Origin of the sequence: Pseudomonas sp. P8_229 (assembly GCF_034008635.1) — a bacterium.
Lineage (GTDB): Bacteria > Pseudomonadota > Gammaproteobacteria > Pseudomonadales > Pseudomonadaceae > Aquipseudomonas.
Genome location: NZ_CP125378.1, coordinates 4,467,023 through 4,579,913, shown reverse-complemented (window position 1 = coordinate 4,579,913; position 112,891 = coordinate 4,467,023). Strand labels below are relative to the sequence as shown.

Sequence of the window (112,891 nt, the reverse complement as noted above, 5' to 3'; positions counted from 1 at the left end):
AGAAGTCGACCATCAACACCGGCAAGCTGAACGCTGTTTCCAGCGGCGGCAACCACGGCGACGACTCGGTCCTGGCAGCTCCAGCCGGCCCGGCGCCAGTGCCAAAGGCTTGCGCGATCGACGAGCCGGATTGCGAAGCTTGCCAATAAGCTGAGCCGATCAGGCGTTGCGAAACGCCTGATACGCTCCAGACAAAAGAAAACCCCCGACAGACCTCTGGTTTGTCGGGGGTTTTCTTTTGTCCGCCATTTACCTGGGAGCCGTGGAGTAAAACGAGTCTGCGATCTTTTGACCTCTACTGCTGCTGCCAAAGATCAAAAGATCGTCCGAACGCGGCCCGAGCCTTCGGCAGCTCCTACAGAGGATGAGCACATCTGTCAGAAGTGGTTGGCTGGCAGGCCGCCATCGCCAGCAGGCTGGCTCCCACAGAAATCAACAGTCCACCGCATCCGCTTTTCACCACTCAACAGGATGAGCGCAAGCTCGGCTGCAGCTTTTGATCTTGCCGTACCGGCCCCGTCGGCAGGCCTCGTTCCGGGGTTTATCCGGGGGTGGGAGTGCAGCGACCGTTTGGCGCAGCCAAACACATCGAGAGGAGGTGCAGCGAAGCAAACCGGAGGCGATGCGCCCGGATGAATCCCGCAGCGAAGGAACCCGAGCCACGGCGAGGGCCGTACGCTGGGGTACAGACCTTTGCTTCCTTTGGGGCGTTTGCCAAAGGGAGTCGGCCGTCAGGGCGAAACCATAAGAAGCCGTTACCGCAGCAACGGATATGCCCCCAAAAGCCCCACAAAAAAGCCCCTCAAAAAGAGGGGCTCCCTTGCACAACCAGAAACCGCAATCAGGTCATCTGAATGATGGTCTGCATGATGGTGCTCTGAGTCGAAATGGTCTTGGCGTTCGCCTGATAGTTGCTCTGGCCCTTGATCAGGTCCACCAGCTCGTTGGTCAGGTTAACGTTGGACTCTTCCAGCGAGTTGGACTGGATGGAACCCAGCGTGCCGGTTTCCGGAGCGTCGTAGCCCGGAATACCCGAAGCGAAAGTTTCCTTCCAGCTGGTGCCGCCGACCGCTTGCAGGCCTTGTTCGTTGGTGAAGCTGGCCAGCGCAACCTGACCGATGGCCTTGTTCTGGTTGTTGCTGAAGTTGGCGAACAAGGTACCGGTGCCGTCGATGGTCAGGTTCGTGATCTGGCCAGTGGCATAACCGTCCTGAGTCGGGATCGAACGCGCGGTGTCTGCGTTGTACTGGGTGGTCTTCGCCATCGAAATGGTGATGCCGGCCGGGTTCGCGGCTGCACCATTGGGTTTGAAAGTACCGTTGACCACGTTACCCGGGACCCAGCCACTGAGTTTCAAGTCGCTGCTGATCACCGGGCCAGGCAGGGTGCTGACCTGAGTCAGCTTGCCAGCGGAGTCAAAGCTCATGGTCGAAGGCACGGGTGCGGTGACTTTTGGATCGCTACCGGTAGCGTCAGGGTTACGACCGTCTACCAGGGTGTACACCTTCCAGGTATTGGCACCGGTTTTCACCACGTACTGATCCATCGGGTGCATGTTGCCCTGGCTGTCATAGATCGGCGTGCTGAACGACTTGGTGTAAGTCGCAAGGTTGGTCGGGTCGAACTTGCCGGCCGCCACTGTGTCGTCGATCACTGGAGCGGTCGAATCCAGGTTGATGGTCGAAGTCACCAGCGAGGTGGATTTCGGCGCCAGGTTCGAGGTGTCGATCTTCAGGTCGGTCAGCACACCGTTGATGACCTTGCCGTTGGCATCCACACCGTAGCCTTGCAGACGCGAGGTGTAGTCAGTGTTGGTGATGTAGCCATTGTTGTCGACCTTGAACGTACCGGCGCGAGTGTAGGAGATCGAGCCGTTGTTGCTCATGGTAAAGAAGCCGGAACCGTTGATGCCCATGTCCAGCACGTTACCGGTGTTGTTGATGTCACCCTGGGTGAACTGCTGGGAAACGTTGGCCAGGCGCACACCGTTACCGATGACCTTGCTGCCGGTACCCAGGCGCGTGGCCGAGTACACGTCTTCGAATTCTGCACGGGACGATTTGAAACCGGCGGTCGCAACGTTGGCGATGTTGTTGCCGGTCACGTCCAGTTGTTTGTTGGCTGCATAGAGACCGCTAAGGCCGATATTGAAAGACATATTCCACTCCTTTGTGCCGGTTAGTCGGCTCTATATACCAATGGTTTGTACTTTGGACAGGGCGACGGTGCCCTTGCCGGACAGGTTGAGCATCAGCTCGCCACCGGTCTGGCTGATGGTCACGCTGTTGACCGTGGCTGGCAGGTAGGTCGCCAGGTCGGTCGAGGTGCCATTGATCGACGCGTTGGCTTTGACGGTATAAGTACCGGCCTTCACCAGGTTGCCGTCCTTGTCCTTGCCGTCCCACGTGAAGCTCGCGTTGCCTGCAGCGCGGCTACCCAGATCGATGGTGCGAACCGCGGTGCCGCTGCTGTCGGTGATGGTGACCGTGCCGCCAGCAATCGACGACGGAACGGTGGCCGAACCGGTCATCCCCTTGCTCGGGTCGTCCATCTGCACGCTGTTGGTCTGCACGATCACGTTGCGACCGACCAGCGACGACGCCTGCAGGGCTTGCGACGAGTTGTAGTTGCCGGCCAGCGAACTGACGGTGCTGTTGAGGGTGGTAATGCCCTCGAGGCTGCTGAACTGCGCCAACTGCGCCACGAAGGCGCTGTTGTCCTGCGGATCGAGCGGGTTCTGGTTCTTCAATTGGGTGACCAGCAGTTGCAGGAACGCATCCTTGCCCAGAGCCTGGCCGCCGGTGGAGCTGTTGGTGGCCGAAGCGATGCCATCGGCGGTCGAACTGGTCTTTTTCGACGAGTTCGCCAGGATGTCATTCATGCTCAGGCTGCTGGTGGTATCGGTAACACTCATGGCAGTCGCCCCTTATTACTGACCGAGGGTCAGTACCTTCTGCATCATGGTTTTGGCGGTGTTCATCATTTCGGCGTTGGTCTGGAACGACCGGCTCGCGGAAATCATGTCAGCCATTTCTTCCACCACATTGACGTTCGGGTAGTAGACGTAGCCTTTGGCGTCAGCGGCCGGATGGTTCGGCTCGTAGCGCGCTTCGAGGTTGCTCTGGTCTTCGACCACACCGAGCACCTGCACGCCCTGCCCTGCTGCGTCCTGGCTCTGGAACAGCGAGTTGCTGCCGCTGTTCTGGCCGCCCTGGAACATGGTGGCGAACACCGGGTGACGGGCGCGATAGGTCTGGTCGATGCTCGAGGAGACGGTTTCGGCGTTGGCGATGTTCGAAGCCACGGTGTTCAGACGCGTGGTTTGGGCGCTCATGCCGCTGCCGGCAATGTTGAAAACGCTGGACAGGGACATGGATTACTCTCCGCGCAGGGCTGACACCAGCCCTTTGAATTTGCTGTTGAGCAGGGTGAAGCTGGCCTGGAAGCCCACGGCGTTTTCCGCGTAGTTGGACTGTTCCAGCTGAGCGTCCACGGTGTTCTGGTCGATCGAAGGCTGCATCGGCGTGCGATACATCAGCGACTCGTCGCCATTGCCCAGGCCTTCAGCTTCGATGTGACGGCTGTTGGTCATGTTCAGGGCGATGGTGCCGTTGGCGTTCTTCTGGGTCTGTGCTTCAAGCACTTTGGAGAAGTCCAGATCCCGAGCCTTGTAGTTCGGGGTATCGGCGTTGGCGATGTTGTTGGCCAGCACTTCGGCACGCTGGGCGCGAAAGCCCAATGCCTTTTCGTGAATGCCGAGCGCTTTATCGAAGCTGATGCTCATGTCGGGAACCTTCGGGTGACCGGTTTTTCGTACCTGAGCTTTAGCAAGCGCCGTGCCAAACAGGCAAAGCCCTGTAAACCGGGGCTTTGCGAACTATCGGCAACGTGGCAATGCCAGAAAAGCGGCAACCGGTTTCCGCTGGCTGCCGCTTTTCTGCCGCTTGCCTTCCCTTTCATTACCACCGCCGGACAACTGTGGGAGCGGGCTTGCTCGCGAAGGTGGCGTGTCAGAAAAACAAATATTGACTGACACGACGCCTTCGCGAGCAAGCCCGCTCCCACAGGGGACTTGTGGTGTGTGGGGGAGATATTTCAGGCACAAAAAAACGGCAGGCCTTTGCGGGCCTGCCGTTTTTGTTTGTTGCCGATGCGGTTATTTCGCTTGGTAAATAATCCCCGGGCTGCACTGGACCATCTGGTAATGATCCGGCAAACCGTTCAGCGCTTCGGAGGCGCCAAGGAACAGATACCCGCCCGGCTTCAGCGTGCTGTGAATGCGCAACAGGATGTCCTTCTTCACCTCGGCGGAGAAGTAGATCAGCACGTTGCGGCAGAACACGATGTCGAACTTGCCCAGCGCGGCATAGCTGTCGAGCAGGTTGAACGAACGGAATTCCACCCGGTTCTTGATCGGCGCCTTGATCACCCAGCGCCCCGGCCCTTTCGGGTCGAAGTAACGCTGCAGTCGATCGGCGGACAAACCGCGACCGATCGCCAGGCTGTCGTACTCGCCAGTCTTGCAGTTGGTCAGCATGAGACCGGACAGGTCAGTCGCCACAATCTGCACGCCCATCTTCAACTGGCCAAGATTCGTGCGCTCGAACTCATCGATCGACATCGACAGCGAGTACGGTTCCTGACCCGACGAGCACGCCGCCGACCAGATCCGCAGACGCTGGTTGGGGCTGGCCTTGATTGCCTCGGGCAATACCTTGTTCTTCAAGACTTCAAACGGATAGGTGTCACGAAACCACAGGGTTTCGTTGGTCGTCATGGCATCGACCACCTGCTCGCGCAAACCGCTGCGCGGCTGGGTCTGGATGCGCTGTACCAGCTCACCCAGGGACTTGATGCCTTGCTGCTCCATCAGTTTGTTGAGACGGCTCGAGACCAGGTACTGCTTGTTTTCACCGAGCAAAATGCCACAGGCCTTTTCCAGGAAGACCCGGAACTGTTCGAAATCCAAATTACCCGTAGACAATGATGCCGCCTCTTAAATCGTGTTGACCGCCAGGGGCAGAAGGCCCCTAGCTGATATCTGCTGCTTTGATCCGGTCGACTACCCGGGATGCCAGGTCATCAGGACGGAATTTGGCCAGGAAGTCATCTGCACCGACTTTCTTGACCATCGCCTGATTGAATACCCCCGACAACGAAGTATGCAGGATGATATGAAGCTTTTGCATGCGCGGGTCGTTGCGAATTTCCGCCGTCAGGGTGTACCCGTCCATCTCCGGCATCTCGATGTCGGAAATCATCATCAGGAACTCGTCTTCCGGCTTCTTGCCCTCATCGACCAGCTTGCGCAGGTAATCCAGCGCCTGCTTGCCGTCGTTCAGCGCCACCACTTCGACACCGATCGTCTGCAGGCAACGCGTGACCTGCTTGCGCGCCACCGACGAGTCATCGACCGTCAGCACCCGCAGCGACAGCGCCTTGCTCTGGGTCTCGACATCGACCACACCGACCGAAATCGCTTCCGGCGTCGGCGCAACTTCCGCCAGCACCTTCTCGACATCGATGATTTCGACCAACTGATTGTCGACTCGAGTCACCGCGGTCAGGTAGTGATCGCGACCCGTGCCCTTGGGCGGCGGATGGATCTCTTCCCAGTTCATGTTGACGATGCGCTCCACCGAGCGGACCAGGAAACCCTGGGTCTTGGTGTTGTACTCCGTGATGATCACGAACGGGTTGTTCTTGTCTTTCAACGCCCCCGAGCCGGTTGCCATTGCCAGATCAAGGATCGGAATGGTCGCCCCCCGGATATTCGCTACCCCGCACACGACAGGACTGGACTTGGGCATCAACGTCAGCGACGGGCACTGCAGCACTTCCCGTACCTTGAACACGTTGATTCCGTAGAGCTGCTGACCGTCGAGACGGAACAACAACAGCTCCAGGCGATTCTGCCCTACCAGTTGCGTGCGCTGGTTCACCGAATCCATTACACCAGCCATGCCCAGACTCCTACACCAACGCCAAGTGTTGTTGCGACGCACATTCATTGCTAAACGGCACGGCGCTTGCTTTTTAACTCGTATGAACGCTCAAACGACATTTTTTCGACGCCTGACCTGCCGCACCCGCAAAGCGCTGTGCGCGGTGTCTGCCGTCTGCTTCTTTTTCGCTGGCAGCCCTGCCGGTGCCGATACGGTTACCTTGCCTGACATGCTTATCGGCGTCACTCAGGGCTTTCTTGAATTCACCGTAGAAGACTATCTGGCTACCAGTCAAACGGAAGGCCGCTATGAAATCGAGGTCAACCAGCTCGACCCGCGTATGCGCATGCCTATGTGCGACAAGGAATTGACAGCGTCACTGGAGAGTCCGGCACGTCCGCTGGGTCGGGTAACGGTCAAGGTTCGCTGCGAGGGAAGCTCGCCGTGGACGGTGTTCGTGCCCGCTCAAGTCCGCCTGTTTCGCGAGATTGTCACCACCACACGACCGCTCAAACGCGCCGGGATTATCGAACCGCAGGACGTGACCTTGCGTGAACGCGACGTCAGTCAGATCAATCAAGGTTTTTTGACGTCGGTGGATGAAGCCATCGGACAGAAATTGACCCGACCAACGGTCGCCGATCAGGTGATTACCCTGGTGCATCTGGAACAGGCAGAAGTGGTGCGCAAGGGTGATCAAGTGGTCATCATCGCCCGCAGCGGTACGCTCGCCGTGCGCATGCCCGGTGAGGCCCTGGCCAATGGCGGCTTGAAAGAACAGATTCGAGTGAAAAACCTCAACTCCAACCGGGTGATCAAGGCGCAAGTCATCGCGCCGGGCCAAGTGGAAGTGGCCATGTAAAACGCTCACGCAGAAAACTGGCGCCGGTCCCGTTGCTTCCCTAAACTGTGCCGCAGCAGGGCACGCTTCGGTGCAGACAGCTCATTGCAAAGTGAGCCTAAAGTTTTCCAGGGAATGGCCGAGAACATGGCAAGCGTCCAAATTCCCAGAGGTTTTTAACATGGTCATCGATTTCAGCCGTTTGAACAGCTCCTCGTCACTTACGGGCAGTACACGTACCAGCAACGCCAAGGAAACCGCCGAAACCGGCACCTCCGCGCCGCTGAATACCCCGGCCGAAACGGCCAGTACCGCAAAAAGCGGGGAATCGGTACACCTCAGCAATGAGGCTCAACAGTTGCAGAAGGTCACTGACAAGCTGCGTGATCAGCCTGCCGTCGACAAAGCCCGCGTGGCCGAGTTGAAAGCAGCGATTGCCGATGGCAGCTACAAAGTCGACAGCAACCGTGTAGCCAGCAAACTGCTCAACTTCGAAGCCCAGCGCTAGGCTTTTGCCGGCGCCAGGCTTTTGGACGCTTAGAACCCAAGGCCAGCCATGCACGACACTAATTTATTGCAACTGATCACCGACGACTTTGCTCCAGCTCAACAATTGCTGGAGTTACTGCAAACCGAGTCCCTCGCCTTGCACGGTCGCGACATGCCTTTGCTCGAAGATATTCTGGCGCGCAAACAGGCATTGATCATTCTGCTTGAACAGCATGGCCGCAAGCGCAGCGAAATCCTTGCCAGCCTCAACCTGCCGCTCGACCGTCAGGGTCTGGAGCAACTGGCCAGCCACTCCAGTATTGGCGACCAGTTGCTGTCCGAGAGCGATGTGCTGACCGACCTGATTGCCCAGTGCCAGGCGGCCAATGTCAAAAACGGCCAGTCAATCCAGATTCAGCAGGCCACCACGGCCAATCAGCTGAAAATCCTCACCGGGGGCGAGCCACCCGCGTTGTATGACGCGACTGGCACTTTCGCCAAACCCACCAAGCCGCGTACGCTCAGCCAGGCGTGAGCCTTTCGATGTGCCTGCACTATCAACCCGCGAAACATGCTGGCAAAATGCTGGCTAGCCGTAGTCAAATTTTGTCTGGAGATTGAGAAAACGTGCCAAACGCCCTAAGCGCGGATGATACTCCGCAGCCACCAAAGGTGCTGACCACGCCCCTGGAAATCTCCAGCAACCTGCGCCAGTTGCAAGAAAGCCACGACCCGCTGATCATCACCTTCCATGAGCGCAGCCAGCGTTTCCAGAGCTACCTGATCAAGGTCGACCGCGAAACCGCGACCATCGCCCTGGATGAAATGATCCCGCGCGATGGTGAGCGCTTCCTGCTGGCGGGCGAGCCCTTCAGGGTCGAAGGCTTCCACGAAGGTGTGCGCATTGCCTGGGAATGCACCGGCACGTTGAACATCGAAGAATCCGAAGGCGATCGCTTCTATACCGGCGAGCTGCCGACCGAAGTGGTCTACCACCAGCGCCGCAACGCCTTTCGTGCAGCACTGAAGCTGACCGACCTGGTCAGCGTCGAACTCGGCGGCGAAAAACTCAAGGCGCCGATCAACGGCAAACTGCTGGATATTTCCGCCACCGGTTGCAAGCTGCGCTTTGAAGGCGACATCACCGACCGTCTGCAACTGGGCCAGGTCTATGACCGCCTCATCGCCGCCCCGCTGTTCGGCAATCAGCCGACCTCGGTCGAACTGCGTTATCTGCACTTCGAAGAAAAGCTCAACATCACCTTCGCCGGCCTGCGCTTCCACAACATCAGTGGCCCGGCTGCACGCAACGTCGAGCGCTTCGTTTATCAGCTGCAGCGTGAAGCACGCCGGTTCGATAAAGACGACCTGTGATTCGGACAGGCAAATAAAAAAAGGGCAATCCTTGGCGGGACTGCCCTTTTTTGTGCTTAAAAATCCCAGTAACACTGAGATCCCTGTGGTGAGGGGATTTATCCCCGACCGGCTGCGCAGCAGTCGCAAAATCATCCAATGTGGTGTGTCAGGAAGAATGTGCAGTCAGGGTCTGGCGCCGCTGATGTCTGGCGTCGGTTTATCGGTTCCATCATCGGGCCCTGGTTCCACTACTGGCTCCGGCGCAATCTCAGGCTCCACTTCCGGCTCCGGCTCAGGCTCAACCGGGGTCTGCATCTGCTCCTGCACCACCTGCTCATCCACGCGCGGATCGAGGGCCGCCACCAAAGGTGAACTGGACATGCTATCCGGCATTGCCACGTGATGCAGCGGCGCATCGTCGACCTGATGCAGATTGGTCACCGCTTTCGGCCGAATGCGCCACACCAGCACCAACGCAAAGAAGCTGAAGAACGCGTAAAGGCTCTGGCTGCCGAACAGCTTCATCAGCACGCCCGCCAGCAGCGGCCCGATACTCGCGCCAACCCCGTAGGTCACCAGCAGCATCGCCGTCAGCGACACCCGGCGATCGCCTTCGACGTGATCGTTGGAGAACGCCACCGCCAGCGGATACAGACAGAACTGCACCAGTGAGCACATGAACCCGACGACAAACAAAACCTCCAGCGGCACCTGCGGCAAGATGGCCAATGGCAACGCCGCCACCGCCAGGAACCCGGCAAAGCAGCGGATCAGCAAGGCGCGATCATAACGGTCGGACAACCAGCCCAACGGCCACTGCACCAGCAGCCCGGCAAAAATGCAGCTACCCATGAACAGACCGACCTGCTCGGTCGACAGCCCCTGCTGCGAGGCATACAGCGGCGCCAGACCGTAGAACGAACCAATGATCAGACCAGCACCCAGCACCGTACTCAACGACTGCGGCACACGCTTGATAAAGAAGCGCGGCTCCATCGGTGCCGGATGCAGCGGCGCCGGGTGAATCCGCCGGGTCAGCGCCACGGGTACCAGACACAGGGCGAAACACAGAGCGACCAGCATCAGCAGCTCCAGGCCGAGGCCCGGGTGCATGACCAGAATCAGCTGACCGAGCACCAGCCCCAGATACGAAGCGATCATGTAGCCGCTGAACACCAGACCGCGCTGGTTGGCGTCGGCCTGCTCGTTGAGCCAGCTCTCGATCACCATGTACTGGCACATCATGCCCAGGCCGACGATGGTCCGCAGCACCAGCCACGCCGGCAGCCAGTCGACCAGGCCATGCCCGAGCACCGCCGCACCGACGATCCCGGCACAAGCCGAATACGCGCGGATATGCCCGACCCGGGCAATCAGTCGGTGACCGATCTTGCCGCCCAGCACCAGGCCGAAATAGTTGGCCGCCATCAGCGCGCCGACCCACAGTCCGTCGACATGGTCAGCGGCCAGGCGCAACGCCAGATAAGTAGATAGAAGGCCCGAGCCGATCAACATCATCAGCGAGGCGAAATACAGCGCTCGAAAGGATTTCCAGATTTGGCGCATCGGCGTTCCGAGCGGCTCCTTGCAGTAAGTATCGGACTATCCAAACGATAGCCCGATGGCGACGGTTCGTCAGGCCTGGGCTGCTAGAACACGCCGTTCCCAGGGAGTGATTTCATCAAAGAAGCTGGTCAACTCCATGGTCTTCGAAGCGATGTAGCCTTCGATGAACTCCTGTCCGAACAGTTCCCTCGCCAATTGGCTACGTTTCAGACGCTCGAGCGCGGCATGCAAGGTACACGGCAGCGAAAGATTGTCCGGCACTTCGAACTCACCCTGAATCGCCGCAGTCGGTTCCAGCTCATGCTCGATCCCATGCAAGCCGGCGGCCAGGCTCGCGGCAATCGCCAGGTACGGGTTGGCGTCGGCGCCGGGCAGACGGTTTTCCACTCGACGAGCCACGGGTGAACTGGCCGGAATCCGCAAGCCTGCCGCACGGTTGTCGTGGGACCAACAGGCATTGTTCGGCGACGCATACGGGTGGCACAGGCGCTGATAGGAATTCACGTTGGGCGCAAACAGTGCGGTGAAATCCGCCATGCCCGCCTGCTGTCCACCAATGAAGTGACGGAACATCGCCGTCGGCTGGCCGTTCTCGTCGCTGAAGACATTGTTGCCGGTCGCGATCTCGACGATGCTCTGGTGAATATGCATCGAACTGCCCGGCGTGTGTGCCAGCGGTTTGGCCATGCACACCACGGTCAGGCCGTGCTTGAGCGCGACTTCCTTGAGCAGGTGTTTGAACAGGAAGGTCTGGTCGGCCAGCAACAGCGGATCACCGTGCAGCAGGTTGATCTCGAACTGGCTGACGCCCATTTCATGCATGAAGGTATCGCGCGGCAGACCGAGGGCAGCCATGCATTTATAGACTTCGCTGAAGAACGGCCGCAGACCGTTGTTGGAACTGACGCTGAACGCCGATTGGCCATCCTCGCGACGCCCGTCAAGGCCAACCGGCGGACGGAACGGTTGGGTCGGATCGGTGTTCGGCGCGAAGACAAAAAATTCCAGCTCGGTCGCCACCACCGGCGCCAGGCCTCGCGCGGCGTAATGGGCAATGACCTTCTTGAGCTGACCACGGGTCGACAGATTGGAGCTTTCACCTGTCAGTTCATCGGCATCGCAAATCGCCAGGGCACGCGGCTTGTCGCTCCACGGCAACGGATGGATCATCGAAGGCTCGGCGACCAGCGCCAGGTCGCCGTCATCGCTGCCGTAAAAGCGCGCTGCCGGATAACCGCCCATGATGCATTGCAGCAGCACACCCCGCGCCATCTGCAAACGCCGCCCCTCGAGGAAACCCTCGGCGGTCATCACCTTGCCTCGCGGCACGCCATTCAAATCCGGCGTGACACATTCAATCTCATCAATGCCGGTCAGTCGCTGCGCGAGTGAACGCTGGCCATCGGTTGTCATGACGCAATCCTTGTTATTGTGCGAGCCGCGAACGGCGACCCGTACAAAATAGGCTCCGGCTGTTCGGAATATCAAGCAGCGTCAAACAAAAATCCGGGTCACGGCAGATAAAGGCTGAACACCCCGCCGCCCAATGGCCCGCCGTTGCTAATTTCAGTGTGCCCGACCACGCCATTACGCTGATGCAACGCGGCAATCCGGCTGGCGAAATACAGGCCCAACCCGGTGCTGCCACTGCTGTGATTGATGCCCTGCACGTAGTCGGCCTGACGTTCGAGCATCTCGGCCGGGTAACCGTCGCCGTCATCGTTGATGCTCAACACCAGTTGCCCGGCCTCGTCACTGACGGTGATCAGCAGCGACTCGCGGGCGTAGCGAATGGCGTTGTTGATGCAGTTCCCGAGCACCGACGCAATCAACTCGCGATCAAAGAAGCCCAGTGGGCTCAGCGGATCGACCTCATAGGTGGCGATGATCCCGCGACTGGCGAACACCTCTTGATGCGCCGCCAGTTGCGCCTCGATGAAATCATCGAGCTCGTGATAGGCCGGTTGCAGCGGCATCTGGTTGACGCCGAGCTTATACAGCCCAAGCAACTGCACCAGCATGCCGTTGAGGTGGGCGAACTCGAAGTCGATCACACCCTGCTCCACCCCACCGCGTTGCGCTTCGGGCAAGCGCGCCAGCCACTGGCTTTGGGCCTGCATCAGCATCGCCAGCGAGTTCTTCATGTCGTGAACGGTGGAAGCGATCACCGTGGAGAAATCCAGAGCCTGCTCGTCTTGGTTCATTCGCCAAACGCCTTGCTTTTCAGCTTCTGATAACGCGCATAGCGCGCGTCGGTGTCGGGCATCAGGCCAACCATTTTCAGGCAGGCCCGACATTCTTCCAGTTCCGCCGACGGCACACTGGTGTCGGTGCCATGCAGCAGCGACTGGGCCATGTTCAGCGCAATACTGATGTTCTTCGGTTGCATCTTCAGCGCCTTGCGGAACACCTCACGGGCCTCCACCAGGTTGCCGGTCTTGTACACGCGCACGCCCTGCCGGTTGAGATCGGCGGCGGCGTTGCTGGAATTGAGGATAGTCGGGTCGTCGGTGAGCTTGGCGATGTCTTTCATCACCGCCGGATCGTCACCGTAGATCTCGGCGCAGCTCTTGAGCATCGAGGTGCCCGCCTCGGCCTGACCGAGCATCTGCAACTGCTTGGCGACCAGCAACGCCGCTTCCGGGCTCATGAACTGCTCCATGCCGTCGAGGCGCATCAGCGCTTGCTCGGTGAGCTTGTCGGCCGTCTCGGCATCGTTGAGCAGCAGACTGGTGGCCTTCATCAGACGCGCGCGAATCTGCAGGCCGGGGTCGCTCGGGTTCTCTTTCGCGACGGCGCTGAGCGTGGTGTTGATCTCCAGCCGCGTGCGGGTGTCGAGGCCGCGCTCACTGCCCTTGCTGATCAAGGCATGGGCCAGGCCAAGGTTGCTTTCCGGGTCCTTGAAGCGCGACTGCGCACCCTGCGTCACCGCCTGACGATAGGCACGGGACGCGGTGTCGAAGTCTTCGTTGGCCATTGCCAGTTTGCCGAGCAATGCTTGCCGACGCACCGCCAGCGGCGACAACCGAATCGCCTCTTCCAGCACCCGCTGCGCACCTTTGGTATCGCCCTCGGCGACCAGCACATCAGCCATGCCGTCGTACAGCGACGGCATCATCGGGAACACTTTCAGCGCTTTTTCATAGACATCTTTGGCCTGCGCCACTTGCCCACGCTTGAACAACAATTTGCCCAACCCGGCAAACGCCCACGGCAACGGCCGGTCGGCAATGATGCTGTCATAGAGACGTTCGAGAGCCTCATTCTGGTTCATGTCGCGCAGCGCATCGGCGCGATAACGCAGGCACAGCGGCGAATAGCGGATGTCCTGCTTGCACAGCGCAATACAGGCATTGAGCACCTCGACCGGCTTACCGCGATCAAGGGCTTGCAGAATCGGTTTGAGCAACGTCTTGCGCTGCTCCAGACGCTCCAGGCGCTGGGCCAGACCGGAACGGTTGAACGGCTTGGTCAGGTACGCATCCGGCTCGTGCTCCAGGGCACTGAGCACCATCGCCTGACTGGTCTCGGCCGTTACCATGACAAACACCGCTTCATGGCTGATGAGCTTTTCCGACATCAGGTCTTCGAGCACCTGTTGGCCGTTCTTCTTGCCGTCGCCGAGGTGGAAATCCTGCAGGATGAAATCGTAGGACTTCTGCGCACACATCTTCAGCGCCTGCTCGCCGGTGTCGGCGGTGTCCACATCCTTGACCCCGAGCTCGCGCAGCATCGAACGCACGGAACTGCGGAAATCCGAGAAATCATCGACGATCAGAAAACTCTTTTGGTGATACGACAGCATCGAGGATTTCCAGGCAATTGAAGTGAGGGCAATTTCAGGCGCGCAGATGATAGCTGCCGGCCAAATGCTATCAAGCGATTTCACGCGACTTTTAAGTCACCGAGTGGGTTATCGGCCACAAGTGACGTTCCCTGAAGCGGACGCTTCAAGATTCCTCGCCCAGCGATTACCCTGCGCACCGGCTCATCTTTCCACTACAAGGTTTATCTCGTGTACATCAAAGGACGTTGCATCGTGTCCGCCTGTGCGCTGCTGTTTTTTCAGCAGGCGATGGCGGCTGGAATGGACTGCACAAAAGCTTCGAATACCGTCGAAAAGACGATTTGCGCGAATAAAGGGTTGTATGAGCTGGATGCGCAGATGGGGATGCTCTATCGGCAACTGATGAACATCTCCGCGCAAGCCCAACCGGACCTGAAGCAAACGCAACGTAGCTGGTTGAAAACACGTAATGAATGCGTCGAGGAGGTTGCCTGCCTGGATCTGCGCTATCGCGAGCGCCTGCAACTTTTGCAAGCGCAGTGGACACAGTCCGCCGCCCATCAACCGGATGGCGTTGATAAACAAGTGTTGGATGACCTGCAAGACAGTATTCAGGCCGCGAGCAAAACTGATCCGCAATTTGCCCTGGAACGGACACTCGCCTCACTGTCGTTGAAAAGCCCTGGAACCACGTTTTCTGCCGACCCGGACGCCGATCAATTCTCAGACAGAACGCACTTCCCCAAGACGCGGCCCAAAGGTGTCTCCCAAGACGAATGGAAGGCCTTGAGCGCCACCGAGTTCGACGCTGATACGGCCTTGGGCCGGACTATGTTTACCTTGATTGACCTGGACGGTGACCGGCAACGTGACCTGATTGTCGAGACCTACACCGGCGGCACCGGTCTGTACACGTTCGTCGAGACCTTTCGCCGTGACGGCGACAAGTTCAATCGCAGAACCCCGTCGTCCGACGGCGAATCCATTGGCGGCTCGCTCTACTCCACCAACGACCGTGGCGCCAACCAGTCGGTCAACTGGATCAACCTTCGCGGCAAAATCTACGCGGCCTATCGCGCCGGCGCCTACGGGGTTGATCGGGTGTATTTACTCAGTCCCCTGCAAATCAACCACGAAGTGCCCATCGTCGAGGTTCGCTACGACTACCAACTTAGCGTTCCTCGGACTCAGCACAATGAGGACGGCAAGACGACATTCAAACTGGAGCCCGCCCTGCATCGCTCGCTGACTCAAGCCCTCACCCACGTGAAAGTGGATCCGAGCGATGCCAGCGAGCCGAGAACCCCCATCTGCCCGATTCCTCCCACAGCCGAAGACAGCGAGGAGTACTACAGCTACGGGGCCGGTTATTACGCCATCGAGTCGGTCGCCGACTTCCCGGTGATCATCGGCAACGAATGTTTTCTCGGCCGCATGAACAACTGGTTCGGCGCTTACAGCGCAAAGGACGGGTTGTTTGCGCAAATCACCGTGCGCAAGCCGGGATCGGGGGATGACGGACGTAGCTACGAAGTCAAAGGACGCCGACATCTAACCGGGACAGGAATCTCGATAGGGAAATTCGAGGAAAACGGTGACAACTAGCCAAATAACAAGGCGCACGGAGCGATCACAACAATCGAAAACACAGCGTATGCAAAAAGCCCCGCCGCCATGTGAATTGCGCCGGGGCTTTTGCCTGGAATTTGATGGTGTCCCAGGGCAGGTTCGAACTGCCAACCTTCCCCTTAGGAGGGGGATGCTCTATCCAATTGAGCTACTGAGACACTGAGTTGTCACGACCGGAAGCGGCGCGACGGACGGCGTGCATGTTAACGGCCAGCCCTTGATTTGTCATGTCGTCCGTCGGCTTTTTAAGTGTAGGCAGGCGCCTTGCAATGCTGCGGGAACATTTACCGTGCAATTTGCACTCCCCCAAAAAGTCATCATTGCAGATTGCAACCTGCGCCTTCTGAAAAACCCTTCCAAATGCTTGTTTTTAAAGGACTTCACAGCGGTTAGACTGTTGGCATGACGGCTGCTTTGTCTGTTTGCATAACAGAACAAACGGAGTCGGCCTCATGAACAGCACTCTCTTGCTTGCAAACGCAATCGCCTTGGCGGCGTTGGTGGGCTTTCATTTTGTCCCCGAGGGTGCTGAGCCGGTGGCCCAGCGCATGCCGCATTACTTGCAGGTGCAGAAAGCGCCGCAGTGGGCGGTGCTGAGCGATCACAGCGATTTCGCGGCACAGACGGCCAGTACGCCCGAGCAAACTCTGTCGGCGCGCGCTACTGAACGTCTGGTTTTTTGAAATATTTTCAGGAGTACAGCATGTCCAAATCAGCTGCAGGATTTCTGATCCTCGCCTTATTGAGTGGCGTTGTGCATTTTTCGCTGTTCGAGGAAACCGAAGTCACCCTGCCCCTGATTGGCTGCGGCGTGTTTGCGGTGTTGTTTGTGCTGGCGCTGGTGGCCGGGCGCAAGATCAAGTTCGATCCGGTACTGCGTTAAGCCGGATCAACGCCAGCAGTTGATTGACAGCGTCTGTCAGGGCGCCTGAGTTGTCGATCAGGTGCACAGGCAAATCGCTGGACCTCCTGTCCTTGAACAACGCATTGCGCGCCAGCCTGGCGTCGATTTGCTCAGGGGTCTCGCGACCACGCCGCAGCAGGCGCTCACGCAACACGTCATCCTTGACCGTCAACAATACCGGCAACAACGTCGGGTAGCGCTCCTGAGCCTGGCGCAGGTTGGCGCGCGACCCGTTCATCAGCACATGGCGTCCGACATTCAACCATTCGTCGATTTCTAACGGAATGCCATAGGCCAGGCCATTGGCGTGCCAGGCCAAGGCAAAATCGCCCGCGCGCTGACGCTTATCGAACTCCTCGGGCGTGACACCAATGGCATCTTCACCGACCGATTCCGCTGATCGGGTGATCACCCGGCGGATGATTTCGCAGTTCATCGCCCGCAATCGCTCATGCGCCGCCTCAATCAAGCTGTCCTTGCCTGAACCGGAGGGCCCCATTAGATAAATAAGCCTGCCATCCATCCTGAAACGCCCTCCAACGGGTGTTTGCCCCTAGTAAATCGGCAAATTGCCACTATCCTGTACAGGTAAGGAACAAAGATTGAAAACCGCATAGCATGCACGTTCCGAGGTCTCACGACATCAACAGATGTGCACCAGGAAGCGGGCAGAGATGCGGGCCGAGGCAAAGTTTTCCAACCAGTCCGCATTTCTGATAATTGGTGCTGGCATTACGCCTTTACCCAGCTCAATATTTGTCACAGAATTGACGCCAATGATCTGGCAATTTTGAGGCATGATGCGGGCCTCTTAACAATTCAGGTTGAACCATTTGGCGCGGATGCTTGTCCTACCACACATCCTGCGGCCAATCCCGAGAACCGCTCCCCTGAACTAACCGGTTAAATATATGCGCCCATTGAAACAGGCAATTTATTCCAGCCGTACGGCTGACAAGTTCGTCGTACGTCTGCCAGACGGAATGCGTGAACGCATTGCCGAGGTGGCTCGCAATCATCATCGCAGCATGAACTCCGAGATCATTGCGCGCCTTGAGCAGAGTCTTATTCAGGAAGGTGCACTGGGCGAAGAGTTGAGCATGCGCCTGGACAGCCCGGAGCTGTCGTTGCACGAGCGCGAGCTGCTGCAACGTTTCCGTCAGCTGTCTCACCGCCAACAGAACGCTCTGGTGTCGCTGATCGCTCACGACGCCGAGATGGCCGCAGACGCGTCCTGAGCTACACCGAACATCTCAAGCCAGCATGATTGCTGGCTTTTTTTTGCCTGCGATTTGACGCATTGGCCGCCTGGCAATGCACAGACTCATCATCCCCCATCAAACGGGCACAAAAAAGCCCGCCATGTTGGCGGGCCTTCTGTATGCAGCCGGTCAGAGCAGGAAGATCGTCGCCAGCCCCAGGAAGATGAAGAAGCCGCCGCTGTCGGTCACGGCCGTGATCATCACACTGGCGCCCATCGCCGGATCGCGGCCCATCTTGGCCAGCGTCATCGGGATCAACACCCCCATCAGCGCCGCGAGTAACAGATTGAGGGTCATCGCCGCCGTCATCACCACACCCAGCGACCAACTGCCATAGAGCAAGTAGGCGACCACACCGATCACCCCACCCCAGACCAGACCGTTGATCAACGCCACCGCCAGCTCCTTGCGCATCAGGCGCGAAGTGTTGCCGGTGCTGACCTGGTCGAGCGCCATGGCGCGCACGATCATGGTGATCGTCTGGTTACCGGAGTTACCGCCGATACCCGCCACGATCGGCATCAGCGCCGCAAGGGCTACCAGTTTCTCGATCGAACCTTCGAACAGGCCGATCACTCGCGAAGCGACAAACGCGGTGATCAGGTTGATGGCCAGCCACGCCCAACGGTTGCGCAGGGATTTCCACACCGAGGCGAAGATGTCTTCCTCTTCGCGCAAACCAGCCATGTTGAGGACTTCGCTTTCGCTTTCCTCACGAATCAGGTCAACCATTTCGTCGATGGTCAGACGGCCGATCAGTTTGCCGTTCTTGTCGACCACCGGGGCCGAGATCAAGTCGTAACGTTCGAACGCTTGAGCAGCGTCATAGGCGTCTTCGTCCGGGTGAAAACTCACCGGATCGCTGGCCATGACTTCAGCGACCTGTTTCTCCGGGTCGTTGACCAGCAAACGCTTGATCGGCAGCACGCCCTTGAGCACGCCGTCGTAATCGACCACAAACAGTTTGTCGGTATGGCCCGGCAGCTCTTTGAGCCGGCGCAGGTAGCGTAGAACCACTTCGAGACTGACATCCTCACGGATGGTCACCATCTCGAAGTCCATCAGCGCACCGACCTGCTCCTCGTCATAGGACAGGGCCGAACGCACACGCTCGCGTTGCTGCTGATCGAGTGTCTCCATCAGCTCATGGACGACGTCTCGCGGCAGCTCGGAGGCCAGGTCAGCAAGTTCGTCGGCATCCATGTCCTTGGCGGCAGCCAGGAGCTCGTGATCGTCCATGTCGGCGATCAGCGTTTCACGAACGGAGTCGGATACTTCGAGAAGAATGTCGCCGTCGCGATCAGCCTTGACCAGTTGCCAGAGCGTCAGACGGTCGTCCAGCGGCAAGGCTTCAAGGATGTAGGCAACGTCAGCGGAGTGCAGATCATCGAGCTTGCGTTGCAGCTCGACGAGGTTCTGCCGGTGAACCAGGTTCTCGACCCGGTCGTGGTGCGCGCCTTCCTGGCGATGAGTCAGGTCTTCGACGACCTTTTGGCGCTGCAGCAGCTCAACGACCTGAGCCAGGCGATCCTGCAGGCTTTCCTGTGTTTTCTTTACTTCGATTTCGGACATAGGCGAACTCCACTCCCAGCAGCGGGGCACGCCGGAAGGATCAATCAGTCAATTCATGATTGGTGAAACGGGCTACTGAGTAACTACTGGGTAAGTCCATGGAGGTTTTCCACAAGCCCCGGCGGGGCTGACGGGCGCAATGATACACCGCCTGACGGTTTTAAACGTTAAAAAATCGCGGCCGAAACAAGCGCTTGCGAAACAAACCTGAGCGCCGTCCTGATCCTTGCAAATGCGACGACTCATCCTGAAAAGAAAACACACCGCCGATGAAAAATGTAGCGACTACCCTTGAGCGTAGACCGTCAAGGAGGACGTCGAATGCGCTCTGCAACATCCCGCTTTTTACTCGCCACCCTGCTCTGCCTGCCGCCCGCCGGGGCTGCCACCACTCTGCATCGGTGCGAGGCGCCCGACGGCCGCATCACCTTCACCAGCCTGAGTTGCGCGAGCGATGAACTGCTTTCAGTACAGGAAGTTCACCCTTACTCGCCCGGATCCGTCGTGGCGATCATGCCGGAACACAACCACGAAGAAACATCCAGTATGAAAGCCAGGAGCCGAGAACCGGGCATTATTGGTCGCATGCAGGACAAATGCGGAAACCTGATCGATGCCAGACAGCGCCGCGAAGCGATCATCAATCAACGAGTGATTGCCGGCATGAGCCAACAGGATGTCGAAAGCGCTCTCGGCAAACCGGACAAGGTGAATATTCGGACATCGACAACAAGCTATCGATACGACTTGAAACGAGGTCGCAGCGCCCAAGTCGATTTTGATGAGAAGGGATGCGTGAAAGGAAAAACCAAATCGCAGACAGCAAAAAGCCCGCGTTAAACGCGGGCTTTTCGGTATATGGTGCACTCGACAGGATTCGAACCTGTGACCGCTCGGTTCGTAGCCGAGTACTCTATCCAGCTGAGCTACGAGTGCATTTTGTGTTTTTTGACCAGACCACAACTGGCTGAAGCCAAGTTCTTTATATCGCTATAAACAACTCTAAAATGGTGCACTCGACAGGATTCGAACCTGTGACCGCTCGGTTCGTAGCCGAGTACTCTATCCAGCTGAGCTACGAGTGCATTTGTGTTTTTAAACCAGACCACAACTGGCTGAAGCCGAGTTCCTTATATTGCTATAAACAACTCTTAAATGGTGCACTCGACAGGATTCGAACCTGTGACCGCTCGGTTCGTAGCCGAGTACTCTATCCAGCTGAGCTACGAGTGCATTTTGTTGCGCCGCATTATAGCCCGTCTAATCTCTATTCCAACTACTTTTTCTAATAAATTCAACAACTTACAGAAAAAGCCAGATTACAACGTACTAAGCAAATAATGGCGGAGAACGGGGGATTCGAACCCCCGACACCCTTTTGAGGTGTACTCCCTTAGCAGGGGAGCGCCTTCGGCCACTCGGCCAGCTCTCCGCAACACGGGGCGTATCTTAACCAACCTTTTCCCCGTTTGCAAACATAAAAATCGATAAAAATTAATGGCTTGGTTCTTCGTCCTTCTCTTTCTTTATACGCAGGTAAATTTCCTCACGGTGCACGGCAACCTCTTTCGGGGCGTTGACGCCGATACGCACTTGATTTCCTTTAACGCCGAGCACGGTCACGGTGATTTCGCCATCACCGATAATCAGGCTTTCTGCGCACCGACGAGTCAGAATCAGCATACCTTTCTCCTCACGCAATTCTTCAGGGACAACAGTCTGCAAAAAAAAGGCACCCGACCTACAACCGGAGCGATCGTAGCCCTACATGCCTGAGTATTGACCAGCGCGAGCAAAAGAACAGTTCAGGGGCTCGCGCCATTCAAAAAATAAAGGGCGCGGTCAGACCGCGCCCTTCAGGTGACCGGATTACTCGCCCTGACGGGCAGGCGCGTCCAGTTCGAAAGCCGTGTGCAGGGCGCGCACGGCCAGTTCCAGGTACTTCTCTTCGATGACGACGGAAACCTTGATTTCCGAAGTCGAGATCATCTGGATGTTGATGCTTTCTTTAGCCAGGGATTCGAACATACGGCTGGCCACGCCTGCGTGGGAACGCATACCGACGCCGACGATCGAGACCTTGGCAATCTTGGTGTCGCCTACGACTTCACGGGCACCGATCTCGCGAGCGGTGTTTTCCAGCACGGTCTGTGCGGCCTGGTAGTCGTTGCGGTGCACGGTGAAGGTGAAGTCGGTGGTGTTATCGTGCGCAACGTTCTGCACGATCATGTCGACTTCGATGTTCGCGGCACTGATCGGGCCGAGAATCTTGAACGCCACGCCCGGGGTGTCTGGCACGCCACGGATGGTCAGCTTGGCTTCATCGCGGTTGAAAGCGATGCCGGAGATGATCGGCTGTTCCATGGTTTCCTCTTCATCAATAGTAATGAGGGTGCCCGGACCCTCCTTGAAGCTGTGCAGTACGCGCAGCGGAACGTTGTACTTGCCGGCGAATTCCACCGCACGGATCTGCAGCACCTTGGAACCGAGGCTGGCCATTTCCAGCATCTCTTCGAAGGTGATCTTGTCCAGACGCTGAGCGACCGGCACCACACGCGGATCGGTGGTGTAGACACCATCGACGTCGGTGTAGATCTGGCATTCATCAGCCTTCAATGCAGCCGCCAGTGCCACGCCCGTAGTGTCGGAACCGCCACGGCCGAGAGTGGTGATGTTGCCGTGCTCGTCGACGCCCTGGAAACCGGCGACAACCACCACGCGACCTGCTTTCAGATCACCGCGAATCTTCTGGTCATCAATCTGCAAGATACGCGCTTTATTGTGCGCACTGTCGGTCAGGATCCGCACCTGATTACCGGTGTACGACACCGCCGGCACACCGCGCTTGATCAGCGCCATGGCCAACAGGGCAATCGTCACCTGCTCACCGGTGGAAACGATCACGTCCAGTTCACGCGGAACCGGTTGCGTGTCGCCACTGATTTGCTTGGCCAGATCGATCAGACGGTTGGTTTCGCCGCTCATTGCAGACAGCACAACCACCAGGTCATCGCCGGCATCGCGGAATTTCTTAACCTTGTCGGCGACCTGCTCGATTCTCTCGACAGTACCGACCGAGGTGCCTCCAAATTTCTGTACGATCAAAGCCATTTCAAAGCCGCCTCTGCCCATGAAGGGCGCCCAATAATCACTCGAACAGCCGCCGGCCCCGCCACTAGACTGCGGGCCCTGCGGGCCGTCTTATAAACCCTGCTCGACGAATGGAACGGTCAGCGCCAATGCGCCATCCAGTGCGCCGGCGTCGACACCGCCGCCCTGCGCCATGTCCGGACGACCACCGCCCTTCCCGCCCACTGCCGCAGCAGCCTGTTTCATCAAATCACCGGCTTTGAGTTGGCCAGTCAGGTCCTTGGTTACACCTGCAACCAGTACGACCTTTTCCTCATGGACACTGCCGAGCAGGATCACTGCGCGGCCGAGTTTGTTTTTCAGCTGATCGACCAGCGCCAGCAGCGCCTTGCCGTCCTGACCATCCAGACGCGCAGCCAGCACCTTCACGCCTTTGACGTCGACTGCCGAGTTCGACAGATCGTCGCCCGCGGCGCTGGCAGCCTTGGCCTGCAACTGCTCGAGTTGCTTTTCCAGCGCGCGGTTGCGCTCCAGCACTGCCGACAGCTTGTCGATCAGGTTGTCGCGGCTGCCCTTGACCAGGTTGGCCGCTTCCTTGAGTTGTTCTTCAGCGGCGTTCAAGTAGGCCAGTGCTTGCGCACCGGTGACTGCCTCGATACGACGCACGCCCGATGCCACACCGCCTTCGCTGATGATTTTCAGCAGGCCGATGTCGCCGGTACGGTTGGCGTGGATACCGCCGCACAGTTCGACGGAGAAATCGCCGCCCATGCTCAGCACGCGCACGTTGTCGCCATACTTCTCGCCGAACAGCGCCATCGCGCCTTTCTGCTTGGCGGTCTCGATGTCGGTTTCTTCGGTTTCAACCGCGGAGTTCTTGCGAATCTCGGCGTTGACGATGTCTTCCAGCGCTTTGATCTGCTCAGGCTTGATCGCTTCAAAGTGGCTGAAGTCGAAGCGCAGACGCTGGCTATCCACCAACGACCCCTTCTGCTGAACGTGCTCACCCAACACCTGACGCAGTGCAGCGTGCAGCAAGTGAGTCGCCGAGTGGTTCAGCGAAGTCGCATGGCGCACGTCGGCATCAACGTGGGTTTCCACCGGCGCGCCGATGGTCAGGCTGCCCGAATCCAGCACACCGTGGTGCAGGAATGCGCCGCCGGTCTTGGTGGTGTCGCGAACGTCGAAACGCGCGCTGCCTGCCTGAAGGAAACCGCAGTCGCCGATCTGGCCGCCGGATTCAGCGTAGAACGGCGTCTGATTCAGAACGATCACCGCCTCTTCGCCTTCATTCAAGACGTCGACCGACTGGCCATCTTTATAGATAGCGACAATTTTCGCCGAACCGCTGGTGTCGGTGTAACCGGTGAACTCGGTGGCCACATCCACCTTGACCAGGGTGTTGTAGTCCAGACCGAACGAGCTGGCCGAACGCGCACGAACACGCTGGGCTTCCATTTCACGTTCGAAGCCGACTTCGTCGACGGTCAGGCCGCGCTCGCGAGCGATGTCCGCCGTCAGGTCCATCGGAAAACCGTAGGTGTCGTAGAGTTTGAACACCACGTCGCCAGGCACCACGGTGCCTTTGAGTTCCAGCAGATCCTGCTCGAGAATTTTCAGGCCGTGCTCCAGGGTCTTGGAGAACTGCTCTTCTTCGGCCTTGAGCACGCGCTCGATGTTGCTCTGCTGCTTCTTCAGTTCCGGGAAGGCTTCGCCCATCTCGGCGACCAGCGCGGCAACGATCTTGTAGAAGAAGCTGCCAGTGGCGCCCAGCTTGTTGCCGTGACGGCAGGCGCGACGAATGATCCGGCGCAGCACGTAGCCGCGACCTTCATTGGACGGCAGCACGCCATCGGCGATCAGGAAACCGCACGAACGGATGTGGTCGGAAACCACTTTGAGCGACGACTGATCGCCGTTTTCGCAACCGATGGCTTCGGCCGAGGCTTTCAGCAGGTTCTTGAACAGGTCGATGTCGTAGTTGGAATTGACGTGCTGCATCACCGCACTGATCCGCTCCAGGCCCATGCCGGTGTCGACCGACGGCGCTGGCAACGGATGCAACACGCCATCGGCGGTGCGGTTGAACTGCATGAACACGTTGTTCCAGATCTCGATGTAACGGTCGCCGTCTTCTTCCGGCGAGCCCGGTGGGCCGCCCCAGATGTGGTCGCCGTGATCGTAGAAAATCTCGGTGCATGGGCCGCACGGGCCGGTATCGCCCATGGTCCAGAAGTTGTCGGACGCGTATGGCGCGCCTTTGTTGTCGCCGATGCGGATCATGCGCTCGACCGGCACACCGATTTGTTTGGTCCAGATGTCATACGCTTCGTCGTCCGAGGCGTAGACAGTAACCCAGAGTTTTTCCTTCGGCAGTTTCAGAACGCCGGTCAGGAAGGTCCAGGCGAAGGTAATCGCATCGTGCTTGAAATAGTCACCGAAGCTGAAGTTACCGAGCATTTCGAAGAAGGTGTGGTGACGAGCGGTATAACCGACGTTTTCCAGGTCGCTGTTCTTGCCACCGGCACGCACGCACTTCTGGCTGCTGGTTGCGCGGGTGTACGCGCGCTTTTCCTGGCCCAGGAAGCAGTCCTTGAACTGGTTCATCCCCGCGTTGGTGAACAGCAGGGTTGGGTCGTTGCCCGGAATCAAAGAGCTGGAGGCTACACGGGTGTGGCCTTGCTCTTCGAAGAAGCGAAGGAAGGCTTCACGGATTTCTGCGCTTTTCATTAGGTTCTTCCACGGAGGCTGCGGCCAAAGGCCTGTACGAAACGTCAACAGACGAAACGACGGCAAAGGGCCGCATTATATCGGCCCTTCGCGCGGGGTACAGCGTGTTTATACGATAGTAACGGTCAATTGGACGGCTAACGCTGTCACTTGCGCGAAAACTCGACGAATGTCGCGATCACCTGCTCGATTTGCGAGCGATTGACGTCCATGTGCGTGACCATCCGCAGGCGCGCAGCGGCGCTCAACTTGATCCCGCGTTCGGCGGCAAACGCCTTGAGCGCTTCAGCCTGGTCGCCCATTTGCACGTAAACCATATTGGTCTGCACCGGTTCGACGCTGAACCCGGCTTCGCGCAGGCCTTCGGCCAGATACTGCGCGTTGGCATGGTCATCGGTCAGGCGCTGAACGTTGTGCTCCAGCGCATACAGCCCCGCCGCTGCCAGCAATCCGGCCTGACGCATGCCGCCACCGACCATCTTGCGCAGGCGCCGCGCTTTGCCGATCAACTCGGCTGAACCGCACAGCACCGACCCCACCGGCGCGCCCAGGCCCTTGGACAGGCACACCGAGACCGAATCGAAATGCCGGGTAATATCCCGGGCATCCACGCCCAGTTTGACCGCCGCGTTGTACAGCCGCGCGCCGTCCAGATGCAGGGCCAGGCCGTGTTCCTGCGTGAACTTACGCGCGCGGGCCAGATACTCCAGAGGCAGCACTTTGCCCTGCATGGTGTTTTCCAGCGCCAGCAGCCGGGTACGGGCGAAGTGGAAGTCATCGGGCTTGATCGCCGCCGCCGCTTGAGCCAGATCCAGCGAACCGTCGGCCTGCAACTCCAGCGGCTGCGGCTGGATCGAACCGAGCACCGCTGCGCCACCGCCCTCGTACTTATAGGTATGCGCCTGCTGACCGACGATGTATTCGTCACCGCGCTCGCAATGGGCCATCAAGCCCAGCAGGTTGCTCATGGTGCCGGTCGGTACAAACAGCGCCGCAGCGAAACCCAGGCGCTTTGCCAGTTCCGTTTCCAGACGATTGACCGTCGGATCTTCGCCGTACACGTCGTCACCGGTGGCGGCAGCAGTCATCGCCTCGAGCATGGCGGGAGTCGGTTGGGTGACGGTGTCGCTGCGAAGATCGATAACGCTCATGAACCTAGCCTCATAGTCAGCAGGGAAAATCCCTTTACGAAGGTGAATTACTGCGGTCATCGCGCAGATTAATCAACCCTTGGCGCAGGAAAACGCTCCACTAGCGTTCAAAAAATCCGATGGCAATCATCACAAAGGCGCAATGCACCGCTCGCCGATCTGTGATAAAAACGCTGCGCCGCCCGAGAAAGGGCGGCAAAAACGTTCTCAGGGCGGGGTGCAATTCCCCACCGGCGGTAATTGCGCGCAATGCGCATAGCCCGCGAGCGCTTGGCGACGGACACGGCTTTTGCGGTGCACGGCGGCAAGGTCAGCAGACCCGGTGTGATCCCGGGGCCGACGGTCATAGTCCGGATGAAGAGAGAACGGGATTAACGCCAAAGGGCCGTCCGCGCGATGTTGTGCGTGTGCGCACCCTTGAATCCCTTTCGATTCATAACGCCCTGTTTTTCACACAAACAGGAGTCAGAACATGCAACCCACCGCTATCGACAGCAAATCCAAACACCCTCACGGCGAGCGCGTCGCGTTCATCCAGGCCTGTTGGCACAAGGAAATCGTCGACCAGAGCCGTAAAGGCTTCGTCGCCGAAATGCTTGCCTTGGGTTATCAGGAATCGGACATCGACATCTTCGAAGTCGGCGGCGCCTTTGAAATGCCTCTGCACGCCAAGTTGCTGGCCAAGACAGGTCGTTATGCCGGGATCGTCGCGGCAGCCCTGGTCGTGGACGGCGGCATCTACCGTCACGAGTTCGTCGCCCAGTCGGTGGTCAGCGGCCTGATGCAAGTGCAGCTGGAAACCGAAGTGCCGGTGTTCTCGGTGTCCCTGACCCCGCATCACTTCCATGCTGGCGACGAGCATCAGAAGTTCTTCTTCGAGCACTTTGTGCACAAGGGTCAGGAAGCGGCCAGAACCTGCGCCGATACGCTGCAGAAGGTTCGTGCGCTGCGTCGCACCGAACCGCGTGCTGTAGCCGTCTAAGCCTCCAACGATCGTTCCCATGCTCTGCGTGGGAATGCCTCAATGGACGCTCTGCGTCCGCTTTGGGACGCGGAGCGTCCCGGGCTGCATTCCCACGCGGAGCGTGGGAATGATCATCACGTCAGGCGAGATTTTCGTCGCTGGTCGGCACGATCAGGATGCCCGCACGCAAGCCATTCTTGACCTTCGGATTAGGGAAAATGATCCGCGCGCCCTCTTCCTCGATGACCCAGCGAGTATTGGCCAGATCTTCGGCCAGCAGATAACCCACGTCCAATTCAGAAAAGTTCTCTATATCCGCCGGCAGGTTCAGGCGGAAGGCATCGCTGTGCTTGATGATCTCCCGGGCGACGCTGAACAGCTGCAAACCGTCCAGGCCTTCCTCGGCCAGATCAGGCTCATTACCTTCGATGATCTGCTTCAGACGGCTTTCCAGGCGTGAAACATCGACCCCTTCGTTCTGCCCGAACGGTCGCGCCTTGCCCAGTTCCAGAGTGAAGGCCTCGGCACCGAGCTTGTCGTAGGTGTAGGAGCTGAACACGATCGACGGCTTGTTCTGCAGCAGCACCGCCTCCATGCCGGCCGCACGCAAGCGCGCCAGTTCGCGGCGCGAATGCTGGCGACCTTCTTTCCACGGATACAGGGCGAACTGCTCGATCTTCGAGCCACGAATCGCCGTGTGCAGGTCGTAGTGCAAACGCTGACGATCAGGCAGGCTGAAGAAACTCGCTGCCAGGCGTTCCAGCTCACAGGCGCGTATGGCTTCGGAACCGCTGGTTTGTTCATGACGGCCGTTGAACAGCCGATTGACGTCCTGCTCGACGAAGCGCTCGCCTTTGCGAATCGCTTCCGGGTTACCGAACAGGAACAGAATGCGTGCACGCGGCTTCAAGTCGCCGCGAGCGATGTCATGCAGCAGCCGATCAAGCAACTCGATCGGCGCTGTTTCATTGCCGTGGATGCCTGCCGACAGCAGCAGGTCCAGGCCATTGTCGCGCGCTTCGGGTGGCCGGACTTCCAGCGCACCCTCGCTCAACCAGCGCATGCGCACGCCTTCGACAGTCAGTTGAGTCTTCTCCGCCGGTTCGCGGCCGGCGAGGGTCAGTTCAAGCAGTTTGCCGAGGGCGAGCATAGAGCGGTTTCCTTAGTGATCGTGGTTGCAATCCGGGCCGTGCACGTGGTCTTCGTCGTCGCCGACGTCAGCCGGTTCCATTTCCAGTTGCAGACTTACCAGATTAGTCGCCAATGGGCGCAGCAGCAGGTTGGCGTACTCTTCGTCACCCTCCTCGACGTCCACGCCGATCAGCAGTTGGCCACGGCCGTCCTGCTGGATCCACAGCTCTTTGCCTTGCCACATGACCGCGACGCGGGTGCACGAGGTTTGCAGTTGCGTGCCGTCGGTGTCTTCAAGGATCAGCTGCAGGGAATCGCTCATGTTTTTACTCTCTTGGGGAGACAAGCCGCGCGCCGCGCTCAGGCGACGCGCCGGCCATCAATTGATCTGGAATGGATAAACCGAGCCCAGTTTAAGGATTTGCGTCAGTTCATCCAGTGCCGTCCGGCATTCAAGCAACAATTGCGGGTCCGCCAGATCGGTTTCGCTCAGGCGGTCGCGGTAGTGCTTTTCAACCCATGCGGTCAACGAACCGTACAACGGTGCGGTCATGATAACCCCTGGGTTGACGGCCGCCAGCTCGGTTTCGTTGAGCGCGACGCGCAGTCGCAGGCACGCCGGGCCACCGCCGTTCTGCATACTTTGCTTGAGGTCGAAGACTTTCACTTCGCAGATCAGGCCGCCGGAGCTGGTCAGACTTTGCAGGTAGGCCCACACGCGTTCGTTGGCCTGGCACTCTTGCGGCACGATCAACAGCATCGAACCGTCAGGACGCGACAGCAACTGACTGTTGAACAGGTAGGAGCGCACTGCATCGTCCACGGTGACCGCCGAACGCGGCACGCAGATCGACTGGAACTTGCCGCCGACCTTGGCCAGCTTGCCCTGCAACTCGGCCAGCATCTGCTCGGTGTCGAGGAACGCATCCTCGTGATGGAACAGGACTTCGCCGTTACCCACCGCGATCACGTCGTTGTGGAATACGCCCTGGTCGATCACCGCCGGGTTCTGTTGAGCGTAAACCACGCCCTCGTCACGCAGACCGTGCAGGCGCGCTACCGCTTGCGACGCTTCCAGGGTCTGGCGCGCCGGGTACTTTTGCGGCGCCGGGTAACGGGTGTCGAACGCACTGCGACCGAACACGAAGAACTCGACACCGGCCTCGCCGTATTCACGGCAGAAACGCGTGTGGTTGGCTGCGCCTTCGTCGCCGAACTGCGCCACCGCTGGCAATGCGGCGTGATGGGCGAAGTGCTGTTGATTGGCGAACATCGCACCGAGCACGCGACTGGTGGTCGGGTGTTCGATACTGCGGTGGTATTTGCAGTTGAGGTTGGCGGCGGTGAAATGCACGCGACCGTCAGCGGTGTCCGCGCTCGGGCTGACCGTGGCGGCGTTGGCCACCCACATGCTCGATGCCGAGCAACTGGCGACCAGCAGCGGCATGGCTTCTTTGGCGGCGCGCTCAATCACTTGCGCGTCGGTGCCACTGAAACCCAGACGGCGCAACGCGGCCACGTCCGGACGCTCCTGCGGCGCCAGCACGCCTTGCTGAAAGCCCATTTCCATCAGCGCTTTCATTTTCGCCAGGCCTTGCAGCGCCGCTTCCTTCGGGTTCGAGGATTGCTGGCTGTTGCTCTGGGACGCAACGTTGCCGTAGGACAGACCACCGTAGTTATGGGTCGGCCCCACTAGACCGTCAAAATTGACTTCATAGGATTTCATCAGCGAGGCTCCACGAGAATCTGTTGTTATAGGCATCGAGTAACAAATAGGTAAGACCGAGGTGCGGCTATCGCGAGCAGGCTCACTCCTACAGGGTTTGTGTCGTGCACAAATTGTGTGCCCACCATCAACCTGTAGGAGTGAGCCTGCTCGCGATTGAATATCACGCCATTTTCACGCCTGGGGTCAGAGCGGCTGGCAACACCAGGCTCGGCGTTTCCAGCGAGGCCACCGGGTACGCGCAGTAATCCGCCGCGTAGTAGGCGCTGGCGCGATGGTTGCCCGAAGCGCCGACACCGCCGAACGGCGCGCTGCTCGCAGCACCCGTCAGCTGTTTGTTCCAGTTGACGATCCCGGCACGGCTTTCCAGCCAGAACTGCTGATAACGCGCTTCGGAATCCGACAACAGACCTGCAGCCAAACCGTAGGCGGTGTCATTGGCTTCAGCGATCGCCGCTGCAAAATCAACGTAGCGGATCACCTGAAGCAGCGGGCCGAACAGTTCTTCGTCGGGACGCCCGGCCACCGCAGTCACGTCGAGAATGCCCGGGGTCAGCAAGGCCGATTGCGCTTGTGGCTGAGTCATTGCCAGCAGCGACACCGCGCCATTGGCCAACAGATGTTCCTGAGCGTCCATCAGCGCTTTGGCCGCGCCGAGGGAAATCACCGAGCCCATGAACGGCGCCGGCTGTTGATCGAACGCACCGACTTCAATCGTCGAACTGACTTCAACCAGACGCTTGAGCAGGCTGTCGCCCCACGCGCCTTGCGGCACCAGCAGACGACGGGCGCAAGTGCAGCGCTGGCCAGCCGAAATGAACGCCGACTGAATGATCGTGTACACCGCCGCGTCCAGATCAGCGACCTGATCGACCACCAGCGGGTTGTTGCCGCCCATTTCCAAAGCAAGAATCTTGTCCGGACGCCCGGCGAACTGCTGATGCAGGTGATTGCCGGTGCGGCTGGAGCCGGTGAAGAACAGACCGTCGATTCCCGGGTTGGCCGCCAGCGCGATGCCGGTTTCGCGAGCGCCTTGCAGCAGGTTCAGAACGCCTGCCGGCAGTCCGGCTTCGATCCAGCACTTGACCGTCAGCTCGGCGACTTTCGGGGTCAGTTCGCTTGGCTTGAACAGCACACTGTTACCGGCCAGCAGCGCCGGCACGATGTGCCCGTTCGGCAAGTGGCCAGGGAAGTTGTAAGGGCCGAACACCGCGACCACACCGTGTGGCTTGTGGCGCAATACGGCGGTAGCGTCACCCAGCGGGCCGCTCTTCTCGCCGGTACGTTCGCGGTAGCTCTGTACCGAAATCGCGATTTTGTTGACCATGCTGGTGACTTCGGTCGCGGCTTCCCACAGTGGCTTGCCGGTTTCCTCACCGATGGTGCGCGCCAGTTCGTCGCTGTGGTTTTTCAGCGCCGCGGCGAAGGCTTCGAGCACGCTGATGCGCTCGTCCAGCGAACACCGCGCCCAACCCGGGAATGCCTGACGGGCAGCCTGCACGGCGGACTCGACCTGAGCGGCAGTAGCGCCCTCCCCCGACCACAGCACTTGCTGGGTCACCGGGTTCAGCGACTGAAAGGCTTCGCCCTGACCGGCCAGCCATTCACCTGCGATGTAAAGCGAATTCATTATTTCGACTCCCGAGCAGCAGACAACGCCACGGCGCGCACTTGATCGCCAGCGTTGAGTTGAAGACGTTTGGCGGTCAGCGGATCGACCACCAGCGTGCCGGCGGCCAGACGGGCCGGGGCAGCAGTGATGCGGCAATCTTCGCGCTTGCGGTTATGGATGATGAACGGCGTGGCGTCATCGCCCGGCGTACCGATCGCCAGCACCAGCGCTTCGCTGTCGCGCACCGCGCGGATCTTGCTGGTTTCGCATTCGATGGCGGGACCGGCGTCGAAGATGTCGACGTAGCCCTGATAGCTGAAACCTTCGCTCTTGAGCATGGCCAGCGCCGGCTCGGTGTCCGGGTGCACCTGGCCGATAACGTTGCGCGCATCCGGCGACAGGAAGCAGGTGTACAGCGGGAATTTCGGCATCAGTTCGGCGATGAACGCCTTGTTGCCGACGCCAGTCAGGTAATCGGCCTGGCTGAATTCCATCTTGAAGAAGTGCCGCCCCAGGCTTTCCCAGAATGGCGAGCGGCCGGCTTCGTCGGACACGCCGCGCATCTCGGCGATAATCTTGTTGCCGAACAGCTCAGGGAACTCGGCGATGAACAGCATGCGCGCCTTGGACAGCATGCGGCCATTCAGACCCGTGCGGTAATCGGTATGCAGGAACAGCGAGCACAGTTCGGAGTTGCCGGTCAGGTCGTTGGCAAGGAACAGCGTCGGGATCTCGCGATAGATGTTCAGCTCCTGCGAGGCGCTGACGGTCAGGCCGACGCGAAAGTTGTACCACGGCTCACGCAGACCGACGGCGCCGGCGATGGCGGAAATCCCCACCACACGGCCGTTGTCGTCTTCGAGCACGAACAGGTAGTCCGCATCGCCACGGCCGGCTTCGCCGCGAAAGGTCTTCTCGGCCCAGCCGACCCGATGGGTCAGGCGTTCTTCGTTGGCCGGCAAAGTGGTCAGGCCGGTGCCGGTGCTGCGGGCCAGATCGATCAGCGCGGATAAATCGCTGCTGCGTACGGGACGAACAATCATGCTATCTCCTCAAACGGGCCGCCTTCGCCACCCGTGAAACTCGCTAAGGCGTTAAACCGCCACCAGGCGCACGCTGGCACCTTCACCGACGCCCAGGGCTTCGGCTGCTTCCAGATCCAGGGTCACCGGTTTGCCCGGCGCGTAGTCCAGTTCCAGCAACACCGCGCGGTAATCCTGCAACTGCGCGTTGGCCACCAGATACTGGCGTCCGGCACCTTTGACCGGCTCGCCGATCTTCACCGGCACCACACGGCTCTGGGCGATCGAACGGATCCCCGAAACGCGTGCATGCAGGGTCGGGCCACCGTCGAAAATGTCGATGTAGTGATCGGTCTCGAAGCCTTCGCGCATCAGGATGTCGAAGGTGATCTGCGCACGCGGGTGCACCTGGCCCATCGCTTCCTGAGCGGAATCCGGCAACAGCGGCACGTAGATCGGGTAATGCGGCATCAGTTCGGCGAGGAACGTGCGGCTCTTCAGGCCACACAGACGCTCGGCCTCGGCGTAGTTGAGGTCGAAGAAGTTGCGGCCGATCGCATCCCAGAATGGCGAGTCGCCGTTCTCGTCGCTGTAGCCGACGATCTCGGTCACCACCGAATCAGCGAAACGCTCCGGGTGGCTGGCGACGAACAGCAAGCGACCACGGGAGTTGAGCTCGGCCCACGGCGAACCCACCAGCTCGCGCTGCACGTAGAAACTGGTCAGCAAGCTGTTGCCGGTCAGGTCGTGGCACTGCGAAAGCACGTGGATCTTGTTGTGGATCTTCAGCTCGCGGGAGGCGTGAACGAAGGTCTCGTTGCGGAAGCTGTAAAACGGCTCCGAGTAACCGGCCGAGGCGACGATGGCCGAGCAGCCCACCAGCTTGCCGGTGGCGGTGTCTTCGAGGACGAAGAAATAGCTCTCCTCGCCGTTGAAGCTCACTTCGGCGGCAAACGAGGCTTCGCTCGCAGCGATCTTGTCGCTCAGACGTTCCACGTCATCCGGCAAGGAAGTGACACCAATCGGACTGTCCGCAGCCAGACGCTGTACCTCGCCCAGATCAGCCATTTGCGCAGGGCGCATCACCAGCATGGTGTCACTCCTTAATCTCAGAACTTACAGAAGAAATAACCGGGCCTACATGGAGATCAATGTAGGAGTGAGCCTGCTCGCGATTGCGGTCTGTCAGAAACCAATGAGTCGACTGACATACCGCAATCGCGAGCAGGCTCACTCCTACAGGTGATCTGGTCCGGCATAAAATTTTGATCGGCGCCTGAAAAACTCCAGGCGCCGAAGGGTCTATCAGGCTTGCGTCAGTTTCGCGGCAGCACGTTCGAAGCGGTCCAGACCGGCATCGATATCGGCATCTTCCACCACCAGGCTCGGGGCGAAACGGATCACGTCCGGGCCAGCCTGCAGAATCATCAGGCCTTCCTGTTCAGCGGCGTTGAAGATGTCCTTGGCCTTGCCTTTCCAGGCGTCGCTCAGCACGCAACCGATCAGCAGACCGAGGCCGCGCACCTGAGTGAACAGGCCGTACTTCTCGCCGATCTGCTGCAGACGGGTCTTGAACTTGTCGTGCTTGGCATTGACGCCATTCAGCACCTCAGGGGTGTTGATCACGTCGATTACCGCCTCAGCCACCGCGCACGCCAGCGGGTTGCCGCCGTATGTGGTGCCGTGGGTGCCGACGACCAGATGTTTAGCCAGCGCTTCGGTGGTCAGCATCGCCGCGATAGGGAAACCACCGCCCAGGCTCTTGGCGCTGGTCAGGATGTCCGGGGTCACGCCGTAATGCTGGTAAGCAAACAGGTTGCCGGTGCGGCCCATGCCGGTTTGCACTTCGTCGAACACCAGCAGCGCGTTGTTCGCGTCGCACAGTTCACGGGCACCTTGCAGGTAAGCCAGTTCGGCCGGCAGCACGCCGCCCTCGCCCTGGATCGGTTCCAGCACGACCGCGCAGGTCTTCTCGGAAACCGCGGCTTTCAGCGCTGCCAGATCGTTGTAAGGCACATGGGTGATGCCGGTGATTTTCGGACCGAAACCGTCGGAATACTTCGACTGGCCACCGACGTTGACGGTGAACAGTGTGCGGCCGTGGAAGCTGTTGAGCGCGGCGATGATTTCGTACTTCTCGCTGCCGAAACGGTCGAACGCCACACGACGGGCCAGCTTGAATGCGGCCTCGTTGGCTTCAGCGCCGGAGTTGCAGAAGAACACGCGCTCGGCGAACGTGGCGTCGATCAGCTTGTGCGCCAGGCGCAGGGCCGGTTCGTTGGTGAACACGTTGGACACGTGCCACAGCTTGTTCGCTTGCTCGGTCAAGGCACCGACCAGCGCCGGGTGCGCATGGCCCAATACGTTGACGGCGATGCCGCCGGCGAAGTCGATCAGCTCGCGGCCGGCCTGATCCCAGACGCGGGAACCGGCGCCACGCACCGGAATGAAAGCGGCAGGCGCGTAGTTTGGAACCATTACCTGGTCGAAATCGGCGCGTTGTACCGCAGCGTGCTCAACGGACATCGGAGTCTCCTGATGAGGGCCACCCGCCTGAAACTGGCGAGCGATGGGGGGATTGTAAGGACAGTTTTCAGCCCGGCCTTGCCGCCAAGCGACAACTTCTTATAGCGCAAACCCCGGATTTTCCCGGGTTTACGGCAATGCGACATATAGCGTCGCAAAGGCGCAGTTTAAACTGCACGCCGTCGTTTGCGCAGACGTACAGGGGATCTTACTCAAGAGAGTTTTACGGGGTGCGGTATATATGTACCGCACATCGAATCAATTCACGGTGTTTGCTATGGACTTCTCCCAGGCAAACGGCCGTCTCCATGATTCACGCAACCACCGATACCCCGGCAACACTGTCAGAAACCCTGCTGCTCCCCAGGCAGGACACACACTATCAACCGTTGCTTCAGGCCATTCCGACCTGGCTGAGCCAGACCTCGGCGTACAAGCGCGAGGCCTTGAAACGGGCCGACCTTCGGCTGGCTGTCAGCCTCAGGCAAGCATCGCGCAACGAGCATGCAACGCTGCGCGCGCTCAATGCCGCGCACTGGACCGCACACAACCGTGTCGAGCAAAGTCTTGCCCGACTGCAAGACGCCAAAGCCTTCGCCGCACCACTGCTGCGCGCCGAGATAGAAAAACGCTTTGGCTTGAAACTGGATGTCAGGCAGACCTTCCTGCGCCTGTACCTGCCCGCCCATGTCCCGTGGCTACGCATCAAGTCAGGGGCCGCGCGCACCTGGACCGTCTCACTGCTGGACGCTGCGCTGCACAATTTTGAAAGCAGCGAGACCGCCGATGATGCCTTTGAACCTGCCTCGGACTACGTCAGCCAGCCCTCTCCCGAAGGCCAGTTCGGCGTGCTGCCGAACATCGTCGAGACGATGCCGATCACGGCCTTCACCCGCCTGTGTCGCGAACTGGATATCGGCCAGCGCTATAACGCCTATCTGCAAGACAACCTGGGCATCAGCAATCCACCGGTCGCTGCCGTGCTGCAGCCCAAAGTTTGCGCAAGTGACAAAGCCGCGTTGGTCGCCGCCCTGCAAACGGCCTCCATGCAAAAGCTGTTGGGCACCGATGTTCATCGCCTGATTCTCGGCCTGCTCGACGGCTTGCAGCATTTGCGCCTCAATCGCCAGGCGTGGCACTGCCATGCACTGACGATGATGAAGGCCAGCCTCACGGGCATCGTGCTGTTCGCCCCGAATCTTGACGATGCGAACAGCGCAGCGCGAGTCGTGGCCTACATTCCCGATGATCCGCAGCACCCGGTCAAGGAGTACGCGAGTACCGGCGCCTTCGCCCTGGAACTGGCGCAGCGCCTGCGCGACCCGGACTATCAAGCCTTCTTCAGCCGCTTCGTCGACCATGCCGACCGGGGATATTTCTTTGGCCAACTGAAGACTCTGCTCGGCCCCGTCACCTGGCAACCGGTGCCCGCCGGCGACCCACGTCCGACCTGGCGCGAGAGCCCGAACGCACGTCCTCTTCTGCAAGTTGCCGCGACACCGATTCGGGGTGATCTGTGGGGGTATCTCTACCAACGCAAACTCGACAAGATTCTCAACGACGCCAGCGTCATCGCCATCTCGACTGCGACGGTCGATCGCAAGGCACGCTGGGCGCTCTGGGATTCCTTCACGGAGATCGCGCAGACATTGCTCAACATCGCCGTGTTCGTCGCCCTGCCGTTCGTGCCGTTTCTTGGCGAATTGATGCTGGCCTATACGGCGTACCAATTGCTCGACGAAACCTTCGAGGGCATCGTCGACTGGGCCGAAGGGCTGCACCGCGAAGCATTCGAACACCTGATGGGGGTCGTGGAGTCCGTGGTGCAGGTCGGCACTTTTGTGGCCGGAGGCGCGATCGCCGCAGGCGAGTTCCGCGCCATGCTGCCGGCTCAAACCGTTGCGTTCATCGATCGATTCATTCCGACCAACCCGAGCAACGCAAAGAGCCGCTACTGGAAGCCCGACCTGCGCCCTTATGAGCTTCCTGACACCTTGCCCAAAGACGCCAGACCCGATGCGCTTGGTCTGCACACCCATCAGGGCAAGACATTACTGGCGCTGGAAGAAAAGCTGTATATCGTCAGCCGCGATCCCCGAACAGGCGAGCATCGAATTGACCATCCGAGCCGCCCCGACGCTTACAAACCCGCCCTCAAGCACAACACCACCGGTGCCTGGAAAACCGAACTCGATCAGCCGCTGAGCTGGGATCGCCCCACCTTGCTCAAACGCAGCAACCCGCAGATGCAACGTCTGCCCGCAGACCTGCAAGAGCGCCTGCTGAACATCAGCGGCTGCCGGGAAAACGCCTTGCGCCAAATGCATGTCGAGCATGAACCGCTGCCACTGCTGCTGGCCGACACTCTGCAGCGCTGGCAGATCGATCAGGACATTCAATTGTTCATCGACCAGATCGGCAGCCGCCGCGCCGAGGATTATCTCAAGGCCGATCCCGCCACCCAACTGCAAGTGCTCTTCGATAACGGCTACTGGCCCGCTGACCATGGCCTGCAACTGATCGATCAGCAGGGAAAAACCCTGTGGCGCAGTCCCGCTCCCAATGTGCCGTTTGTACGAATCGAAGCTTCACGACTGGATAATGGCGACCTGCTCAAGACCTGCCTGCAACAACTGACAGAGTCGCAAAGACGCACGCTATTGGGCGAAGCATTGCATACGCCCGCACCGCCGACTGAGGTTCGCGCCGCCAACCTTCGCCGCACAATCGCCGAGCTTGCACAACGCAAGCGACAAAGCCTGTTCGAGGATCGCTACGACCGACTGCAACGCGGCGCCGGCCCACTGACGCAGACATTGATGGATGCCGAACCCGGCGTGCCGAAGGCATTGGCGCAAGCGCTTGTGGAATCAATGAGTGACGCCGAACGCCTGCAACTGCAGCGCGGCACACTCTCCGAACGGCTGGTTGACCTGACTCGAGAGGCCGGCCTGCAAGTCCGTGCGGCTCGGGCCCTCGAAGGGCTGGAGCTGACGGTAACAAGCAACAACCTGGATACGGATCGGCTGGCACTCCATTCGCTACCACGGCTACCGGGCTGGTCGTCGTCGGTTCGAATCGAGATAAGGCATTACACCCACAGCGGGCCGCTCCTCGACAGTATTGGCCCGCAGGACGCCCTCATCCGCAAAGTGCTGGTGCTGACCGCGCAGGGCGACTACCAGCCTTTCGACAATACAGGTGAATCGCTCAGTGCGTCGGGGTCGCTGTATTGGAGCCTGTTGCATGCACTGCCTGACACCGAACGCTCGACGTTGAACCTCCACATCACGCAGGAGCAGAAGCTCAAGCAGTTGATTGGTGATCACGCACTCGACCGTGAAGCGCTGCTGAATCTGCTCGCGCAAAACCCCGATCGCAAACCCGCTTACGATCCAGCCGTCATGCGCCTGCTTGGCGGCACAGCCGGGTATCGGCGCACCCCCGCCAACACACCGACCTTGCAGATGCATGCCCACTGGCTGCTGCCGCATTTACTGCCTGAAGAGCTGAGCGCGTTTGTCGAACGGTTGCAGCGCCATCCGAGTGGCCCCCGAGGAGAACTGAACCGTTTGATCGTTGAACGCAAACACCTGGACGAAGTTCTGAATCCGTGGATTGATCGCATTCCCATTGCCCACCCGGATACCGGCGCCCGCCTCACCACAGAGCAATATGCGATTCAGCGTCATCGCAGGCGGCAGATGAGGGTCGACATTCTGGACTGCTGGAAGCAGCAGGTTTACTTGTCCGAGGACGCCGATCAAAGCATCGATCTGCGCCTCTCACAGCCCATCATGGGTGAGCTGCCACAGCTGGGAGTGAACTTCAGTCACGTCGACTACCTGACCATCGAGGGTGTCGGCAGCACTCAGGGCGTACATGGGTTTCTGAACGGATTTACCGGGCTGCGCCGCCTGGCGTTGCGCAGCTTTCAACTGGGTAGCCTCCCGGAAGCGATCAGTCGATCACCACAATTGCGCGAACTGATTCTCAGCGACTGCGGTATCACCCTGACACCCGAGAGCCAGGCATCACTGGCGGGCCTGACTCAGCTGAAAACCCTGGACTTGTACAGAAACCCGCTCGGACTCCTTCCCAATGTCGAACGAATGGCGAAACTGAATTACATCGACCTTTCGGAAACCGGTATATCCGAGCTCCCGACCGGGCTCCTCAGCCGTCCGCAACTGCGAACCGCACTGCTCAATGACAACCGGATCCAGTCACTGCCTTCCATCCTGTTCGAGCTTCCTGGCAACATTCCGGAAGGTTTCGATCTGGGCGGTAATCCGATTGCTGCAGCCGACCGTGAACGCATCAAGCACTACTTCAACGAAACACGACAGGACTTCGGCGTATTGGCCGAGCCAGCCGATTTGTTGCGCGTACAGACGCTGTACACGCGCATGGACCAGGAACAGGCCAGTGAGTTTTTTTATCTCCTGCCCGGCACTCTGGCCGAGGGGCGAGTCGAGCTTGCACGGCTTGAAAGCGAATACAGTGCCTTGAGCACCAACCTCGCCACCTGGGCGATCGACCATCCGCCCCTGCACCCGATCAGTGGCGAGCCCTTCACGATCGAGGAACTATTGAACGAGTACGCGGCACGTCATGAGTTCAAATCCCTCGTAGAACAGTGCTGGCGCCGGGAAACCGAGCTTGATGAGCTGGATCAGAACCGTCAGCCACTTCATGACCTGAATTTACCGACGATCATCACCGGTCATCTGCCTGCGCTCGATGCCGACTTCAGCCATGTCACGCACCTGTACCTGAGAAGCCGCCCGGGCCAGACGTTCGGGGTTGAGCAGTTCGTGGAGACGTTCGCCAGTCTGCGGGGCCTGACGATTTATCAATACCGACTCGAGGACATCCCGCCGGCAGTCTTTCGCATGGCTGAGCTGACCCATTTGTCACTCTCGCAATGCGACCTCACGCTCACACGCCAAACAGCATTGGCGCTTGCGCAAATGGAACGCCTGGATCATCTGGACCTGAGTGATAATCCACTGGGCGAGGCACCGGATGTCAGCCAGATGACTGACTTGACGACCCTGATGCTGGACAACACCGGCATCACCGAACTGCCACCGGGCTTGCTGCAACTCGAACATCTGGAAATCGCCGACCTGAGTGACAACGCGATCGCTGAGGTTCCCAGCGATATTCTGGAGCTGCCAGTGGAGCGCGCCGAAAAGTTCAGCCTCAGGGGCAACCCACTCTCGCCAATCAGCCTTCAACGACTGATCGCCTACTTCAGAAACCACCGCATCGATTTTGGCGTGGAGGAAGTCATCGAGCGCGCGGAAATGGAGGTATCTACTTCCGAGGATTCCGGGGTCGATGAATGACTGTCAGGGGGGGCGGACTGCGTCAACCGCGCTCTGGCGGCACTGACGACAACTCGAAGGGGCTGCTGCTGCGCCGCTGGTTGCGATCTTCGCGCGGCGTGGCGCCGAAGAAGTTGCGGTAGGCGCTGGAGAAATGCGGCCCCGAAGAGAAACCGCAGGACAGGCCGATCTGGATGATCGACTTGCTGGTTTGCATCAACATCTGCCGGGCCTTGTTCAGGCGCAGTTCCAGGTAGTACTGGCTCGGCACGCGGTTGAGGTATTGCTTGAAGATTCGTTCCAACTGCCGACGGGATACGCACACGTGCTGGGCGATTTCGTCGGTGGTCAGCGGCTCTTCAATGTTGGCTTCCATCAGCAGCACCGCCTGGGTGAGCTTCGGATGGCTGGAACCGAGGCGGTTCTGCAATGGAATACGTTGGCGCTCGCCGCCCTCGCGGATGCGTTCGACCACCAGTTCTTCGGACACCGCACCGGCCAGTTCCGCCCCGTGATCACGGGCCAGCACCGCCAACAGCAAGTCGAGGACCGACATGCCGCCACACGCGGTCAGGCGATCGCGATCCCAGTCGAACAGATGGCTGGTGGCGATGACTTTCGGGAACCGTTCGGCGAAATCGTCCTGCCAGCGCCAGTGCACGGCCGCGCGGTAACCGTCGAGCAAACCAAGCTGCGCCAGCGGATAGACACCGGCCGACAACCCACCGATCACGCAACCGGCACGCACCAGTTGCTTGAGCGCGCTGCTGAGCGCCGGAGCCAGAGTGGTCGGCGGCTCGTCAGCGAGCAGGAACAGTTTCTGGAAATTTTCCAGCTTGCCGGTCCAGGCCTCGCCGGGCAGTTGCCAGGCACCTGCGGCCGCCGTTTCTGTCACGGCTTCGGCCTGCAGGAACGACAGTTCATAAACCACCTCCGGGTGTACCCGCTGAGCAACGCGCAAGGCCTCCTCCGCCAGCGCCAGCGTCAGAGCTTTAGTGCTGGGCCAAATCAGGAAACCAATTCGATGGGCAGTCATGGGCGGGCAATCCGAAACGAAGAACGGTGATGAAGGCATGGGCCAATGCTAGCCCGTAATCGAAGCTGTCGCAGGTCCATTGTGGGAGCGGGCTTGCTCGCGAAAGCGGTGGTTCAGACAGCAATGATGTTGACTGATCGACCGCTTTCGCGAGCAAGCCCGCTCCCACAGGGGGGGACCGAGCCAGTCTTCAGGTCGCGAAGCATGACCTAATTGGGTGCATAACGGCAGCGATTACTTAAGGCTGCCCGAGAGGAATTGTTGCAAACGCTCCGATTGCGGATTGACCAGCACTTCGCGCGGGTTGCCGCTCTCTTCAACAACACCTTTGTGCAGGAACACCAACTGGTTCGACACTTCACGGGCAAAGCCCATTTCGTGCGTCACCACGACCATGGTGCGACCTTCCTGAGCCAGCGCTTGCATCACTTTAAGCACGTCGCCGACCAGCTCCGGGTCGAGGGCCGACGTCGGTTCGTCGAACAGCATCACTTCCGGCTCCATCGCCAGCGCACGGGCAATCGCCACACGCTGCTGCTCGCCACCGGACATGTGTCCAGGGAACGCGTCTTTACGATGCGCCACGCCGACCTTGTTCAGGTAGTGCTCGGCCTTCTCGCGAGCTTCGGCCTTGGATACGCCGAGTACGTGGACCGGCGCTTCCATGATGTTTTCAATCGCAGTCATATGCGACCACAGGTTGAAATGCTGGAACACCATCGACAGGCGCGAACGCATGCGTTGCAGCTGTTTCGGATCAGCGGCTTTCAGCGCGCCATCCTTGTTCGCCACCAGTTTCAGCTCTTCGTTGTTGAGCAGGATCTTGCCCGCGTGCGGCTGTTCGAGCAGGTTGATGCAACGCAGGAAAGTACTTTTGCCGGAGCCACTGGAGCCGATGATGCTGATCACATCGCCGGCTGCCGCTTTCAGGGACACGCCCTTGAGCACTTCGTGACTGCCATAGCGTTTATGCAGGTCTTGGACTTCAAGTTTGTACATGCGGTCGGTTCTCACAAAAACAGTCAGTCAGTCGTTGAGCAAGCGCCCGTGACGCAGCGCTTCGCGCCCCGCCACCTTGGCCAGCCAGAAACCGGGTTGGGCATAGCGCAGCCGTTCAATGGCAAACAGCACCCCGGAGGTACCAGCACATACCGTGCTGACCCGATCGGACACAGGATCGATCACTTCGAAAATCTCATCCCCGGCTTCGACCCACTCGCCGGGTTTACGCAAAAAGCTCACCACTCCGGGGTGCGGTGCCAACAGCAATTCAGTGCCTTCGAACGGCATGCCTTCACAGGCTTCGTGTGCCGGGTTCGGCCACTCACCGGTGATCAAGCCCTGCTCGGCAAGGAACCCCAGAATGCCTTCGGCCCACGCCACCGCATCAGCGCGGTCGGTATTGGCCTGACCGCCCAGCTCGACGGTAGTCGCCAGGCACGCCAGCGGAATCTGCGCGTCCGGGAACTGCCGCGACAGACGCAGCCAAGGCAACGAGCACGCTTCGTCGAACGAACTGCCACCAGAATCTTCCGCCAGCAAGCCAACCCGCACGTTCAGATGCGCGGCCAGCGAACGCCACTGCGGCCAGTGCTGCGGCAGCGCGTACATGTGCAGCGCGGCTTCAGCGTCGCAATGCAGATCGAGCACCACATCGGCGGTGCAGGCGTGGCTCAGCAAAACACGCTGCATGCCTTGCAACTGACTGCTCGCCTCAGGCAATGCCGCCAAGTGATCAGCCATGGCCTGACGGATCAGGCGAATGTTGGCGTGCGGATCGTCACCGAGGCGGTCAGCCAATGCCGCCGCAACCGGCGCGCTCAGCTCGACGAAATCGCGGTTGAAATTCTTGCCGCTGCCCGCCTCGAAACGCCCCTGATGATTGCCTTGCAGCAATTGGCCGAGGCCCAGCGGGTTGGCGACTGGCACCAGCTCGATCACACCGTTGAGCAGCCCTTGGGCTTCGAGTTCGCCAAGGCGCTTTTTTAGCTCCCAGGCGGTGCGCATGCCGGGCAATTCGTCAGCGTGCAGGCTGGCTTGAATGTAAGCCTTGCGTTCACCGTTGCCGAAGCGGAATACCGAGATCTTGCGCTCGCTGCCCAAGTGGCTCCACGGCAATACGTGGTCGATGCGTTCCATATCAGTGCTTCCGCGGGGCCAGGTAGCTCAGCCAGCGACGCTCGGCCAGCTTGAACAGGCGCACCAGAATAAAGGTCAGGCACAGGTAGAACAGGCCGGCGGTGATGTACGCCTCGAACGGCAGGTAATACTGCGCGTTGACGGTACGAGCCGCGCCGGTGATGTCGATCAGGGTCACGATGGACGCCAGACTGGTGGTCTGCAGCATCATGATCACTTCGTTGCTGTACTGCGGCAGCGCCCGGCGCAGGGCCGATGGCAACAGGATGCGCTTGTACATCTTGAAGCGCGACATGCCCATGGCCTTGGCGGCTTCGATCTCGCCGTTCGGCGTGGCCTTGAGGCTGCCGGCGATGATTTCGGCGGTGTAGGCACTGGTGTTGACCGCAAACGCCAGGCACGCACAGAACGTCGCGCTGGACAGCCACGGCCAGAGGAAGCTTTCACGCACCGCTTCGAACTGGGCCAGACCGTAGTAGATCAAAAACAGCTGCACCAGCATCGGTGTGCCGCGAATCACGTAGGTGTAGAGCCACGCGATACCGTTGACCACGGTGTTCTTGGAAACGCGCATCAGACCCAGCGGCAGCGCCGCCAGCAGACCGAACAACAGCGACAGCGCGAGCAGTTTGAGGGTGGTCAGCAGCCCGCCGAGGTACAGCGGCATGGCCTCCCAAATGACGTTGTAGTCGAAGATCATAGATCAGCCGCCCTTACGCCTACCGAGTAGCGCTTCTCAAGGTGACGCAGCGCCAGCAACGAGACACTGGTGATCACCAGGTACATCGCCGCCACTGCGAGGAAGAAGGTGAAAGGCTCGCGGGTGGCATCTGCCGCCTGCTTGGCCTTGAACATCATGTCTTGCAGACCGACCACCGAAATCAGCGCGGTCGCCTTGGTCAGCACCAGCCAGTTGTTGGTGAAGCCGGGAATCGCCAGGCGAATCATCTGCGGCACCATCACCCGGAAAAACACCTGAAAACTGCTCATGCCGTACGCCATGCCGGCTTCGGCCTGGCCTTTAGGGATCGCCATGAAGGCGCCACGGAAGGTTTCCGACAGGTACGCACCGAAGATGAAACCGAGGGTGCCGATACCGGCGGCCAGCGGGTTCAGGTCGATGTAGTCGTCATAGCCGAGCATCGGGGCGACGCGGTTGAGCAAGTCCTGACCGCCGTAGAAGATCAGCAGGATCAGCACCAGGTCGGGAATCCCGCGGATCACCGTGGAATACAGATCGCCCAGCCACGCCAGCCAACGAATCGGCGACAGGCGCAACGCGACCCCGATCAGCCCGAGAACGATGGCCAGGGCCATGGACGACAAGGCGAGCTGAAGCGTCAGCCATGCGCCATCGAGGATGACAGCCCCGTAGCCTTTCAACATGATTCAGGTCCTCGAAAGTTGGGATGAAAAAATGGCGCAAACCGCAGAGATCCTGTTGCTTGCGCCATTTCTGACTTGTCGCAGAGACGTGTTACTTGCCGTAGATATCGAAGGCGAAGTATTTGTCCTGGATAGCTTTGTATTTGCCGTTTTCGCGGATGGCCGCGATGGCGGCGTTGATCTTGTCTTTCAGCGCGTCGCCTTTGCGCACAGCGATGCCTACGCCGTCGCCGAAGTATTTGACGTCGGTGAACTGTGGACCGACGAAGGCGAAGCCTTTACCGGAGTCAGTGTTCAGGAAGCCGTCCTGCAGCAGGGTGGCGTCAGCCACGGTACCGTCGAGGCGACCGGCGGCCACGTCGAGGTAGATTTCGTTCTGCGAGCCGTATGGCTTGATCTCGGCACCCAGCGGGGCCAGGACTTCGCGGGCGAAACGCTCGTGGATCGAACCACGTTGCACGCCGATGTTCTTGCCCTTCAGCTCACTCAGGTTTTCGCTGACTTGAGTGCCAGCCTTCATGACCAGACGCGCCGGGGTGTTGTAGTACTTGTTGGTGAAGTCCACAGACTTCTTGCGGTCTTCAGTGATCGACATCGACGACAGGATCGCGTCGATCTTGCGCACTTTGAGTGCCGGGATCAGACCGTCGAACTCTTGCTCGACCCACACGCACTTGACCTGCATCTGCTCGCACAGGGCGTTGCCGATGTCGTAGTCGAAACCGACGATGCTACCGTCCGGCGCTTTGGAGGCGAACGGAGGGTAAGCCGCTTCGATACCGATCTTCAGAGGTTTTTCATCAGCGAAGGAATTCAGCGACAGCACGGACAGTGCCAGGGCGCCAAGCAGCACAAGTTTCTTCATCTTGGGACTCCATCGGTAAAGGGCAAAAACGGCAGAGTGAGCGACAGCCCAATATGCGAATGGGTGAATCGGAAAAGCGGCGCAGCATCGGTAGGAAATTTCCCATTGAAACCACCAGGGATTTCAACGTCAGCCACGATGAGCGAGTGATCGGCATTCTAACGACAGGCCCGAAGCCGATATTTCTTCAATGCGACAACTAATTACAGATGCACAGAGAAACCCGCTTGAGCGCATTGACAGCCTTGCAAAATCATGCAAGAGCGAAAGACAGTGAACCGATCTATGCTGCAAATTGCGGGCCTATTATTCGCAAACCCTTCTAATCCGGCAAGCGCAGCGTTGTGTCTTATTTTTCACCGGGGGTTTCGAGGCTCTAAAACGGGGCGATGCGTTTCCCTTTGCCCCGTCGCGGGGCGGTCGGTTACACATTTGGTTACGTGGAAAGCGGCGGGTAACAGCGGGAAAGGTCTTACGGGGTAGATCGATAATTATTGACCGCGATCGTTCCCACGCTCCGCGTGGGAATGCCTCCCTCGACGCTCTGCATCGGCTTCTGGGACGCAGAGCGTCCCTTGCTGCATTCCCACGCAGAGCGTGGGAACGATCAAAACTGCCAAAACAACACAAAACCTGTGGGAGCTGGCTTGCCAGCGATGAGGCCCGCCCAACCACCACAAAACCTCCAGACACAAAAAAGCCCCGCCCGGCAAAACCGGACAGGGCTTCTGTGAATCATTGCTTAAGCGACATTCATGGTCTTGTGCGTATCAATCAAATGCTGCACCACACCCGGATCCGCCAGGGTCGAGATATCGCCCAGCCCGTCGTATTCCGCCGTAGCAATCTTGCGCAGAATCCGGCGCATGATCTTGCCCGAACGGGTCTTCGGCAGCCCCGGCGCCCACTGGATCACGTCCGGCGAAGCAATCGGGCCGATCTCTTTACGCACCCAGTTCTTCAGCTCCAGGCGCAGTTGCTCACTCGGCTCTTCGCCATTCTTCAGGGTGACGTAGACATAAATGCCCTGGCCCTTGATGTCGTGCGGCACACCGACCACCGCCGCTTCGGCGACTTTCGGGTGGGCGACCATGGCGCTTTCGATCTCGGCGGTCCCCATACGGTGACCGGAAACGTTGAGCACGTCGTCGACACGTCCGGTGATCCAGTAATAACCATCAGCGTCACGCCGCGCACCGTCACCGGTGAAGTACATGCCGCGGAAGGTCTTGAAGTAGGTGTCGACGAAACGGTCGTGGTCGCCATACAGCGTCCGCGCCTGCCCCGGCCACGAATCGAGAATCACCAGATTGCCCTCGGCCTCGCCCTCGATGATGTTGCCGAGGTTGTCGACCAGCGCAGGCACCACACCAAAGAACGGACGCGCGGCCGAACCGGGCTTGAGCGCGTGAGCACCCGGCAGCGGGCTCATCATGTTGCCGCCGGTCTCGGTCTGCCACCAGGTATCGACGATCGGGCAACGCGACTTGCCGACATTCTTGTAGTACCAATCCCAGGCTTCCGGGTTGATCGGCTCACCCACCGAACCGAGCAGACGCAGGCTGCTGCCATCGGCGCCCTCAACAGCGGCCTGACCCGAGGCCATCATCGCGCGGATTGCGGTCGGTGCGGTGTAGAGAATGTTGACCTTGTGCTTGTCGACGATCTTCGCCACCCGGGTGATGTCCGGATAGTTCGGCACACCTTCGAACAGCACAGTGGTCGCGCCATTGGCCAGCGGGCCGTAGACGATGTAGCTGTGGCCGGTGACCCAGCCGACGTCGGCGGTGCACCAGTAGATTTCACCCGGACGGTAGTCGAACACACGCTCGTGGGTCATTGCCGCATACAGCAGATAACCGCCGGTGGTGTGCTGCACGCCCTTCGGCTTGCCGGTCGAGCCGGAGGTATAGAGGATGAACAGCGCTTCTTCAGCGCCCATCTCTTTCGGCGCGCAGACGGTGCCCGCCACTTTCATCAGGTCTTCGTACCAGATGTCGCGATGCTGGTTCCACTTGATGTCGCCGCCAGTGCGCTTGCACACGATGACTTTCTGGATGCTGCTGGTTTCCGGGTTGGTCAGGGCGTCGTCGACGTTGGCCTTCAGCGGGATCTTCTTGCCGGCGCGCACGCCTTCGTCAGCGGTGATCACCACTTTCGATTTGCAGTCGATGATCCGACCCGCCAGGGCTTCCGGCGAGAAGCCGCCGAACACCACCGAGTGAATCGCGCCGATCCGGGTGCAGGCCAGCATGGCGACCACGGCTTCGGGGATCATCGGCATATAGATAGTCACCACGTCGCCGCGGTGTACGTCCTGACCACGCAGGGCGTTGGCCAGTTTGCAGACTTGTTCGTGCAGTTCGCGGTAAGTGATGTTGCGGCTGTCAGCCGGGTCGTCGCCTTCCCAGATGATCGCAACTTGATCGCCGCGCTCGGCCAGATGACGGTCGAGGCAGTTGTAGGAAACGTTCAGGGTGCCATCGGCGAACCATTTGATGTCGACATGGTGATCGTCGAAGGAAGTCTGCTTCACCGTGGTGAAAGGCTTGATCCAGTCGAGGCGCTTGGCTTGCTCGCGCCAGAAGCCGTCAGGGTTGACGACCGACTGCTGGTACATGGCTTTGTAGGTCGCCTCGTCAGTCAGCGTATTGGCCAGAACCTCGGGACGAACGGGATACAGAGAAGCCGCACTCATCTTTCTTACCTCGGTGGAATAGTTGTTTTTGTATGACCCCGTTGTAGCCGGGCCGGCCCCATAGAACCATTCGACGATGGTAGTAACAAGCCCCTACAAAACATCCAGTTACCCCTTACGCGAGCCCTGCGCCCGTCCCTCATACACCCCAAACCCCCTGTGGGAGCTTGCCTGCAAGCGATTCAGGCACTCGGTATCCCAAGCAAATTGCATCACCAAAAAGCCCTCTTCCCCACCCTAACCAGCGATTGTTACCAAAACCGCGAAAAGTGTTTATCAAAACCCCACCTGTTTACCCCCACCACGCCTCCCTAGAATCCGCATCGCCGACAAGGCAAACCGATTAACAACGTTACAGCCCCCACGAAGGCCGTTAATCCAGCTCTCAAGTAATAACTGCAAACGATGAAGTTCCACACGCAACCCTAAAAAGGTTGCGTGACCCCACTCGACCTCAAAAAGGTAAATTTGAAATGAAAGCTTTATTGGTTCTGGCCCTCAGCAGTCTGTGCGCAACCGCCATGGCAGACGAGGTCCCGACTGATGTCGCACAGCAACAACCGGCTATCGAGGAATACACTTACTCGACTCACCTGGACATCGCCAACGTAGTGTCCATGAGCGAAGTTCCAAACGTCTGCGAAGTTGTTCCGATGAAAATGGAATACGACGACTCCAAGGGCCAGCGCCACATCCTGCGTTACAGCGTCATGGGTAACGGCTGCACCAATTGATGATTGAGACTGCACCGAATCGGATCACTCAGCGCCTCATTTGAGGGTCGATTCCAGCCCGGCTTCGGTCGGGCTCAGTTGTGTCTGGAGTCGCTCAAAAGGGTTGCAAAACACAAGATATAGTGAAAAAAGCAGTTTTTTGCTCATTTCTTGAGCAACCAAAGCCTCGCAAAAAAATTAATGAAAAAAAATTCTCGCAGGCCAATCCCAGCGAAAGCCCTGTAAACCCTCGCTCCGATCGAAATCCCCCGGCCGATCGAAAGCCCTGCGCTGTTTCGCCCTCCCCACGCCCGTGTTTTTTTCCCTATAATGCCGCCCTAATCGGGTCAGCAATATTCCCTTACAGGGATCAAAGCCATTCTGAAGCCCCGCAGCAGCGTCAACGCTGATCTGCGCCCGTCAGAGGCTCTCGGAAACCCGTACGAAATTCTGTTTTATTGCCTGCCTTAGCTGCTGCAAAAAACGATTCCTTAAGATCCAACGCGGTCTGTACGACCGTGTGAACCACCCAACCATCAGGTTTCACACGGGGCGACAGGCCCTCACGCAGGAGACGACACGTCATGCTGAGCTGGGACGAATTCGACAAAGAAGACAGTGAAGTAGCAGCAGTGAAAGGCGCCAACGCCGGCCACGCTACTGAAGCCAACATGGACCGCCTGGACAACGCCGGCGGCGCCGCAGCGCTGGAAGCCCGCGCCGTGACCGCCGACGACTCGGCCGCCGTGGCCCGCGCCAAGGCTGCACTGAACTCCCTCGACGTTGCCGAAGGCCTCGCCGAACTCGAAGGCGCCTCCGCCCGTGTCGCCGTTGACGAAAAGCGCATGATCAACTGCCGCGCCGACCTCAACCAGCTCGTACCTTTCAAGTACGACTGGGCCTGGCAGAAGTACCTGGACGGTTGCGCAAACCACTGGATGCCGCAAGAAGTCAACATGACCGCCGACATCGCCCTCTGGAAAAACCCGGAAGGCCTGACCGACGACGAGCGCCGCATCGTGATGCGCAACCTCGGCTTCTTCTCCACCGCCGACTCCCTGGTTGCCAACAACCTGGTCCTGGCCGTGTACCGCCTGATCACCAACCCGGAATGCCGCCAGTACATCCTGCGCCAGGCTTTCGAAGAGGCGATCCACACCCACGCCTACCAGTACTGCATCGAATCGCTGGCCATGGATGAAGGCGAAATCTTCAACATGTACCACGAGATCCCATCGGTCGCGAAAAAAGCCACCTGGGGCCTGAAATACACCCGTTCGATCTCCGATCCGAAGTTCGAAACCGGCACCGTCGAAACCGACAAAGAACTGCTGCGCAACCTGATCGCCTACTACTGCGTTCTGGAAGGCATCTTCTTCTACTGCGGCTTCACCCAAATCCTCTCCATGGGCCGCCGCAACAAAATGACCGGCGTCGCCGAGCAGTTCCAATACATCCTGCGCGACGAATCCATGCACCTGAACTTCGGCATCGACGTGATCAACCAGATCAAAATCGAAAACCCACACCTGTGGGATGCTGAGATGAAAGAAGAAGCGACCCAGATGATTCTGCAGGGTACGCAGCTGGAGATCGAATACGCCCGTGACACCATGCCTCGTGGGGTATTGGGCATGAACGCGGCGATGATGGAGGACTACCTGAAGTTCATCGCTAACCGTCGTTTGTCGCAGATCGGCCTTAAAGAGGAATACCCAGGGACGACTAACCCGTTCCCTTGGATGAGCGAGATTATGGACTTGAAGAAAGAGAAGAATTTCTTTGAGACTCGGGTTATTGAGTATCAGACTGGCGGGGCACTTAGCTGGGATTAACTTCTAATCAGCCGCATAAAAACCCTGAAGAAACTCAGGGTTTTTTTTGAAAAAAAATGCAAAATATAATCGATCGAAATTAAAAAGATACCACTTAGTAAAAACTCATAAATCTAAAAAACAAAAACCCCAACATAAAAACAAAACATTGCAGATAGTTTAGCCCCACAGACAACAAAGACAACATCAAAAGACCGAAATCAACCCTAAGAACAAATCATTATATATTCGAACATCATGCAGTACACGCATCTACTTCCAACTCATTACCCTGCAATAAAACTGCATCACTTCTTAGCTCCGCAAGATTAGCGAGCAGCATATTTCCAATCGCCTCAGAAAGAAGAGGTGGCACTGCGTTTCCTATTTGTGTATATCTCGGACAATCCAGCTTTCTTGCCTTTCCGCCAGTTGTATATTTACCTGTAAACTCAAACCAATCTGGAAATGATTGAATCCGCGCAGACTCGCGAGCAGTAAGTATCCTGTTTTCACTGTAATGAATTATATCATCTGGCAACGTTGTGATCGTCGGAGAAGGCTCTCCAGCGGTAAGCACAGTAATAGCATGCTTTTTCAGCCCCAGTAAATCTCTCGAAGCTTTTGAAATGGACTTGCCAGGCTCCGAAACTTGTCTAATCCTCTCAAACTGCTCAACAGTCTTAATCTTATGATTAGGAATTCGCATACTATTAGGAACACCGCGAAACCCATCACGCATGAGCTTCAAATATGGAGACATTCGCTTTGGAAGGACGTAGTCCAACTCACGAAATCTTCCAATTCCCGACTCGGAATTTTCAGCTAATTTCTTAGACTTAGTTTCCAAATCGAAAATAGCTTCTCGCACAGATACTTTCGCATCAACAGCCAACCCTTTTAAAACCTTGAACTGCGCACTCGACTTACAAAGCTGGAGAAAGAGATCTTTAGTACCCACAAGAGAACAAACTATCAAATATCTATGTCTATTCTGAGGGACACCAAAATCTGCGCAATTGACTTTCCCACGAGAGACCGCATACCCAAGAGAAGATAACGATCCACATATAAAATCCGCATAAGATTGCGTCAGATACTTATCACCGACCTCATTATCATTACTTTTTCTAGTAAATTTACTATTAAAGCCACTCACATTTTCAATTACTATAAATTTAGGCCGGAGAATTTTGACTAGCTCAAGATACTGTTCCGCCATTTTATTCCTTGGATCGTCTGGATTACGACGCCCGGCAGTTGAAAACCCTTGGCATGGCGGCCCGCCAACCATGAGATCGATAGTCCCCGCCAACTCCACAATTTGAGGTTTGTAGTTCTCTAAAAAACCCTCACAACTCATTGCCTCAACAGGAAGCCAAGAGGGCCAGTTGAAACGAAAGCGATCACCTTCAATCAAATTATGTCGAAGAGTTTGGAACGCCATAGGATTTTTTTCTATAGCTGCAACGCCTTCCCAGCCGGCCTTAAGCAATCCCAGCGAAAGTCCACCACAACCTGCAAATACGTCAATAAACCGCATAGTTCAACCTAACTTTTTATCATCCACCCAAAAAAACAAAAAAAAGAAATTGACTTTCTTGAGCTGCCATGAGTTAGACAAAGACAATCTATATGTACAAATCGAATAGCATATTAACGCACGCTAAAAGCGAAGGAAAGAGACTTCCCTCTCTCCGGCACTTTTGTAGTGAACTGCCTAATAAAATTAACTACTTACGTTTTACGTTATAAACCTTCAGGATTTACAATTGCATCAATCAAGTCATCTTTTATATCTTGAAGAACAGCAGACTGAGGAGAATCTGGCAACTCACTCAATTCAGCCAGTAGACTTATTAATCCACTCAAATTATCGAAATGAGACAACAATTTCAGACGTAGTGCAATCATTGAATCCTGAGTAAATGGTTGATCTCGCCCCTCAAGTACAAGCTCATCATTCGCAAACACTGCTCTCCTGTGCGCAAAATCATTTCGCGGACCAATAACATCATCACGATATGACGCGAGACGTTCTACAAGATGAATTTCAGAAATCCTATCCGCTATTTTCGATATTTCATCCTGAAGAATACTAAGACGAAGTGCGGCCCCGAAGGATGGTTCCCGCAAGAGCTTATCTAAGCGTCCTTTTTCCATGATCCGATCTATTTCATTAGCTTTACTTCGCAGGCTTCCAGAAATCTTACTACCAACCTCTTTAATGAATGCATCCTTATCTTCGGCATTAATTAACGGTTGAATTTTTTCGAGACACTCAATCATTGCCTGATCCAAGTCGCTAGTCGCAGCCATGACAATGCCACGCATATGATTGAGATCAAGCATCTTTCGAAGTTGTGACTGAACGAGACCTATAGTCCTATCGCTCAAGTTAGTTCTATGAAAGCAAAAAACGCCGTCAATACCTTGATCAAATATCAACTTCCTTAAAGTGGCGGCTGATTCTGAGCTATAAAAAACCATATCAGTGTCACGATAGTTAACTTTTAAACGCTTCGCTAACTGCGCACCATCAAAGCCACCACCCAACTTCCAATCCATCATCACGAGATCTATATCTCGAGACAATGGTAAGTTCGCTAAAGGATCTACCCCACCCGCCACTACTTCTCGAATATCTATCTTAGGATTAAAGCCCAACCGGGAAATAGCATTACGTATGTTATCCTGATAAGGTTTTATATTCTGAACCTGATCTTCAAACCAAAGAATTCGATACTCAAGATGCATAATTTTTATCCTTTTATCCTTTTATCCGTAAAATAAACTGTGCGCCTTCGTTAACACGCTCAGCTGCAATCGAACCGCCCAAGGAGTCCACTATTTGCTGTACGTGGTAAAGGCCCAGCCCCGATCCCGTGGATGTCGAATACCCTTTCTCAAACAGTCGATTTAGATCTACCACGCTAACATCAAAGCCACGACCGTTATCGACAGCGGTAATTTGTATTTCTTTAGTAGAGACCTGCTTTAAAGAGAAGACTATTTTATCTGCTTCAGCCCGCCCCGCATTACTAATAAAATTATCAATCATTATTGAAATCTCTATCGGCTTAAACGTCCGAACTAAAGATTTCGCTACATTAACTACTGAAATACTTATCCCTGTCTCAGCCAGCATCGGAGCGACTTGACTGATATATTGATCAATATAAGCAACCAAGTCATCAGTAATAGTTTCAGACTCGAGCCTGAAATTAGCCTTTGTAGCAAATCTAGCAATGGATAGTATTTTTCTATTCTGAAAGGAGATATTCTCTAGTGCAACTTTCACATCATCCACGCTAAAGTCTTTGTCATGGCGCAGACGATCAAACTGCCCATTTATAATTTCATTAACAGCAGATGCATGAATTATTATTTGGTGATGAAGGATTTCTATGGTTTCTTTATCCAGCGTAGAAATAGACGTGAGAAACAAATTACGCTTTCGCTCTTCCTCGTAATTTCTTGTTGCGACGTCAGCCCTTTGCGCAGACTCAGCCGCGCTCCGCTCAGCATCTCTTCGGGCCGTACGTTCTCGATCCGCTATATCACGGGCGGCAGCTTCAGCTCGTTGCAGTTCATTGTATCTGGATGTAGCAGCATCTAACTCCTCCAGTAAACTTTGATCTCCAGACTTCTCTGCAAGCGTTCTTAAACCTGTTAGTGACTCCTTGAAATCATCGGATCGCTCATTTAATATCCTGATAAGCTCGCGACTGAAGTCTAAGAGTTCAACGCCTTCCCCACCCGCCAACTGAGCAACTATCGCAGTAATTCTTGCGGACGCGGCTTCACCTCGTATTCGGGATGTGTCCTCGGAGTCTAGATCAAGCGCGTCCTTCCAATTAACCCCTACAACATAGCGCTCAAGCCTTTTAAAACACTTATCTTCAAAACATTCAACTAGCTGCCTATAGGCAGGAGTATCAATTAAACCTTGATCGCGACTGGTAGACTCTCGGAATCTGTCATCTACTCCTATGATATCTATACGTCCAATCAGATCTCGCGTCCCCAGAAACCTCGCGTAACCCTGCTGTTTCCGTTGATCGATACCGAAAGTATCAACTCCCTCCTCACCGATAGGGAATACACGGAAGCCATTTTTGAATAGAAAAATCGATCCAAAACGAACCGATGCAACTCCCATACGTCGAGAAAATGTCTGTTTTGCTGAACGATTCAGATAATAAAGATTTGAATTAAAACTAGCTTCCGTCAGTAAAGCATAGGGGTTTTTTTCTCTAATTTTATAGATGATTTCCGATCTATCAGTTAGAGTTGATGTAATATATTCTCCACCATCGGATATCTCTACTTGCAAATTTGTAGTTTTGTCCTTCAGAGTTTCAAAGATAAAATTTTGAATCGGACCATTTACCAGATTTAAAGGATTTACACTATCACCCTGCTTAACATCACTTAAAACAGAAACATCCCCTACTACCTCATCAGGAACTGTGAGATTTATTTCAAACCCATCCCCCCCACCAAATGGATTTATTAGCTTCGCTAATGCGGACCGCAATTTTAGATATTTTTCACGAGACCAGATTTCTCTAAGTTCTCCAACCTCCAAAATCGTGCCAGACTCAAACCATTGCAAGTTTTCTGGCAATTCAATCGACACCCTCTCACTATGCAACAGAGGAATAGTTGCAATTTCATCTTTTGAACTTTTCTCAAAAAGATCCCAGTTCACTTCAACAACTTCAAACCGCGAAGCTAGCGCAGTTTTTGTTTGCATAAAAAGCGTACGCCCCAATCGGTCACATGAAAACCTGCCAACCCCTTTGCTTCCTGCATATGATTTTGATGTATTGATTTGCTCTCTATAATCTAGATCTTCTGTACCGTCCCCTTTCGCAGAGTACGCAACGAAAAGCCATTTATCTGTAATATCATTAAATGACATCCCCTTACCGTTATCTGCAATATAGACCCGTCCCCTATCGAAAAGAATATCAACTCGAGTCGCCCGCGCGTCAAATGAGTTCTTAACCAACTCAAAAATCGCCACAAATTCGTCTGTTATTAAATCTCGACCTATTAGAGTTTTAAGAGCTGAACTCACCTTAAAATGAAGCACACTGTTTTCGCTATTAAATTGACTTCGACTTTCCATCTCCAACTCCTTCTGACTCCATCTCCATAGAGGCTCTCGAAGATGTACAGCTAGAACAAAAAACTTCAATCACTCAAAAATTTTCGCTTCCGAATAAAACAAGTCACGAAACGAAAAAACGCAATAACTCCTCTCCTGGCAAAGCCTCAAAATACAGGCCAAGTGCCACGACATTAAATTACACCAAAGCATAATTCGTCACACTTTTTAAATTTGTTTTTGTCGATTGACTGACGTCTCATTAGCACCTAGCCTTCAGCATTGGTGCCTAAGAAACACCTCACACAGCGGACTCACCGCACCCGACAGTCGCGGCTTTTTTGTGCCTACGGTTTCCCCGTGCGCATCAAAAACTCTGTTATGCCGGGAGTGGGCGAATACAAGACCCGAAAGGGGAATATGTCCGGCCCTCTGTGTGGGGTTTCTTAGCTCCCGGCACCCAGCCTTAAGAAAGCTGACATCACACAGAGGTAAATGGATATGCCTAGAAATGTCTCCTTCGGCACGAAGGAAATCAGCTTCAACCTCAATATGATCTACATGCTTCCAGCATTGGAGGTCTGCCATGTCTGAACCTCACAGTTCGACTGTCTTCACTCTGCACAAACTCTCTCTCCACGCCCTCCTTCTTGAAGGCCAGCCATGGTTTTGCGCACGCGATATTGGTCGCTTGATGGGTGTCCATCTCAGTGATCGGATGGTCAGCAAACTGGACAAAGATCAGCATCGTTTTCTGTGGATTGAGTATCACCGACAACCTGAAAAGCAGCTGATGCTCAGTGAGTCAGGCGTGTATGCGCTGTTGGTGTATCACTACGTCCCAGGGAATCGGCTGTTGCGTGAATGGCTGACCCATCAGGTGGTTCCGGCCTTACGCGATGCTGCGTCCTCAGAAAATTCAGATCTACCTATGCTGAGTTTTTTGAAATGGCCTGAGATGTCTGTGAGTCTGTTGCATTGGCAGGATGAGAGTTGGATTCGGCTGCGGGACATGCCCTATCTGCTGAGCGATCAAATACCGCGAAAAGCTACCGCGACGAAGCCTTGGTGGCGGAGGGTCGCTCAGGCGTTACAGTCCTCCAAGCATTCGATGGGTTGAGCGATACGCTTGTAGGATCACATGCGAGATCCGTCGCTATTTTTTGTAGGAATTTTCGTAGACAGCAGTAATGGCCACTCAGTATCGTCCGAGGGTTTTCAACCCTCGGCGACTGTATGGTTATGGAAAAAAGTAACAGCGACTGGAGTGACGTAGAGATTCAGGCGGCGGTCGATGCCTATCTCCGGATGTGGTCGTGTGAACAGAAAGAACAGGCATACAACAAGGCCCACGAGAACCGCGTACTTCGCGAGGGCGTACTGGCTGACCGAACCAAGAGCTCTATCGAATTTCGGATGCAGAACATTTCTTCAGTCATGGTCGAGTTGGGCCGTGAACCTATCAAGGGTTACAAACCTGCCAAGAATGTCGGCGCTAATGTCGCGCGTAGCATTCGTACAGCGCTCGATGCTTCCAGCGTTGTTACTCCTGAAGACTCTGATCCCACGGCGGACGAAGAAAAGCTCGAACAGCGGGCGGCCAAATTTGAGCGGCGACCATTTCTATACATCCCAAAAGGGATAAAGAATCCTGTTTGGACCGAGTCCACCAGAAAGACTTACTTTCGCGATCCTGAATTGAGGGGCTGGGTTCGTCAGCAGGCGAATGGAAAGTGCGAAGGTTGTGGCGAAGAAGCTCCATTTAAGAAGGATGGGGAACCGTTTCTGGAAGTGCATCACGTTAAGCATATGTCGCAAGAAGGATCAGACCAGCCTTCGAATGTCGTGGCGCTGTGTCCCAACTGTCACCAGCGTTGCCACCATTCGGATGACAGAGAGGATTTCACTGCTTGGCTTTATGACAACGTTGGAAGACTAGAAAAGGAATAATTGCGGCCTACCCTCGTTAACCGTATTTGCTGGTTTTAGGGCTGCTTCGCAGCCCAGCGGGAGCAAGTTCCCTCGCCACGATTTTGTGCGCTGCTGAACAACGCTTACCGTGAACGAGAGCACTCTCGAGCACACACATGGACGAACATCACATGCCACCAGCCAACTCAATCAAATCAGGTCCATCACGACTCTTGGTCGTCTCATTCCTCATCGTATTTTTCGGCCTGCTAATGATGGCCCTGCGCATCGCCCAAAAAAACGAAATCATGGCCATCGGTGCCGTCTGGGTGGCCAACGCTTTGACGATGGTGCTGCATGTAATTTACTGGAAGCGCTATGGCCTGTCCGTCGGCTTTAAAATCGCGATAGTGATTCAAATCGTCATTACCATTCTGCCCTTCCTGTTTGGCAATCTCGGTTTTATGGCTGTTCTGTTGATGCTGGGTGGCGAGATCCATTACTGGTAACCCGCGCCGCCTCCCGCTATTAATACCCCTCCCCCACTCAAGGATCCGAGCCCCACCATGAAATTCGATCTCGCCTACTGCCTCAGCCTCGACGACAAGTTGTCGATCTATGACGTTCGCGATCTCAATTTCGATGACACGGTTGCCTTCGACTCCGCGAAGGAACACTTCCAGTGCCCCAACGATGCCTGTCGTTTGGCGTTTGATGCCTCCAACGAGTTGGGCACGTTCAACGCCAAGAATGTGAATTACGTGCGCACGCCGCACTTCAAGAATCTACCGACTACGCAGCATGTGGCGGGTTGTCCGTATGTGAGTTTGAAGGCGTCGGCATCAGGTGTTGAGACGGTGGATGGCGAGGTTGATGACGGGAAAGAGGAACACTTCCCATCGGAGTTGTTGCTGACGCGGCGTGAGTATGTGCGCAAGCCTGCTGCGCCTGCGGGGGCGGCGGATGTGTTGCGGGATGATCCGGTGCGGGTGGCGCAGGTGAGTTCTAAAGAGTCGCCGGGGCGTGAGACGGCGCCGGACAAGACCAGTGTGTTTGCGCATCCCGTGGAGTGTTTTGTGTCGAACTTCGCCGACAAGGAGTTGCTCAAGCGTATGCCGTTGAAGATCGGCGAGCATTCGGCGCCGTACAGTTCGTTCTTCAAGAAGATCGAGTATCTGACGGACAACAAGGGGCTGATTTACTGGGGGCGGATCAAGAAGATCGAGGACTTCCACAGTGCCAGTTTTCGTATCGATTTCGAGGATAAGGTCTGGTTCAAGAAGCCCGAGGACAGTAAGAAGAAGCCGTATCCGGTCAGTGTTTATCTGAACAAGAAGCTGATCGACAACTACCGTAAGCGCAAGGCGTTTCTGGAGGAGATCAAGCACGCGGTGGATAGCGACAAGGCGTTGTTCTGTTTCTTTTATGGGGTGACGCCGGAGTTGAAGCAGGTGCCCGGCAAGAAGAACCCCGAAAAGCCTTTCGAGGTCTTCAATGCCAATATCGAGAACCTGGATCACTTCATTATTCGTGAAGCGCCGGGTCTGGAGTGACGGTTAGCCCTGGGGCAGTTGCAGGTTGACGGCGCCGGGGTGTTGTTTGACGACGGAGTACGGCAGGATCGACCAGTCAGGACTGTCGCAAGAGCGTTGCACGCGGGCGAAGTAGGCGCCGAGGTACAAGCCCTTCTCGGTGAAGTACCAAGGTGAAGTGCCCCAGATGCTCTCATCCTGGAAGTTGCAGTCGTCATTTCCCGTCGGTTTCTTCATTTCCGTGGGGTATAGGGCGGTGAATTGCTTGATGACCCAAGGCACCAACTCTTTGCTTACGTACTGATAGCGCGCGTTACTTTCGGCCTCGCTCAGCGGTTTGTCGCCCAGGCTGTCGCGCTCGGCATGCAAAATCGGCGTGCCCTTACCTACCCAAAAGACATCTTCGAGTGACAATGGGTGACCGGTTTTTACATCAATGTTGAGGGGTGAATCGCCAAAATCAGGATGCGCGCCGCCGCAGTAATAGCTGGTCGAGATGTTCAGGCTGACCACGGCTGGCGAGATCATTTTCGGTTCTGCCTGCTGCATGAACTCCACGTTCTCCCCACCCTGTAATTGGCAGCCGTGATAGCTGATGACTTCATTCCAGAGACGCCCGAGCAACTGCTGGTTAACCCGTTGCTGATCATCTTTCGACAATCCGGACTCCACGCTGAACAGCGAAATCTTTGTCTCAGGCTCCGTCCACCATTGCAGGTCATAGCCCATGAAGTTTTCTTTCTTCGCCGGTTTGAGCTTCAGCCCCTGCAGGCGCAAATACTCGTAAGGCTCGCCGTATGGCAGTGCGGCAATGAAAGGTAAAGTTGCTGAGGTGGGCGCGGGAAGTCTGGCCTCGGTGAGTTTCACCGGCAGCTTTTTGCCCTGCGGACTTTGCCATTCGCCCTGCCAGCCGCTGCCGGTTTCTTCCAGCTTCAAGGTTGGCAGCGGCTTGTCGTCACCGTAGCGGTTATTGCCTTCGACGAGGTTCAACGTGCTGTCTTGTAGCGAGCCGCTGAGGGCTAGGTCACGGTGATATTTCTCGTAGAAATAGCGGCCGGTGACTTCGTCCTGCTGTGTGGTGTTGAGTTCAACAACAATCGCCGTCTTGCCCAATGTGCCGGTAAATACGCGCCGGCCATCTTCGGCATGGGCGGTGGAAATCAGTGTGAACAGCGCCGCGGCATATGGCGCCAGGCGCATCAGTCCCTTGAGCATGAATCAATCCTTGAAGGAGTCGGTGGTCGCGTCGGCACACAGGCGCCAGCGCTGAAAAATACGCTGCGGATTATGGCGGGGGCAGCTTAACTATTCGAGTTTTCTTGCTCGTACTTTTCAAGCCAGGCTTTGCGCTCGAGGGCCGCAATTTCCCGAACCATTTGTTGGCGACGCTCCTTGGCAGCATGAAGCTGGACGTCATCAAGAAAGCAGTAATGACGCAGCCAGTGAAGCGCCATTTCCTCATTCGGAAAATAGTAAGACTTGGCGCCCTTGCTGTTCCTCGGCGTGTCATTCATTTGCTCGTCAAATACCATCGCTGTGATTTCATCCGGTGGCAAAGATCCCGTATGAGCGACCTTGTCTTGGAAAATCCATGCAATCTCATCAATGTGTTTTTGCGCGCTGCGATGACTACGCCGATAGAACCGTTGATGCTCACAAGTCTGTTTCAGCCGCGCCAACATCAACTCCGGGTTAAGCCACTGCCCGAGGTCATGATGATGGGCATTGATCACTATCCCCTTGACCCAACGATCCACAAATCGATCAACAAAGTCTTCTGTGTCAGCCTTTTTCGCATCAGCGAAAATCAGGCAATAGCGGGTCTGGACGTGAATGACCAGCAACACATGCTTGCGTTGTACCGTTATCGCGTGCACCAGCCACTGCTCGTCAGCGCCGCTTAGCTCATCATCTTCAATGATTGCGGACAGCGGTTTAGCATCCACCGGTGTGATCTTTTTGCCCTTGTGGACACGGCTGAAGAACTTGCTGGCGGCTTCGGTGCAGTTAAAGATCAGCATGTAGGCCCCATGTGATTTCTACAGAAAAGAAACATATTCTTGCGAACACGCTGACTGATTCCAACCCCCTTCGACGCGCGAATCAAGGCAATTGCAATGGAACGCCGCCGGGATGCTGTTTGATCAGGTCATAAGGCAGCACGCCCCACTCGACGTATCCGCACACGGCGGCGACATGTGGATACGACGGCGTGAAGGTGATGCCGTTTTCGCTGAAGTACCAGGATGGGAATGCCCAGGGTTCTTGCTCGTCGTACCCGCATTCGTTTTCGCCTTCCGCGACGACGGTCATTTCCCTGGAATAAAGCTTTAAGAGCTGCGCGACGAGCCAGGGTGCGAATTCTTTGGAGCGGTAGTTGTAATAGTCAGCGGAGGACACAGTAGAGGCGCCTTCCAATCCCTCCAGATAATGAAAGGGCCTGCCCTGCCCCACCCACAGAACATCCTCAAGGGTCAGCAACTTCCCTGTTTGCGTATCAAAGTTGAGCGATTCATTGTTTTGATCCGGATAGGCACCGCCACAATAATATTCGGTAGCAATGCGCGCACTCATCACCGAAGACGACAACCATAGCGGCTGACTGGATTGCGAGTAACTCCCCGCACAGCTGAAGTGTGCGTCCACCTCGCCCCACAAGCGTGCCATCAAATATTGATTGATGCGCTCCCGCGCTTGCGGCGAATAACCCGATACCACTTCAAACAGCGAAGCCCCCGACTTCGCCTCGCTCCACCATTGCACCGTGTAGCCCATTAATGTTTCGGTTTTGCCTTTTACAAGTTGCAGACCCTGCAACCGTAGGTACTCGTACGGGTTCTTGTCATGCAGTTCGGTGAAATACGGCAAGGCACCGGCGGGAACATCGGGGAGCTTGGCGGGCTGCAATTCGACCTTCAGGATCTTCCCGTCCGGGCTGCTCCATTCGCCGCTCCAGCCGTCGAGTTTTGGCTGCAAGCGCAGAGTCGGGCGCGAATGGCCATCCATCGCCGCGCCTTCGGCCATCACCAGCGCATCGTCTTCTTTGCTGATGTCCAGCGCCAAGTCTTTTCGGTATTTTTTGTAGAAGTAACGACCCTCGCTGTAGCGAGTGTCGATTTCCACAACGATCGCGGCTTTGCCCAGGGTGCCGGTATACACATGCTTGTTGTCGTCGGCCCATATCCGGGTTGAGAGCACTAAACCGATGAGCATCAACATGCCGGAGATTCGCAACAGTCCGCGATACATCTTTCATCCTTGAGTGACTGGGCTTTTGCCCACGAGAAAACGTTGCGGATTATGTCGAGGTTACGCGGGGGAATCGAGCGCTGTCGCCTTCAACTCAAACACATGCTGATCATCACCATCAGCAACAGCCCGATGTACACACGCGCATGCACCCGATCCGGTATCCGCCCAATCCATGGCGCGGCCAATCGAATCCCGATGAGCGAGCCAACCGTCAGCACCGCAAACGCCAGCAAATCCACATACCCGACAAACCACGCGCCCAACTCTGCCTGACTGAACCCGGCAAGCGCCATGTACGTCAGCGTCCCCGCAACTGCCACCGGCACGCTTAGCGGATTGGCCATGGACGTCGCTTGCGACATGCTCAGACCGCAACGGCGCAACAACGGCACGGTCATGACGCTGCCTCCTACACCAAGAAACGTCGCGATGGCGCCGATGCCTACACCACCTGCGGAAGTTTCCGTAGCGCCAAGTCGGCGTGGAATGACGTCTAGGTTCTGAGTGAGAAATCCTCGTCTGAGCAGGCAGTCGACGATGGTCACGCCGAGGTAGCCGATGAATGCGTAGCGAATCACTTCGCCGCTGACCCACACAGCCGCCATTGCCCCCACGATTGCACCCAACCCGATGAACCCTCCCAACGGCCACAGGTAATGACGAATGAGATTGCCGGCGCGGCGGTGTTTGTCGGTGGCGATCAGGGCGTTGACGATCATCACGCAGGTCGAGGTGGCGACGGCGATGTGCATTGCCGACTGGCTGATCGGGTCGTCGGCGCCGTGGCTCGCGGTGAGCATGCGATACAGCAGCGGTACCACGACGAAGCCGCCGCCGAAGCCGAACAGCACGGCGGTGATGCCGGTCAGGCAGCCGAAGAGGGTCAGCAGGAGGTAGAACATGGCGCGTCTTCCGGTGGTGGAGAGTGGTCGACGATAGAACGACGCGGCTTGGCCTGCTTCAGTAAATCAGCCAATAATGTTTGCGTTTACGCCAACCACCGGAAAACGCTTGATGCGCAATGTTTCGATCAATCTGCTGGATGACACGCCGCGCCCGGTGGTGGCGATCGGTACGGATTATTCCCACGGCCACCTGTTGCCGTTTCATACGCACCGGCGGGCACAACTGTTGTACGGCGCGACCGGGGTGATGCAGGTCCGCACCCTTGACGGCAACTGGGTGGTGCCGCCGCAGCGGGCGGTGTGGATTCCGCCGGGGGTGGCGCATGAGGTGTTGATGCTGGGGGTGAGCACGCGCAGCTTGTACATCGAGCCGGGGGTGGTCGACTTGGGGCAGCGTTGCCAAGTGACCAGCGTTTCGCCGTTGATGCGGCACTTGTTGATGGAAGCGGTAGAAGTGCCGCTGACCTATGAACTCGCCGGGCGCGACGGCGTGCTGATCGACCTGCTGCTGCATGAACTGGCGCGCAGTGCGCCCCTGCCCTTGCACATTCCGCTGCCGACTGACGGAAAGCTCCTGGCTTTGTGTCAGACCTTTCTGCATCAACCGAACGCCCATCAATCGCCGCAACACTGGGCCGAGCAGTTGCACATAAGCTTGCGCACCTTCAACAGACTGTTTCGGCAGCAGACCGGGTTGAGCTTCAGTCAATGGCGACAGCAGGCGTGCGTCGTGTTGGCGCTGGCGCGGCTGGCGGCCGGTGACGCAGTGACGCGGATCGCCCTGGACTTCGGTTATGAGAGCCCGGCGGCGTTCTCGACGATGTTCCGGCGCATCCTCGGGCAGGCACCGTCCGTCTGGTTGGAGGCGGCGAACTAGGGCAAATCAAAAAATGCGTTTGATCCCGGCCGAAAACAACTGTACAAAAACACAGTACATTTTCAATCAGCACTCTTGAGCCCGGAGCACACCATGGCCTCTCTTGCGATGAACCACATCCTAGAACGCATTGCCCTTTTCCAGTTCACCCCGACGCATTGCGTCCAGGCCCGAGCGATGCTGGGCTGGAGCGTGGAGCAGCTGTCGCGCGAGGCGGAGGTTGCCGTGGAAAACATTCAGCGGTTTGAAGCGCAACAGGACGTGGCGGATGCGGCACGGCTGGCGCTGGCTTATCGGTTTGAGGCGCAGGGGCTGGTGTTCTTTCCCGGGTTTGCGCCGGGGCGATCGGTGAGTGCCATGAACTCAGCGTCGGAGTCACTGGGGCATCAGTGAAGCCAAGATGATGGAGTGCCTCTCCCATCTTGGACGAGACGTGCAGATCGTTGTGAAAGCGGCCCCCCGATCACGGAAGGAGGGCCGAATTGAAGTGGTGTTCGCTTAACCTGAAATTCGTTAAGCGTTCTGCACCACCCCTTCACTCTCCCCTTCGACCGCCAACCACCACGCTTCACCACGTTGCGGCTGCATCAGGTTGAACGCCTCCCCCATCTGCGGCGTAGTAATCGAAACACTGCGCTCCCACGCCAGCGCCAGAATCCGGTCAAACGGTTCATGCCAGGCGTGCATCGCCAGGTCGAACGTGCCGTTGTGGATCGGGAATAGCCAGCGGCCCTTGAGGTCGATGTGGGCTTGCAGGGTTTCTTCCGGTTGCATGTGTACGTGTGGCCACTCGACGTTGTAGGCGCCGGTTTCCATCAGGGTCAGGTCGAACGGACCGTACTGTTCGCCGATGTGTTTGAAACCGTCGAAGTAGCCGCTGTCACCGCTGAAGAAGATCCGTGTGTCGCCGTCGATCATCACCCACGAGGCCCACAGGGTGCTGTTGCCGTCAAACAGGCCACGGCCGGAGAAGTGCTGCGACGGGGTGGCGACGAAGCGGATGCCGGCGATTTCGGTGCCCTGCCACCAGTCGTACTGGCGGACTTTGCTGGCATCGATGCCCCATTTGATCAAGGTGTCGCCGACGCCCAGTGGGGTCAGGAAGTAGTTGGTCTTGGCCGCCAGTTTCAGCACCGCCTCGTAATCGAGGTGGTCGTAGTGGTTATGCGACAGGATCACCGCTTCAATCGGCGGCAACTGGTCGATGCTGATCGGTGGCTGGTGGAAGCGCTTCGGGCCGGCCCACTGCACCGGCGAGGCGCGCTCGGCGAAGACCGGATCGGTGATCCAGAATTTGTCGCGCAGCTTCAGCAACAGAGTCGAGTGCCCGAGGCGATAGACGCTGTGGTTGGGCGCAGCCAGAAGGTCCTCACGCGTCAACGGTTGCACCGGGATAGCGGCGGCCGGTCGGGTATTGCGCGGTTTGTGGAAGATCATGTTCCACATGATCCGCAGCATTTTGCGAAAGCCTTCGCGCTGCGCCGGCGCATGGTTACGGAATAGCCCTTGATCCTGGCGAGAGGCTTCAGGCGTGGAAGTTTGATCCGCAGAGAACACTGGATTGGCCATGACTGAATGACTCCAGAAAAACCGCGCAATTCACGGTTTTTCACGGTGGGACGATAAATGGCCAAGGCACGCACGCATCAGCCGAACTTTCTGGTTTTTAGGTTGCGCGGATTAACGCAACATTACACTGGGCGGTGTAGTTTCTAGGTTGCATGAAACGCGATGACAAGTAAACTGCCAAGTGTAATTTCACCTTTTTCCTGCCGAAGCGTACTTATGACAGCTCCAAAGCGCCTTACCGACCGCAAACGCGAAGCCATCATTCAGGCGGCGATTGCCGAATTCCGGGCCAACGGTTTCGAGATCACCAGCATGGACAAGATCGCGGCCACCGCCGGGGTGTCAAAGCGCACGGTGTACAACCATTTCCCCAGCAAGGAAGAGCTGTTCGCCGAAATTCTCAACCAACTCTGGGCACGCATCACCGCCGAGCAGGCCGTGGCTTATCGCGCGGATCAGCCGCTGCGCGAGCAACTGCAGCAAATGTTGTTGGCTAAACTGCAGATGATGGCCGATGACAATTTTCTCGGTCTGGCCCGGGTAGCGATTGCCGCCACGATCCATTCCCCGGAGCGCGCGCAAGACATGGTGGCGCGCATGGGCGAGCGGGAAGAAGGTCTGACAGTGTGGATTCGCGCCGCACTGGCCGATGGTCGGCTGAAAGCCGTGGATGCGGAATTCGCCGCGCAGCAGGTGCAGGGCCTGTTGAAGTCGTTCGGTTTCTGGCCGCAGATTTCCATGGGCCAGCCGCCACTGGATGCGGCAACCCAGAAAGCTGTGGCCGAGTCGGCACTGGAGATGTTTCTGGCGCGATACCAGCTCTAAACCGTCTCTCTCCTGCGCCCGCCACGATTAAATGGCTCGAAAGGACACTGATGATTGCTGCTGGAATAAATGACAATGTCCGCAATTGACCGACGGACGGTCGACCTGAAAAAAATACTGCAAAGTATTTCAGGATGAATCTGGCGCAGGACATCATGGAAAACCAACGCGGCAAAGGCTTGTCATTCGCCAGACGTATCTACCTGCCAAGGGTCATTGGTCTGGGCGTCGGCTTTTTCAGCGTCGCGGCAGCACTGTATCCGTTGAATATGCCGTCCTGGCTCAGGGCGTTGCTGGTGTTCAACGGTTTTGTCTGGCCACATCTGGCTTATCAGGTGTCAACGCACTCGACCTTTCCCTACCACGCCGAACGTCGCAACCTGTTGTACGACTCGTTGTGCGGTGGCTTCTGGACCGCGTGTTTTCAGTTCAACCCGCTGACCACCGTGACCATCCTGTCGATGATGACCATGAACAACGTCGCCGCCGGTGGACGACGGCTGTTCCTGTTCGGCGCCCTCGCCCAACTCGCCGGCGTGCTGCTGGGCTGGTCGGTGTTCGGCTTCACATTCAGCCTGACCATGACGCAGATCCAGGTCTGGGCCTGCCTGCCGATGCTCACCCTGTATCCACTGGCGCTGGGCCTGGTCTCTTATCAACTGGCGATCAAACTCGCCCAGCACAAACGGACGCTGCGAGACCTGAGCCGCACCGACAGCCTCACCGGCCTGCTCAACCATGGAGCGTGGAAAGATCTACTGCACAGCAAGTTCGAGCTCTGTCGGCAGAACCACACCCTGGACATTCTGGCGCTGATCGACATCGATCACTTCAAGTCCATCAACGACAACTACGGACACATCATTGGCGACGCGGTGCTACGACATCTGGCCCGCTCGCTCAAGCAACTGGCCGAAGGTGAACCGGCAGGCCGCTATGGGGGTGACGAGTTCTGCGTGATCCTGCCCGATCAGCCATTGCACAAGGCCGAAGCACGGATGGAGCACCTGCGTCAGGCGTTGCAGCAGTACCACCATCCCGATGTGCCGGACCTGCGGGTCAGCCTGAGTATTGGCCTGGCGCGCTTTCAGCCGTCATACAGCGATGCGATCGCCTGGCTGGATGACGCCGACAAGGCGCTCTATACCGCCAAACACACGGGGCGCAACACGATCAGCGTAGCGCTGGGTCGTCCGAGTTCAAACGACGCCAGCCAATTCAGTCTTTGAAAAACCTGTAACCATGTTGGCGCGTGAAGGGACCGACCGCTCCGTGGCCGTGATCGAGTTCGATCTTGATCGCGGGCCCACAGCGTGATTCTGCAGATCCGCGATGGCGCCAGTGAAGCGGTGCAGGCAGTGAGCAGGTTTGCCAATGAGCGGGCGCCTGGGTAATGGATATGCCGGGCCGTTAAACCGCGTCGCGGCCTTCGCGAGCAAGCCCGCTCCCACAGGAAAATGCATTCCAAGGTGCGAGCGAGCCTGCTCACGAAAGGGCCATGAGCCGCAATGCAGGACTATAGTGACCTTCAGTCCCAAGTCCCGCCGAGTCCATCATGACCACAGAAAAACCCGAAACACCCGCCACAGCCCCCGTCGATCACTTGCGCTTCCATCGTCCCCACGCTCACCTCAACACCACGTTCGGCGATGACAAGTTCGCCCTGCGCGCCGAGGCATTCGCGCGCTTCTTCGGCACGCCAACGTTTCTTGGCGCGCAAACCCTGATTGTGCTGTTGTGGGTTTTACTCAACGTGACGGGCATCACCACTTTCGACGTATACCCGTTCATTCTGCTGAACCTCGCGTTCAGCCTGCAATCGGCCTACGCCGCGCCGCTGATCCTGCTGGCACAAACCCGCCAGGCCGCGCGGGACAAGGCGCAAGCCGATGCCGACGCACAACACCGTGAAGCGCTGGCGACGGCCAACAGCGAGCGTCAGGCGCAAGCGGCGAAGAACACCACGCAATTGCTGGAACTGCTGGAGCAGAACACCCGCCTCACCGAAATGACCAAGAGCCTGACCGAACGCATCGAGGGTTTGACGCGCGAATTGCACGAGCACATGTGCCAGACCCGACAGCCCTGATCACGGCAAACGCAGCGCCCGCCCCAGTTCGTCGAACAACGTGACCACCGAGCGCAACGCCCGGCAGTCCGGGCGGGTCAGCAGCCACAGCGCGGTGTCGTAGCCGTGCAGCGGTTCGCTGAGGGCCTGCAAACCTTCGCTGATCAGAAAGTCCGGCAACGCCGCCACGCCGAGTCCTCCGCGCACCAGCTCAGTCACCGAAAGCATGCTGTTGCAGCGATAACTCGGGGTCACGCCGGGCAACTGCTGACGGCGCCAGGCGACGGTCGGGTGATCCGGCAGAAACTCATCCGGGGCGATCCAGGTCAGTGCCGCCAGATCCGATGCATCAACGTTTTGCAGATAACGCGCACTGGCACAGACCCGGTAGGAAATCTTCGCCAGTTGCCGTCCGACCAGATGCTCGGGCGGCGTGCGCGTCAGGCGCAGGGCGATGTCGGCATCGCGCCGGCTGAGGTTGGCGAAATCGTTGGAGGTGCTGAGTTCAATGGTCAGCGCCGGGTAATTCGGCATGAACTGCGCCAGCGCCGGTAACAGCAGGCCTTGCAGCACCGAATCGGTACAGGTCAGGCGCACCGTGCCGCTGACCACTTCCCCACCCTGCTCGACGCCGATGCGCGCCGCTTCCAGTGCCTGTTCGGCACGCTCAGCCTGCTCGGCCAGGGTCTGCGCGAGTGTGGTCGGCAGGTAACCGGCGCGGCTCTTTTCGAACAATTGCTGACCCAGCGCTGACTCCAGCCGCCGCACCGCGCGAAACACCGTCGACACGTCTACCCTGAGCAACTGCGAAGCCCGAGCCAGAGAGCCTCCGCGCACCAGAGCGAGAATCAGCGCCAGATCCGGGTAGTCGAGTCGATAGTGCGTCGCTGCATTGATCACTTGGGGAAACGCCAATATTGAGTGCGTGAACGCCAATCTATAGTGAGCCCCGGTGATCGACAACTGCACACATTCACTGTGGCGAGGGGATTCATCGCCGATGGACTGCGCAGCAGGCCTTGTTTGAGGGCCGCTTCGCGCCCCGTCGAGGATAAATCCCCTCACCACAGAGCTTCATCACTCACTGAAATCAAGGAAATCCCATGGACGCCATTTCCATCGCCCTGATCGGCGATTACGACCCGCAAGTCACCGCACACCAGGCGATCCCCGTTGCCCTTGGCATGATCGCCGAGCAGTCCGGCCACAATGTGCAATTCGAATGGCTGCCCACCGAGCAGATCCACGCCGACACTGCGCTGGATCACTTTGACGGTTTCTGGTGCGTCCCGGCCAGCCCCTACAAAAGCGAAGCAGGCGCCTTGCGGGCGATTCGTTTTGCCCGCGAACAACAGCGCCCTTTCCTCGGCACCTGCGGTGGTTTTCAGCATGCGGTGCTGGAGTTTTCGCGCAATGTGCTGGGCTGGGTCGATGCCGAACATGGCGAGACGTCACCCGATTCGCAGCGAGCAGTGCTCACGCCGCTGACCTGTTCCCTGGTGGAAGCGGTGGACAGCATTCATCTGGTCGCCGGTTCGCTAATCGCCAAGGCGTACGAAACGTCGGAGATTCATGAAGGCTATCGCTGCCGCTTCGGTGTGAATCCGCAGTTCGAACGAGAGTTGCTGACCCATCGGCTACACGCTGTCGGCCACGATTCGGCGGGCGATTTGCGCGCAATCGAATTGACCGACCATGTGTTTTTTGTCGCGACACTGTTTCAGCCGGAACGTGCGGCGCTCAAGGGTCAGGTGCCGCCGCTGGTGCGGGCGTTCGTCGAAGCGTGTGCGGAGCAACGTCAATGAAGCCGAGTGAGCCGTGCTTCGCGGTGATTTTCACCTCGACCCGCACCGAGGGTGACAACGGCTACGCAGCAGCAGCCGAGCGGATGATGGAACTGGTGGTGCAGCAGCCGGGGTACCTCGGCGTGGATTCGCTCAGGGGCGAGGACGGAGTCGGGATCACCATTTCCTACTGGGAGAGCGAGGCGGCGATTCTGGCCTGGCGCGAGCATCCCGAGCACCGGGTGATTCAGGCGCGAGGACGGGCGCAGTGGTATTCGAAGTTTCAGACGCGGGTGTGTCGGGTGGAGCGGGAGTATCGGTTTGGGCAGTGATGACTGCGGCGTACCGACTGGCCTCTTCGCGAGCAAGCCCGCTCCCACAGGTACGGCGTTTGGGCAGTGCGTTGGGTGTTGCGGCCTCATCACTGGCAAGCCAGTGTGATTTTCTGCACAACGCATACCCTGTGGGAGCGGGCTTACTCGCGAAGAGGTCTTCACAGTCAGCGCATAATCTCAGCCTTTCACCAGACTGCGCACCGCCACAATCTCCGGCACCTCAACCTTGCTCATATAAACCCGCAACGGCTCGCTGATGTTGATCCGGTCATCGATGTTCTGATCCAGCAGCAACTGAATCAGCTCGCGCTTCAAGCTCATGGTCGTATCAGAGACCGCCCAGACAAACTCGCTGGTGGGAATGATGCCGTCATCGGCCACGTCCATACCGAACGAATCTTCGCTGAAACGCACGATGTACTGGCCGGTCTTGCGATTGAGGCCGACAAAGCCCTTGAGGTCGTCGGCGGCCTGGCAGATGAGTTGGGAAGTGATGCGCATGGTAAACCTCACAAAAAATCATCGATGGTTTACACGCAGGGCAAAACAATCGGCGCGCCCTCTGCCGGGGCGTCTGCCTCGGGCAAGCGTACTGCAAACAGCGCCACAAAAGTGCAGGAAAAATCGCTTTAAATACGTTTATGTCGGTCTGGCGATAGCAAGCAATCGATTCAGTTGTTAAAAGGTACGTCTTTGAAAAAGCCCTGCGAAAGGAACTCGAACATGCTCGCCACTTTCACCAAAAGCGCCCTCATGCTGAGCCTGATGCTCGGTCTCGGCCAGGCCCACGCCGCTGCCCAGACCAACATCGATGCACTGGCCGCCGCCCATGGCATCCCGCATCCGGCGGTGATCGCCCACCGTGGCGCGTCCTTTGATGCACCGGAATCCACCGCCGCCTCCTACCGGCTGGCCCGCGACCTCGGCGCCGATTACCTGGAAATGGACTTGCAGCGCAGCAAGGATGGCGTGCTGTTCGCCCTGCACGACAACAACCTGCAACGCACCACCGACGTTGCGACTAAATTCCCGGAGCGCAAGGACAGCCCGGCCACTGCCTTCACCATGGCCGAACTGAAAACCCTCGACGCCGGCAGCTGGTACAACAAGGCTTACCCGGATCGCGCGCGCCCGACCTACGCCGGGCTGAAAATCCTGACCCTGGACGAAATCATCGACATTGCCCGGGCCAACCCGAAACACAAGCCGGGCCTGTACATCGAAACCAAGGAGCCGCAGCTGTTCCCCGGGATCGAGCATGACCTGAAAGAGAAACTGCAGGATCGCGGCTGGCTGAGCCCGGCCGGGTCGAAACTGGCCAAAAGCGAGCTGGGCGTCGGTCAGGGCAAAGGCAAGGTGATCCTGCAGACCTTCGAGAAGAACAGCCTCGTACTGCTGCAAAAGGAAATGCCACAGGTGCCGAAGATCCTGCTGCTGTGGGTCGGCGAAAGCAGCATCGAGCCGAAATCGGCAGTGACCTTTGCCGAGTCCGGCGAAAAAGACAAGAACGTGTTCTACGGCAAGCAGGAGCCGAAGTCCGAAGCCGAGTTCAAACAGTGGGTTGATTTCGCCAAGGCTCAGGGCGCCATCGGCACCGGCCCTTCGGCCAAGCTGACCAAGGGCGGCGACCAGAGCTATTCGGACCTGGTGCAACCGTGGATGAACCAGTACACCCACGATCAGGGCATGCTGGTGCACGTGTATACCGTCGATGAGCCGGTGGACTTCGAGAAAGTCATGGCGGCGGGTGTCGATGGCATCTTCACCAACCGCGCCAGCGAACTGTTGAAGTTCTACAAGCGCCCGGCCAGTGCCAGTGTTGATCAGGTGTTGAAGAACAACGGGTTCTGATCGGTAAACCGGGTGGTCCGCATCGCGAGCAGGCTCACTCCTACAAGAGTGCTGCACGCGATGGGGGGTTTTAAGGGTGAATTAAGTTGTGGTGGTTAACCTGAGCCCACTTCAACAGAACACGCACTTAAGCAAACCAAGGATCGAACTCATGAAAACTTTGACTGCCCTGTTTACCGCCGCTGCCCTGACGCTGACCGCTGGCCTGGCCCAGGCTGACGTCCGCGTCGACCAGATCCCGCAACTGGTGAAGGAAGGCAAGATCAAGTCGCTGGAGTCGATGAACGCCGAGGCGCTGAAACTGCACCCGGGTGCGACCATCACCGACACCGACCTGGACAACCACTTCAACGGTTACGAGTACGAAGTCGAGCTGAAAACCGCCGATGGCAAAGAGTTCGACGTGGACTTCGATGCCACCACCGGCAAGGTGCTGAGCAACAAGCAAGACACCTGATACAACGCCAAAAAAGCCGCACGATCGAACGATCGTGCGGCTTTTTTGCGTCTGGCCTCAGGCTAATCGCTTCAGTCACGTAATCAATGCGCGCCAAGCCCCCGGCAGCCCGCTAGCATGGCCGCAGATCGATCAACGACAGCAGACGAGAGCGATGGGCATGGGGCAGACAGCGGCAGCAGACATCGCGACAATCGGTCGGATCAGCGCGGTTCCGGCGATCCTTCAGGTGATCCGCGAACTGACCGGCCTGCGTTTTGCCGCCGTGGCGCGGGTCACCGAGGATTCGTGGACCACCTGCGCGGTGCTCGATCAGTTGGAGTCCACCACCTGAGACACACCACAGATCCCTGTAGGAGTGAGCCTGCTCGCGATAGCAATGTGTCAGTCACCATGAATATGGCAGACATACCGCTATCGCGAGCAGGCTCACTCCTACAGGGGAATTACGTGATGTTTAGGCCGAGGTGCTGACCAGCGAACCCGAGCTGCTCGAACCGGAATCTTGCAACGCCTGCAACAACGCCGCCGTGGCCGTCTGCAACGAAGCCGACGTACTGGAGATTTGCGACTCGGCGGACGCCACGTCGGCAGCCTTGGCATCGGCGTCTTCCTGCTTGGCCTGCGCCGCTTGCAAAGCCTGTTGCTGTTCCTGCAATTGCTTTTGCAGCTCGGCGATCTGCTTGCGCAGTTCTTTCACCGAATCCGATTCACCGCTGCTGTCGGAACTGCTGTCGCCCGCTGGAGCAGCGCCACCGCCGGCAGCAACTTTGCTGGTGTCGGCGCTGACGCCAGTGCTGGCCGTGGCGGTGGTACTGGAGGCGTCCTCGGTACCGTCGCTGATCTTGGTTTTGCTGGTGGCGGTGGTGACGGTCTGATTGATCGAAACAGAAGTGATGCTGACCATGGGCTGGCTCCAATGCCGGTTATAGATAACCGGCCATCGGCGGCGCTCGCCCTGATTTGAGATCGACTGTGTACCGACTCGGTAACCGAATCGGTACACCCAGGCTCGATCAGGCGCTCAGGCGCGCGGTGACTTCATTGAGTTGCCCGGACAGGCCATGCAGGTTCTGGCTGGCGCTTTCAGTGCGCTGCACGCTGTTGAGGTTGGTGCTGGCAATCGAGGTGATTTCGGTCAGGTTGCGCGAGATGTCTTCGGCCACCGAGGTCTGCTCTTCGGCGGCGGTGGCGATCTGGCGGTTCATGTCGCGGATCGCTTCCACCGCGTGGGTGATGCGCTCGAGCATGGCGCCGGCCTGGGTCACTTGCTCGACGCTTTGGTCGCTGCGCGCCTGACCGCTTTCGATCGCGTGCGCCGCGTCCACCGCACCGGTCTGCACGTTCTGAATGATCTGGTTGATCTCGATGATCGACTCCGCCGTACGCTGCGCGAGGTTACGCACCTCATCGGCGACCACGGCAAAACCGCGCCCGGCTTCACCGGCGCGCGCCGCTTCGATCGCCGCGTTGAGCGCCAGCAGGTTGGTCTGCTCGGCGATGCCGCGAATCACTTCCAGCACCTTGCCGATCCGCCCGCTGTCGGCTTCCAGGCGACGGATCACCTCGGCGGTGTTGGCGATTTCGCCACGCATCTGGGTGATGGTCTGGATAGTGCCCTGCATGACCTTTTCACCCTGCTGGGCGGACTGGTCGGCATCGTCGGCCGCCCGCGCCGCGTCCGCCGCGTGACGGGCAACTTCCTGGGCGGTGGCGGACATTTCGTTCATCGCCGTCGCTACTTGATCGGTGCGGTTGAACTGCTCGTTGGTACCACCGGCCATGGTCGTGGCGATGGCGTTCAGCTCGCCGCTGGCGCTGTCCAGATCACTGGCGCTGCGCTGCAGGTGGGTGAACGTCTCGGCGAGGAAATCACGCAGGGTATTGGCGGCTGCCGCAAGGTTGCCCAACTCGTCCTGACGTTCGTTGGCGACACGTTCGACGAGACGTCCGCGACTCAGTAGGGTGACGTAATCGATCAGCTTGCGAATCGGTTCGATCAGGTTGCGGTTGACCAGCCACAGGCTCAACAGACCGATCAGCAGACCCGAGCCGAGCATCACCAGAATCCCCAGCATCACGATGCTGTCAGCACTGGCGCTGATCTGCGCCGACTGCTCGGTGCCCTGCTTGCGCAGCTCGGCTACCAGTTCGCTCATCTGATCGCTGGCGGCGCGGTCCACGCCTTTGACGGCGGAGTCGCCGGCCACTGGGTCGCCACCGGCGGCCACGTAGGCATCGCGACCTTTCTGGTACGCAGCGCCGAGCAGACGGTGCTCTTCACGCAGGCGTTCGATACGGCTTTTCAGCGCCGGCTCCATGCCTTTCTGGCCGGCCAGTTCACCGAGGGTGTTCTGCACATCGCGCTGGCGATCTTCGAACTGGCTCCAGAATTTGGCCAGGTCTGCCGGCTGCTTGCCGCGCAGCAGGACGTTTTTCCACTCCTGCACCTGCACCTTGAATTGCAGGTTGGCCTCGTCGATCAGTTGCGAGGTGTGCAAGGGACCGGCGATCAACTGGCTGTAGTTCTGCACGCCGTTGGACAGGTAATGAAAGCAGGCCAGCGCGATCAACAGCATCGCCAGCAGGCTGCCGCTCAGCAGGGCGAGAATTTGCGCTCTCAGGGATTTTTGCAGCATCGCAAGATACTCAGGACAGGGATGAGGCACGCCCTATAAGGCGTGGGATTTTGCCGGACATCCGTGTCGGCGAGCCTTGGCTCATGGCCAAGCGCGCGCAACGTAACCTAAGCGTGATCGGCGTACCAGAGCGCTTCTTGAAGAAAATCCGACCGCCGGTAAGACATTGATCTGGCGTCACTTTGTCGTCACACAAGTGTCACATGTGATTGCGATGATGCGGCTCAGTGAACCTGCCATTCCGCGACCGGCGTCCCCTCCTCGCAGCGAGCCTCCATGAACCACAGCCTCGATATCAGTCATCGCGATCCTGATTTGTTCGGTTTGCTTTACGGCTTCCGGTTCCGCCCGGGTGAACGCGGTCGCGAAGTTGACTCGGCGACCGCCCTGCGTTGCCTGCAAGACGACAGCGACAGTGATGAATTCCTCTGGCTGCACCTGAACCTGGCCCACGCCGCGTGCGAGCGCTGGATGAAAAGCCATCTGCAATTGCCCGAAGAATTTTTTGAAGCGCTGCACGAAGGCTCGCGTTCGACGCGTATCGAACACGTCGACTCTGCGTTGCTGGCGGTGGTCAACGACGTGGTGTTCAACCTCAGCAGCATGGTCTCCTCGGACGTCTCGACGCTGTGGGTGTGCGTGCGCAGCAAACTGATCGTCAGCGCACGCCTGCAACCGCTGCACTCGGTGGACAAGCTGCGCTCATCGGTGAAGGCCGGCGAATGCTTTCGCTCACCGTCGGAACTGCTCGTGCACCTGCTGCGCGATCAGGGTGAGGTGCTGACGCAGATCGTGCGCAAGACCAGCATGAGCGTCGACCAGGTCGAGGACCAATTGCTCTCCTCGCGCCTGTCGACCAACCGCGCCGAACTCGGTGCCAACCGCCGGGTGCTGGTGCGCCTGCAGCGCCTGCTGGCGCTGGAGCCGGGTTCGCTGCTGCGCCTGCTCAACCGTCCGCCGCCGTGGCTGCAGAAGGAGGACGTCAAGGAGCTGCGCAAATCCACCGAGGAGTTCGCGCTGATCATCAACGACCTCACCGCCCTCGGTGAGCGGATCAAGTTGCTCCAGGAGGAGATCGCCGCCAACCTCAACGAACAGAGCAACCGCACGCTGTTCACCCTGACGGTGGTGACGGTGCTGGCGCTGCCGATCAACATCATTGCCGGTTTTTTCGGGATGAACGTCGGCGGCGTGCCGTTATCCACCGATCCGGAGGGGTTCTGGATTCTGGTGGCACTGGTGGCGACGTTCACCGTGATTGCCGGGCGCTGGGCGTTTCGCAAGCGCGGGGATTATTGAGCCCCAAAATACTGTGCCCCACCACAGTTCCCCCTGTAGGAGTGAGCCTGCTCGCGATAGCGGTGTGTCAGACACAGCTGTTTTGCATGTGCCAACGTCATCGCGAGCAGGCTCACTCCTACAGGGGTTGATCATTGCCCTTCAGATTAATGGTCAGGCTAATCCCGCAAACACTGACCTGCCGCAGTCTCTCTGTAATATTTAGCAACGATCATGACCGACACTCCTTCCCTCGCTCAGGATTGTCCGCTCATGGCTACTCCCTCCCTGACCGCCCGCCAGGCGTCCGCCCCCAGTGGCAGGCCAGCCCTCGACAAGAAAACCGGCCCGTTCACCTACGTGATCTTTTTCGCGGTGCTCGCGATGGGCATGCTGTTCACCGCCTACAGCCTGATGCACGACATGCACGAACTCGGCACGGTGGTGACCACCTGGACGCCGTTCCTGCTGCTCGGCGTGGCGCTGCTGATTGCGCTGGGCTTTGAGTTCGTCAACGGTTTCCACGACACCGCCAACGCGGTCGCGACGGTGATCTACACCCACTCGCTGCCGCCGAATGTCGCGGTGGTCTGGTCGGGGTTCTTCAACTTCCTCGGAGTGCTGCTGTCCAGTGGCGCGGTGGCGTTCGGCATCATCGCGCTGCTGCCGGTGGAACTGATTCTGCAGGTCGGTTCGTCCGCCGGTTTCGCGATGATCTTCGCCCTGCTGATCGCGGCGATCCTGTGGAACCTTGGCACCTGGTGGCTGGGCCTGCCGGCCTCGTCGTCGCACACCCTGATCGGCTCGATCATCGGCGTCGGCGTGGCCAATGCCTTGATGCACGGGCGCGACGGCACCAGCGGTGTGGACTGGGCGCAGGCGACCAAGATTGGTTACGCGTTGCTGCTGTCGCCGCTGGTGGGTTTCGGCTTCGCGGCGCTGTTGCTGCTGGCCCTGCGTGCGTTCGTGAAGAATCGCTCGCTGTACAAGGCACCGGAAGGCAACACCCCGCCACCGTGGTGGATCCGTGGTTTGCTGATCGCCACCTGCACCGGTGTGTCCTTCGCCCACGGCTCCAACGACGGGCAGAAAGGCATGGGCCTGATCATGCTGATTCTGGTCGGCACCCTGCCGATGGCCTACGCGTTGAACCGCACTATGCCGGCCGACCAGGCATTGCAGTTTGCCGCCGTGGCCGAAGTCACTCAGCAAGCGCTGGTAAAAAGTGCGCCGCTGCCGGCCCCGGCCGATCCGCGTCCGGTGCTCTCCGATTACGTGCGCAGCAAGCAAGCCACCCCGCAACTGATCCCCGCCCTCGCCGCCCTCACCGGACACATTGGCGAGGAAGTCAAAGGCTACGGCTCGCTGTCGAAAGTCCCAGCCGAGGCCATGGGCAACGTGCGTAACGACATGTACCTGGCCAGCGAAAGCATTCGCCTGATGGACAAGAACAAGGTCGGCAACTTCGACGCCGACACCACTGACAAACTGCAACTGTTCAAGCAACAGATCGACAACGCCACGCGGTTCATTCCGTTGTGGGTGAAGATCGCCGTGGCCATCGCTCTGGGACTGGGCACCATGGTTGGCTGGAAACGGATTGTGGTGACGGTGGGCGAGAAGATCGGCAAGACCCACCTGACCTACGCCCAGGGCGCCTCGGCGGAAACCGTGGCGATGCTGACCATCGGCGCGGCGGACATGTTCGGCTTGCCTGTGTCGACCACCCACGTGCTGTCATCGGGTGTGGCCGGGACCATGGTCGCCAATGGCGGCGGCTTGCAGATGAAGACCATCCGCAATCTGCTGATGGCGTGGGTGCTGACGCTGCCGGCGGCGATTCTGCTGTCGGGCAGCCTCTATTGGCTGTTCACCCAGATCTTCTGAACAACACGGGTTCCCTTGTAGGAGTGAGCCTGCTCGCGATAGCGGTACATCAGTAAATTCTGCATCGACTGACAGGACGCCATCGCGAGCAGGCTCACTCCTACAGTTGATCGGTGGCGTGAGTCAGAGCGTTGAGCGAATCACCTCGCCCAACCAATCCATGAACACTCGCACCCGCAGCGGCAAGTGCCGTTGTCGCGCATACAGGATTGAAATCCCCATCGCCGGTGCCGTGAACTGCGGCAGGACGGTCAGCAGTTCACCGGTGTCCAGGTGCGGCTGCATGCCGGTGCGCGGCACCTGAATCAGGCCGAAGCCGCCAAGGCAGGCCGACTCGTAAGCATCGGTGCTGTTGACCGTTACGCTGCCAGCCATCGGCAGGCGCCGCACCTGTCCGTCCTGTTCATACACAAACCCTTCCGAGCGCGCGCCCAGCACGCCGACATAATGCACCAGCCGGTGCTGCGCCAGATCCTCCAGCGTCTGCGGCACGCCATAGCGTTCAAGATACGCGGGGCTTGCGCAGTTGATCATCGGGAAGTCGCCCAGATGCCGCGCCACCACCGACTGATCCGGCTGCGCGCCAATGCGCACCACGCAGTCAAAACCTTCGCTGAGCAGATCGACGCGGCGGTCGGTGCTGCTGATTTCCAGTTCCAGATTCGGGTGCCGCGCCATGAACTCTGGCAGCAGCGGCATGATCAAGCGCCGCGAGAGAATGTTCGGCATGTCGACACGAATCCGCCCGGTCAGCGACGCCGGATCCTGCCGGAACAAACCCTCGATCTCATCCATGTGCGACAGCAGATCCTTGCTGCGTTCATACAACACCAGGCCGTCCTGGGTCGCCTGCACCTTGCGCGTGGTGCGTTGCAGCAGGCGCGTGCCGAGCAGGGTTTCCAGCGCCTGCACATGTTCGGACACCGTCGAGCGCGGCAGACCCAGGCTCTCGCCGGCCAGGGTGAAACTCGACAGTTCGCTGACCCGGACGAAGGTGCGCAGCAGTTCCAGTTTGTTCATGAGAACACCCATTGATTGTTCGGCTGAACCGATCAGTGATTCCGGTTTCAGTCTGTTTATCACCCTGTGGCGGATAAATAAACTTTGCTCATCACCACTCACCGCAATCGAGGATTTCACATGAGCCGCAAAATCGCATTGATCACCGGCGCCAGCCGTGGCCTGGGCAAGAACGCCGCCCTGCACCTCGCCGCCGAAGGCGTGGACATCATCGGCACCTACAACAGCCGCGCCGATGAAGCCCAGGCGCTGGTGGCTGAACTGGAACAACGCGGCGCCAAAGCCGTGATGCTGCAACTGGACGTGAGCCGCAGCGACAGCTTCGCCGATTTCGCCACGCGGGTTGAACAAGCGCTGCAGCAACTGGAGCGTCCGCGCTTCGACTTTCTGATCAACAACGCCGGGATTGGTGTGCACGCGGCGTTCGCCGAAACCACCCCGGAACAGTTCGACCTGCTGATGAACATCCAGCTCAAAGGACCGTTCTTCCTGACCCAGCAACTGCTGCCACTGATCAGCGATGGTGGACGCATCATCAATATCTCCAGCGGCCTGACCCGCTTCAGCCTGCCGGGTTATGCCGCCTACGCGGCGATGAAAGGGGCGATGGAAGTGCTGACCCGCTATCAGGCCAAGGAGCTGGGCGCGCGGCAGATCGGCGTGAACATCCTGGCGCCGGGCGCCATCGAAACCGATTTTGGCGGCGGCGCGGTGCGCGACAACGCGGCGTTGAACGCGATGGTCGCCAGCAACACCGCACTGGGCCGTGCCGGGCAACCGGATGACATTGGTGGCGCGCTGTCGATGTTGCTGTCACCGGGAGCGCAGTGGATCAACGGGCAGCGGGTCGAGGCGTCGGGCGGGATGTTCCTCTAAACCCAAAAAGATCGCAGCGTGCCGCAGCGCCGACAGGGAAAATGCATTCCAACTGTAGGCGCTGCGGCACGCTGCGATCTTTTGCTTTTAACCCTGACAGACGCTGCGCTGCACAAACCGCTCACGCACCACGTCATAACCCCAGTGATACACGTAGGTATACGGCAGGAAGAACAGCAGCACGCCGATATCCAGCAAGAACGCCTGCCACAGGCTGACCGACAGCCACCAGGCAATCAGCGGCACGCCCATCACGATCAAGCCGCCCTCAAACAGCAGCGCATGGACCACCCGCGTCCAGGCGTTGTGGCCGATGTCCAGGCGCTTGAGCGTGCGGTCGAAGAAGCCGTTGAACACCACGTTCCACGCCAGCGCCAACATGGCGATCAGCACGGTCACCGCGCCCATGTCGAGCAACGGCTTTTTCATGATCCACGCCAGCAACGGCGTGCAGATAAGAATCGCCAGAAACTCGAAACCAATGGCCTGAAAAATACGTTCAACAATGGATTTGTGAGCAGTCATCGCCTGACTCCTTGAGTGAAGATGGTTGCCATAATCCATCCTCACACCGATACTTCATAACCAATAACCATCGATCAAGGCGATAGTTCATGGCTTCGCAAGAAGTGCTGCTGGCGTTTGTGCAAGCGGCCACCCAGGGTTCGTTCTCGGCGGCGGCGCGCAAGTTGGGGCGCAGTCAATCGACCATCAGCGCCGCCGTGGCGAGCCTGGAGATCGACCTCGACCTGATGCTGTTCGACCGCAGCAGCCGCAAGCCGACCCTGACCCCGGCCGGCCACGTGATGTTGCAACGGGCCGAGGCGATTCTGGCGGCCACCAGCCGTCTGGAAATGACGGCCCGGCAACTGGCCCAGGGCGTCGAACCGAAGCTGACCGTGGCGATTTCCGACACCTACCAATCGGCGCGCTTCGAAGCGGCACTGGTCGACTTCGAGCAGCGTTATCCGGACCTGGAACTGGAATGCCTGATCGCCGAGTGCGACGACCTGATCGAACTGGTCCAGCGTGGCCGCGCGCACCTGGCGTTCGCCGAAATGCGCGACAGCTACCCGCCGGATCTGGTGACCTCGACGGTTGCCGAGCGCACCGATATCGCACTGTTCGTCAAACGTGATCATGTGCTGACCGGCGTCGCAGTCGACCAGCAAGTGCTGGAGCAGCATCGGGAATTGCGTCTGGCGACCATCGTCAATCCCTACGACAGCCGGGCGAAAGGTCGGGTCTGGTCGGCGCCGAGTTACCTGATGCTGATGGAAATGGCGGAAATGGGATTCGGCTGGGCAGCGTTGCCACGCTGGCTGGTGGGACGCTTCGGCAACGACACGCTGGTGGAATTGACGGTGCGCGGCTGGCCGCGGCCGGTGTATGTCGATGCGTTGTGGTCGCGGATTTACCCGCCGGGGCCGGCGGGGAGCTGGTTGCTCAGCAAGATGCTGGAATAGCGGCGCCCCCGATCGCCAGCAGGCTGGCGATGGCATGGGTTGATTCAACTCATTCTTCGGCGCTGTGTACGACCACCAGCAACTGCGCCTGCACCTCGCCCACCGACCTGATCCGGTGCGGCTTTTGCGCATTGAAGTGCAGCGCATCGCCGCGCTCCAGCAACACTTTTTCGTTCATGAAATCCACTTCCACCTGCCCTTCGTGGACGAACAGAAACTCCTCGCCCAAATGCTCCTTGAAGGTCTTGTCGGTGAATTCGCTCGGCGGGTAGATGATGAACGGCAGCAGGTTGCGTTCGCTGACCTGATGCGCCAGTACCGCATACCCCGGGCTCTGATCGTTGGCCGCCAGTGACTGGCGTTCGTGGCTGCGCACCAGGCTGTAGCTGTCGAGGTTGACGTTATCCTCGGAGAACAATTCCTCGACCTTCACGTTCAGTGCTTTCGCCAGTTTCAACGCCGCCGCAATCGACGGGGTGTTCAACCCGCGCTCGACTTTCGACAGGTAACTCTTGGTCATGCCGGATTTTTCGGCCAGTGCCTCAAGGGTTACGCCAAGTTTTTTTCTCAATATTTTCAATCGGATAGACATGCGCAGCGGTTATTCCATCAAGGAAGCGACGATTTGTGCTTGCCAATGACACTTTGTGTCATATAGCCTCTTTCGTGTCATTTGCACTCACCCAAAGGACACAGACATGGCCAAGACATTAGCACTACCTAAAGAACAACTGGTCAGGCAAGCGCTGACCCAGATGCAAAAAAGCCTGGCGGATAATACGTGGACCGACCGGCAAAAGCTGGCGCTGACCTGCCGGATTCTGTTCGAAAGCGGTCACGACTCCGGTCTGGCCGGACAGATCACCGCTCGCGGTCCACAACCCGGTACCTATTACACTCAGCAACTGGGCCTGGGTTTCGATGAAATCACCGCGAGCAATCTGCTGCTGGTCAACGAAGACCTGGAAGTGCTTGAAGGGCACGGCATGGCCAACCCGGCCAACCGTTTCCACAGCTGGGTCTACCGTGCCCGGCCGGACGTGAACTGCATCATCCACACCCACCCGACGCACATCGCCGCGCTGTCAATGCTGGAAGTGCCGCTGCAGATTTCCCACATGGACCTGTGCCCACTGTACGACGACTGCGCGTTTCTCGAAGGCTGGCCGGGGGTGCCGGTGGGTAACGAGGAAGGCGAACTGATCGCCGGTGCACTGGGCGACAAGCGCGCGATTGTGTTGTCGCACCACGGCCAGCTGTCGACCGGCACCACGATTGAAGAAGCCTGTGTCATCGCCCAACTGATCGAGCGCGCCGCCAAACTGCAACTGCTGGCGATGGCTGCCGGCACGATCAAGCCGATCACTCCGGCGCTGGGTCGCGAGGCCCACGACTGGGTGTCGAAACCCAAACGCCACGCCGCCGCTTTCAACTACTACGCTCGGCAGAACCTGCGCCAACACGCCGATTGCCTGAACTGATTTCAGTTTTTCACGGAGACTCATCATGTCCAACATTCACGGCATCATCGGCTACACCATCACCCCGTTCGGCGCCAACGGCGAAGGCCTGGATCTGCCAGCCCTCGGCAAGTCCATCGATCGTCTGATCGACAGCGGCGTCCACGCCATCGCCCCGCTGGGCAGCACCGGCGAAGGTGCCTACCTGAGCGACGCCGAGTGGGATCAGGTCGCCGAATTCAGCATCAAACACGTCGCCAGACACGTGCCGACCATCGTCAGCGTGTCCGACCTGACCACCGCCAAAGCCGTGCGCCGCGCACGCTTTGCCGAAGCCCACGGCGCCGACGTGGTGATGGTGCTGCCGGCGTCTTACTGGAAGCTCAGCGAAGCGGAAATCCTTGCTCACTATCGCGCCATCGGCGACAGCATCGGCGTGCCGATCATGCTCTACAACAACCCGGCCACCAGCGGCACCGACATGTCGGTGGAGCTGATTCTGCGCATCGTCAACGGCGTGGAAAACGTGACCATGGTCAAGGAGAGCACCGGCGACATTCAGCGCATGCACAAGCTGCAGCTGCTGGGCGACGGTCAGGTGCCGTTCTACAACGGCTGCAATCCGCTGGCACTGGAAGCGTTTGCCGCCGGGGCCAAGGGCTGGTGCACCGCTGCACCGAACCTGATACCGCAGTTGAACCTGGACCTGTACGCGGCCGCGCAGGCCGGTGATCTGGACCGCGCGCGCGAGCTGTTCTACCGCCAGTTGCCACTGCTGGACTTCATCCTCAAGGGCGGCTTGCCGGCGACGATCAAGGCCGGGTTGCGCGAAACAGGGCTGGAGGTTGGCGATCCGCGGTTGCCGGTGTTCCCGTTGAGCGAGTCTGGGCAAGGTCAGCTACAGGCAATCCTCAGGACCCTGCGCTGATCCTCGGGCAATACACAAAACCCAATGTGGGAGCGGGCTTGCTCGCGAAAGCGTCGTGTCAGTCAACATCTCCAGTGACTGATCCACCGCCTTCGCGAGCAAGCCCGCTCCCACATTTTTGATCTTCGGTGTTCTTCAGAGCACCGGCAACGTCTTGTCCTTGATCACTTTGCTCGGCCCGTTGGTCTTGACGCTGGCGATGCCTTTGGCACACGCGGCGTCAGTGGAGTACGACTCGCTGCTGCCGATGATCTGGTGGTTGGCGGCCTTGAGGTTGAAGTAAGGATGGCCATCCTTGGTGGTCTTTTTCTCGTAGCGGTCATCCAGCGGGCTGTTGGTCTGCACCGAGGCAATGCCGTTGTCGGCTGCCGCGCGGGTGGTGTAGAGCTCGCTGGTGAGAATGGTTTCGGCGTTGGCGGCCTTCAGCACAAACCTGAACTGGCCGTTGCTGCTTTTGCTCACTTCGTACCATCCGGACATGCTTGTTTCTCCTTGGCGGTTGGGAGGTTTCGCGCTTCAGAGTAAAGACCAGTCCAGAACATCTGTCGCCTGTCCCGGCTCTTCGCGAGCAAGCTCGCTCCCACATTGGATCTCCAGTGAACACAACCTTGGTGAACACTCAGTACCCAATGTGGGAGCGGGCTTGCTCGCGAAGGGGTCAACCCGCAATCGGCTATTTCACCACCGCCCGCACCACCGACAACTCCGGCGCACTCGCCCGCCGCTGACTCAGATACCGCGTACAACTCACCCGCAAAAACGAGGCAAAATTCACCACCTCCCCGCGATAATCCATCACCTCTTCATACAACTTGGCGATCAGTTGATTGGTGGTCATGCCATCGACTTCGGCGATTTCGCTGAGGATGTCCCAGAACTGGTTTTCCAGGCGCAGCGTCGTCACCACGCCGCAGATGCGCAGCGAGCGCGAGCGTGATTCGTAGAGAATCGGGTCGGCCTTGACGTAGAGCTCGCACATGGGCGAATCCTCGTTACAGGGTGATTTTGGTGCCAAGCAGACCGAGGAAACCGGCCAGCCAGTTCGGATGCGCCGGCCATGCCGGTGCCGTGGCCAGATTGCCTTGAACGTGGCCGTCCGTCACCGGAATGTCGATGTACGTACCACCCGCCAGGCGCACTTCCGGGGCGCAGGCCGGATAGGCGCTGCACTCGCGGCCTTCGAGAACGCCTGCCGCCGCCAGCAGCTGCGCGCCATGGCAGACCGCCGCAATCGGTTTGCCGGCCTTGTCGAAAGCGCGCACCAGTTCCAGGACTTTTTCGTTCAGGCGCAGGTATTCCGGCGCACGACCGCCCGGGATCAGCAGCGCGTCGTAGTCCGCCTCGATGACCTTGGCAAAGTCAAAGTTGAGGGCGAACAGGTGACCGGGCTTCTCGCTGTAGGTCTGGTCGCCTTCGAAGTCATGGATCGCTGTGCGCACGGTCTTGCCGGCCGCCTTGTCCGGGCACACGGCGTGCACGGTGTGACCGACCATTTGCAGGGCCTGGAACGGCACCATCACTTCGTAGTCTTCGACGTAATCGCCGACCAGCATCAGGATTTTTTTCGCGGCCATGGGGAGGACTCCTCTGGGAAAGGGCTTGCAGGAGTATTCAAGGTAGACCTTATCCGTTCGGGCAGGTAACAACCGGCTACTACCGAGTTGACTTCATCGCGAGCAGGCTCACTCCTACAGGGGTATGCATTCCAACTGTAGGAGTGAGCCTGCTCGCGATGGCGCCCGCCAACTGTATGGATAAGTCTGTGCCTAGCTGTAACAGCCAGAAGTCCACGGTTTATGGCTTTATGAAGGTCGTTCCCTGAAACCCTCAATTCCGGTCTTCTTATGTCTTCGCGCGAAAACACCGGCATGGCTCTCGGCCTGCTCGGGGTTGTGATTTTCAGCCTCACCCTGCCCTTCACCCGGATCGTGGTGCAGGAACTGCACCCACTGCTCAATGGCCTCGGTCGGGCGTTGTTCGCGGCGATTCCGGCGGCGCTGCTGCTGTTATGGCGCCGGGAAAAGTGGCCGACCTGGCAGCAGATCAAAGGTCTGAGCCTGGTGATCGCCGGGGTGATTCTCGGCTTCCCGGTGCTGTCGGCGTGGGCCATGCAGACGTTGCCGGCGTCCCACGGCGCATTGGTCAACGGTCTGCAGCCGCTGTGCGTGGCGCTGTATGCGGCGTGGCTGTCCCATGAACGCCCGTCGAAAGCCTTCTGGGCCTGCGCCGCGCTGGGCAGTGCGCTGGTGCTCGGTTATGCGTTGTACACCGGCGCCGGCAGCATTCAGGCCGGGGACTTGTTGATGCTCGGTGCGATTGCCGTGGGAGGCCTGGGCTATGCCGAGGGTGGCCGACTGGCGAAAGAGATGGGCGGCTGGCAAGTGATCTGCTGGGCGCTGGTGCTGTCGACGCCGCTGCTGATCGGGCCGGTGCTGTACCTGGCGCTGCAGCATCAGGGCGCAGTGTCGGCCAAGACCTGGTGGGCCTTCGGTTACGTGGCGCTGTTCTCGCAGTTTCTCGGGTTCTTCGCCTGGTACGCCGGGCTGGCCATGGGCGGGATCGCGCGGGTCAGTCAGATCCAGTTGCTGCAAATCTTCTTCACCATCGCGTTTTCGGCGCTGTTCTTTGGCGAACATGTCGAGCCGATCACCTGGGTGTTTGCCTGCGGGGTGATCGCCACCGTAATGCTCGGCCGCAAGACCGCCATCAAACCCCATGTGGGAGCGAGCCTGCTCGCGAAGGGGCCGTAACAGCCAACATCATCATTGACTGTCAGTCCGCCTTCGCGAGCAGGCTCGCTGCCACAAGGTCAAGGTCAGGCCAGAAAGCCGTCGGCGCGCAGCAGGGTTTCGAGGCAGTGTTCGCTGATGTTGTAGAACGCCTTCAACTCCTGAATCTTCACCAACAACTGAGCCGGGTCAACCGGCTCGGCGCGTTTCACCGCCAGAATCATCTTGTTCTTGTTGGTGTGGTCCAGCGAGATGAATTCGAACACCTTGGTCTCGTAACCGCAGGCTTCGAGGAACAGCGCACGCAGGCTGTCGGTGACCATCTCCGCCTGCTGACCGAGGTGCAGACCGTATTGCAACATCGGTTTGAGCAGCGCCGGGCTCTGGATCTGCAGGCGGATCTGCTTGTGGCAGCACGGCGAGCACATGATGATCGACGCGCCCGAGCGGATACCGGTGTGGATCGCATAGTCAGTGGCGATGTCGCAGGCATGCAGGGCGATCATCACCTCCAGTTCGCTCGGCGCCACGCTGCGCACATCACCGCACTTGAACACCAGACCCTGATGATCGAGCTTCGCCGCCGCAGCGTTGCACAGGTTGACCATCTCCTCGCGCAGCTCGACGCCAGTGACTTCGCCTTCGGCCTTGAGCGTGTTGCGCAGGTAATCGTGGATGGCAAACGTCAGGTAACCCTTGCCCGAACCGAAATCCGCCACGCGCACCGGTTTGTCCAGCGCCAGCGGTGACGAGGTCAGGGCGTGGCTGAAGACTTCGATGAACTTGTTGATCTGCTTCCATTTGCGCGACATCGCCGGGATCAGCTCGTGCTGCGCGTTCGTCACGCCCAGGTCCTTGAGGAATGGCCGGCTCAGGTCGAGAAAGCGGTTCTTCTCGCGGTTATGCTCGGCGGAAGGCGCTTCACGCAATTGCTGAGGTTTGCTCTTGAACAGCGAACTCTTGCCCTTTTTGCTGTATTCGAGCTGGGCTTCGTCGGTCACGGTCAGCAAATGCGCATTTTTGAACGCGGCCGGCAGCAACTCGGCAATCACCGCCACGCCTTCGCTCAGCGGCAGGTTCTTGGTGATGTCGCGGGTCTTGTAGCGATAGACGAACGACAGGTTGGGTTGGGCCTTGACCGTCACCGCCTTGATGATGATCCGCTGCAGATCCGCCTCTTCGCCCGCGTACTTGGCCAGCACCAGTTTGATGAAGCCGTTCTGTTCGAGGCTGGTTTGCAGCAGCTCGATGAACTGGGCGTGATGATCGGGCGCGGGCTTGATTGAAGGGGCGGTAACGGACATGGAAAAGCGGCCTCGGACGGGCGAAATCGGGAATGGCGGGTATTTTAGGGGGGATGGGGGTTGGGGACACGCTCTTATTTACCCAACGGCACAAGAATCCAACGAGCTGTCTGCCCCCTGTGGGAGCTGGCTTGCTCGCGAAAGCGGTGTATCAGGCGACATCAATGCTGAATGTCAGACCGTATTCGCGAGCAAGCCCGCTCCCACATTGGGTCGGCGTGATGCGCAAGGCCTTGTTTACCGGGACCGGGGAAACTGCCCCCACACTCAACCCAACACAATCAACCGATTTGGCAACTCATTGCGCACCTGCGTCACCGGCACATGCACCTTGAGCAGTTCACCACAGGCTTCGATGCAGGTGACAAACCCCTCCAGCGTGCGCCCCTGCCGCACCTGCTCGGTGAAAGCGGCGACAATCGAGTCCCAGCTGTTGTTGTCCAGCCGCCGCGAAATCCCCTCGTCCACCAGAATCTCCACGTAGCGCTCGGCCTCGCAGACAAAAATCAGCATCCCGGTGCTGCCCATCGTGTGATGCAGGTTCTGCTCGAGAAACTGGCGCCGCGCCAGGTTCGACGCACGCCAGTGGCGCACACGGCGCGGGATCAGGTGAGTGGTGACCTTCGGCAGGCGAAACAGCAGGCACAGGACGATGAACAATCCCCACTGCACCAGCAACAGGCTGTGCATCGTCAGCCAGCCGGTCAGGTAATGGACGATGCCCGGCACCAGCAGCGCCAGCAGGCTGGCCCACAGCAACGGGATGTACGCGTAGTCATCGGCGCGGGCCGCCAGCACCGTCACCAGCTCGGCGTCGGTGTCGCGCTCGACCCGGGCAATCGCCTCGGCGACTTTGCGTTGTTCGTGTTCGGTCAGTAATGCCATGTCGAAAAGTGCCTGATCATTATTGTTGTGTGTTCACCAGCCGCCGGACGAACCGCCGCCGCCGAAACTGCCCCCGCCGCCACTGAAGCCCCCGCCTCCACCGCCGCCGCCAAAACCACCTCCGCCGAAACCGCCCCCGCCACCGGAGCCGCCACGGCCGGCGGGAAGGATACCGAGCATCTGGCAGACAAACACCGTCAGGATGAACAACACCACCAGAAAAACGAATAACAGTGGGTGGCGCGAGACAAAATCGTTTTGCGGATCACCGCTCGACTCGTACACCGTCGAGGGCTCGTCCAGCGGATTGCCGCCGAGGACCACCAGCATCGCCGCCACACCGTCGCTGATGCCCTTGCTGAAATTGCCGGCCTTGAACGCCGGGGTGATCACTTGATGGATGATCACCGAGGTCTGTGCATCGGTCAGCCGATCCTCCAGCCCGTAACCGACTTCGATGCGCAGCTTGCGCTCGTCGCGGGCGACGATCAGCAGCGCGCCGTTGTTCTTGTCTTTCTGGCCGATGCCCCAGTGCCGGCCCAGTTGCACGCCGTAGTCTTCGATGGTGGTGCCTTGCAGATCAGGCACCGTGACCACCACCAGTTGCTCGCCGGTCGCCTGCTCATGGGCCTGCAACTGCTGGCTCAACTGGGCGCGCACCGAGGGCTCGAGCATCTGCGCCTCGTCCACCACCCGCCCGCTGAGCGCCGGGAACGTCAACTCGGCCCGGGCGCTGAGGGCCAACAGCCACAGCATCAGCACCAGGCCTATCTTCAACACACGCATGGGCAACCTCATCCGCAACAACGGATCAGAACTTCACTTCCGGGGCCTTTTCCGCACCGGGAGTGGTGGCTTCAAAGGTTTCGCGAATCGGCAGATCGCTGTACATCACGCTGTGCCAGAGGCGACCGGGAAAGGTGCGGATCTCGGTGTTGTACTTCTGCACCGCCAGAATGAAATCGCGCCGCGCCACGGCAATCCGGTTTTCCGTGCCTTCGAGCTGCGATTGCAGGGCCAGGAAGTTCTGATTGGCCTTCAGGTCCGGATATCGCTCGGACACCACCATCAGACGGCTCAACGCACCGCTCAACTGATCCTGAGCCTGCTGGAACTGCTTGAGTTTTTCCGGGTTGTCGAGGGTGCTGGCATCGACCTGGATCGACGTCGCCTTGGCCCGGGCCTCGACCACCGCCGTCAGGGTCGCCTCTTCATGCTTGGCGTAGCCTCTGACGGTTTCCACCAGATTGGGGATCAGGTCGGCACGGCGCTGGTACTGGTTCTGTACCTGGCCCCAGGCTGCTTTGGCCTGCTCGTCGAGGGTCGGAATGTTGTTGATGCCACACGCGGTCAACAACGTGGCGAGCACCAGCAGCGTGGCGATCTGCAAACGCGAGCGGTAGGTTGGACTGACATTCATCAAAGTGATGCTCCCTGGCGTATTTCATAAAAAACCGACCGTGAAACCTTCTGCATCGGCGGTTGGGGCATAATCGGCCGCGCCACTGGATTGCAACGGGCCAATGGGCTAAAAAGAGGCCCTGCGCATACGCTGCCGACGGTCGGCGGGCGTTTTTCGGCTCGGTCTTTTTGAGCCTGCACCCGAACAACAATAGTCGCTCCCTAACTTTTGGCTGGCCGGCATTGCATTGCCGTTTGGGCCCTTGAGAAAAATATTCATGAAGAAGCTGTGTTTGCTGGGTCTGTTCGTCAGCCTGGCCAGTCATCAAGTATTGGCCGCCACGACCCCGGTACCCCTGGAAAACAAGGACGCCTTCATCAGCAATCTGATGAAGCAAATGACCCTCGATGAAAAGATCGGCCAGTTACGCCTGATCAGCATCGGCCCGGAAATGCCTCGCGAACTGATCCGCAAAGAGATCGCTGCGGGCAACATCGGCGGTACATTCAACTCGATCACCCGCCCGGAAAACCGTCCGATGCAGGATGCGGCGATGCGCAGCCGCCTGAAGATCCCGATGTTTTTTGCGTACGACGTGATCCACGGTCACCGTACGATTTTCCCGATTCCGCTGGCCCTGGCGTCGAGCTGGGACATGGACGCCATCGGCCAGTCCGGGCGCATTGCCGCCAAAGAGGCCGCCGCCGACAGCCTCGACATCACCTTCGCGCCGATGGTCGACATCTCCCGCGACCCACGCTGGGGCCGCAGCTCCGAAGGTTTCGGTGAAGACACCTACCTGACTTCGCGCATCGCCAAAGTGATGGTCAAGGCCTATCAGGGCGACACCCCGAGCGCGGCCGACAGCATCATGGCGAGCGTCAAGCACTTCGCCCTGTACGGCGCGGTCGAGGGCGGTCGCGACTACAACGTCGTCGACATGAGTCCGGTGAAGATGTACCAGGATTACCTGCCACCGTACCGCGCGGCGATCGACGCCGGCGCCGGTGGGGTGATGGTGGCGTTGAACTCGATCAATGGCATTCCGGCCACGGCCAACACCTGGCTGATGAACGATCTGCTGCGCAAGGACTGGGGCTTCAAGGGCCTGGCGGTCAGCGACCACGGTGCGATCTTCGAACTGATCAAGCACGGCGTAGCCGCCGACGGTCGCGAAGCGGCGAAGCTGGCGATCAAGGCCGGCATCGACATGAGCATGAACGACACGCTGTACGGCAAAGAGCTGCCGGGGCTGCTCAAGTCCGGCGAGATCGAACAGAAGGACATCGACAACGCGGTGCGCGAAGTGCTCGCCGCCAAGTACGACATGGGCCTGTTCAAGGACCCGTACCTGCGCATCGGCAAGGCCGAGGATGATCCGGCCGACACCTACGCCGACAGCCGCCTGCACCGCGCCGAAGCCCGTGAAGTGGCGCGTCGCAGCCTGGTGCTGCTGAAAAACCAGAACGACACGCTGCCGCTGAAGAAAGACGCGAAAGTCGCGCTGGTCGGCCCGCTGGCCAAGGCACCGATCGACATGATGGGCAGCTGGGCGGCGGCCGGTAAGCCGGCGCAGTCGGTCACGCTGTTCGACGGCATGAACTCGGTGATCGGCGACAAGGCGAACCTGATCTACGCCCGTGGCGCCAACATCACCAGCGACAAGAAGGTCCTGGACTACCTGAACTTCCTCAACTTCGACGCGCCGGAAGTGGTCGATGACCCGCGCCCGGCCAACGTGCTGATCGACGAAGCGGTGAAAGCGGCCAAGGACGCTGACATCGTTGTTGCAGCCGTGGGCGAGTCTCGTGGCATGTCCCACGAATCTTCCAGCCGTACCGACCTGAACATTCCGGAAAACCAGCGCGAGCTGATCCGTGCCCTGAAAGCCACCGGCAAGCCACTGGTGCTGGTGCTGATGAATGGCCGACCACTGACCATTCTCGAAGAGAACCAGTCGGCCGACGCGATTCTGGAAACCTGGTTCAGCGGCACCGAGGGCGGCAACGCCATCGCTGACGTGCTGTTCGGCGACTACAACCCGTCGGGCAAATTGCCGGTGACCTTCCCGCGTTCCGTGGGCCAGATCCCGACCTACTACAACCACCTGAGCATTGGCCGGCCGTTCACGCCGGGCAAACCGGGCAACTACACCTCGCAGTATTTCGATGACACCACCGGGCCGCTGTTCCCGTTCGGTTACGGCCTGAGCTACACCAGCTTCAGCCTGAGCGACATGGCGCTGTCATCGACCACGCTGAACACCACCGGCAAGCTCGACGCCAGTGTCACCCTGAAAAACACCGGCAAACGTGACGGCGAAACCGTGGTGCAGTTGTACATTCAGGACGTCACCGGCTCGATGATTCGCCCGGTGAAAGAACTGAAGAACTTCCAGAAAGTCATGCTCAAGGCCGGTGAACAGAAAGTCGTGCACTTCACCATCACCGAGGATGACCTGAAGTTCTACAACGCCCAGCTCAAGTACGCGGCCGAGCCTGGCAAGTTCAACGTGCAGATCGGCCTGGACTCGCAGGACGTGACGCAGCAGAGCTTTGAATTGCTGTAACTCCTCGCCTCCCTGATCGTTCCCACGCAGAGCGTGGGAACGATCAACGTGAGCGGCTAGCCGCGTCTATCGAGGATATTCACCACCACCCGATCCACCCACCCCCAAACCCGCTGCTTCACCCGCCGCCACAACGGCCGGCGCTGCCACTCCTCCAGACTGACCTGCTGGCTCAGGTCGAAGTCCTTCTCGAAACTCTTGACCACCGCTGCCGTCAACGACGGGTCCAGTGCCTCCAGATTCGCCTCCAGATTGAAGCGCAGGTTCCAGTGATCGAAGTTGCACGAACCGATACTCACCCAGTCGTCCACCAGGACCATTTTCAGGTGCAGGAAGCACGGCTGGTATTCAAAGATCTGCACCCCGGCCTTGAGCAGGCGCGGGTAGTAACGATGCCCGGCGTAACGCACCGACGGGTGATCGGTGCGGGGCCCGGTCAGCAACAGCCGGACGTCGACACCACGAGCGGCGGCCTTGCGCAGCGAGCGGCGGATTTTCCAGGTGGGCAGGAAATACGGGGTGGCCATCCAGATGCGTTTCTGCCCGCTGTTCAAGGCGCGGAACAGTGATTGCAGAATGTCGCGATGCTGGCGGGCATCGGCGTAGGCCACACGACCCATGCCCTCACCCATGTCCGGCACCTTGGGCAAGCGTGGCAGGCCGACGTGCGCGGAAGGTTTCCACGCCCGGCGATGGCGGTTGGCGATCCATTGGCGGTCGAACAGTATCTGCCAGTCGAGCACCAGCGGGCCGGTGATTTCGACCATCACTTCATGCCACTCGCTGGTGTCCTGCCCCGGGGTCCAGAACTCATCAGTGACACCCGTGCCGCCGACCACCGCCAGACGCTGATCGATCAGCAACAATTTGCGGTGATCGCGATAGAAATTGCCGACCCAGCGCCGCCAGTTCAGGCGATTGTAGAAACGCAGTTCGACCCCGGCCTTTATCAGGCGCTGACGCAGGTGCAGGGTAAACGCGAGACTGCCGTAGTCATCGAACAGGCAGCGCACCCGCACTCCGCGCTCGGCGGCCTGCACCAGCGCCTGCACCACGGCTTCGGCGCAGGCGCCCGCCTCCACCAGATACAACTCCAGCTCGACCTGTTCTTCGGCGCGGGCAATCGCCACCAGCATGCGCGGGAAAAATTGCGGGCCGTCGATCAACAGTTCGAAACGGTTGCCGTCACGCCATGGGAACACCGCGCCGCGCATGTCAGCGCGCCGTGAAGATCAGCACCGCACCCACCGGCACCGACAGACTGATGGCCGACAACCCGGCCAGGTTGCGCAGGGTGTCCAGTCCCGGCGCCAGATCGAAATCTTCGGCATTGATCACCAGCGGTTCCAGGGTCACCACTTGAAAACGCCGATCATCGAGACGCGTGGCCAGCAACTCCGCCGGGTATTCATGCTGTTTGCCGTGCAAGTTGACGGTCAGCGGCAGACGTAATTCCAGCTGCGCGCCAGGCGCCAGATCGTTGATCGGGCGCAGGTCGACCTGGGTGCTGATGGTCGCTTCCGGGAACTGCTCGATCTGGAACAACTCCTTGCGCATGCGCTCGTCACGCAGCGGGATGCCGCTGTTGATCGAGTCCAGCTCGACTTCGATCTCGGCGCGGCCGCTGGGGTCGACCTTGCCGTGCAGCACCAGAAAGCGCTGCACTTCGCAAATGTGGGCATTTTTCGTGCTGACAAACGACAGCCGCGACGACTCGCCGTCCAGATACCAGTTGGCCTGCGCCGGCAGCGCGGCAGCGGCCAACAGCAGACTGGCGAAGGCTGTATAGAGGGGGCGGTTGAACATTGAACACTCGTTGGGCGATAAACCTGCACGAACCTTAACCGCCCACGCCGTTATTGCAAACTGATCGCCGCAAATCTATCGATTGGTGAAAATCCCACAGGGTTGTTTATTGACTGAAGGATCGAGGATTTCAGGGATTGAGGCGGCAACCCTGGCGTTCGCTCAGCCACTGCGCGCGGTTGCTGCGGCCCATGCCGCTGACGGTGATGGTTTTACTAGCGCTGTCATCAGTAAAGGCGCTGGTGGGCAGCCACTGCTTCACATAACCCCGGCAATACTCGGCATCGTTGCTCATCACGTAGCGACACGAACAATATTCCTTCGCCGTGTAGGCACTGATGATGTCCGGGAACGCCCACAGGTTGTCCCGCTCGAGCCAGATCCAGCCGAGCAGCACGATCAATACCAGCAGCAACATCCGCTTGAACAGTTTCATGGCTGCACCGCCTTGAGCACACGCTTGAGCAGTTCGTTGTGGCGGTAGCTGCCGTCGCGATCATCGGCGTAACGCACGATCACCAGTTTCTCGCTGGGGATCACATACAGCGCCTGGCCCCAATGGCCGAGGGCCGCAAAGGTGTCGGACGGCGCGTCGGGCCACGGCGAGGCGGCGCCATCCGCCGGGCGATTGAGCCACCACTGGCCACCGGGCACCGCTTCGTCCTGATGCGCCTTGTAACCGGCAAACGGCTCACGGTTGAAGGCCAGCCAATCCCTGGGCAACAACTGCCGATCATTCCAGCGCCCATCGCGGGCCATCAGCAGGCCGACCCGCGCCAGATCCCGCGCGGTGAGGTAGGCATACGACGAGGCGACAAACGTGCCGCCGGCATCGGTTTCCCACACGGCGTGGCGAATGCCCAGCGGCTCGAACAGCGCCGTCCACGGGTAGTCGGGATAACGCTGCGGGCCGACCATGTTCTTCAGCGCCGCCGCCAGCAGATTGCTGTCACCACTGGAGTACCGGAACGCCTGCCCTGGCGGCGCGCAGGCGTCGTGATCGGCGGTGAACGCAGGCATGTCGCGATGCCCACGGGTGTAGAGCATCGCCACCACCGAGGACTTCAGCGGGGCGTATTCGTAGTCTTCCTGCCAGTCCAGGCCGGAAGCCCAATGCAGCAGATCAGCCACTTTGATCGCAGGGTGTTTTTCCAACACCGGATAGAACCGCGAGACCGGGTCATCCAGTTTGAACAGACCTTCGCCATACGCCACCCCAAGCACCGTGGCCATCAGGCTCTTGCTGATCGACCAGGTCAGGTGCGGGGTCTCGGCACGGGTCGGACCGGCGTAGCGTTCGTAGATGATCTGGCCGTCGCGGATGATCAGCAGCGCGTCGGTGCGGATGCCTTTGCGGGTGGTGTCGTCGCGGGGTGGGAAGGCATAACTCTCCAAAGCCTCTGCGGCTGGGCCACTGATCTTCGGGCCGGTCGGCCATTGTTCAGCAGGCCATGGTTCGGCGTGAACGGTGAAGCTGATCAGCAGCAGAAACAGAGGCAGGCCTTTGAACATGGTGAGGGCTCTGGGAATGAACCTGCTCAGATTAGTCGGGGTTTATGACAGAGGTGCAGTGATTTTGCGGCCGCCTTCGCGAGCAGGCTCGCTCCCACAGTTGACCGAGCTCCTTCAGTAGGAATGCGATCAAACTGTGGGAGCGGGCTTGCTCGCGAAGGGGCCCGTCAGCCCACCGCCAAAGCGTTGGCCAAGCGCTTGGCTCGTGCCCCCGAAGCCAACTGCATCACCACCTGATCACGCTGCCACATCGCTGCCCAATCGGGACTGCCATTGGCCATCGCCTGATCGACCTCGATTTTCAGCGCATCGAACTGCGCAAACAACCCACCCAGCAACACATGCCCGGGCGGACTGTTCGGCGGCTGGCGGCTCGCTTCCGAACACCCGGCCAGCAGCGCCAGCAAGCGCAATTGCAGGGCCTGCGACCAGCCACAGTCCTGACCGACGCCATACAGCCACGCGGTCATCGCGCTCAATACATAAATGTCTTCCAGGGTGCGAAACGGCTTCACATAAGCATCCCAGCCGTCCCCCGCGAGCAACTCGCACAGCGCGCCATCCAGAGACAACCGACCATGACTGATGTCCGGCATCAACGGCAGCGCCGGGAGTCTTTCCACGCGCACGCCGGGCTCGCCGGGATACACCACCGCCAGACTCAGGCGCGGCGATTCGCCGGGTTCTTCACTGCGCGCGGCGACGAGCAGCCAGTCCGCCGCATCCCCCGCGGTGACGAAATCCTTTTGCCCGTTGAGGCGCAAATCCGTCAGGCGCGTCTGCATGTCCGCCGGGCGCAGGCTGCGCTGTTCGGTCGCACACAACGCGCCGAGACTCGGCGGTGCGCTCGGCCAGAGCATGCGCAACGCGGCCTGGTAACCCACCAGAAACGCCAGCCCCGGCGTCGCCATCCGCCGCCCTCCCGCCACCGCCAGTTCGAACGGCGTCACGCTGCCCAGTTGATGCAGCAAGGTGGCGAAACCTTCCGCCAGATCAACCACGGCGGGCAGGCGTTCACGGCTTTCAAGCAGGCTGGGCCAGGGCATAAGAGGCTCCTTGTGGGCTGTCATACAAGCATCACCAAACGTTCATGGCGATGACACCGGGGCTACATAGCCTGACTTTGCACAACATGGCTGCATAAAGAAAGTCGATCGGCTGCAACCCACGACGGGTTCAAGGCCCGTACGGAGATTCAAATGACTCAGATCGCCCGCATCAGCGACACCGGCAATGAACGCCGCCTGCAAGCCGAACGCCTGATCGGCGCCGAGGCCCTGCAGCAAGCCCAGGCCTTGCGTTTCAACGTGTTCAGCGGCGAGTTCAACGCCAAGCTGAAAGGCGCGGAACTGGGTCTGGACATGGATGACTATGATGTTCACTGCAGCCACATCGGCGTGCGTGACTTGAACACCGGGCGTCTGGTCGCCACCACCCGTTTGCTCGATCACACGGCTGCCAGCAGCCTGGGCAAGTTCTACAGCGAAGAAGAATTCAGCCTGCATGGCCTGGCGCACCTGAAAGGGCCGATCCTAGAAATCGGCCGCACCTGCGTCGACCCGGCCTACCGCAACGGCGGCACCATTGCCGTGCTCTGGGGTGAACTGGCCGAAGTCCTCAACCAGGGTGGCTACAGCTATTTGATGGGTTGCGCGAGCATTCCGATGCAGGACGGCGGCGTGCAGGCCCACGCGATCATGCAGCGCTTGCGCGAACGCTATCTGTGCACCGAACACCTGCGCGCCGAACCGAAAAATCCGCTGCCATCGTTGGATATCCCATCCAACGTGATCGCCGAAATGCCACCGCTGCTCAAGGCCTACATGCGTCTGGGCGCGAAGATCTGCGGCGAGCCGTGCTGGGACGAAGACTTCCAGGTCGCCGACGTGTTCATCCTGCTCAAGCGCGACGAACTCTGCCCGCGTTACGCCAAGCACTTCAAGGCGGCGGTGTGATGAGCCGGTTGCGGGTGTACGCGCGAATCGCGCGGGTGCTGGTGGTGGTGACGCTGGGCCTGACCATGGCCAGCGTCTTCGGCGTGTTCGAGCGTCTGGGCCTGGCGCACTCGATGCAACGTCGGCAGCGCTGGTCACGGTTTTTCATGGCGCGCCTGAGCAATGCCCTGCCCTTTCGCGTGACCGTGCAGGGCGAGTTGCCGAAGCAGCCGATGCTGTGGGTCAGCAACCATGTGTCGTGGACCGACATTCCATTGCTGGGCATGCTCACGCCGCTGTCGTTTCTGTCCAAGGCTGAGGTGCGCACCTGGCCGGTGGCCGGTTGGCTGGCGGCCAAGGCTGGCAGTCTGTTCATCCGTCGCGGTTCGGGCGACAGCCAGTTGATCCGCAAACAGATGACCCGCCACCTGCAAACCCAGCATCCGCTGCTGATGTTCCCGGAGGGCACCACCACCGACGGCCGCTCGCTGCGCACCTTTCATGGTCGCCTGCTGTCGGCGGCGATTGATTCCGAGGTGATGCTGCAACCGGTGGCAATCCGTTATCTGCGCAACGGTGAGATCGATGCGCTGGCGCCGTTCATTGGTGACGATGACTTGCTTTCGCACCTGATGCGCCTGTTCAGCAACGATTGCGGCGATGTCGAAGTGCATCTGCTCAAGCCGATTGCCTGTCAGGGGCGCGAGCGTGCGGCGCTGGCGTTTGAAGCGCAGCAGGCGGTGCAGAAGGCATTGTTTGGCACGATCCCGGAGAAACAGACAGCACCAATGCGCCCCGCTATTGCTGCCTGAGCACTGATCCCCGGTGGGAGCGGGCTTGCTCGCTCCCACAGGGGGTTACTGTGTTGCCGAGGTTTGTGCAAATTCTTGAAGTTGCGGATAGAACAAGCGGAAATCCTCACTCAGCGGCTCATACAACCGCCGCAATTCCTGCATCGCCCCCGCCAGTTCCTCCGGCCGGGTCAGGCGCCGGGAGATCCCGCGCAATACCTGCTCCAGCACTTCAAACTGCTGATACGAACCCAGCCAGTCATTGGCAACCATGTGCGGTGCGATCATCGCCAGGCGCTCGGGCAATTGCCGTTCACTCGACAGCACGCGGTACACGTCGGCGGTGAACTGCTCCAGCGGCTGATCGGCGTACAGCGTCCAGTCGCGCGCCAGGCAATGGTCGAAAAACACATCGAGGACGATCCCGGCGTAGCGCCGACGGGTCTGCGAAAAGCGCCCGAGTGCGGTGTCCACCAATGGGTGGCGATCAGTGAACACATCAATCCGCCGGTGCAACTGAATCGCCGCTTCAATCTGCGGCGCAAACTGCCCCTGCAGCCGTCCTTTGACGAAATCGCCATACAGACTGCCGAGTAATTGCTCGGGGCGCTGGCCTCCGAGGTGTAAATGTGCGAGATAGTTCATGGGCGCAGCTTAGCACTGCGCGCTTTCATCGTTACATCACACATATCGTTATAACCCGATATATCGATTTATGCGGTCGTCAGATCAAATTCATATTGGTATATCGCGAAATACCGATTTAAAGTTCGCCTCATCGCGATATAGCGCTACACATCACGAGCACAAAGCCATGAACCTCGACCTCGACGAAATAATAAAAGCCCTGGCACACCCAGTACGGCGAGACATCCTCATCTGGCTGAAAGACCCCGAAGCCGAGTTTCCGGAGCAGATCCACAACCACGAGTACGGCATCTGCGCCGGGCAGATCGATCAACGCTGCGGCCTCTCGCAGTCGACCGTCTCCGCTCACCTGGCAACCCTGCAACGCGCGGGCCTGATCAGCAGCCAGAAAGCCGGCCAGTGGCACTTCTTCAAGCGCAACGAGGACGTGATCCAGGCGTTCCTCGACGCCATCGTCAAAGAGCTCAGCGCTCCCACAAGGAATTGATTCAAATGCCCCTCTCGCTACTCATCCTGGCCTTGAGCGCCTTCGCCATCGGCACCACCGAGTTCGTCATCATGGGCCTGCTGCCCGATGTGGCGGCCGACCTCGGTGTGTCGATCCCGGGCGCCGGCTGGCTGGTGACCGGTTACGCCCTGGGCGTGGCCATCGGTGCGCCGTTCATGGCACTGGCTACCGCCAGACTGCCGCGCAAGGCTGCACTGGTAGCGCTGATGGGGATTTTCATCGTCGGTAACCTGCTGTGCGCCATCGCCAGTGACTACAACGTGCTGATGTTTGCCCGTGTCGTCACCGCGCTGTGCCACGGTGCGTTCTTCGGTATCGGTTCTGTGGTAGCCGCCGGGCTGGTGGCGCCGAACAAACGGGCGTCGGCGGTGGCGCTGATGTTCACCGGCCTGACCCTGGCCAACGTGCTCGGCGTGCCGCTGGGTACGGCGCTGGGTCAGGAAGCCGGCTGGCGTTCGACCTTCTGGGCCGTGACCGTGATCGGTGTGGTTGCGCTGATTGGCCTGATCCGCTTCCTGCCGGCCAAGCGTGACGAGGAAAAACTCGACATGCGCGCCGAACTCGCCGCCCTCAAAGGCGCCGGCATCTGGCTGTCGCTGAGCATGACCGCGCTGTTCGCCGCGTCCGTATTCACCCTGTTCACCTACGTCGCCCCCCTGCTCGGCGAAGTCACCGGTGTGTCGCCGCGTGGCGTGACCTGGACGCTGATGTTGATCGGCCTGGGCTTGACCGTCGGCAACATCATCGGCGGCAAACTGGCTGACAAAGGCATGGCCGCCACGCTGATCGGCGTGTTCATCGCCATGGCCGTGGTCTCCACCGTGTTGACCTGGACCAGCGTTGCGCTGATCCCGACCGAAATCACCCTGTTTCTTTGGGCCACGGCGTGTTTCGCCGCCGTACCGGCGCTGCAAGTCAACGTGGTGACCTTCGGCAAAGCGGCACCAAACCTGGTCTCGACCCTGAACATCGGCGCGTTCAACGTCGGTAACGCCCTCGGCGCCTGGGTCGGCGGCAGCGTCATCGCCCACGGTTACGGCCTGACCACCGTGCCCCTGGCCGCAGCAGCTCTGGCGGTCCTCGCGCTGCTGGTGACCCTGATCACTTTCCGTCAGAACGGCGCTGCCGGCCTGGCCCCTGCTACCCACTGATTAACCACTTCACTGACGAGGGTTGTACACATGGCAACTATTTTCGATCCGATCAAACTGGGCGACCTCGAGCTGTCCAACCGCATCATCATGGCCCCGCTGACCCGCTGCCGCGCCGATGAAGGCCGCGTGCCGAACGCGCTGATGGCCGAGTACTACGTGCAACGTGCCTCCGCCGGCCTGATTCTCAGCGAAGCCACTTCGGTGACCCCGCTGGGCGTCGGCTACCCGGACACCCCGGGTATCTGGTCCAACGACCAGGTGCGCGGCTGGACCAACGTGACCAAAGCCGTACACGCCGCTGGCGGCAAGATCGTCCTGCAACTGTGGCACGTCGGCCGGATCTCGCACCCGTCGTACCTCAACGGTGAAGCACCGGTCGCCCCAAGCGCCATCCAGCCCAAAGGTCACGTCAGCCTGGTTCGCCCACTGGCCGATTACCCGACCCCGCGCGCCCTGGAAACCGCTGAAATCGCCGAGATCGTCGACGCCTATCGCACCGGCGCCGAGAACGCCAAGGCGGCCGGTTTCGACGGCGTGGAAATCCACGGTGCCAACGGCTACCTGCTCGACCAGTTCCTGCAAAGCAGCACCAACCAGCGCACCGACAACTACGGCGGTTCCCTGGAGAACCGTGCGCGTCTGCTGCTGGAAGTGACTGACGCGGCAATCGAAGTCTGGGGCGCCGGCCGTGTCGGCGTACACCTGGCGCCGCGCGCCGACTCCCACGACATGGGCGACGAGAACCTCGCCGAGACCTTCACCTACGTCGCTCGCGAGCTGGGCAAACGCGGCATCGCGTTCATCTGCTCCCGCGAGAAAGAAGGCGCCGATAGCCTCGGCCCACAACTGAAAGAAGCCTTCGGTGGCGCGTACATCGCCAACGAACGCTTCACCAAGGACAGCGCCAATGCGTGGCTGGCTGAAGGCAAGGCTGACGCGGTGGCATTCGGCGTACCGTTCATTGCCAACCCGGACCTGCCGGCGCGCTTGAAGGCCGATGCGCCGCTGAACGATCCGCGTCCTGAGCTGTTCTACGGCAAAGGTGCGGTCGGCTATATCGATTATCCAACGCTGTAAACTACATCAACTAACAGAAAGCCCTGCCTCGAAAGAGTCAGGGCTTTTTTATTTGCATACATTTAAAGATTCGCCACCAGAACAATATAAACCTAAGCTTCATCCAGCAACTAATTAGTTTCAAACCAACAACCAAAATTAAATAAGGATATATAAACATGAATATTGCAGACCCAAACAAACTTACATTCCTCCTGCAAATCACCAATGCCACGGATTCTACTTTCTGGCTTGACGATTCCTCTCCAAAGCAGCCACCCGCAACTCGTATCGACAAGATCCTCCCTTACCAGACCGTCTTTGTGATGTTTGAAGGCGATCCTCATCTGAAGCAGGACAGCGATATTGATTACGATATCAAAAAAGAGGTATTCAGCACTTACATCTGCTACACCAACTACAAACAAAAAGTGCAGTTCGACACCACGCTCAGTTATTGCCACAGACAAACGGCGGGACACCGAGTTCCAAAAGTCGAACTCTTCTGGGAAAGCAATGCTTTCTCTATTGGCGCCGAACCCATCACCTGCGGCGCGGCCCTGGAAAATGAAAATCCGGTTTATCCTTACAACTATAAGATGATCGCCTTTATGACGCCGTCGGCCTGATAAAGGGTTACCCGTTCATGTAGTAACGGTACGGACAACGCTGTCACTAATAAGGTGCAAGTACATTCACGGCCGTGGCTTCAGCCAAGTGGATGTAACGCTGCCCGGTGGTGATGATCAGGCACAGGGCACACAGAAACTGCAAACCGGGCCGGTTGGTGCAAACCACCGCTGAAAAACCAGTGCGCGCATGAAAATTACCAGCATCAACAAGGTGTGCACCACGTAGCGCGCCCAAACCATCATCACGATAGGATGGAGCCCGGACAGGTACTTGGACAACGTGTCGTAACAGGCGAACAACAACCGCCAGGCAGATCAGCGCGCCCCCTTTATCGGCGGCTCGGTGCCTTTTGCAGCCCAGGTTGTTAACATTCATTCACACACTCGACACAAAACCCCTACAAAATACGTAGCTCGCTACCTATCAACCTGGCAAACGTACGTATATAAAAGCACCCCATTACAGAAATGGCTTGAAGCAGGGACATTTCCCGCTTCAAGCCTTGACACGAACGGATCCAATTACGCATTTTGTTTCATTTGCGCAGGCTGGGGCTCAGGCGCAGCATATCCAGTCCTGTATCGACCCAGCGCTCGGCTTCGGCATGCAATTCAAAGCTGTCCGGCGCCAATAGCCATCCATACAGAAGGCCATCGATATACGCATGAATGCTGATGGCCGCCCGGGCAGTGTCGAGATTTTCCGGCAACTGGCCGCGATTTACCGCATTACGCAGGGTCAGGGCGATGCGCGTGTTGCAATCGAGACTGACTTCCCGGCGCTGCTGGCGCAGATCGCACATTTCATCGGTGAACTCGCACTTATGAAACAGAATTTCGTTGATACGCCGGGTCTTCGGGTCCATCGCAACTTGATGAAACAAATGAATCAGCAATTCGCGCATGCAACCCAGCGGATCCAGCTCGTCCTCACTTTCACTGGCTCTGGCCAGCTCATCGAGCGGCTCACGCAAGGAGTCGAGCATGGCCTGTACCAGATCAGCCTTGTTGCTGAAATGCCAATAGATGGCACCGCGCGTGACGCCGGCCATCGTCGCGATATCCGCCAGGGTCGTGCGGGCCACGCCCCTTTCATAAAACGCTTTCTCGGCCGCTTCGAGAATCTGGCTTCGCGTTTCCTGAGCTTCCTCTTTGGTACGACGGACCATGGCAGTAAAACCTCAAACAGGATGTTTCAGGGATGGCTGAATATCCGCTGAATAAAGAAGGGGCCGATCTCTCACGAATCGGCTCCCCGGCCTACAATTTCAAACCTTGCGACGATTTCTGTAACAGGGTGGGTACGACGCCAAGGTGTTTACAAACAACCATGAACGTAAGTATATTCCTTAGCAAGCTACTTATCCACTCGACCCGATTTTTTTACCCTTCCACACTTCTTGTGCGCATTTTGCGCGCCTGACCCGAGGATCTTCATGCAATTCAAGCCAGCTGTTACCGCTCTGGTCACTGCCGTCGCCCTGGCATCGCTGCTCAGCGGATGTAAAAAGGAAGAAGCGGCCCCGGCCGCTCCGCCCCCTCAGGTCGGCGTCGTCACCCTGCAACCACAAGCGTTCACCCTGACGTCCGAACTGCCGGGCCGCACCAGTGCGTACCGCATCGCTGAAGTTCGACCGCAGGTCAACGGCATCATTCTCAAGCGTCTGTTCAAGGAAGGCGGCGACGTCAAGGCCGGCCAGCAGCTGTATCAGATCGATCCGTCGGTCTATGAAGCGACCCTGAAAAGCGCCGAAGCCAACCTGCGTTCGACCAAGTCGATCTCCGATCGCTACAAGCAACTGGTCGATGAGCAGGCCGTCAGCCGTCAGGAATACGACACCGCCGTGTCCAACCGCATGGAATCGGAAGCGTCCTTGCAGAGCGCGCAGATCAACGTGCGTTACACCAAGGTCTATGCGCCGATCTCCGGTCGTATCGGCCGCTCTTCGGTGACCGAAGGCGCTCTGGTCAGCAATGGCCAGGCAGACGCGATGGCGACGATCCAGCAACTGGACCCGATCTACGTCGACGTCACCCAGTCCTCGGTTGAACTGCTGGAACTGCGTCGCGAGCTGGAAAGCGGTCGCCTGCAGAAAGCCGGTGACAACTCGGCAGCGGTCAAGCTGACCCTGGAAGACGGCAGCCAGTACAAGCTCGACGGTAAGCTGGAATTCTCCGAAGTGTCGGTTGATCCGACTACCGGTTCCGTGACCCTGCGCGCCGTGTTCCCGAACCCGGATCACACCCTGCTGCCAGGCATGTTCGTACGCGCCCAGTTGCAGGCCGGGGTCAACGCCGCTGCCATTCTGGCGCCGCAACAAGGCGTGACCCGTGACCTCAAAGGTACGCCGACCGCACTGGTTGTCGGCCCGGACAACAAAGTTGAACTGCGCCAGCTCAAGGCCAGCCGCACCGTCGGCAGCCAGTGGCTGATCGAAGATGGCCTGAAAGCCGGCGATCGTCTGATCACCGAAGGCCTGCAGTTCGTTCGCCCAGGCGTTCAGGTCAACCCGACCGAAGCGACCAACGTAGCCAAGAAGAACCCGGCCCCCGCTCAGGCAGCTGACAAAGCCGCTGGCGGCAAAGGGGAGTAACTCATGTCGAAATTCTTTATCGACCGTCCGATTTTCGCCTGGGTAATTGCCTTGGTGATCATGTTGATCGGGGCTCTATCGATCCTGAAATTGCCGATCAACCAGTATCCGAGCATTGCGCCTCCGGCCATCGCGATCTCCGTGACCTACCCGGGTGCTTCGGCACAAACGGTTCAGGACACTGTGGTCCAGGTGATCGAGCAACAGCTCAACGGTATCGACAACCTGCGTTATGTATCGTCGGAAAGTAACTCCGACGGCAGCATGACCATCACCGCGACCTTCGAGCAAGGCACCAACTCCGACACCGCGCAGGTCCAGGTTCAGAACAAGCTGAACCTGGCCACCCCGCTGCTGCCGCAGGAAGTGCAGCAACAGGGTATCCGCGTGACCAAGGCAGTGAAGAACTTCCTGCTGGTGATCGGCGTGGTGTCGCGTGACGGCAGCATGACCAAGGACGACCTGTCCAACTACATCGTGTCGAACATGCAGGATCCGATCTCGCGGACCGCCGGTGTCGGTGACTTCCAGGTCTTCGGTGCCCAGTACGCAATGCGCATCTGGCTCGACCCGGCCAAGTTGAACAAGTACAACCTGACCCCGGCTGACGTCAGCTCCGCGATCTCGGCGCAGAACGTCCAGGTGTCTTCCGGTCAGCTCGGCGGTTTGCCGGCGCTGCCTGGCCAGCAACTGAACGCCACGATCATCGGCAAGACCCGTCTGCAGACTGCCGAGCAGTTCAAGGCGATCCTGCTGAAGGTCAACCAGGACGGTTCGCAAGTGCACATCGGCGATGTCGCCGACGTCGGTCTGGGTGGCGAAAACTCGACCATCTCGGCGCAGTTCAACGGCAAGCCGTCGTCCGGTCTGGCGGTCAAGCTGGCCAACGGCGCCAACGCCCTGGACACCGCCAAGGCCCTGCGCAAGACAATCGACGAGCTTAGCCCGTTCTTCCCTGAAGGCATGGAAGTGGTGTTCCCGTACGACACCACTCCGGTGGTGACCGAGTCGATCAAGGGTGTAGTTGAAACCCTGGTCGAAGCGATCGTGCTGGTGTTCCTGGTGATGTTCCTGTTCCTGCAGAACTTCCGCGCCACCGTCATCACCACGATGACCGTGCCGGTGGTATTGCTCGGTACGTTCGGCATCCTCGCGGCGTTCGGTTTCAGCATCAACACCCTGACCATGTTCGGTATGGTGCTGGCCATCGGCTTGCTGGTGGACGACGCCATCGTCGTGGTGGAAAACGTCGAGCGGGTGATGAGCGAAGAAGGCTTGTCACCGAAGGAAGCGACCAAGAAGTCCATGGGCCAGATCCAGGGCGCCCTGGTCGGTATCGCCCTTGTCCTCTCGGCAGTATTGCTGCCGATGGCGTTCTTCAGCGGTTCTACCGGTGTGATCTACAAGCAGTTCTCGATCACCATCGTCTCGGCCATGGCCCTGTCGGTAATGGTTGCGCTGATCTTCACCCCGGCCCTGTGCGCGACCATGCTCAAGGCGATTCCGAAAGGTGAGCACGGCACGCCGAAAAAAGGTTTCTTCGGCTGGTTCAACCGCAGCTTCGACCGTGGCGTTCGTAGCTATGAGCGCGGCGTCGGCAACATGCTGTCGCGCAAGGCACCTTATCTGCTGGCGTACCTGCTGATCGTGGTCGGCATGATCTGGCTGTTCACCCGCATTCCGACCGCGTTCCTGCCCGAAGAAGACCAGGGCGTACTGTTCGCCCAGGTACAGACTCCGGCCGGTTCCAGTGCCGAACGTACTCAAGTCGTGATCGACGAAATGCGCTCCTACCTGCTGGAGAAAGAGTCCGGCGCGGTGGCTTCGGTGTTCACCGTGAACGGCTTCAACTTCGCCGGTCGTGGTCAGAGCTCGGGTCTGGCGTTCATCATGCTCAAGCCATGGCACGAGCGCGATGCGAGCAACAGCGTGTTTGCCCTGGCTCAGCGTGCGCAGCAACACTTCTTCAGCTTCCGTGATGCGATGGTGTTTGCGTTCGCCCCGCCTGCGGTACTGGAGTTGGGTAACGCCACCGGTTTCGACGTGTTCCTGCAGGACCGCGCCGGTATCGGTCACGAAAAACTGATGGAAGCCCGTAACCAGTTCCTCGGCATGGCCGCGCAGAGCAAGGTGCTCTACCAGGTGCGTCCGAACGGTCTGAACGATGAGCCGCAATACCACCTGGAAGTTGACGATGCGAAAGCCCGCGCCCTCGGCGTGAGCATTTCCGACATCAACAGCACCCTGTCGATCTCCTTCGGTAGTAGCTACGTCAACGACTTCATCGACCGCGGTCGGGTGAAGAAGGTGTACGTGCAAGGTCAGGCCGGCGCTCGCATGAGCCCTGAAGACCTGAAGAAGTGGTACGTGCGCAACAGCGCCGGAACCATGGTGCCGTTCTCCGCATTCGCCAAGGGCGAGTGGATCTACGGATCGCCGAAACTGGCGCGTTACAACGGTGTGGAAGCGATGGAGATCCTCGGCTCTCCGGCGCCGGGTTACTCCACCGGTGAAGCGATGGCCGAAGTCGAAGCGATCGCCAAGAAGCTGCCGGCCGGTGTCGGTATCTCCTGGACCGGTCTGTCCTACGAGGAACGTCTGTCCGGCTCGCAAGCGCCAGCGCTGTACGCCCTGTCGCTGCTGATGGTGTTCCTGTGTCTGGCGGCGCTGTACGAGAGCTGGTCGATTCCGATCGCCGTTATGCTCGTGGTACCGCTGGGGATCATCGGTGCGTTGATGGCCACCAGCCTGCGCGGTCTGTCCAACGACGTGTACTTCCAGGTGGGTCTGTTGACGACCATCGGTCTGGCGGCTAAAAACGCCATTCTGATCGTCGAGTTCGCCAAGGAACTGCACGAGCAAGGGCGCAGTCTGCGCGATGCCGCGATCGAAGCGTGCCGCATGCGTCTGCGACCGATCATCATGACCTCGCTGGCATTCGTCCTCGGTGTAGTACCGTTGGCTATCTCCACTGGCGCCGGTTCAGGCAGTCAGCACGCGATCGGTACCGGTGTAATTGGCGGTATGCTCACGGCTACGATCCTGGCGATCTTCTGGGTCCCACTGTTCTTCGTCACGGTTTCGTCCATGGGCCAGCGTAAAATCGCCGACCAGGACGAGACGACTGAAACTCCTAAAGAGGCTGGCCAATGAGCAAGTCGCTACTCTCCATCGCAGTCGCCGCCTTCGTGCTGAGCGGTTGCTCGCTGATACCCGATTATCAGCAGCCTGAGGCTCCGGTCGCAGGTCAGTACCCGCAAGGGCCGGCGTATTCGCCGGCCCAGGCACCGGCACAGGCCGCTGCCGAGCAGGGCTGGAAGCAGTTTTTCCATGACCCGGCCCTGCAGCAGCTGATCCAGGTGTCTCTGGAAAACAACCGCGACCTGCGTGTCGCGGCGCTGAACATCGACGCTTACGCGGCTCAGTACCGCATCCAGCGGGCGGATCTGTTCCCGGCGGTGTCGGCCAACGCCAGCGGCAGCCGTCAGCGGGTTCCGGCCCGTGCGTCGCAGACCGGTGAAGCGAACATCACCAGCTCCTACACCGCGACCGTCGGCATCAGCGCCTACGAGCTCGACCTGTTCGGCCGGGTTCGCAGTCTGAGCGAACAAGCGTTGCAACAATACTTCGCCACCGAAGAGGCGCGCCGCAGCACCCAGATCAGTCTGGTGGCCAGCGTGGCCAACGCCTACCTGACCTGGCAGGCCGACAAGGAACTGCTCAAGCTCACGCAAGACACCCTCGGTGCCTTCGAGGAAAGCTACAAGCTGACCAGCCGCAGCAACGAAGTCGGTGTGGCCTCGGCGCTGGACCTGGCACAGTCGCGCACCTCGGTGGAAAACGCCCGGGCGCAACTGGCGCGTTATACCCGTCAGGTGGCTCAGGACGAAAACAGCCTGACACTGCTGCTCGGCACCGGCATCCCGGCCAACCTGCAAACGGCCAAGCCGCTGTCGGATGACCTGCTCAGCGACGTACCGGCCGGTCTGCCATCGGACCTGCTGCAACGTCGTCCGGACATCCTGCAAGCCGAGTACAACCTGAAGGCCGCCAACGCCAACATCGGCGCCGCCCGTGCAGCGTTCTTCCCGAGTATCAGCCTGACCGCCAACGCGGGCAGCCTGAGCCCGGACCTGTCCGGCCTGTTCAAGGGTGGTTCGGGCACATGGCTGTTCCAGCCGCAGATCAACCTGCCGATCTTCAACGCCGGCAGCCTGCGCGCCAGCCTCGACTACGCCAAGATCCAGAAGGACATTGGCGTGGCGAACTACGAGAAGTCGATTCAAACCGCCTTCCAGGAAGTCGCCGACGGCCTGGCCGCCCGCCAGACCTACACCGAGCAGTTGCAAGCGCAGCGTGACTTCGTTCAGGCCAACCAGGATTACTACCGCCTGGCCGAGCGTCGTTACCGCATCGGTGTCGACAGCAACCTGACCTTCCTCGATGCCCAGCGTCAGCTGTTCAGCGCGCAACAGGCGCTGATCACCGACCGCCTCGCGCAGCTGACCAGTGCGGTCAACCTGTACAAGGCCTTGGGCGGTGGCTGGAATGCGCAGACCGCGCAGAACCAACCGCTGAAAGAAGAAGCACCGAAGATGAAGCTGTTCTGATCATCATTCGGTAATACAAGGAGCCCACCGATTGGTGGGCTTTTTGTTGCCCTTCAGAAAGGTGCTTTGCCTGGGCTGGCCCTATCGCGAGCAGGCTCACTCCTACATTTGGAATGCATTTCCCTGTAGGAGTGAGCCTGCTCGCGATGAGGCCCTCAAGATCACCACAATAACCGGCTCAATCTTGCGTTCGATAATCGCCCAAAACCCGCTTTCCCCGATTGAAACCGCGCCCACGCACGCCGCACCATTCGTCCCACAAAACCAATAACAACAGGTTCGACACCATGCTCCCGCGCCCTGCCCCGTCCGGCTGATCGCCGCCGCTTCCCCCCTGAATTCCAACGCCTGTCTGCGCCCCGAAAACGGCGGCAGCGAACCCGTTTGCCTTACAAAAACAAGAGAGTCCCGTGCCCATGACCACCTCCCCTGCGCCGTACGCATTTCCTGGCCTGATCGCCCTGGCCCTGACCGGCGCCGCCTTGCCCGCCGTCGCCGAAGAAACAGGTTTTGTCGAAGGCGCCAGCGCCAACCTGAACCTGCGCAATTTCTACATCAACCGCAACTTCACCAACCCGACCAAGGCGCAGGGCAAGGCTGAAGAGTGGACGCAGAGCTTCATCCTCGATGCCAAATCCGGTTTCACTCAGGGCACCGTCGGTTTCGGCATGGACGTGCTTGGCCTGTACTCGGTCAAGCTCGATGGCGGCAAAGGCACCGGAGGCACGCAACTGCTGCCGCTGGATCACGACGGCCGTCCGGCGGACAATTTCGGCCGCACCAACGTCGCGTTCAAGGCCAAACTGTCGCAGACCGAAATCAAGGTCGGCGAATGGATGCCGGTGCTGCCGATCCTGCGGTCGGATGACGGACGTTCGCTGCCGCAAACCTTCCGTGGCGGGCAGATCACCTCGAAGGAAATCAGCGGGCTGACCCTGTACGGCGGGCAGTTCCGCGCCAACAGCCCGCGCGACGACAGCAGCATGAGCGACATGTCGATGTTCGGTAAACCGGCGTTCACCTCCGATCGCTTCAACTTCCAGGGCGGTGAATACGTGTTCAATGAAAAACGCACGCAGATCGGCCTGTGGAACGCCGAACTCAAGGACATCTACAGCCAGCAGTACGTCAACCTGATCCACAGCCAGCCACTCGGCGACTGGACCCTGGGCGCCAACCTCGGGTTCTTCTACGGCAAGGATGACGGCAGCGCCCGCGCCGGCGAGCTGGACAACAAGACCTGGTCGGGAATGTTCTCGGCGAGGTACGGCGGCAACACCTTCTACGTCGGCCTGCAAAAACTCACCGGCGACAGCGCCTGGATGCGCGTCAACGGCACGAGCGGCGGCACCCTGGCCAACGACAGCTACAATTCCAGCTACGACAATGCGCAAGAACGTTCATGGCAAGTGCGCCACGACTACAACTTCGCCG

The 112,891-nt window shown here is 58.9% G+C and carries 105 protein-coding genes, 5 tRNA genes, 2 pseudogenes and 1 riboswitch (2 of these 113 cut by a window edge); of the genes and pseudogenes, 47 read left to right on the top strand and 65 right to left on the bottom strand.

Going from position 1 to position 112,891, the window contains the following annotated elements; translation table 11 throughout:
- A protein-coding gene (locus QMK55_RS20715) for a ribonucleoside-diphosphate reductase subunit alpha (protein WP_102354198.1) crosses the window boundary here: on the top strand, positions 1–149 show its 3' end. It extends 2,746 nt beyond the left edge of the window; 149 of the gene's 2,895 nt are visible here — the last part of the coding sequence; its start codon lies off the left edge, out of view; its stop codon occupies positions 147–149.
- A 692-nt stretch (positions 150–841) separates the two neighbouring features.
- On the opposite strand, the gene flgE is transcribed toward QMK55_RS20715, so the two are convergent.
- From flgE to QMK55_RS20685, 6 genes are all read right to left on the bottom strand, one after another.
- Positions 842–2,158 carry a flagellar hook protein FlgE gene (flgE, locus tag QMK55_RS20710; RefSeq protein ID WP_102354199.1) on the bottom strand — a complete coding sequence of 439 codons (1,317 nt, stop codon included), beginning with the start codon at positions 2,156–2,158 and terminating at the stop codon, positions 842–844.
- Between the two features lie 30 nt (positions 2,159–2,188).
- The gene (flgD, locus tag QMK55_RS20705) at positions 2,189–2,914 is read right to left on the bottom strand and encodes a flagellar hook assembly protein FlgD (protein ID WP_102354200.1); all 726 of its coding nucleotides are present in this window, start codon (positions 2,912–2,914) and stop codon (positions 2,189–2,191) included.
- Between the two features lie 15 nt (positions 2,915–2,929).
- Positions 2,930–3,373: a flagellar basal body rod protein FlgC gene (flgC, locus tag QMK55_RS20700; RefSeq protein WP_003227217.1), complete on the bottom strand. Its 444-nt coding sequence runs from the start codon at positions 3,371–3,373 to the stop codon at positions 2,930–2,932.
- A gap of 3 nt (positions 3,374–3,376) precedes the next feature.
- The gene (gene flgB / locus QMK55_RS20695) at positions 3,377–3,784 is read right to left on the bottom strand and encodes a flagellar basal body rod protein FlgB (RefSeq protein WP_007917581.1); all 408 of its coding nucleotides are present in this window, start codon (positions 3,782–3,784) and stop codon (positions 3,377–3,379) included.
- Between the two features lie 372 nt (positions 3,785–4,156).
- A complete protein-coding gene (cheR, locus tag QMK55_RS20690; RefSeq protein ID WP_102354201.1) occupies positions 4,157–4,984 on the bottom strand; it encodes a protein-glutamate O-methyltransferase CheR in 828 nt (275 codons plus the stop codon).
- A gap of 46 nt (positions 4,985–5,030) precedes the next feature.
- Entirely contained in the window at positions 5,031–5,963 is a 933-nt protein-coding gene (locus QMK55_RS20685; RefSeq protein WP_102354202.1) for a chemotaxis protein CheV, read from the bottom strand.
- Between the two features lie 82 nt (positions 5,964–6,045).
- Between QMK55_RS20685 and flgA the strand changes: the two genes are divergently transcribed.
- The 4 genes from flgA to QMK55_RS20665 all read left to right on the top strand — a co-directional run bounded on the left by flgA (position 6,046) and on the right by QMK55_RS20665 (position 8,649).
- Positions 6,046–6,807, top strand: a complete 762-nt coding sequence (gene flgA, locus QMK55_RS20680; RefSeq protein ID WP_320329874.1) for a flagellar basal body P-ring formation chaperone FlgA — start codon at positions 6,046–6,048, stop codon at positions 6,805–6,807.
- Between the two features lie 160 nt (positions 6,808–6,967).
- Positions 6,968–7,294 carry a flagellar biosynthesis anti-sigma factor FlgM gene (flgM, locus tag QMK55_RS20675; protein WP_064588763.1) on the top strand — a complete coding sequence of 109 codons (327 nt, stop codon included), beginning with the start codon at positions 6,968–6,970 and terminating at the stop codon, positions 7,292–7,294.
- A gap of 48 nt (positions 7,295–7,342) precedes the next feature.
- Positions 7,343–7,810: a flagella synthesis protein FlgN gene (locus tag QMK55_RS20670; protein WP_102354204.1), complete on the top strand. Its 468-nt coding sequence runs from the start codon at positions 7,343–7,345 to the stop codon at positions 7,808–7,810.
- A 92-nt stretch (positions 7,811–7,902) separates the two neighbouring features.
- Positions 7,903–8,649 (top strand): flagellar brake protein, encoded by a 747-nt coding sequence (locus QMK55_RS20665; RefSeq protein ID WP_102354205.1) that lies wholly within the window; start codon positions 7,903–7,905, stop codon positions 8,647–8,649.
- Between the two features lie 165 nt (positions 8,650–8,814).
- Here QMK55_RS20665 and QMK55_RS20660 read toward each other — a convergent pair whose 3' ends face one another.
- The 4 genes from QMK55_RS20660 to QMK55_RS20645 form a co-directional block, all read right to left on the bottom strand.
- The gene (locus QMK55_RS20660) at positions 8,815–10,197 is read right to left on the bottom strand and encodes an MFS transporter (RefSeq protein WP_102354206.1); all 1,383 of its coding nucleotides are present in this window, start codon (positions 10,195–10,197) and stop codon (positions 8,815–8,817) included.
- A gap of 69 nt (positions 10,198–10,266) precedes the next feature.
- The gene (locus tag QMK55_RS20655; protein ID WP_178082079.1) at positions 10,267–11,508 is read right to left on the bottom strand and encodes a glutamine synthetase family protein; all 1,242 of its coding nucleotides are present in this window, start codon (positions 11,506–11,508) and stop codon (positions 10,267–10,269) included.
- Positions 11,509–11,708: 200 nt separating this feature from the next.
- The gene (locus QMK55_RS20650) at positions 11,709–12,401 is read right to left on the bottom strand and encodes a sensor histidine kinase (protein WP_102354208.1); all 693 of its coding nucleotides are present in this window, start codon (positions 12,399–12,401) and stop codon (positions 11,709–11,711) included.
- Positions 12,398–14,002: a tetratricopeptide repeat-containing response regulator gene (locus QMK55_RS20645; protein ID WP_102354209.1), complete on the bottom strand. Its 1,605-nt coding sequence runs from the start codon at positions 14,000–14,002 to the stop codon at positions 12,398–12,400. The genes QMK55_RS20650 and QMK55_RS20645 overlap by 4 nt, the downstream gene beginning before the upstream one ends.
- A gap of 210 nt (positions 14,003–14,212) precedes the next feature.
- Here QMK55_RS20645 and QMK55_RS20640 point away from each other — a divergent pair, with 210 nt between their 5' ends.
- Positions 14,213–15,589, top strand: coding sequence for a lysozyme inhibitor LprI family protein (locus QMK55_RS20640; protein ID WP_102354210.1), 1,377 nt, complete (start codon positions 14,213–14,215; stop codon positions 15,587–15,589).
- Positions 15,590–15,694: 105 nt separating this feature from the next.
- Here QMK55_RS20640 and QMK55_RS20635 read toward each other — a convergent pair.
- Positions 15,695–15,771: transfer RNA gene (locus tag QMK55_RS20635), tRNA-Arg, on the bottom strand.
- A gap of 294 nt (positions 15,772–16,065) precedes the next feature.
- Between QMK55_RS20635 and QMK55_RS20630 the strand changes: the two genes are divergently transcribed.
- Both QMK55_RS20630 and QMK55_RS20625 read left to right on the top strand, forming a co-directional pair.
- Positions 16,066–16,296: a hypothetical protein gene (locus QMK55_RS20630; RefSeq protein ID WP_102354212.1), complete on the top strand. Its 231-nt coding sequence runs from the start codon at positions 16,066–16,068 to the stop codon at positions 16,294–16,296.
- A 20-nt stretch (positions 16,297–16,316) separates the two neighbouring features.
- Complete coding sequence (locus tag QMK55_RS20625) at positions 16,317–16,496, top strand: PA3371 family protein (RefSeq protein WP_047295827.1); 180 nt, start codon at positions 16,317–16,319, stop codon at positions 16,494–16,496.
- On the opposite strand, the gene phnN is transcribed toward QMK55_RS20625, so the two are convergent.
- On the bottom strand, positions 16,471–17,040 hold the full coding sequence (gene phnN, locus QMK55_RS20620; RefSeq protein ID WP_102354213.1) for a phosphonate metabolism protein/1,5-bisphosphokinase (PRPP-forming) PhnN: 570 nt from the start codon (positions 17,038–17,040) through the stop codon (positions 16,471–16,473). The two genes, QMK55_RS20625 and phnN, sit on opposite strands and share 26 nt — an antisense overlap.
- Positions 17,041–17,428: 388 nt before the next feature.
- Here phnN and QMK55_RS20615 point away from each other — a divergent pair, with 388 nt between their 5' ends.
- Positions 17,429–17,755 carry an Arc family DNA-binding protein gene (locus QMK55_RS20615; protein WP_003178899.1) on the top strand — a complete coding sequence of 109 codons (327 nt, stop codon included), beginning with the start codon at positions 17,429–17,431 and terminating at the stop codon, positions 17,753–17,755.
- A gap of 153 nt (positions 17,756–17,908) precedes the next feature.
- On the opposite strand, the gene mgtE is transcribed toward QMK55_RS20615, so the two are convergent.
- Positions 17,909–19,351: a magnesium transporter gene (mgtE, locus tag QMK55_RS20610; RefSeq protein WP_102354214.1), complete on the bottom strand. Its 1,443-nt coding sequence runs from the start codon at positions 19,349–19,351 to the stop codon at positions 17,909–17,911.
- A gap of 321 nt (positions 19,352–19,672) precedes the next feature.
- Between mgtE and QMK55_RS20605 the strand changes: the two genes are divergently transcribed.
- A complete protein-coding gene (locus QMK55_RS20605; RefSeq protein WP_102354215.1) occupies positions 19,673–20,191 on the top strand; it encodes a cell envelope protein SmpA in 519 nt (172 codons plus the stop codon).
- A gap of 19 nt (positions 20,192–20,210) precedes the next feature.
- On the opposite strand, the gene QMK55_RS20600 is transcribed toward QMK55_RS20605, so the two are convergent.
- The 8 genes from QMK55_RS20600 to ltaE all read right to left on the bottom strand — a co-directional run bounded on the left by QMK55_RS20600 (position 20,211) and on the right by ltaE (position 26,322).
- Positions 20,211–20,287, bottom strand: a tRNA-Arg gene (locus QMK55_RS20600).
- 72 nt (positions 20,288–20,359) lie between these two features.
- Positions 20,360–20,436 (bottom strand) — tRNA-Arg (locus QMK55_RS20595).
- Positions 20,437–20,507: 71 nt separating this feature from the next.
- Positions 20,508–20,584 (bottom strand) — tRNA-Arg (locus tag QMK55_RS20590).
- Between the two features lie 108 nt (positions 20,585–20,692).
- Positions 20,693–20,783, bottom strand: a tRNA-Ser gene (locus tag QMK55_RS20585).
- A 62-nt stretch (positions 20,784–20,845) separates the two neighbouring features.
- The gene (gene csrA, locus QMK55_RS20580) at positions 20,846–21,034 is read right to left on the bottom strand and encodes a carbon storage regulator CsrA (protein ID WP_002554426.1); all 189 of its coding nucleotides are present in this window, start codon (positions 21,032–21,034) and stop codon (positions 20,846–20,848) included.
- Between the two features lie 186 nt (positions 21,035–21,220).
- Positions 21,221–22,462 (bottom strand): aspartate kinase, encoded by a 1,242-nt coding sequence (locus QMK55_RS20575; protein ID WP_007919332.1) that lies wholly within the window; start codon positions 22,460–22,462, stop codon positions 21,221–21,223.
- Positions 22,463–22,552: 90 nt separating this feature from the next.
- Positions 22,553–25,171, bottom strand: coding sequence for an alanine--tRNA ligase (alaS, locus tag QMK55_RS20570; protein WP_320329873.1), 2,619 nt, complete (start codon positions 25,169–25,171; stop codon positions 22,553–22,555).
- Positions 25,172–25,317: 146 nt separating this feature from the next.
- Positions 25,318–26,322, bottom strand: coding sequence for a low-specificity L-threonine aldolase (gene ltaE, locus QMK55_RS20565; protein WP_320329872.1), 1,005 nt, complete (start codon positions 26,320–26,322; stop codon positions 25,318–25,320).
- A gap of 199 nt (positions 26,323–26,521) precedes the next feature.
- Positions 26,522–26,693: riboswitch (FMN riboswitch) on the top strand.
- 101 nt (positions 26,694–26,794) lie between these two features.
- On the opposite strand from ltaE, the gene QMK55_RS20560 reads away from it, so the two are divergent.
- A complete protein-coding gene (locus QMK55_RS20560) occupies positions 26,795–27,304 on the top strand; it encodes a 6,7-dimethyl-8-ribityllumazine synthase (protein WP_102354218.1) in 510 nt (169 codons plus the stop codon).
- Between the two features lie 121 nt (positions 27,305–27,425).
- Here the strand turns inward: QMK55_RS20560 and astE are convergent, their stop codons facing one another.
- The 7 genes from astE to QMK55_RS20525 all read right to left on the bottom strand — a co-directional run bounded on the left by astE (position 27,426) and on the right by QMK55_RS20525 (position 35,303).
- Positions 27,426–28,436 carry a succinylglutamate desuccinylase gene (gene astE / locus QMK55_RS20555; RefSeq protein ID WP_102354219.1) on the bottom strand — a complete coding sequence of 337 codons (1,011 nt, stop codon included), beginning with the start codon at positions 28,434–28,436 and terminating at the stop codon, positions 27,426–27,428.
- Positions 28,437–28,448: 12 nt separating this feature from the next.
- Positions 28,449–28,739, bottom strand: coding sequence for a hypothetical protein (locus QMK55_RS20550; protein ID WP_027612641.1), 291 nt, complete (start codon positions 28,737–28,739; stop codon positions 28,449–28,451).
- Between the two features lie 57 nt (positions 28,740–28,796).
- Positions 28,797–30,143 carry an N-succinylarginine dihydrolase gene (astB, locus tag QMK55_RS20545; protein WP_320329871.1) on the bottom strand — a complete coding sequence of 449 codons (1,347 nt, stop codon included), beginning with the start codon at positions 30,141–30,143 and terminating at the stop codon, positions 28,797–28,799.
- Positions 30,144–30,306: 163 nt separating this feature from the next.
- A complete protein-coding gene (gene astD, locus QMK55_RS20540; RefSeq protein ID WP_320330273.1) occupies positions 30,307–31,776 on the bottom strand; it encodes a succinylglutamate-semialdehyde dehydrogenase in 1,470 nt (489 codons plus the stop codon).
- Positions 31,773–32,798 (bottom strand): arginine N-succinyltransferase, encoded by a 1,026-nt coding sequence (gene astA, locus QMK55_RS20535; protein ID WP_320329870.1) that lies wholly within the window; start codon positions 32,796–32,798, stop codon positions 31,773–31,775. Before astA ends, astD begins: the two co-directional genes overlap by 4 nt.
- A gap of 51 nt (positions 32,799–32,849) precedes the next feature.
- Positions 32,850–33,869, bottom strand: a complete 1,020-nt coding sequence (gene aruF, locus QMK55_RS20530; protein WP_025112905.1) for an arginine/ornithine succinyltransferase subunit alpha — start codon at positions 33,867–33,869, stop codon at positions 32,850–32,852.
- Between the two features lie 213 nt (positions 33,870–34,082).
- Entirely contained in the window at positions 34,083–35,303 is a 1,221-nt protein-coding gene (locus QMK55_RS20525; RefSeq protein ID WP_102354223.1) for an aspartate aminotransferase family protein, read from the bottom strand.
- Here QMK55_RS20525 and QMK55_RS20520 point away from each other — a divergent pair.
- Positions 35,246–40,657 (top strand): dermonecrotic toxin domain-containing protein, encoded by a 5,412-nt coding sequence (locus tag QMK55_RS20520; protein WP_320329869.1) that lies wholly within the window; start codon positions 35,246–35,248, stop codon positions 40,655–40,657. The two genes, QMK55_RS20525 and QMK55_RS20520, sit on opposite strands and share 58 nt — an antisense overlap.
- A gap of 22 nt (positions 40,658–40,679) precedes the next feature.
- On the opposite strand, the gene argR is transcribed toward QMK55_RS20520, so the two are convergent.
- The 7 genes from argR to acs form a co-directional block, all read right to left on the bottom strand.
- Positions 40,680–41,672 (bottom strand): transcriptional regulator ArgR, encoded by a 993-nt coding sequence (gene argR / locus QMK55_RS20515; protein ID WP_178082077.1) that lies wholly within the window; start codon positions 41,670–41,672, stop codon positions 40,680–40,682.
- Positions 41,673–41,906: 234 nt separating this feature from the next.
- The gene (locus QMK55_RS20510; RefSeq protein ID WP_102354226.1) at positions 41,907–42,671 is read right to left on the bottom strand and encodes an ABC transporter ATP-binding protein; all 765 of its coding nucleotides are present in this window, start codon (positions 42,669–42,671) and stop codon (positions 41,907–41,909) included.
- 27 nt (positions 42,672–42,698) lie between these two features.
- Positions 42,699–43,811, bottom strand: a complete 1,113-nt coding sequence (locus QMK55_RS20505; RefSeq protein WP_102354227.1) for a M14 family metallopeptidase — start codon at positions 43,809–43,811, stop codon at positions 42,699–42,701.
- A 1-nt stretch (position 43,812) separates the two neighbouring features.
- Positions 43,813–44,511, bottom strand: a complete 699-nt coding sequence (locus QMK55_RS20500; protein WP_102354228.1) for an ABC transporter permease — start codon at positions 44,509–44,511, stop codon at positions 43,813–43,815.
- A complete protein-coding gene (locus QMK55_RS20495) occupies positions 44,508–45,197 on the bottom strand; it encodes an ABC transporter permease (protein ID WP_003227287.1) in 690 nt (229 codons plus the stop codon). The genes QMK55_RS20500 and QMK55_RS20495 overlap by 4 nt, the downstream gene beginning before the upstream one ends.
- Positions 45,198–45,288: 91 nt before the next feature.
- A complete protein-coding gene (locus QMK55_RS20490; protein ID WP_102354229.1) occupies positions 45,289–46,062 on the bottom strand; it encodes an ABC transporter substrate-binding protein in 774 nt (257 codons plus the stop codon).
- 742 nt (positions 46,063–46,804) lie between these two features.
- Complete coding sequence (acs, locus tag QMK55_RS20485) at positions 46,805–48,760, bottom strand: acetate--CoA ligase (protein WP_102354231.1); 1,956 nt, start codon at positions 48,758–48,760, stop codon at positions 46,805–46,807.
- Positions 48,761–49,233: 473 nt separating this feature from the next.
- On the opposite strand from acs, the gene QMK55_RS20480 reads away from it, so the two are divergent.
- Positions 49,234–49,494 (top strand): DUF2790 domain-containing protein, encoded by a 261-nt coding sequence (locus QMK55_RS20480; protein WP_003227290.1) that lies wholly within the window; start codon positions 49,234–49,236, stop codon positions 49,492–49,494.
- Positions 49,495–50,057: 563 nt separating this feature from the next.
- On the top strand, positions 50,058–51,308 hold the full coding sequence (locus QMK55_RS20475; RefSeq protein ID WP_095191667.1) for a ribonucleotide-diphosphate reductase subunit beta: 1,251 nt from the start codon (positions 50,058–50,060) through the stop codon (positions 51,306–51,308).
- 235 nt (positions 51,309–51,543) lie between these two features.
- Here the strand turns inward: QMK55_RS20475 and QMK55_RS20470 are convergent, their stop codons facing one another.
- The 3 genes from QMK55_RS20470 to QMK55_RS20460 form a co-directional block, all read right to left on the bottom strand.
- Positions 51,544–52,830 (bottom strand): DNA cytosine methyltransferase, encoded by a 1,287-nt coding sequence (locus QMK55_RS20470; protein WP_150707469.1) that lies wholly within the window; start codon positions 52,828–52,830, stop codon positions 51,544–51,546.
- A 206-nt stretch (positions 52,831–53,036) separates the two neighbouring features.
- On the bottom strand, positions 53,037–54,044 hold the full coding sequence (locus tag QMK55_RS20465; protein ID WP_320329868.1) for a response regulator: 1,008 nt from the start codon (positions 54,042–54,044) through the stop codon (positions 53,037–53,039).
- A gap of 13 nt (positions 54,045–54,057) precedes the next feature.
- Positions 54,058–56,424: an ATP-binding protein gene (locus QMK55_RS20460; protein ID WP_320329867.1), complete on the bottom strand. Its 2,367-nt coding sequence runs from the start codon at positions 56,422–56,424 to the stop codon at positions 54,058–54,060.
- Between the two features lie 565 nt (positions 56,425–56,989).
- Here QMK55_RS20460 and QMK55_RS20455 point away from each other — a divergent pair.
- The 4 genes from QMK55_RS20455 to QMK55_RS20440 all read left to right on the top strand — a co-directional run bounded on the left by QMK55_RS20455 (position 56,990) and on the right by QMK55_RS20440 (position 59,867).
- Entirely contained in the window at positions 56,990–57,523 is a 534-nt protein-coding gene (locus tag QMK55_RS20455) for a Bro-N domain-containing protein (protein ID WP_320329866.1), read from the top strand.
- Between the two features lie 122 nt (positions 57,524–57,645).
- Entirely contained in the window at positions 57,646–58,353 is a 708-nt protein-coding gene (locus QMK55_RS20450; protein ID WP_320329865.1) for an HNH endonuclease signature motif containing protein, read from the top strand.
- A gap of 137 nt (positions 58,354–58,490) precedes the next feature.
- Complete coding sequence (locus tag QMK55_RS20445) at positions 58,491–58,823, top strand: hypothetical protein (protein WP_320329864.1); 333 nt, start codon at positions 58,491–58,493, stop codon at positions 58,821–58,823.
- 57 nt (positions 58,824–58,880) lie between these two features.
- Positions 58,881–59,867, top strand: coding sequence for a hypothetical protein (locus tag QMK55_RS20440; RefSeq protein WP_320329863.1), 987 nt, complete (start codon positions 58,881–58,883; stop codon positions 59,865–59,867).
- Positions 59,868–59,870: 3 nt separating this feature from the next.
- On the opposite strand, the gene QMK55_RS20435 is transcribed toward QMK55_RS20440, so the two are convergent.
- From QMK55_RS20435 to QMK55_RS20420, 4 genes are all read right to left on the bottom strand, one after another.
- Entirely contained in the window at positions 59,871–61,061 is a 1,191-nt protein-coding gene (locus tag QMK55_RS20435; protein ID WP_320329862.1) for a hypothetical protein, read from the bottom strand.
- An 86-nt stretch (positions 61,062–61,147) separates the two neighbouring features.
- On the bottom strand, positions 61,148–61,867 hold the full coding sequence (locus tag QMK55_RS20430; protein WP_320329861.1) for a DUF6933 domain-containing protein: 720 nt from the start codon (positions 61,865–61,867) through the stop codon (positions 61,148–61,150).
- Positions 61,868–61,949: 82 nt separating this feature from the next.
- Positions 61,950–63,095 (bottom strand): hypothetical protein, encoded by a 1,146-nt coding sequence (locus QMK55_RS20425; RefSeq protein ID WP_102354246.1) that lies wholly within the window; start codon positions 63,093–63,095, stop codon positions 61,950–61,952.
- A gap of 89 nt (positions 63,096–63,184) precedes the next feature.
- On the bottom strand, positions 63,185–64,000 hold the full coding sequence (locus QMK55_RS20420) for a sulfite exporter TauE/SafE family protein (protein WP_102354247.1): 816 nt from the start codon (positions 63,998–64,000) through the stop codon (positions 63,185–63,187).
- A gap of 112 nt (positions 64,001–64,112) precedes the next feature.
- Between QMK55_RS20420 and QMK55_RS20415 the strand changes: the two genes are divergently transcribed.
- The 3 genes and pseudogenes from QMK55_RS20415 to QMK55_RS20405 all read left to right on the top strand — a co-directional run.
- Complete coding sequence (locus QMK55_RS20415; protein WP_320329860.1) at positions 64,113–64,880, top strand: helix-turn-helix transcriptional regulator; 768 nt, start codon at positions 64,113–64,115, stop codon at positions 64,878–64,880.
- Positions 64,881–64,973: 93 nt separating this feature from the next.
- Complete coding sequence (locus QMK55_RS20410; RefSeq protein ID WP_320329859.1) at positions 64,974–65,273, top strand: XRE family transcriptional regulator; 300 nt, start codon at positions 64,974–64,976, stop codon at positions 65,271–65,273.
- Positions 65,263–65,382 (top strand): annotated as a pseudogene (locus QMK55_RS20405) (transcriptional regulator); the annotation flags it as partial. The gene QMK55_RS20410 and the pseudogene QMK55_RS20405, both read left to right, overlap by 11 nt.
- A gap of 11 nt (positions 65,383–65,393) precedes the next feature.
- Here QMK55_RS20405 and QMK55_RS20400 read toward each other — a convergent pair.
- Positions 65,394–66,449: an MBL fold metallo-hydrolase gene (locus QMK55_RS20400; protein ID WP_320329858.1), complete on the bottom strand. Its 1,056-nt coding sequence runs from the start codon at positions 66,447–66,449 to the stop codon at positions 65,394–65,396.
- Positions 66,450–66,665: 216 nt separating this feature from the next.
- Between QMK55_RS20400 and QMK55_RS20395 the strand changes: the two genes are divergently transcribed.
- From QMK55_RS20395 to QMK55_RS20385, 3 genes are all read left to right on the top strand, one after another.
- The gene (locus QMK55_RS20395; protein ID WP_102354251.1) at positions 66,666–67,274 is read left to right on the top strand and encodes a TetR/AcrR family transcriptional regulator; all 609 of its coding nucleotides are present in this window, start codon (positions 66,666–66,668) and stop codon (positions 67,272–67,274) included.
- 134 nt (positions 67,275–67,408) lie between these two features.
- The gene (locus QMK55_RS20390) at positions 67,409–68,503 is read left to right on the top strand and encodes a diguanylate cyclase (protein ID WP_413787277.1); all 1,095 of its coding nucleotides are present in this window, start codon (positions 67,409–67,411) and stop codon (positions 68,501–68,503) included.
- Between the two features lie 326 nt (positions 68,504–68,829).
- Complete coding sequence (locus QMK55_RS20385) at positions 68,830–69,363, top strand: DUF1003 domain-containing protein (protein ID WP_025112881.1); 534 nt, start codon at positions 68,830–68,832, stop codon at positions 69,361–69,363.
- Here QMK55_RS20385 and QMK55_RS20380 read toward each other — a convergent pair whose 3' ends face one another.
- Entirely contained in the window at positions 69,364–70,305 is a 942-nt protein-coding gene (locus tag QMK55_RS20380; protein WP_102354311.1) for a LysR family transcriptional regulator, read from the bottom strand.
- Positions 70,306–70,445: 140 nt separating this feature from the next.
- Between QMK55_RS20380 and QMK55_RS20375 the strand changes: the two genes are divergently transcribed.
- Both QMK55_RS20375 and QMK55_RS20370 read left to right on the top strand, forming a co-directional pair.
- Positions 70,446–71,147 carry a CTP synthase gene (locus QMK55_RS20375; protein WP_320329857.1) on the top strand — a complete coding sequence of 234 codons (702 nt, stop codon included), beginning with the start codon at positions 70,446–70,448 and terminating at the stop codon, positions 71,145–71,147.
- Positions 71,144–71,458 (top strand): antibiotic biosynthesis monooxygenase family protein, encoded by a 315-nt coding sequence (locus tag QMK55_RS20370; RefSeq protein ID WP_102354254.1) that lies wholly within the window; start codon positions 71,144–71,146, stop codon positions 71,456–71,458. The genes QMK55_RS20375 and QMK55_RS20370 overlap by 4 nt, the downstream gene beginning before the upstream one ends.
- A 180-nt stretch (positions 71,459–71,638) precedes the next feature.
- Here QMK55_RS20370 and QMK55_RS20365 read toward each other — a convergent pair whose 3' ends face one another.
- The gene (locus QMK55_RS20365; RefSeq protein ID WP_320329856.1) at positions 71,639–71,962 is read right to left on the bottom strand and encodes a DUF2025 family protein; all 324 of its coding nucleotides are present in this window, start codon (positions 71,960–71,962) and stop codon (positions 71,639–71,641) included.
- Between the two features lie 222 nt (positions 71,963–72,184).
- Between QMK55_RS20365 and QMK55_RS20360 the strand changes: the two genes are divergently transcribed.
- The 3 genes and pseudogenes from QMK55_RS20360 to QMK55_RS20350 all read left to right on the top strand — a co-directional run.
- Complete coding sequence (locus QMK55_RS20360; RefSeq protein ID WP_320329855.1) at positions 72,185–73,312, top strand: glycerophosphodiester phosphodiesterase; 1,128 nt, start codon at positions 72,185–72,187, stop codon at positions 73,310–73,312.
- 151 nt (positions 73,313–73,463) lie between these two features.
- Positions 73,464–73,769 (top strand): PepSY domain-containing protein, encoded by a 306-nt coding sequence (locus tag QMK55_RS20355; protein WP_007963131.1) that lies wholly within the window; start codon positions 73,464–73,466, stop codon positions 73,767–73,769.
- 160 nt (positions 73,770–73,929) lie between these two features.
- Positions 73,930–74,091, top strand: a pseudogene (locus QMK55_RS20350) (sensor histidine kinase); the annotation flags it as partial.
- Positions 74,092–74,226: 135 nt separating this feature from the next.
- Here QMK55_RS20350 and QMK55_RS20345 read toward each other — a convergent pair.
- Together QMK55_RS20345 and QMK55_RS20340 are read right to left on the bottom strand one after the other, a co-directional pair.
- Positions 74,227–74,676 (bottom strand): hypothetical protein, encoded by a 450-nt coding sequence (locus QMK55_RS20345; protein ID WP_320329854.1) that lies wholly within the window; start codon positions 74,674–74,676, stop codon positions 74,227–74,229.
- 109 nt (positions 74,677–74,785) lie between these two features.
- Positions 74,786–76,408 (bottom strand): methyl-accepting chemotaxis protein, encoded by a 1,623-nt coding sequence (locus tag QMK55_RS20340; RefSeq protein ID WP_320329853.1) that lies wholly within the window; start codon positions 76,406–76,408, stop codon positions 74,786–74,788.
- A gap of 276 nt (positions 76,409–76,684) precedes the next feature.
- Between QMK55_RS20340 and QMK55_RS20335 the strand changes: the two genes are divergently transcribed.
- Complete coding sequence (locus tag QMK55_RS20335) at positions 76,685–77,707, top strand: transporter (protein ID WP_102354259.1); 1,023 nt, start codon at positions 76,685–76,687, stop codon at positions 77,705–77,707.
- A gap of 252 nt (positions 77,708–77,959) precedes the next feature.
- Entirely contained in the window at positions 77,960–79,573 is a 1,614-nt protein-coding gene (locus tag QMK55_RS20330; protein WP_102354260.1) for an inorganic phosphate transporter, read from the top strand.
- A gap of 123 nt (positions 79,574–79,696) precedes the next feature.
- On the opposite strand, the gene QMK55_RS20325 is transcribed toward QMK55_RS20330, so the two are convergent.
- Positions 79,697–80,593, bottom strand: a complete 897-nt coding sequence (locus tag QMK55_RS20325) for a LysR family transcriptional regulator (RefSeq protein WP_320329852.1) — start codon at positions 80,591–80,593, stop codon at positions 79,697–79,699.
- 120 nt (positions 80,594–80,713) lie between these two features.
- On the opposite strand from QMK55_RS20325, the gene QMK55_RS20320 reads away from it, so the two are divergent.
- A complete protein-coding gene (locus QMK55_RS20320) occupies positions 80,714–81,469 on the top strand; it encodes an SDR family NAD(P)-dependent oxidoreductase (protein ID WP_102354261.1) in 756 nt (251 codons plus the stop codon).
- An 87-nt stretch (positions 81,470–81,556) separates the two neighbouring features.
- Here the strand turns inward: QMK55_RS20320 and QMK55_RS20315 are convergent, their stop codons facing one another.
- Positions 81,557–81,994, bottom strand: a complete 438-nt coding sequence (locus QMK55_RS20315) for a multidrug/biocide efflux PACE transporter (RefSeq protein WP_102354262.1) — start codon at positions 81,992–81,994, stop codon at positions 81,557–81,559.
- A gap of 89 nt (positions 81,995–82,083) precedes the next feature.
- Between QMK55_RS20315 and QMK55_RS20310 the strand changes: the two genes are divergently transcribed.
- A complete protein-coding gene (locus QMK55_RS20310) occupies positions 82,084–82,935 on the top strand; it encodes a LysR family transcriptional regulator (protein WP_320329851.1) in 852 nt (283 codons plus the stop codon).
- Between the two features lie 49 nt (positions 82,936–82,984).
- On the opposite strand, the gene QMK55_RS20305 is transcribed toward QMK55_RS20310, so the two are convergent.
- Positions 82,985–83,527: a helix-turn-helix domain-containing protein gene (locus tag QMK55_RS20305; RefSeq protein ID WP_102354264.1), complete on the bottom strand. Its 543-nt coding sequence runs from the start codon at positions 83,525–83,527 to the stop codon at positions 82,985–82,987.
- A 106-nt stretch (positions 83,528–83,633) separates the two neighbouring features.
- Here QMK55_RS20305 and QMK55_RS20300 point away from each other — a divergent pair, with 106 nt between their 5' ends.
- The gene (locus tag QMK55_RS20300; protein ID WP_102354265.1) at positions 83,634–84,416 is read left to right on the top strand and encodes an aldolase; all 783 of its coding nucleotides are present in this window, start codon (positions 83,634–83,636) and stop codon (positions 84,414–84,416) included.
- Positions 84,417–84,438: 22 nt separating this feature from the next.
- Positions 84,439–85,323 (top strand): dihydrodipicolinate synthase family protein, encoded by an 885-nt coding sequence (locus tag QMK55_RS20295; protein WP_320330271.1) that lies wholly within the window; start codon positions 84,439–84,441, stop codon positions 85,321–85,323.
- Between the two features lie 135 nt (positions 85,324–85,458).
- On the opposite strand, the gene QMK55_RS20290 is transcribed toward QMK55_RS20295, so the two are convergent.
- The 3 genes from QMK55_RS20290 to QMK55_RS20280 all read right to left on the bottom strand — a co-directional run bounded on the left by QMK55_RS20290 (position 85,459) and on the right by QMK55_RS20280 (position 86,897).
- Positions 85,459–85,803 (bottom strand): YegP family protein, encoded by a 345-nt coding sequence (locus QMK55_RS20290; protein WP_102354267.1) that lies wholly within the window; start codon positions 85,801–85,803, stop codon positions 85,459–85,461.
- Positions 85,804–85,996: 193 nt separating this feature from the next.
- The gene (locus QMK55_RS20285) at positions 85,997–86,302 is read right to left on the bottom strand and encodes a ribbon-helix-helix domain-containing protein (RefSeq protein WP_102354269.1); all 306 of its coding nucleotides are present in this window, start codon (positions 86,300–86,302) and stop codon (positions 85,997–85,999) included.
- A 13-nt stretch (positions 86,303–86,315) separates the two neighbouring features.
- Positions 86,316–86,897, bottom strand: coding sequence for a DJ-1/PfpI family protein (locus QMK55_RS20280; protein ID WP_102354270.1), 582 nt, complete (start codon positions 86,895–86,897; stop codon positions 86,316–86,318).
- 270 nt (positions 86,898–87,167) lie between these two features.
- Here QMK55_RS20280 and QMK55_RS20275 point away from each other — a divergent pair, with 270 nt between their 5' ends.
- Positions 87,168–88,073, top strand: coding sequence for a DMT family transporter (locus QMK55_RS20275; protein WP_320329850.1), 906 nt, complete (start codon positions 87,168–87,170; stop codon positions 88,071–88,073).
- A gap of 65 nt (positions 88,074–88,138) precedes the next feature.
- Here the strand turns inward: QMK55_RS20275 and QMK55_RS20270 are convergent, their stop codons facing one another.
- The 4 genes from QMK55_RS20270 to QMK55_RS20255 form a co-directional block, all read right to left on the bottom strand.
- Positions 88,139–89,356, bottom strand: a complete 1,218-nt coding sequence (locus QMK55_RS20270; RefSeq protein ID WP_102354273.1) for a class I SAM-dependent methyltransferase — start codon at positions 89,354–89,356, stop codon at positions 88,139–88,141.
- A 267-nt stretch (positions 89,357–89,623) separates the two neighbouring features.
- Entirely contained in the window at positions 89,624–90,241 is a 618-nt protein-coding gene (locus tag QMK55_RS20265) for a TPM domain-containing protein (RefSeq protein ID WP_102354274.1), read from the bottom strand.
- Between the two features lie 33 nt (positions 90,242–90,274).
- A complete protein-coding gene (locus QMK55_RS20260; RefSeq protein WP_102354275.1) occupies positions 90,275–91,027 on the bottom strand; it encodes a TPM domain-containing protein in 753 nt (250 codons plus the stop codon).
- A gap of 25 nt (positions 91,028–91,052) precedes the next feature.
- Positions 91,053–91,661, bottom strand: a complete 609-nt coding sequence (locus QMK55_RS20255) for a LemA family protein (RefSeq protein ID WP_025110719.1) — start codon at positions 91,659–91,661, stop codon at positions 91,053–91,055.
- Positions 91,662–91,920: 259 nt separating this feature from the next.
- Between QMK55_RS20255 and bglX the strand changes: the two genes are divergently transcribed.
- Positions 91,921–94,212, top strand: coding sequence for a beta-glucosidase BglX (bglX, locus tag QMK55_RS20250; protein WP_102354276.1), 2,292 nt, complete (start codon positions 91,921–91,923; stop codon positions 94,210–94,212).
- Between the two features lie 56 nt (positions 94,213–94,268).
- Here bglX and QMK55_RS20245 read toward each other — a convergent pair whose 3' ends face one another.
- The 5 genes from QMK55_RS20245 to QMK55_RS20225 all read right to left on the bottom strand — a co-directional run bounded on the left by QMK55_RS20245 (position 94,269) and on the right by QMK55_RS20225 (position 98,576).
- Positions 94,269–95,426, bottom strand: a complete 1,158-nt coding sequence (locus QMK55_RS20245; protein ID WP_102354277.1) for a phospholipase D-like domain-containing protein — start codon at positions 95,424–95,426, stop codon at positions 94,269–94,271.
- 1 nt (position 95,427) lies between these two features.
- Positions 95,428–96,018: a YceI family protein gene (locus QMK55_RS20240; RefSeq protein ID WP_320329849.1), complete on the bottom strand. Its 591-nt coding sequence runs from the start codon at positions 96,016–96,018 to the stop codon at positions 95,428–95,430.
- A gap of 130 nt (positions 96,019–96,148) precedes the next feature.
- Positions 96,149–96,454: an amidase gene (locus tag QMK55_RS20235; RefSeq protein WP_102354279.1), complete on the bottom strand. Its 306-nt coding sequence runs from the start codon at positions 96,452–96,454 to the stop codon at positions 96,149–96,151.
- The gene (locus QMK55_RS20230; RefSeq protein WP_320329848.1) at positions 96,451–97,530 is read right to left on the bottom strand and encodes a serine hydrolase; all 1,080 of its coding nucleotides are present in this window, start codon (positions 97,528–97,530) and stop codon (positions 96,451–96,453) included. The genes QMK55_RS20235 and QMK55_RS20230 overlap by 4 nt, the downstream gene beginning before the upstream one ends.
- A 167-nt stretch (positions 97,531–97,697) precedes the next feature.
- Positions 97,698–98,576 (bottom strand): acyl-CoA dehydrogenase family protein, encoded by an 879-nt coding sequence (locus QMK55_RS20225; RefSeq protein WP_320329847.1) that lies wholly within the window; start codon positions 98,574–98,576, stop codon positions 97,698–97,700.
- 153 nt (positions 98,577–98,729) lie between these two features.
- Here QMK55_RS20225 and olsB point away from each other — a divergent pair, with 153 nt between their 5' ends.
- Both olsB and QMK55_RS20215 read left to right on the top strand, forming a co-directional pair.
- Positions 98,730–99,485 (top strand): L-ornithine N(alpha)-acyltransferase, encoded by a 756-nt coding sequence (olsB, locus tag QMK55_RS20220; protein WP_102354282.1) that lies wholly within the window; start codon positions 98,730–98,732, stop codon positions 99,483–99,485.
- Positions 99,485–100,276: a lysophospholipid acyltransferase family protein gene (locus tag QMK55_RS20215; RefSeq protein WP_102354283.1), complete on the top strand. Its 792-nt coding sequence runs from the start codon at positions 99,485–99,487 to the stop codon at positions 100,274–100,276. The genes olsB and QMK55_RS20215 overlap by 1 nt, the downstream gene beginning before the upstream one ends.
- A 45-nt stretch (positions 100,277–100,321) precedes the next feature.
- On the opposite strand, the gene QMK55_RS20210 is transcribed toward QMK55_RS20215, so the two are convergent.
- The gene (locus tag QMK55_RS20210; protein WP_102354284.1) at positions 100,322–100,900 is read right to left on the bottom strand and encodes an ACP phosphodiesterase; all 579 of its coding nucleotides are present in this window, start codon (positions 100,898–100,900) and stop codon (positions 100,322–100,324) included.
- Positions 100,901–101,069: 169 nt separating this feature from the next.
- Between QMK55_RS20210 and QMK55_RS20205 the strand changes: the two genes are divergently transcribed.
- The 4 genes from QMK55_RS20205 to QMK55_RS20190 all read left to right on the top strand — a co-directional run bounded on the left by QMK55_RS20205 (position 101,070) and on the right by QMK55_RS20190 (position 104,250).
- On the top strand, positions 101,070–101,390 hold the full coding sequence (locus QMK55_RS20205; RefSeq protein WP_320329846.1) for a metalloregulator ArsR/SmtB family transcription factor: 321 nt from the start codon (positions 101,070–101,072) through the stop codon (positions 101,388–101,390).
- A 5-nt stretch (positions 101,391–101,395) separates the two neighbouring features.
- Positions 101,396–102,562, top strand: a complete 1,167-nt coding sequence (locus tag QMK55_RS20200; protein WP_102354286.1) for an MFS transporter — start codon at positions 101,396–101,398, stop codon at positions 102,560–102,562.
- Between the two features lie 30 nt (positions 102,563–102,592).
- Positions 102,593–103,642, top strand: a complete 1,050-nt coding sequence (locus tag QMK55_RS20195) for an alkene reductase (protein ID WP_320329845.1) — start codon at positions 102,593–102,595, stop codon at positions 103,640–103,642.
- 158 nt (positions 103,643–103,800) lie between these two features.
- A complete protein-coding gene (locus tag QMK55_RS20190) occupies positions 103,801–104,250 on the top strand; it encodes a hypothetical protein (protein ID WP_102354288.1) in 450 nt (149 codons plus the stop codon).
- 46 nt (positions 104,251–104,296) lie between these two features.
- On the opposite strand, the gene QMK55_RS20185 is transcribed toward QMK55_RS20190, so the two are convergent.
- Positions 104,297–104,629: a hypothetical protein gene (locus QMK55_RS20185; protein WP_413787276.1), complete on the bottom strand. Its 333-nt coding sequence runs from the start codon at positions 104,627–104,629 to the stop codon at positions 104,297–104,299.
- Positions 104,630–104,789: 160 nt separating this feature from the next.
- The gene (emhR, locus tag QMK55_RS20180) at positions 104,790–105,422 is read right to left on the bottom strand and encodes an efflux system transcriptional repressor EmhR (RefSeq protein ID WP_102354289.1); all 633 of its coding nucleotides are present in this window, start codon (positions 105,420–105,422) and stop codon (positions 104,790–104,792) included.
- Between the two features lie 267 nt (positions 105,423–105,689).
- On the opposite strand from emhR, the gene emhA reads away from it, so the two are divergent.
- The 4 genes from emhA to QMK55_RS20160 all read left to right on the top strand — a co-directional run.
- Positions 105,690–106,847: an efflux RND transporter periplasmic adaptor subunit EmhA gene (gene emhA / locus QMK55_RS20175; protein WP_102354290.1), complete on the top strand. Its 1,158-nt coding sequence runs from the start codon at positions 105,690–105,692 to the stop codon at positions 106,845–106,847.
- 3 nt (positions 106,848–106,850) lie between these two features.
- Positions 106,851–110,000, top strand: a complete 3,150-nt coding sequence (gene emhB, locus QMK55_RS20170; RefSeq protein ID WP_320329844.1) for an efflux RND transporter permease subunit EmhB — start codon at positions 106,851–106,853, stop codon at positions 109,998–110,000.
- A complete protein-coding gene (gene emhC / locus QMK55_RS20165) occupies positions 109,997–111,457 on the top strand; it encodes an efflux RND transporter outer membrane subunit EmhC (RefSeq protein WP_320329843.1) in 1,461 nt (486 codons plus the stop codon). Before emhB ends, emhC begins: the two co-directional genes overlap by 4 nt.
- A gap of 416 nt (positions 111,458–111,873) precedes the next feature.
- Positions 111,874–112,891, top strand: partial view of an OprD family porin gene (locus tag QMK55_RS20160; protein ID WP_102354294.1) — the 5' portion only. 242 nt of this gene lie beyond the right edge of the window; 1,018 of the gene's 1,260 nt are visible here — the first part of the coding sequence; it begins with the start codon at positions 111,874–111,876; the stop codon falls past the right edge of the window.

What these genes read in the sequence shown, in the direction of transcription:
- aruF (WP_025112905.1), bottom strand. Translation starts at nt 33,869, where the DNA reads ATGCTGGTGATGCGCCCTGCGCAAATGGCTGATCTGGGCGAGGTACAG.
- ltaE (WP_320329872.1), bottom strand. Translation starts at nt 26,322, where the DNA reads ATGAGCGTTATCGATCTTCGCAGCGACACCGTCACCCAACCGACTCCC.
- QMK55_RS20185 (WP_413787276.1), bottom strand. Translation starts at nt 104,629, where the DNA reads ATGAATGTTAACAACCTGGGCTGCAAAAGGCACCGAGCCGCCGATAAA.
- QMK55_RS20550 (WP_027612641.1), bottom strand. Translation starts at nt 28,739, where the DNA reads ATGAGCGATTCCCTGCAGCTGATCCTTGAAGACACCGACGGCACGCAA.
- flgC (WP_003227217.1), bottom strand. Translation starts at nt 3,373, where the DNA reads ATGTCCCTGTCCAGCGTTTTCAACATTGCCGGCAGCGGCATGAGCGCC.
- QMK55_RS20360 (WP_320329855.1), top strand. Translation starts at nt 72,185, where the DNA reads ATGCTCGCCACTTTCACCAAAAGCGCCCTCATGCTGAGCCTGATGCTC.
- QMK55_RS20345 (WP_320329854.1), bottom strand. Translation starts at nt 74,676, where the DNA reads ATGGTCAGCATCACTTCTGTTTCGATCAATCAGACCGTCACCACCGCC.
- QMK55_RS20230 (WP_320329848.1), bottom strand. Translation starts at nt 97,530, where the DNA reads ATGTTCAAAGGCCTGCCTCTGTTTCTGCTGCTGATCAGCTTCACCGTT.
- QMK55_RS20210 (WP_102354284.1), bottom strand. Translation starts at nt 100,900, where the DNA reads ATGAACTATCTCGCACATTTACACCTCGGAGGCCAGCGCCCCGAGCAA.
- alaS (WP_320329873.1), bottom strand. Translation starts at nt 25,171, where the DNA reads ATGAAAAGCGCAGAAATCCGTGAAGCCTTCCTTCGCTTCTTCGAAGAG.
- QMK55_RS20480 (WP_003227290.1), top strand. Translation starts at nt 49,234, where the DNA reads ATGAAAGCTTTATTGGTTCTGGCCCTCAGCAGTCTGTGCGCAACCGCC.
- QMK55_RS20240 (WP_320329849.1), bottom strand. Translation starts at nt 96,018, where the DNA reads ATGTTCAACCGCCCCCTCTATACAGCCTTCGCCAGTCTGCTGTTGGCC.
- emhA (WP_102354290.1), top strand. Translation starts at nt 105,690, where the DNA reads ATGCAATTCAAGCCAGCTGTTACCGCTCTGGTCACTGCCGTCGCCCTG.
- QMK55_RS20325 (WP_320329852.1), bottom strand. Translation starts at nt 80,593, where the DNA reads ATGAACAAACTGGAACTGCTGCGCACCTTCGTCCGGGTCAGCGAACTG.
- QMK55_RS20305 (WP_102354264.1), bottom strand. Translation starts at nt 83,527, where the DNA reads ATGTCTATCCGATTGAAAATATTGAGAAAAAAACTTGGCGTAACCCTT.
- argR (WP_178082077.1), bottom strand. Translation starts at nt 41,672, where the DNA reads ATGACTGCCCATCGAATTGGTTTCCTGATTTGGCCCAGCACTAAAGCT.
- QMK55_RS20525 (WP_102354223.1), bottom strand. Translation starts at nt 35,303, where the DNA reads ATGTCCGTTGAGCACGCTGCGGTACAACGCGCCGATTTCGACCAGGTA.
- QMK55_RS20495 (WP_003227287.1), bottom strand. Translation starts at nt 45,197, where the DNA reads ATGTTGAAAGGCTACGGGGCTGTCATCCTCGATGGCGCATGGCTGACG.
- QMK55_RS20285 (WP_102354269.1), bottom strand. Translation starts at nt 86,302, where the DNA reads ATGTGCGAGCTCTACGTCAAGGCCGACCCGATTCTCTACGAATCACGC.
- QMK55_RS20190 (WP_102354288.1), top strand. Translation starts at nt 103,801, where the DNA reads ATGAATATTGCAGACCCAAACAAACTTACATTCCTCCTGCAAATCACC.
- QMK55_RS20310 (WP_320329851.1), top strand. Translation starts at nt 82,084, where the DNA reads ATGGCTTCGCAAGAAGTGCTGCTGGCGTTTGTGCAAGCGGCCACCCAG.
- flgD (WP_102354200.1), bottom strand. Translation starts at nt 2,914, where the DNA reads ATGAGTGTTACCGATACCACCAGCAGCCTGAGCATGAATGACATCCTG.
- QMK55_RS20390 (WP_413787277.1), top strand. Translation starts at nt 67,409, where the DNA reads ATGAATCTGGCGCAGGACATCATGGAAAACCAACGCGGCAAAGGCTTG.
- QMK55_RS20510 (WP_102354226.1), bottom strand. Translation starts at nt 42,671, where the DNA reads ATGTACAAACTTGAAGTCCAAGACCTGCATAAACGCTATGGCAGTCAC.
- QMK55_RS20625 (WP_047295827.1), top strand. Translation starts at nt 16,317, where the DNA reads ATGTCCAAATCAGCTGCAGGATTTCTGATCCTCGCCTTATTGAGTGGC.
- QMK55_RS20225 (WP_320329847.1), bottom strand. Translation starts at nt 98,576, where the DNA reads ATGCCCTGGCCCAGCCTGCTTGAAAGCCGTGAACGCCTGCCCGCCGTG.
- QMK55_RS20400 (WP_320329858.1), bottom strand. Translation starts at nt 66,449, where the DNA reads ATGGCCAATCCAGTGTTCTCTGCGGATCAAACTTCCACGCCTGAAGCC.
- QMK55_RS20200 (WP_102354286.1), top strand. Translation starts at nt 101,396, where the DNA reads ATGCCCCTCTCGCTACTCATCCTGGCCTTGAGCGCCTTCGCCATCGGC.
- QMK55_RS20255 (WP_025110719.1), bottom strand. Translation starts at nt 91,661, where the DNA reads ATGAATGTCAGTCCAACCTACCGCTCGCGTTTGCAGATCGCCACGCTG.
- astE (WP_102354219.1), bottom strand. Translation starts at nt 28,436, where the DNA reads ATGCTCGCCCTCGGCAAACTGCTTGAACTGACCCTCGCCGGCCGCGAA.
- QMK55_RS20395 (WP_102354251.1), top strand. Translation starts at nt 66,666, where the DNA reads ATGACAGCTCCAAAGCGCCTTACCGACCGCAAACGCGAAGCCATCATT.
- QMK55_RS20215 (WP_102354283.1), top strand. Translation starts at nt 99,485, where the DNA reads ATGAGCCGGTTGCGGGTGTACGCGCGAATCGCGCGGGTGCTGGTGGTG.
- QMK55_RS20645 (WP_102354209.1), bottom strand. Translation starts at nt 14,002, where the DNA reads ATGCTGTCGTATCACCAAAAGAGTTTTCTGATCGTCGATGATTTCTCG.
- QMK55_RS20460 (WP_320329867.1), bottom strand. Translation starts at nt 56,424, where the DNA reads ATGGAAAGTCGAAGTCAATTTAATAGCGAAAACAGTGTGCTTCATTTT.
- QMK55_RS20315 (WP_102354262.1), bottom strand. Translation starts at nt 81,994, where the DNA reads ATGACTGCTCACAAATCCATTGTTGAACGTATTTTTCAGGCCATTGGT.
- QMK55_RS20560 (WP_102354218.1), top strand. Translation starts at nt 26,795, where the DNA reads ATGCAACCCACCGCTATCGACAGCAAATCCAAACACCCTCACGGCGAG.
- flgM (WP_064588763.1), top strand. Translation starts at nt 6,968, where the DNA reads ATGGTCATCGATTTCAGCCGTTTGAACAGCTCCTCGTCACTTACGGGC.
- QMK55_RS20505 (WP_102354227.1), bottom strand. Translation starts at nt 43,811, where the DNA reads ATGGAACGCATCGACCACGTATTGCCGTGGAGCCACTTGGGCAGCGAG.
- QMK55_RS20335 (WP_102354259.1), top strand. Translation starts at nt 76,685, where the DNA reads ATGAACCACAGCCTCGATATCAGTCATCGCGATCCTGATTTGTTCGGT.
- emhB (WP_320329844.1), top strand. Translation starts at nt 106,851, where the DNA reads ATGTCGAAATTCTTTATCGACCGTCCGATTTTCGCCTGGGTAATTGCC.
- QMK55_RS20265 (WP_102354274.1), bottom strand. Translation starts at nt 90,241, where the DNA reads ATGGCATTACTGACCGAACACGAACAACGCAAAGTCGCCGAGGCGATT.
- QMK55_RS20420 (WP_102354247.1), bottom strand. Translation starts at nt 64,000, where the DNA reads ATGTTCTACCTCCTGCTGACCCTCTTCGGCTGCCTGACCGGCATCACC.
- QMK55_RS20615 (WP_003178899.1), top strand. Translation starts at nt 17,429, where the DNA reads ATGCGCCCATTGAAACAGGCAATTTATTCCAGCCGTACGGCTGACAAG.
- QMK55_RS20275 (WP_320329850.1), top strand. Translation starts at nt 87,168, where the DNA reads ATGTCTTCGCGCGAAAACACCGGCATGGCTCTCGGCCTGCTCGGGGTT.
- acs (WP_102354231.1), bottom strand. Translation starts at nt 48,760, where the DNA reads ATGAGTGCGGCTTCTCTGTATCCCGTTCGTCCCGAGGTTCTGGCCAAT.
- QMK55_RS20205 (WP_320329846.1), top strand. Translation starts at nt 101,070, where the DNA reads ATGAACCTCGACCTCGACGAAATAATAAAAGCCCTGGCACACCCAGTA.
- QMK55_RS20660 (WP_102354206.1), bottom strand. Translation starts at nt 10,197, where the DNA reads ATGCGCCAAATCTGGAAATCCTTTCGAGCGCTGTATTTCGCCTCGCTG.
- QMK55_RS20630 (WP_102354212.1), top strand. Translation starts at nt 16,066, where the DNA reads ATGAACAGCACTCTCTTGCTTGCAAACGCAATCGCCTTGGCGGCGTTG.
- QMK55_RS20475 (WP_095191667.1), top strand. Translation starts at nt 50,058, where the DNA reads ATGCTGAGCTGGGACGAATTCGACAAAGAAGACAGTGAAGTAGCAGCA.
- QMK55_RS20685 (WP_102354202.1), bottom strand. Translation starts at nt 5,963, where the DNA reads ATGGCTGGTGTAATGGATTCGGTGAACCAGCGCACGCAACTGGTAGGG.
- QMK55_RS20290 (WP_102354267.1), bottom strand. Translation starts at nt 85,803, where the DNA reads ATGTCCGGATGGTACGAAGTGAGCAAAAGCAGCAACGGCCAGTTCAGG.
- astB (WP_320329871.1), bottom strand. Translation starts at nt 30,143, where the DNA reads ATGAAATCCTATGAAGTCAATTTTGACGGTCTAGTGGGGCCGACCCAT.
- QMK55_RS20410 (WP_320329859.1), top strand. Translation starts at nt 64,974, where the DNA reads ATGGCCTCTCTTGCGATGAACCACATCCTAGAACGCATTGCCCTTTTC.
- astA (WP_320329870.1), bottom strand. Translation starts at nt 32,798, where the DNA reads ATGATTGTTCGTCCCGTACGCAGCAGCGATTTATCCGCGCTGATCGAT.
- QMK55_RS20340 (WP_320329853.1), bottom strand. Translation starts at nt 76,408, where the DNA reads ATGCTGCAAAAATCCCTGAGAGCGCAAATTCTCGCCCTGCTGAGCGGC.
- QMK55_RS20650 (WP_102354208.1), bottom strand. Translation starts at nt 12,401, where the DNA reads ATGAACCAAGACGAGCAGGCTCTGGATTTCTCCACGGTGATCGCTTCC.
- QMK55_RS20435 (WP_320329862.1), bottom strand. Translation starts at nt 61,061, where the DNA reads ATGCTCAAGGGACTGATGCGCCTGGCGCCATATGCCGCGGCGCTGTTC.
- QMK55_RS20500 (WP_102354228.1), bottom strand. Translation starts at nt 44,511, where the DNA reads ATGATCTTCGACTACAACGTCATTTGGGAGGCCATGCCGCTGTACCTC.
- QMK55_RS20425 (WP_102354246.1), bottom strand. Translation starts at nt 63,095, where the DNA reads ATGTATCGCGGACTGTTGCGAATCTCCGGCATGTTGATGCTCATCGGT.
- flgB (WP_007917581.1), bottom strand. Translation starts at nt 3,784, where the DNA reads ATGAGCATCAGCTTCGATAAAGCGCTCGGCATTCACGAAAAGGCATTG.
- QMK55_RS20270 (WP_102354273.1), bottom strand. Translation starts at nt 89,356, where the DNA reads ATGTCCGTTACCGCCCCTTCAATCAAGCCCGCGCCCGATCATCACGCC.
- QMK55_RS20385 (WP_025112881.1), top strand. Translation starts at nt 68,830, where the DNA reads ATGACCACAGAAAAACCCGAAACACCCGCCACAGCCCCCGTCGATCAC.
- QMK55_RS20465 (WP_320329868.1), bottom strand. Translation starts at nt 54,044, where the DNA reads ATGCATCTTGAGTATCGAATTCTTTGGTTTGAAGATCAGGTTCAGAAT.
- QMK55_RS20450 (WP_320329865.1), top strand. Translation starts at nt 57,646, where the DNA reads ATGGAAAAAAGTAACAGCGACTGGAGTGACGTAGAGATTCAGGCGGCG.
- emhC (WP_320329843.1), top strand. Translation starts at nt 109,997, where the DNA reads ATGAGCAAGTCGCTACTCTCCATCGCAGTCGCCGCCTTCGTGCTGAGC.
- phnN (WP_102354213.1), bottom strand. Translation starts at nt 17,040, where the DNA reads ATGGATGGCAGGCTTATTTATCTAATGGGGCCCTCCGGTTCAGGCAAG.
- QMK55_RS20415 (WP_320329860.1), top strand. Translation starts at nt 64,113, where the DNA reads ATGCGCAATGTTTCGATCAATCTGCTGGATGACACGCCGCGCCCGGTG.
- mgtE (WP_102354214.1), bottom strand. Translation starts at nt 19,351, where the DNA reads ATGTCCGAAATCGAAGTAAAGAAAACACAGGAAAGCCTGCAGGATCGC.
- QMK55_RS20605 (WP_102354215.1), top strand. Translation starts at nt 19,673, where the DNA reads ATGCGCTCTGCAACATCCCGCTTTTTACTCGCCACCCTGCTCTGCCTG.
- QMK55_RS20370 (WP_102354254.1), top strand. Translation starts at nt 71,144, where the DNA reads ATGAAGCCGAGTGAGCCGTGCTTCGCGGTGATTTTCACCTCGACCCGC.
- QMK55_RS20245 (WP_102354277.1), bottom strand. Translation starts at nt 95,426, where the DNA reads ATGCGCGGCGCGGTGTTCCCATGGCGTGACGGCAACCGTTTCGAACTG.
- QMK55_RS20330 (WP_102354260.1), top strand. Translation starts at nt 77,960, where the DNA reads ATGGCTACTCCCTCCCTGACCGCCCGCCAGGCGTCCGCCCCCAGTGGC.
- QMK55_RS20280 (WP_102354270.1), bottom strand. Translation starts at nt 86,897, where the DNA reads ATGGCCGCGAAAAAAATCCTGATGCTGGTCGGCGATTACGTCGAAGAC.
- QMK55_RS20575 (WP_007919332.1), bottom strand. Translation starts at nt 22,462, where the DNA reads ATGGCTTTGATCGTACAGAAATTTGGAGGCACCTCGGTCGGTACTGTC.
- QMK55_RS20300 (WP_102354265.1), top strand. Translation starts at nt 83,634, where the DNA reads ATGGCCAAGACATTAGCACTACCTAAAGAACAACTGGTCAGGCAAGCG.
- QMK55_RS20365 (WP_320329856.1), bottom strand. Translation starts at nt 71,962, where the DNA reads ATGCGCATCACTTCCCAACTCATCTGCCAGGCCGCCGACGACCTCAAG.
- QMK55_RS20320 (WP_102354261.1), top strand. Translation starts at nt 80,714, where the DNA reads ATGAGCCGCAAAATCGCATTGATCACCGGCGCCAGCCGTGGCCTGGGC.
- bglX (WP_102354276.1), top strand. Translation starts at nt 91,921, where the DNA reads ATGAAGAAGCTGTGTTTGCTGGGTCTGTTCGTCAGCCTGGCCAGTCAT.
- QMK55_RS20490 (WP_102354229.1), bottom strand. Translation starts at nt 46,062, where the DNA reads ATGAAGAAACTTGTGCTGCTTGGCGCCCTGGCACTGTCCGTGCTGTCG.
- QMK55_RS20375 (WP_320329857.1), top strand. Translation starts at nt 70,446, where the DNA reads ATGGACGCCATTTCCATCGCCCTGATCGGCGATTACGACCCGCAAGTC.
- QMK55_RS20440 (WP_320329863.1), top strand. Translation starts at nt 58,881, where the DNA reads ATGAAATTCGATCTCGCCTACTGCCTCAGCCTCGACGACAAGTTGTCG.
- QMK55_RS20430 (WP_320329861.1), bottom strand. Translation starts at nt 61,867, where the DNA reads ATGCTGATCTTTAACTGCACCGAAGCCGCCAGCAAGTTCTTCAGCCGT.
- flgE (WP_102354199.1), bottom strand. Translation starts at nt 2,158, where the DNA reads ATGTCTTTCAATATCGGCCTTAGCGGTCTCTATGCAGCCAACAAACAA.
- QMK55_RS20355 (WP_007963131.1), top strand. Translation starts at nt 73,464, where the DNA reads ATGAAAACTTTGACTGCCCTGTTTACCGCCGCTGCCCTGACGCTGACC.
- QMK55_RS20655 (WP_178082079.1), bottom strand. Translation starts at nt 11,508, where the DNA reads ATGACCGCCGAGGGTTTCCTCGAGGGGCGGCGTTTGCAGATGGCGCGG.
- QMK55_RS20670 (WP_102354204.1), top strand. Translation starts at nt 7,343, where the DNA reads ATGCACGACACTAATTTATTGCAACTGATCACCGACGACTTTGCTCCA.
- QMK55_RS20455 (WP_320329866.1), top strand. Translation starts at nt 56,990, where the DNA reads ATGTCTGAACCTCACAGTTCGACTGTCTTCACTCTGCACAAACTCTCT.
- QMK55_RS20260 (WP_102354275.1), bottom strand. Translation starts at nt 91,027, where the DNA reads ATGCGTGTGTTGAAGATAGGCCTGGTGCTGATGCTGTGGCTGTTGGCC.
- QMK55_RS20195 (WP_320329845.1), top strand. Translation starts at nt 102,593, where the DNA reads ATGGCAACTATTTTCGATCCGATCAAACTGGGCGACCTCGAGCTGTCC.
- QMK55_RS20235 (WP_102354279.1), bottom strand. Translation starts at nt 96,454, where the DNA reads ATGAAACTGTTCAAGCGGATGTTGCTGCTGGTATTGATCGTGCTGCTC.
- olsB (WP_102354282.1), top strand. Translation starts at nt 98,730, where the DNA reads ATGACTCAGATCGCCCGCATCAGCGACACCGGCAATGAACGCCGCCTG.
- QMK55_RS20445 (WP_320329864.1), top strand. Translation starts at nt 58,491, where the DNA reads ATGGACGAACATCACATGCCACCAGCCAACTCAATCAAATCAGGTCCA.
- emhR (WP_102354289.1), bottom strand. Translation starts at nt 105,422, where the DNA reads ATGGTCCGTCGTACCAAAGAGGAAGCTCAGGAAACGCGAAGCCAGATT.
- csrA (WP_002554426.1), bottom strand. Translation starts at nt 21,034, where the DNA reads ATGCTGATTCTGACTCGTCGGTGCGCAGAAAGCCTGATTATCGGTGAT.
- flgA (WP_320329874.1), top strand. Translation starts at nt 6,046, where the DNA reads ATGAACGCTCAAACGACATTTTTTCGACGCCTGACCTGCCGCACCCGC.
- QMK55_RS20470 (WP_150707469.1), bottom strand. Translation starts at nt 52,830, where the DNA reads ATGCGGTTTATTGACGTATTTGCAGGTTGTGGTGGACTTTCGCTGGGA.